Source organism: Bacillus sp. JHAA, assembly GCF_036961585.1.
Classification (GTDB): domain Bacteria; phylum Bacillota; class Bacilli; order Bacillales; family Bacillaceae; genus Bacillus; species Bacillus velezensis.
In genome coordinates this window covers 115,343-230,685 of sequence record NZ_JBAMDE010000006.1, presented here as the reverse complement: position 1 = coordinate 230,685, position 115,343 = coordinate 115,343, and the positions used below count along the sequence as shown (strand labels likewise).

The 115,343-nt window shown below is 46.0% G+C and carries 104 protein-coding genes, 3 pseudogenes and 3 riboswitches (2 of these 110 running past the window's edge); of the genes and pseudogenes, 31 read left to right on the top strand and 76 right to left on the bottom strand.

Going from position 1 to position 115,343, the window contains the following annotated elements:
- The 3 genes in view from cydD to V7728_RS15500 are tightly spaced (each overlapping or abutting the next) and all read right to left on the bottom strand, a layout consistent with a single transcriptional unit that may run on beyond the window.
- Positions 1–955, bottom strand: partial view of a thiol reductant ABC exporter subunit CydD gene (cydD, locus tag V7728_RS15510; protein WP_047936301.1) — the 5' portion only. Its footprint begins 749 nt before the window's first position; only the first 955 of its 1,704 coding nucleotides appear in the window; its start codon is at positions 953–955; its stop codon lies beyond the left edge, outside the window.
- Positions 955–1,971, bottom strand: coding sequence for a cytochrome d ubiquinol oxidase subunit II (cydB, locus tag V7728_RS15505; protein ID WP_032869368.1), 1,017 nt, complete (start codon positions 1,969–1,971; stop codon positions 955–957). The genes cydD and cydB overlap by 1 nt, the downstream gene beginning before the upstream one ends.
- Positions 1,955–3,361, bottom strand: a complete 1,407-nt coding sequence (locus tag V7728_RS15500) for a cytochrome ubiquinol oxidase subunit I (protein WP_017418602.1) — start codon at positions 3,359–3,361, stop codon at positions 1,955–1,957. Before V7728_RS15500 ends, cydB begins: the two co-directional genes overlap by 17 nt.
- Before the next feature lie 502 nt (positions 3,362–3,863).
- On the opposite strand from V7728_RS15500, the gene V7728_RS15495 reads away from it, so the two are divergent.
- Complete coding sequence (locus V7728_RS15495) at positions 3,864–5,207, top strand: 2-hydroxycarboxylate transporter family protein (protein WP_099567200.1); 1,344 nt, start codon at positions 3,864–3,866, stop codon at positions 5,205–5,207.
- A gap of 34 nt (positions 5,208–5,241) precedes the next feature.
- On the opposite strand, the gene V7728_RS15490 is transcribed toward V7728_RS15495, so the two are convergent.
- The 4 genes from V7728_RS15490 to V7728_RS15475 form a co-directional block, all read right to left on the bottom strand.
- A complete protein-coding gene (locus V7728_RS15490; RefSeq protein ID WP_012118785.1) occupies positions 5,242–6,084 on the bottom strand; it encodes a polysaccharide deacetylase family protein in 843 nt (280 codons plus the stop codon).
- 99 nt (positions 6,085–6,183) lie between these two features.
- On the bottom strand, positions 6,184–7,284 hold the full coding sequence (locus V7728_RS15485) for an ABC transporter ATP-binding protein (RefSeq protein WP_061581619.1): 1,101 nt from the start codon (positions 7,282–7,284) through the stop codon (positions 6,184–6,186).
- A gap of 116 nt (positions 7,285–7,400) precedes the next feature.
- Positions 7,401–8,294 carry a PucR family transcriptional regulator gene (locus V7728_RS15480; protein ID WP_072589714.1) on the bottom strand — a complete coding sequence of 298 codons (894 nt, stop codon included), beginning with the start codon at positions 8,292–8,294 and terminating at the stop codon, positions 7,401–7,403.
- A 166-nt stretch (positions 8,295–8,460) separates the two neighbouring features.
- Positions 8,461–9,297 carry a YitT family protein gene (locus tag V7728_RS15475; protein ID WP_003150818.1) on the bottom strand — a complete coding sequence of 279 codons (837 nt, stop codon included), beginning with the start codon at positions 9,295–9,297 and terminating at the stop codon, positions 8,461–8,463.
- A 65-nt stretch (positions 9,298–9,362) separates the two neighbouring features.
- Positions 9,363–9,464: riboswitch (guanidine-I (ykkC/yxkD leader) on the bottom strand.
- Between the two features lie 346 nt (positions 9,465–9,810).
- Here V7728_RS15475 and V7728_RS15470 point away from each other — a divergent pair.
- Positions 9,811–10,350, top strand: a complete 540-nt coding sequence (locus V7728_RS15470; RefSeq protein ID WP_119834765.1) for a DUF4352 domain-containing protein — start codon at positions 9,811–9,813, stop codon at positions 10,348–10,350.
- 46 nt (positions 10,351–10,396) lie between these two features.
- On the opposite strand, the gene galE is transcribed toward V7728_RS15470, so the two are convergent.
- Entirely contained in the window at positions 10,397–11,413 is a 1,017-nt protein-coding gene (gene galE, locus V7728_RS15465; protein ID WP_014419237.1) for a UDP-glucose 4-epimerase GalE, read from the bottom strand.
- Positions 11,414–11,623: 210 nt separating this feature from the next.
- On the opposite strand from galE, the gene pepT reads away from it, so the two are divergent.
- From pepT to V7728_RS15445, 4 genes are all read left to right on the top strand, one after another.
- Positions 11,624–12,856, top strand: a complete 1,233-nt coding sequence (pepT, locus tag V7728_RS15460) for a peptidase T (RefSeq protein WP_082998194.1) — start codon at positions 11,624–11,626, stop codon at positions 12,854–12,856.
- Between the two features lie 576 nt (positions 12,857–13,432).
- Complete coding sequence (locus tag V7728_RS15455; protein WP_003150808.1) at positions 13,433–13,600, top strand: hypothetical protein; 168 nt, start codon at positions 13,433–13,435, stop codon at positions 13,598–13,600.
- Between the two features lie 103 nt (positions 13,601–13,703).
- Complete coding sequence (locus V7728_RS15450) at positions 13,704–14,180, top strand: LURP-one-related/scramblase family protein (RefSeq protein ID WP_012118790.1); 477 nt, start codon at positions 13,704–13,706, stop codon at positions 14,178–14,180.
- 84 nt (positions 14,181–14,264) lie between these two features.
- Positions 14,265–14,351, top strand: a riboswitch (SAM riboswitch).
- Positions 14,352–14,429: 78 nt separating this feature from the next.
- Complete coding sequence (locus V7728_RS15445; RefSeq protein WP_012118791.1) at positions 14,430–15,566, top strand: 5-methyltetrahydropteroyltriglutamate--homocysteine S-methyltransferase; 1,137 nt, start codon at positions 14,430–14,432, stop codon at positions 15,564–15,566.
- A gap of 36 nt (positions 15,567–15,602) precedes the next feature.
- Here the strand turns inward: V7728_RS15445 and V7728_RS15440 are convergent, their stop codons facing one another.
- Positions 15,603–16,484, bottom strand: coding sequence for a methyltransferase domain-containing protein (locus V7728_RS15440; protein WP_082998193.1), 882 nt, complete (start codon positions 16,482–16,484; stop codon positions 15,603–15,605).
- 362 nt (positions 16,485–16,846) lie between these two features.
- Positions 16,847–16,947, top strand: a riboswitch (purine riboswitch).
- A 139-nt stretch (positions 16,948–17,086) separates the two neighbouring features.
- On the opposite strand from V7728_RS15440, the gene V7728_RS15435 reads away from it, so the two are divergent.
- Positions 17,087–18,280 (top strand): NupC/NupG family nucleoside CNT transporter, encoded by a 1,194-nt coding sequence (locus tag V7728_RS15435; protein ID WP_007407776.1) that lies wholly within the window; start codon positions 17,087–17,089, stop codon positions 18,278–18,280.
- Positions 18,281–18,327: 47 nt separating this feature from the next.
- On the opposite strand, the gene V7728_RS15430 is transcribed toward V7728_RS15435, so the two are convergent.
- The 3 genes from V7728_RS15430 to V7728_RS15420 form a co-directional block, all read right to left on the bottom strand.
- Positions 18,328–19,002: a DUF3298 and DUF4163 domain-containing protein gene (locus tag V7728_RS15430; protein ID WP_082998192.1), complete on the bottom strand. Its 675-nt coding sequence runs from the start codon at positions 19,000–19,002 to the stop codon at positions 18,328–18,330.
- A gap of 140 nt (positions 19,003–19,142) precedes the next feature.
- The gene (locus tag V7728_RS15425; RefSeq protein ID WP_038456400.1) at positions 19,143–19,451 is read right to left on the bottom strand and encodes a hypothetical protein; all 309 of its coding nucleotides are present in this window, start codon (positions 19,449–19,451) and stop codon (positions 19,143–19,145) included.
- 214 nt (positions 19,452–19,665) lie between these two features.
- The gene (locus tag V7728_RS15420; protein ID WP_082998191.1) at positions 19,666–21,717 is read right to left on the bottom strand and encodes a catalase; all 2,052 of its coding nucleotides are present in this window, start codon (positions 21,715–21,717) and stop codon (positions 19,666–19,668) included.
- A gap of 200 nt (positions 21,718–21,917) precedes the next feature.
- Here V7728_RS15420 and citH point away from each other — a divergent pair, with 200 nt between their 5' ends.
- Entirely contained in the window at positions 21,918–23,198 is a 1,281-nt protein-coding gene (citH, locus tag V7728_RS15415; RefSeq protein WP_059367523.1) for a citrate transporter CitH, read from the top strand.
- 41 nt (positions 23,199–23,239) lie between these two features.
- On the opposite strand, the gene bglS is transcribed toward citH, so the two are convergent.
- Both bglS and licT read right to left on the bottom strand, forming a co-directional pair.
- The gene (gene bglS, locus V7728_RS15410) at positions 23,240–23,971 is read right to left on the bottom strand and encodes a beta-glucanase (protein WP_007407782.1); all 732 of its coding nucleotides are present in this window, start codon (positions 23,969–23,971) and stop codon (positions 23,240–23,242) included.
- Between the two features lie 253 nt (positions 23,972–24,224).
- Complete coding sequence (gene licT / locus V7728_RS15405; protein ID WP_038460389.1) at positions 24,225–25,052, bottom strand: BglG family transcription antiterminator LicT; 828 nt, start codon at positions 25,050–25,052, stop codon at positions 24,225–24,227.
- A gap of 171 nt (positions 25,053–25,223) precedes the next feature.
- Between licT and V7728_RS15400 the strand changes: the two are divergent.
- Positions 25,224–26,474, top strand: a pseudogene (locus V7728_RS15400) (MFS transporter).
- Between the two features lie 30 nt (positions 26,475–26,504).
- Here the strand turns inward: V7728_RS15400 and V7728_RS15395 are convergent.
- The 24 genes and pseudogenes from V7728_RS15395 to V7728_RS15280 all read right to left on the bottom strand — a co-directional run bounded on the left by V7728_RS15395 (position 26,505) and on the right by V7728_RS15280 (position 53,097).
- Positions 26,505–27,944 carry a DEAD/DEAH box helicase gene (locus V7728_RS15395; RefSeq protein ID WP_007407785.1) on the bottom strand — a complete coding sequence of 480 codons (1,440 nt, stop codon included), beginning with the start codon at positions 27,942–27,944 and terminating at the stop codon, positions 26,505–26,507.
- 54 nt (positions 27,945–27,998) lie between these two features.
- Positions 27,999–28,373: a hypothetical protein gene (locus V7728_RS15390; protein ID WP_099567201.1), complete on the bottom strand. Its 375-nt coding sequence runs from the start codon at positions 28,371–28,373 to the stop codon at positions 27,999–28,001.
- Positions 28,374–28,428: 55 nt separating this feature from the next.
- Positions 28,429–28,689, bottom strand: a complete 261-nt coding sequence (locus tag V7728_RS15385) for a hypothetical protein (protein ID WP_042635618.1) — start codon at positions 28,687–28,689, stop codon at positions 28,429–28,431.
- A gap of 16 nt (positions 28,690–28,705) precedes the next feature.
- Positions 28,706–29,071 (bottom strand): YxiJ family protein, encoded by a 366-nt coding sequence (locus V7728_RS15380; RefSeq protein WP_099567202.1) that lies wholly within the window; start codon positions 29,069–29,071, stop codon positions 28,706–28,708.
- Positions 29,065–29,226, bottom strand: coding sequence for a hypothetical protein (locus V7728_RS15375; RefSeq protein ID WP_189318606.1), 162 nt, complete (start codon positions 29,224–29,226; stop codon positions 29,065–29,067). The genes V7728_RS15380 and V7728_RS15375 overlap by 7 nt, the downstream gene beginning before the upstream one ends.
- Positions 29,207–29,833, bottom strand: coding sequence for a hypothetical protein (locus V7728_RS15370; RefSeq protein ID WP_099567203.1), 627 nt, complete (start codon positions 29,831–29,833; stop codon positions 29,207–29,209). The genes V7728_RS15375 and V7728_RS15370 overlap by 20 nt, the downstream gene beginning before the upstream one ends.
- Positions 29,815–30,324: a YxiF family protein gene (locus tag V7728_RS15365; protein ID WP_099567204.1), complete on the bottom strand. Its 510-nt coding sequence runs from the start codon at positions 30,322–30,324 to the stop codon at positions 29,815–29,817. Before V7728_RS15365 ends, V7728_RS15370 begins: the two co-directional genes overlap by 19 nt.
- Positions 30,325–30,385: 61 nt before the next feature.
- Positions 30,386–31,212, bottom strand: a pseudogene (locus V7728_RS15360) (hypothetical protein).
- 42 nt (positions 31,213–31,254) lie between these two features.
- Positions 31,255–31,734, bottom strand: coding sequence for a hypothetical protein (locus tag V7728_RS15355; protein WP_025285510.1), 480 nt, complete (start codon positions 31,732–31,734; stop codon positions 31,255–31,257).
- Between the two features lie 67 nt (positions 31,735–31,801).
- Positions 31,802–32,209, bottom strand: a complete 408-nt coding sequence (locus V7728_RS15350) for a YxiG family protein (RefSeq protein WP_025285511.1) — start codon at positions 32,207–32,209, stop codon at positions 31,802–31,804.
- A 3-nt stretch (positions 32,210–32,212) separates the two neighbouring features.
- Positions 32,213–32,623 (bottom strand): WapI family immunity protein, encoded by a 411-nt coding sequence (locus V7728_RS15345; RefSeq protein WP_032869335.1) that lies wholly within the window; start codon positions 32,621–32,623, stop codon positions 32,213–32,215.
- 207 nt (positions 32,624–32,830) lie between these two features.
- Complete coding sequence (locus V7728_RS15340; RefSeq protein WP_032869333.1) at positions 32,831–33,277, bottom strand: hypothetical protein; 447 nt, start codon at positions 33,275–33,277, stop codon at positions 32,831–32,833.
- A 226-nt stretch (positions 33,278–33,503) separates the two neighbouring features.
- Positions 33,504–33,950, bottom strand: coding sequence for a hypothetical protein (locus V7728_RS15335; protein ID WP_047936315.1), 447 nt, complete (start codon positions 33,948–33,950; stop codon positions 33,504–33,506).
- 98 nt (positions 33,951–34,048) lie between these two features.
- Entirely contained in the window at positions 34,049–34,807 is a 759-nt protein-coding gene (locus V7728_RS15330; protein WP_099567205.1) for an Imm26 family immunity protein, read from the bottom strand.
- Positions 34,808–34,942: 135 nt separating this feature from the next.
- The gene (locus tag V7728_RS15325; protein ID WP_099567206.1) at positions 34,943–35,815 is read right to left on the bottom strand and encodes a hypothetical protein; all 873 of its coding nucleotides are present in this window, start codon (positions 35,813–35,815) and stop codon (positions 34,943–34,945) included.
- 65 nt (positions 35,816–35,880) lie between these two features.
- Complete coding sequence (locus V7728_RS15320; RefSeq protein ID WP_099567207.1) at positions 35,881–42,897, bottom strand: DNRLRE domain-containing protein; 7,017 nt, start codon at positions 42,895–42,897, stop codon at positions 35,881–35,883.
- Between the two features lie 161 nt (positions 42,898–43,058).
- Complete coding sequence (locus V7728_RS15315) at positions 43,059–44,123, bottom strand: polysaccharide lyase family 1 protein (RefSeq protein WP_099567208.1); 1,065 nt, start codon at positions 44,121–44,123, stop codon at positions 43,059–43,061.
- Positions 44,124–44,264: 141 nt separating this feature from the next.
- Complete coding sequence (locus tag V7728_RS15310; RefSeq protein WP_012118812.1) at positions 44,265–45,176, bottom strand: DMT family transporter; 912 nt, start codon at positions 45,174–45,176, stop codon at positions 44,265–44,267.
- A gap of 147 nt (positions 45,177–45,323) precedes the next feature.
- A complete protein-coding gene (locus V7728_RS15305) occupies positions 45,324–45,770 on the bottom strand; it encodes a universal stress protein (protein ID WP_007407802.1) in 447 nt (148 codons plus the stop codon).
- Between the two features lie 81 nt (positions 45,771–45,851).
- Positions 45,852–47,246, bottom strand: coding sequence for a 6-phospho-beta-glucosidase (locus V7728_RS15300; RefSeq protein ID WP_099567209.1), 1,395 nt, complete (start codon positions 47,244–47,246; stop codon positions 45,852–45,854).
- An 18-nt stretch (positions 47,247–47,264) separates the two neighbouring features.
- On the bottom strand, positions 47,265–49,100 hold the full coding sequence (locus V7728_RS15295) for a beta-glucoside-specific PTS transporter subunit IIABC (RefSeq protein ID WP_099567210.1): 1,836 nt from the start codon (positions 49,098–49,100) through the stop codon (positions 47,265–47,267).
- Positions 49,101–49,561: 461 nt separating this feature from the next.
- Positions 49,562–50,743, bottom strand: coding sequence for a DUF262 domain-containing protein (locus V7728_RS15290; protein WP_223252763.1), 1,182 nt, complete (start codon positions 50,741–50,743; stop codon positions 49,562–49,564).
- Positions 50,736–51,485 (bottom strand): FRG domain-containing protein, encoded by a 750-nt coding sequence (locus tag V7728_RS15285; RefSeq protein WP_099567212.1) that lies wholly within the window; start codon positions 51,483–51,485, stop codon positions 50,736–50,738. Before V7728_RS15285 ends, V7728_RS15290 begins: the two co-directional genes overlap by 8 nt.
- A gap of 205 nt (positions 51,486–51,690) precedes the next feature.
- Positions 51,691–53,097, bottom strand: a complete 1,407-nt coding sequence (locus tag V7728_RS15280; protein WP_099567213.1) for a glycoside hydrolase family 43 protein — start codon at positions 53,095–53,097, stop codon at positions 51,691–51,693.
- Between the two features lie 241 nt (positions 53,098–53,338).
- On the opposite strand from V7728_RS15280, the gene hutP reads away from it, so the two are divergent.
- From hutP to V7728_RS15250, 6 genes are all read left to right on the top strand, one after another.
- Positions 53,339–53,785 (top strand): hut operon transcriptional regulator HutP, encoded by a 447-nt coding sequence (gene hutP, locus V7728_RS15275; RefSeq protein WP_004393292.1) that lies wholly within the window; start codon positions 53,339–53,341, stop codon positions 53,783–53,785.
- A gap of 112 nt (positions 53,786–53,897) precedes the next feature.
- Entirely contained in the window at positions 53,898–55,436 is a 1,539-nt protein-coding gene (gene hutH / locus V7728_RS15270; protein ID WP_039063838.1) for a histidine ammonia-lyase, read from the top strand.
- Complete coding sequence (gene hutU / locus V7728_RS15265; protein WP_052828013.1) at positions 55,433–57,097, top strand: urocanate hydratase; 1,665 nt, start codon at positions 55,433–55,435, stop codon at positions 57,095–57,097. Before hutH ends, hutU begins: the two co-directional genes overlap by 4 nt.
- Before the next feature lies 1 nt (position 57,098).
- Complete coding sequence (hutI, locus tag V7728_RS15260; RefSeq protein ID WP_099567214.1) at positions 57,099–58,364, top strand: imidazolonepropionase; 1,266 nt, start codon at positions 57,099–57,101, stop codon at positions 58,362–58,364.
- Entirely contained in the window at positions 58,357–59,307 is a 951-nt protein-coding gene (gene hutG, locus V7728_RS15255; RefSeq protein WP_072589740.1) for a formimidoylglutamase, read from the top strand. Before hutI ends, hutG begins: the two co-directional genes overlap by 8 nt.
- Positions 59,308–59,377: 70 nt before the next feature.
- On the top strand, positions 59,378–60,796 hold the full coding sequence (locus V7728_RS15250; RefSeq protein ID WP_007407815.1) for an amino acid permease: 1,419 nt from the start codon (positions 59,378–59,380) through the stop codon (positions 60,794–60,796).
- Positions 60,797–60,835: 39 nt separating this feature from the next.
- Here the strand turns inward: V7728_RS15250 and V7728_RS15245 are convergent, their stop codons facing one another.
- The 7 genes from V7728_RS15245 to V7728_RS15215 form a co-directional block, all read right to left on the bottom strand.
- A complete protein-coding gene (locus V7728_RS15245) occupies positions 60,836–62,137 on the bottom strand; it encodes a pyrimidine-nucleoside phosphorylase (RefSeq protein WP_099567215.1) in 1,302 nt (433 codons plus the stop codon).
- Between the two features lie 27 nt (positions 62,138–62,164).
- Positions 62,165–63,346 (bottom strand): NupC/NupG family nucleoside CNT transporter, encoded by a 1,182-nt coding sequence (locus V7728_RS15240; protein ID WP_004393280.1) that lies wholly within the window; start codon positions 63,344–63,346, stop codon positions 62,165–62,167.
- A 92-nt stretch (positions 63,347–63,438) separates the two neighbouring features.
- Positions 63,439–64,107 carry a deoxyribose-phosphate aldolase gene (gene deoC / locus V7728_RS15235; RefSeq protein ID WP_004393277.1) on the bottom strand — a complete coding sequence of 223 codons (669 nt, stop codon included), beginning with the start codon at positions 64,105–64,107 and terminating at the stop codon, positions 63,439–63,441.
- A gap of 90 nt (positions 64,108–64,197) precedes the next feature.
- Positions 64,198–65,139 carry a sugar-binding transcriptional regulator gene (locus V7728_RS15230; protein ID WP_007407818.1) on the bottom strand — a complete coding sequence of 314 codons (942 nt, stop codon included), beginning with the start codon at positions 65,137–65,139 and terminating at the stop codon, positions 64,198–64,200.
- A gap of 70 nt (positions 65,140–65,209) precedes the next feature.
- The gene (gene yidA, locus V7728_RS15225; RefSeq protein ID WP_015240895.1) at positions 65,210–66,022 is read right to left on the bottom strand and encodes a sugar-phosphatase; all 813 of its coding nucleotides are present in this window, start codon (positions 66,020–66,022) and stop codon (positions 65,210–65,212) included.
- A 68-nt stretch (positions 66,023–66,090) separates the two neighbouring features.
- Positions 66,091–66,615, bottom strand: a complete 525-nt coding sequence (locus tag V7728_RS15220) for a hypothetical protein (RefSeq protein WP_099567216.1) — start codon at positions 66,613–66,615, stop codon at positions 66,091–66,093.
- A complete protein-coding gene (locus tag V7728_RS15215; protein ID WP_025285528.1) occupies positions 66,605–67,024 on the bottom strand; it encodes a DUF3255 family protein in 420 nt (139 codons plus the stop codon). Before V7728_RS15215 ends, V7728_RS15220 begins: the two co-directional genes overlap by 11 nt.
- Before the next feature lie 110 nt (positions 67,025–67,134).
- On the opposite strand from V7728_RS15215, the gene V7728_RS15210 reads away from it, so the two are divergent.
- Together V7728_RS15210 and V7728_RS15205 are read left to right on the top strand one after the other, a co-directional pair.
- The gene (locus V7728_RS15210; protein ID WP_007407822.1) at positions 67,135–67,521 is read left to right on the top strand and encodes a hypothetical protein; all 387 of its coding nucleotides are present in this window, start codon (positions 67,135–67,137) and stop codon (positions 67,519–67,521) included.
- Positions 67,522–67,681: 160 nt separating this feature from the next.
- Entirely contained in the window at positions 67,682–68,044 is a 363-nt protein-coding gene (locus tag V7728_RS15205) for a hypothetical protein (RefSeq protein WP_007407823.1), read from the top strand.
- A gap of 50 nt (positions 68,045–68,094) precedes the next feature.
- On the opposite strand, the pseudogene V7728_RS15200 reads toward V7728_RS15205, so the two are convergent.
- A pseudogene (locus tag V7728_RS15200) lies at positions 68,095–68,486 on the bottom strand (hypothetical protein).
- A 129-nt stretch (positions 68,487–68,615) separates the two neighbouring features.
- Between V7728_RS15200 and V7728_RS15195 the strand changes: the two are divergent.
- Entirely contained in the window at positions 68,616–69,578 is a 963-nt protein-coding gene (locus tag V7728_RS15195; protein WP_025285529.1) for an iron-hydroxamate ABC transporter substrate-binding protein, read from the top strand.
- Between the two features lie 40 nt (positions 69,579–69,618).
- On the opposite strand, the gene V7728_RS15190 is transcribed toward V7728_RS15195, so the two are convergent.
- From V7728_RS15190 to V7728_RS15160, 7 genes are all read right to left on the bottom strand, one after another.
- Positions 69,619–69,966 (bottom strand): YxeA family protein, encoded by a 348-nt coding sequence (locus V7728_RS15190; protein WP_076424800.1) that lies wholly within the window; start codon positions 69,964–69,966, stop codon positions 69,619–69,621.
- Between the two features lie 13 nt (positions 69,967–69,979).
- A complete protein-coding gene (gene yxdM / locus V7728_RS15185) occupies positions 69,980–71,848 on the bottom strand; it encodes an ABC transporter permease YxdM (protein WP_099567217.1) in 1,869 nt (622 codons plus the stop codon).
- The gene (yxdL, locus tag V7728_RS15180) at positions 71,823–72,596 is read right to left on the bottom strand and encodes an ABC transporter ATP-binding protein YxdL (RefSeq protein ID WP_015240899.1); all 774 of its coding nucleotides are present in this window, start codon (positions 72,594–72,596) and stop codon (positions 71,823–71,825) included. Before yxdL ends, yxdM begins: the two co-directional genes overlap by 26 nt.
- 143 nt (positions 72,597–72,739) lie before the next feature.
- Positions 72,740–73,717, bottom strand: a complete 978-nt coding sequence (gene yxdK, locus V7728_RS15175; protein WP_023357208.1) for a two-component system sensor histidine kinase YxdK — start codon at positions 73,715–73,717, stop codon at positions 72,740–72,742.
- Positions 73,714–74,403, bottom strand: coding sequence for a two-component system response regulator YxdJ (gene yxdJ, locus V7728_RS15170; RefSeq protein ID WP_099567218.1), 690 nt, complete (start codon positions 74,401–74,403; stop codon positions 73,714–73,716). Before yxdJ ends, yxdK begins: the two co-directional genes overlap by 4 nt.
- Positions 74,404–74,552: 149 nt before the next feature.
- Positions 74,553–75,992, bottom strand: coding sequence for a sensor histidine kinase (locus tag V7728_RS15165; protein WP_099567219.1), 1,440 nt, complete (start codon positions 75,990–75,992; stop codon positions 74,553–74,555).
- Entirely contained in the window at positions 75,989–76,711 is a 723-nt protein-coding gene (locus V7728_RS15160; RefSeq protein WP_012118836.1) for a response regulator transcription factor, read from the bottom strand. Before V7728_RS15160 ends, V7728_RS15165 begins: the two co-directional genes overlap by 4 nt.
- A gap of 242 nt (positions 76,712–76,953) precedes the next feature.
- On the opposite strand from V7728_RS15160, the gene V7728_RS15155 reads away from it, so the two are divergent.
- The 3 genes from V7728_RS15155 to V7728_RS15145 are packed head-to-tail and all read left to right on the top strand — an operon-like array spanning position 76,954 to position 79,371.
- The gene (locus V7728_RS15155; RefSeq protein WP_099567220.1) at positions 76,954–77,865 is read left to right on the top strand and encodes an ABC transporter ATP-binding protein; all 912 of its coding nucleotides are present in this window, start codon (positions 76,954–76,956) and stop codon (positions 77,863–77,865) included.
- On the top strand, positions 77,862–78,620 hold the full coding sequence (locus tag V7728_RS15150; protein WP_012118838.1) for an ABC transporter permease: 759 nt from the start codon (positions 77,862–77,864) through the stop codon (positions 78,618–78,620). Before V7728_RS15155 ends, V7728_RS15150 begins: the two co-directional genes overlap by 4 nt.
- A gap of 16 nt (positions 78,621–78,636) precedes the next feature.
- The gene (locus V7728_RS15145; protein ID WP_012118839.1) at positions 78,637–79,371 is read left to right on the top strand and encodes an ABC transporter permease; all 735 of its coding nucleotides are present in this window, start codon (positions 78,637–78,639) and stop codon (positions 79,369–79,371) included.
- A gap of 310 nt (positions 79,372–79,681) precedes the next feature.
- On the opposite strand, the gene fba is transcribed toward V7728_RS15145, so the two are convergent.
- The 10 genes from fba to iolA all read right to left on the bottom strand — a co-directional run bounded on the left by fba (position 79,682) and on the right by iolA (position 90,960).
- On the bottom strand, positions 79,682–80,554 hold the full coding sequence (gene fba, locus V7728_RS15140; RefSeq protein ID WP_041482478.1) for a class II fructose-1,6-bisphosphate aldolase: 873 nt from the start codon (positions 80,552–80,554) through the stop codon (positions 79,682–79,684).
- 2 nt (positions 80,555–80,556) lie between these two features.
- Positions 80,557–81,399, bottom strand: coding sequence for a 2-keto-myo-inositol isomerase (gene iolI / locus V7728_RS15135; RefSeq protein ID WP_007407832.1), 843 nt, complete (start codon positions 81,397–81,399; stop codon positions 80,557–80,559).
- Positions 81,400–81,487: 88 nt separating this feature from the next.
- On the bottom strand, positions 81,488–82,357 hold the full coding sequence (locus tag V7728_RS15130) for a sugar phosphate isomerase/epimerase family protein (protein WP_082998174.1): 870 nt from the start codon (positions 82,355–82,357) through the stop codon (positions 81,488–81,490).
- Between the two features lie 19 nt (positions 82,358–82,376).
- On the bottom strand, positions 82,377–83,411 hold the full coding sequence (locus V7728_RS15125; RefSeq protein WP_082998173.1) for a Gfo/Idh/MocA family protein: 1,035 nt from the start codon (positions 83,409–83,411) through the stop codon (positions 82,377–82,379).
- Between the two features lie 22 nt (positions 83,412–83,433).
- Positions 83,434–84,729 carry an MFS transporter gene (locus V7728_RS15120; RefSeq protein ID WP_032867917.1) on the bottom strand — a complete coding sequence of 432 codons (1,296 nt, stop codon included), beginning with the start codon at positions 84,727–84,729 and terminating at the stop codon, positions 83,434–83,436.
- A 12-nt stretch (positions 84,730–84,741) separates the two neighbouring features.
- Positions 84,742–85,638 (bottom strand): myo-inosose-2 dehydratase, encoded by an 897-nt coding sequence (gene iolE, locus V7728_RS15115; RefSeq protein WP_082998172.1) that lies wholly within the window; start codon positions 85,636–85,638, stop codon positions 84,742–84,744.
- 15 nt (positions 85,639–85,653) lie between these two features.
- The gene (gene iolD, locus V7728_RS15110) at positions 85,654–87,567 is read right to left on the bottom strand and encodes a 3D-(3,5/4)-trihydroxycyclohexane-1,2-dione acylhydrolase (decyclizing) (RefSeq protein WP_082998171.1); all 1,914 of its coding nucleotides are present in this window, start codon (positions 87,565–87,567) and stop codon (positions 85,654–85,656) included.
- A gap of 24 nt (positions 87,568–87,591) precedes the next feature.
- The gene (iolC, locus tag V7728_RS15105) at positions 87,592–88,584 is read right to left on the bottom strand and encodes a 5-dehydro-2-deoxygluconokinase (RefSeq protein ID WP_007407838.1); all 993 of its coding nucleotides are present in this window, start codon (positions 88,582–88,584) and stop codon (positions 87,592–87,594) included.
- Positions 88,585–88,607: 23 nt separating this feature from the next.
- The gene (gene iolB / locus V7728_RS15100; RefSeq protein ID WP_032867923.1) at positions 88,608–89,423 is read right to left on the bottom strand and encodes a 5-deoxy-glucuronate isomerase; all 816 of its coding nucleotides are present in this window, start codon (positions 89,421–89,423) and stop codon (positions 88,608–88,610) included.
- 73 nt (positions 89,424–89,496) lie between these two features.
- Entirely contained in the window at positions 89,497–90,960 is a 1,464-nt protein-coding gene (gene iolA / locus V7728_RS15095; RefSeq protein ID WP_099567221.1) for a methylmalonate-semialdehyde dehydrogenase, read from the bottom strand.
- Between the two features lie 444 nt (positions 90,961–91,404).
- On the opposite strand from iolA, the gene V7728_RS15090 reads away from it, so the two are divergent.
- The 3 genes from V7728_RS15090 (at position 91,405) to V7728_RS15080 (ending at position 94,678) form a co-directional block, all read left to right on the top strand.
- Positions 91,405–92,160, top strand: coding sequence for a DeoR/GlpR family DNA-binding transcription regulator (locus V7728_RS15090; protein ID WP_007614879.1), 756 nt, complete (start codon positions 91,405–91,407; stop codon positions 92,158–92,160).
- Positions 92,161–92,237: 77 nt separating this feature from the next.
- Positions 92,238–93,170 carry an aldo/keto reductase gene (locus V7728_RS15085; RefSeq protein ID WP_007407843.1) on the top strand — a complete coding sequence of 311 codons (933 nt, stop codon included), beginning with the start codon at positions 92,238–92,240 and terminating at the stop codon, positions 93,168–93,170.
- Positions 93,171–93,289: 119 nt separating this feature from the next.
- Positions 93,290–94,678: a sugar porter family MFS transporter gene (locus V7728_RS15080; protein ID WP_007407844.1), complete on the top strand. Its 1,389-nt coding sequence runs from the start codon at positions 93,290–93,292 to the stop codon at positions 94,676–94,678.
- A 42-nt stretch (positions 94,679–94,720) separates the two neighbouring features.
- Here V7728_RS15080 and htpG read toward each other — a convergent pair whose 3' ends face one another.
- Both htpG and V7728_RS15070 read right to left on the bottom strand, forming a co-directional pair.
- Positions 94,721–96,601: a molecular chaperone HtpG gene (htpG, locus tag V7728_RS15075; protein ID WP_025285538.1), complete on the bottom strand. Its 1,881-nt coding sequence runs from the start codon at positions 96,599–96,601 to the stop codon at positions 94,721–94,723.
- 171 nt (positions 96,602–96,772) lie between these two features.
- Complete coding sequence (locus V7728_RS15070; RefSeq protein ID WP_007614882.1) at positions 96,773–97,021, bottom strand: hypothetical protein; 249 nt, start codon at positions 97,019–97,021, stop codon at positions 96,773–96,775.
- Positions 97,022–97,149: 128 nt separating this feature from the next.
- Between V7728_RS15070 and V7728_RS15065 the strand changes: the two genes are divergently transcribed.
- On the top strand, positions 97,150–97,971 hold the full coding sequence (locus V7728_RS15065; RefSeq protein ID WP_007407847.1) for an SDR family oxidoreductase: 822 nt from the start codon (positions 97,150–97,152) through the stop codon (positions 97,969–97,971).
- Positions 97,972–98,027: 56 nt separating this feature from the next.
- On the opposite strand, the gene V7728_RS15060 is transcribed toward V7728_RS15065, so the two are convergent.
- The 4 genes from V7728_RS15060 to V7728_RS15045 all read right to left on the bottom strand — a co-directional run bounded on the left by V7728_RS15060 (position 98,028) and on the right by V7728_RS15045 (position 102,327).
- A complete protein-coding gene (locus V7728_RS15060; protein ID WP_007614886.1) occupies positions 98,028–98,627 on the bottom strand; it encodes a response regulator transcription factor in 600 nt (199 codons plus the stop codon).
- Entirely contained in the window at positions 98,624–99,760 is a 1,137-nt protein-coding gene (locus V7728_RS15055) for a sensor histidine kinase (RefSeq protein ID WP_025285539.1), read from the bottom strand. Before V7728_RS15055 ends, V7728_RS15060 begins: the two co-directional genes overlap by 4 nt.
- 118 nt (positions 99,761–99,878) lie before the next feature.
- Positions 99,879–100,928, bottom strand: a complete 1,050-nt coding sequence (locus tag V7728_RS15050; RefSeq protein WP_012118854.1) for a fatty acid desaturase — start codon at positions 100,926–100,928, stop codon at positions 99,879–99,881.
- 241 nt (positions 100,929–101,169) lie between these two features.
- A complete protein-coding gene (locus tag V7728_RS15045) occupies positions 101,170–102,327 on the bottom strand; it encodes a TetR/AcrR family transcriptional regulator (RefSeq protein WP_099567223.1) in 1,158 nt (385 codons plus the stop codon).
- 141 nt (positions 102,328–102,468) lie between these two features.
- Here V7728_RS15045 and V7728_RS15040 point away from each other — a divergent pair, with 141 nt between their 5' ends.
- Entirely contained in the window at positions 102,469–103,806 is a 1,338-nt protein-coding gene (locus V7728_RS15040) for an aldehyde dehydrogenase family protein (protein WP_099567224.1), read from the top strand.
- Between the two features lie 37 nt (positions 103,807–103,843).
- Here the strand turns inward: V7728_RS15040 and V7728_RS15035 are convergent, their stop codons facing one another.
- The gene (locus V7728_RS15035) at positions 103,844–105,064 is read right to left on the bottom strand and encodes an outer membrane protein assembly factor BamB family protein (RefSeq protein ID WP_088056557.1); all 1,221 of its coding nucleotides are present in this window, start codon (positions 105,062–105,064) and stop codon (positions 103,844–103,846) included.
- A 130-nt stretch (positions 105,065–105,194) separates the two neighbouring features.
- Positions 105,195–105,614: a DUF5391 family protein gene (locus tag V7728_RS15030; protein ID WP_060562316.1), complete on the bottom strand. Its 420-nt coding sequence runs from the start codon at positions 105,612–105,614 to the stop codon at positions 105,195–105,197.
- A gap of 142 nt (positions 105,615–105,756) precedes the next feature.
- On the opposite strand from V7728_RS15030, the gene V7728_RS15025 reads away from it, so the two are divergent.
- From V7728_RS15025 to V7728_RS15015, 3 genes are all read left to right on the top strand, one after another.
- Entirely contained in the window at positions 105,757–106,068 is a 312-nt protein-coding gene (locus V7728_RS15025) for an ArsR/SmtB family transcription factor (protein ID WP_015240918.1), read from the top strand.
- Positions 106,069–106,146: 78 nt separating this feature from the next.
- Positions 106,147–107,313, top strand: coding sequence for an MFS transporter (locus tag V7728_RS15020; RefSeq protein ID WP_015418583.1), 1,167 nt, complete (start codon positions 106,147–106,149; stop codon positions 107,311–107,313).
- 69 nt (positions 107,314–107,382) lie between these two features.
- Positions 107,383–107,838: an RDD family protein gene (locus V7728_RS15015; protein WP_014419310.1), complete on the top strand. Its 456-nt coding sequence runs from the start codon at positions 107,383–107,385 to the stop codon at positions 107,836–107,838.
- Between the two features lie 36 nt (positions 107,839–107,874).
- On the opposite strand, the gene V7728_RS15010 is transcribed toward V7728_RS15015, so the two are convergent.
- The 3 genes from V7728_RS15010 to V7728_RS15000 all read right to left on the bottom strand — a co-directional run bounded on the left by V7728_RS15010 (position 107,875) and on the right by V7728_RS15000 (position 110,548).
- Entirely contained in the window at positions 107,875–108,561 is a 687-nt protein-coding gene (locus tag V7728_RS15010; protein WP_098081936.1) for a VOC family protein, read from the bottom strand.
- Between the two features lie 37 nt (positions 108,562–108,598).
- Positions 108,599–109,489 carry a M48 family metalloprotease gene (locus V7728_RS15005; RefSeq protein ID WP_025285545.1) on the bottom strand — a complete coding sequence of 297 codons (891 nt, stop codon included), beginning with the start codon at positions 109,487–109,489 and terminating at the stop codon, positions 108,599–108,601.
- 147 nt (positions 109,490–109,636) lie between these two features.
- Positions 109,637–110,548: a restriction endonuclease gene (locus V7728_RS15000; protein ID WP_015240924.1), complete on the bottom strand. Its 912-nt coding sequence runs from the start codon at positions 110,546–110,548 to the stop codon at positions 109,637–109,639.
- Positions 110,549–111,138: 590 nt separating this feature from the next.
- Between V7728_RS15000 and ahpC the strand changes: the two genes are divergently transcribed.
- Together ahpC and ahpF are read left to right on the top strand one after the other, a co-directional pair.
- Positions 111,139–111,702 (top strand): alkyl hydroperoxide reductase subunit C, encoded by a 564-nt coding sequence (gene ahpC / locus V7728_RS14995; protein WP_004393188.1) that lies wholly within the window; start codon positions 111,139–111,141, stop codon positions 111,700–111,702.
- A gap of 13 nt (positions 111,703–111,715) precedes the next feature.
- Positions 111,716–113,245: an alkyl hydroperoxide reductase subunit F gene (ahpF, locus tag V7728_RS14990; protein ID WP_007614902.1), complete on the top strand. Its 1,530-nt coding sequence runs from the start codon at positions 111,716–111,718 to the stop codon at positions 113,243–113,245.
- A gap of 44 nt (positions 113,246–113,289) precedes the next feature.
- Here ahpF and V7728_RS14985 read toward each other — a convergent pair whose 3' ends face one another.
- Positions 113,290–114,522 carry a Fic family protein gene (locus V7728_RS14985; RefSeq protein ID WP_020958080.1) on the bottom strand — a complete coding sequence of 411 codons (1,233 nt, stop codon included), beginning with the start codon at positions 114,520–114,522 and terminating at the stop codon, positions 113,290–113,292.
- 139 nt (positions 114,523–114,661) lie between these two features.
- A protein-coding gene (locus V7728_RS14980) for an amino acid permease (protein ID WP_007614904.1) crosses the window boundary here: on the bottom strand, positions 114,662–115,343 show its 3' portion. 665 nt of this gene lie beyond the right edge of the window; 682 of the gene's 1,347 nt are visible here — the last part of the coding sequence; its start codon lies beyond the right edge, outside the window; its stop codon occupies positions 114,662–114,664.

Sequence of the window (115,343 nt, the reverse complement as noted above, 5' to 3'; positions counted from 1 at the left end):
TTTCTTCTTTAAAACCGGGCTGCGCCAAAATCGCTTGAATGGTTTTCCCCGCCTCCTGCCCGTTTAACGTCGCGTGGTAATCATTTCCCACTTCGCGGACCGGGAGAAAATATTCAGGCGCGAGAATGAGCGCGGTCAATGCCGGCCCGAGCAGAATTTGTCCGTCTATCAGCCGCAAGCCGAGAAACACCGCCACTGTCGCCACCGACAGCATCGTAAAGAAATCCAGGGCGAATGAAGATAAAAACGCGACCCGGAGCGTGCTCATCGTCGCCTTGCGGTATCTCTCACTGACATGAAAGATGTTTTCACTGTGTGATTTGCTTAATCCTAAAAACCGCAATGTCTCCAGTCCGCGGAGCGAATCCACGAAATGATTGGAAAGCGTCTGATAGGACTTCCATTGGCGATCGGCTTTTTTCTGTGCGACAAGTCCGAGCAGAATCATAAATACAATCAAAATCGGAAGCGCAAGAATCAGAATCAATGCCGATGTTTTATCCTGAAAAAACACGTAAATAACAACGGCCGCCGGCACAATCGCCATGCTGACCATTTTCGGCAGAAACAGCTCTAAATAACGGCGGAACTGGCTGATGCCTTCCATCGCCAGCGTCACCATCCGGCCTGTCCCCTCTTTTTTCACAAAGCGGGGGCCGAGACGGAACAATTGCTCAAGAAATCTTTTTCTTAAGTCCGCGCCGGTTTGCGCGGCATATTGGTACACGATTTTCTGCCGGACCGCTGTCACCGCATGCCGGATCAAAAACGCAAGCAGGAAAAAGCCGATAACCGGATAAAGAGAAGCAATCCGCTTCCCGTTAAATAATCCGGTTACCGCCTGGCTCAGCCATTCCGCCTGCAAGATGATGGCGGCCGTTTGTATAATCGTTAATCCCGTAATGATCGCAAGAATCCGCTTCATTCCTTTATAAAGAAACAGGTCTTTTCCCATTAATAAGTCATAGGCTCCTTATGGCTGACGCGTTTCCGGAAGACATAATAGCTCCAGATCTGACTGCCGATGACAAACGGCAGCAGAGTCAGTGCGGCAATTGTCATGACCTTAAGTGAATAATCACCGGAAGACGCGTTAGCTACTGTTAAGTCATACGCGCTTTTCAGCGAGCTGACCATGACGCGCGGGAACAGAGAGATAAAAATCATCGCAACTGTCAAAGCAAGACCCGCGCCGGTCATACCGAATGCCCAGCCGTCTTTTTTCTTGCTCATGAACACAACAGCAAGAACGTTGCAGATGACAATCAGCACGAATACCGGAATCGTGATGTTTGCCCGGCGTGTAAACATGTCCGTATCGTATGCAGACATCGCAAAGAAAGCAAGTACAACAAGAAAGATAACACCGATTACGCGTTTTGCCATTTTTCTCGCACGCTCTTGTAAATCACCGATCGTGCGCAGGGTGATAAACATTAAACCGTGCAGGAATGAAAGAAGGGTGACGGCTGCTCCGCCAAGGACGGAATACACGTTCACAATATCTGAAAAACCCGCATGCATATTCATATGGCCGTCAATCGGCATGCCGCGGAACAAGCTTGTGAAGATAAGGCCGAATACAAACGGCGGGATAAGGCTGCCGAAGAAAATCACCCAGTCCCATGTTTTGACCCATTTTAAATGATTCACTTTTCCGCGGAATTCAAACGCCACGCCGCGTCCCATTAAAGCAAGAAGGATGATGATAAACGGAATATAATATCCGCTCAGCATCGTCGCATACCAGTTCGGGAATGCCGCGAAGATCGCTCCCGTACCTGTCAGCAGCCATACCTCATTCGCATCCCAGAACGGGCCGATGGTGTTAATCAGCACTCTGCGTTCTAATTCATTATGGCCAAGAAATCGGGTCGAAATGCCGACACCGAAATCAAAACCTTCTAAAAAGAAAAATCCGACAAACAAAACTGAAACGAGTATAAACCAAAGATCATGAAGTGACCCCATGGTAGACCTCCTGACTGAACGGATCCGTTGATACAGGAACATCCTTGTGATCATCATGGTCCGCACCTTTTTTAATTTCACGAACGAATAGGAAGACAAGCAGCGCGCCTAAAATCAAGTACATGACGCCGAAGCCGATAATTGAAAACAGCAGAGATCCCGTCGTTACGTTAGGCGAAACGGATTGTGCGGTCGTCATTTGCCCCATGACCGTCCACGGCTGGCGGCCGATTTCAGTCATAATCCAACCGGCAGAGTTCGCAATGAACGGGAATGCGATCAGCGCGATCATGCCCCGTAAATACCACTTGCTCGTATGAAGCTTTTTGCGGCGGTTCAGAATAAAGCCGGCAATCGCGGCAAAAATCATAAGCGCGCCCGCTCCCGCCATAATGCGGAAACTCCAGAACGTCGTTTTAACAGGCGGGATATAGTCGCCTTTTCCGTACGTTTTTTCGTATTCTTTTTGAAGTGTTTTCATCCCTTTCACACTGCCGCTGAACTTCTGGTAAGCCAAGTAGCTCAGTGCGTAAGGAATTGAAATTTCTGATGTGTTTTTTTCTTTATTCGTATCAATATTCGCAAAAGCCGTCCACGCGGCAGGATCACCGCTGTCATCCCAAAGCGCTTCACTGGCAGCCATTTTCATCGGCTGCGATTCCATTAAATGCTCAGCCTGCATATGTCCGCTGAACGCAACGCCGATACCGGCGATCAGACCGACAATCATCGAAAGCTTGAAAGATTTATGGAAGAAAGGCACTTCTTTTTTCTTCAATAATTTAAATGCGCTGACACCGGCGATAAAGAAAGCACCCGTCGCAAGCGCCCCGAAAATGACGTGAGGAAATTCAACCCAAAGCTGAGGGTTTGTCAAAAGCGCCCCGAAATCATTCATTTCCGCGCGGCCGTTTTTAATCGCAAAGCCGACCGGCTCCTGCATGAATGAGTTTGCCGTCAAAATCCAGAAAGATGACATAATCGTTCCGAAGGACACAAGCCAAATGCAAAGCAAATGCACTTTTTTAGATAAACGGTCCCAGCCGAAAATCCATAATCCGATAAAAATAGACTCCATAAAAAACGCCAAAAGCGCTTCAACCGCAAGCGGAGCTCCAAATACATCTCCGACAAAACGGGAATAATCAGACCAGTTCAATCCGAACTGGAATTCCTGAAGAATCCCTGTGACGACGCCGACAGCGAAGTTAATTAAAAAGAGATGCCCCCAAAATTTAGCCATTTTGAGATAGGTCTCTTGTTTTTTGACAACATAAAGCGTCTCCATCAAAGCAACCATAAACACAAGCCCGATAGACAAAGGCACAAACAAGAAGTGAAACAATGTTGTAGATGCAAATTGAATGCGGGCTAATACCAACTCACTCATGATGTTTTTCCTCCAATCTGGTAAATTGCTCAACATTTCACAAACATAGCAAAATCATTGCTCGGTATTTCACAAAAAATGATATATTTGCTCAATGTTTCACAAATTCGTCAAAACTATTGAAATATCAGCCTGTACACCCTGGGGGACAGCGGCTGTCATAGAAATGATTCAATATCATTACTTTACAACGATTCAGCCTAAAAAAAAAGATCAATATACCTAAAATAAGGCTGAAATTGTGACCGATTATTGTCGGATTTGTAGAGATTTTATGTCAGCACCTAGGATATTTGTCCCTTTGATATCGTACCTCTTTTTTATTCGTGTGGCGAACAAAATGCTTTTCTCGGTGAAAAATCCCGCCAAATCGCCATTTTGAGAAAGAAAATGTGAAGAAAGCATGTCCTCTAGTAAATTCATAATATATGAACAATTTAAATTTTTTAGTATACTTTAAATGGGGATATTTTTTCACTACATAACGACTGGGGGAACAAGCATGGGAGAACTTCAACCAAAATTGCAAACGGATTCAATCCAAAAACAGGAACGGACTGATAACTGGTTTGCCAGAGCAATGAATATAAGAATCGGCATTATTCCTCATCCTATCTATATCCTGCTTTTCTTGCTTATTACGGTGTTTGTCATGAGCCGTGATGTAAAAAGCGACATTCTGACATCAATTGCCGTCATGAGTTTTTTCGGATTTACCTTCGGCCAGATCGGAAAATCGATTCCGATCGTGCGTTCCATCGGCGGCCCTGCGATTCTCGCAACCTTTATTCCATCCGCTGTCGTCTACTACCACTTGCTTCCGAAAGACATTATTACTTCAACAACAGAATTCACAGAAAGCTCCAACTTTCTCTATCTATTTATTGCCGGTATCGTCGTCGGCAGTATTCTCGGGATGAAAAGAGAGACGCTCGTCAAAGCTTTCGTCAAGATTTTTATTCCGCTGATCGCCGGCTCGATCGCGGCCGCCATCGTCGGCTTATGCGTCGGGACGCTGCTCGGGCTCGGCTTTCAGCACACACTGCTTTATATTGTCGTTCCGATTATGGCGGGGGGTGTCGGTGAAGGCGCGATTCCTTTATCCATCGGCTACTCCGATATTATGCCGATGTCCCAGGGAGACGCCTTTGCGCTTGTGCTGCCGTCCATCATGCTCGGCAGCCTGTGCGCCATTATGTTATCGGGTTTGCTGAATGTCATCGGGAAACGCAAACCGGAATGGACGGGCAACGGGAAGGTTGATAAGTCTGATCATTCCGCTCCCGCATTGGAACAGCCGGCCAATGATAAAACGTTTGATTTGTCCTTTTTCGCTTCGGGCGGTATTTTAGCGGTTTCCCTCTATTTGGTCGGCATGCTGGCGCATGATTTCTTTCAGCTTCCGGCTCCTGTCGTGATGCTCGTCTTTGCCGTTCTCATTAAGCTGTTCAGGCTGGCGCCGGCTTCGATTGAAAACGGAGCCTTCGGCGTCTCGCGCTTTTTCTCGACAGCCGTGACCTATCCGCTCTTATTTGCGATCGGCGTTTCAATGACACCGTGGGACAAGCTGATTGCGGCGTTTACGATCAGCAACATCATTACCATTTTATCAATCGTCGTCACGATGATGGCCGTCGGTTTTCTGACCGGAAAATGGCTGAATTTGTACCCGATTGAGACGGCAATTATTAATGCCTGCCATTCCGGCCAGGGCGGCACCGGCGACGTCGCGATCTTGAGCGCCGCTGAACGGCTTGAGCTTATGCCGTTCGCCCAAGTGTCGACCAGAATCGGCGGAGCGATTACCGTGAGTGTCACCCTTCTGCTGCTTCATCAATTCTATTAAACTGAAAAAAGCCTCCGCATATGCGGAGGCTCTGTTATTTCATCACATTTTGAATATAAGAGCCGAATGCCGCGCCGGACATGCCCGGCGACACACGGACGCGGTGAAGCCCGTAAAGCCCCTGATCTCTTGACGCCGCTCCCGGCTCCGTCGTAACCGCCATACGGTAGCCTGACGCGGCGGCGGCTTTTAATGTTTCCTTATTATATCGTCCGACTGGGTAGCTGATCATAGACGTCCGCTGCCCGAACATTTGATCAAATAAACGCTTAGAGTCCTTCATTTCACGTCGCTGCTGCTGCGGTGTGAGCCCGTTCAATTCGAGATGGTTCATCGTATGGCTCTGAATGGAAATGCCGTGGGCGGCCATCTCCTTCATCTGCTTCTCAGTCAGATGATTCTTATGCCCGATATAGTTTCCGATCATAAAGATTGTCGCTTTCATCTTGTATTTCTTTAAAATAGGATAGGCCGCTTTCACATTGTCGGTATAGCCGTCATCAAATGTGATCAGAACACATTTTTCACGCGGCTCCTTATCCTCCGTCAGCATCAGATAGGCCTCTTCAGGAGTCATCGTATAATAGCCGTGATCATGAAGCCACTTCATATGCTGCCGGAATTCTTCCTTCGGCACACGCAGGCTGTTTCCCTCAGAAATGCTGTGGTACATCAGAATCGGCAGTCTTGCCGTTCCTTTCGTTTGAACCCAGGCGGACGTATCCGGCTCTTTTTTGATTTGGCGCTTTACAGACTTTTTATCGTGGTGCGCTTCTGCCTTCGGAATGCTTTGTTCGGCGCTTGCCTCATGGCCCGAGCAGGCGGCAAGCGTAAACACGGCAGCCAAAAGGCACATGCACATGATCATGCGTTTCATCGTTTTCCTGCTTTCTGTCTTCTATTTACTTTTTATATCGGTTATGCGTCATAAATTGTTACATCAAAAAAGCCGGACATCCAGCTGTCCGGCTTTGCGTTATGAGCGGATTCTGATTTCTGTTTCACTGTCAAAAAAGTGAGCTTTATTCATGTCGAAAGCGACGGTCAATTCCTCACCGGCACGTATGTCATGGCGGGCGTCAATCCGGGCGATAAAATCCTGATCCCCGATCCGGGAATAAACCATAATTTCTGACCCGAGCAATTCCGCGACATTGATTTTAGCTGTGATGGATGAATTCTTATAGGATTCTACCACAATCAGCTCATCATGTATGTCTTCCGGGCGGATGCCGAAGATAACCTCTTTGCCGGCATACCCTTTTTCCCGGAGCATTTTCATTTTCCCTTCCGGCACGCTGAGAGCGGCTGAACCGATCTGAATGGCGCCGTCCGTCAGCTTTCCTTTGAAAAAGTTCATCGCTGGGGAGCCGATAAACCCGCCGACAAATACGTTTTCGGGATGTTCATACACGTCTTTCGGCGTGCCGATCTGCTGAATTTTTCCGTCCTTCATGACGACGATGCGTGTCGCCATCGTCAGTGCTTCTGTTTGGTCGTGCGTCACATAGATTGTGGTTGTTTGCAGCCTTTGATGCAGCTTAATAATTTCTGCCCGCATCTGCACCCGAAGCTTTGCGTCCAGATTTGACAGCGGCTCATCCATTAAAAACACTTTGGCGTCCCTGACAATCGCCCGGCCTAATGCAACCCGCTGCCGCTGCCCGCCGGAGAGCGCCTTCGGTTTGCGGTGCAGATACTCTGTGAGCCCCAGCATTTTCGCCGCTTCCTCGACCCGTTTTTTTATCTCAGGTTTCGGCATCTTCCTCAGCTTCAGACCGAAAGCGATATTATCATAGACCGTCATGTGCGGATATAACGCATAGTTTTGAAACACCATGGCGATATCCCTGTCTTTAGGAGCGATGTCATTCACTCTCGTGTCACCGATATAGAAATCGCCCTTCGTAATGTCTTCCAGCCCGGCAACCATCCGCAATGTTGTCGACTTGCCGCACCCCGACGGACCGACAAACACAATAAACTCTTTATCTTTAATATGAAGGTTAAAATCATCGACAGCCGCTTCTTTTTGATCGTAATACTTATAAATATGCTCCAGCCGAAGTTCCGCCATGTCATCTCCCCCTTTTTGCAAACGCTTTCTTTAATAAGATTGTAACAGCGTCAGACGGCGGCGGATATAGGCAATGTTCATAAAAAAAGTCCGCTGCCTTCGTGCACATTTCCCATTTAATGTGATTTTTCATACTGCAGACAAATGAAATAAGCCAGCAGGGCGCCCCGATATGTCTTAATATCAATACCCGAGCGTTCCGCAAATTTATCAATCCGATATTGAAGACTGTTGCGGTGCAAATGCAGTCTTTTCGATGTGAGCGACATGTTCGAGTTATGTTCAATAAAAGTCTGAATCGTATGCTTCAGCTCCGGTTCTTTCTGAAACAGCAGCACCGCTTCTTCGTGAAGCAAGGCTGAGAGCTTTTCTCTGCTTTCTTCCGTGAGCATGGCCGGAAATACCGTTTCCGCGGTCAGCGTGCTCAGCTGCGGGAGATAACGCCGGCCAATCTGACAATATTGCTGTTCTCTCCGATAATGAAGGCGCAGACGTTCTCCCGCGCCATAATACCTTCCGATGAAAAAACGGACACTGAAATAAAAATCGCCTTCGAGAATCTTCACAAAAGATGCGATGTCATCCGAATCTGGCGCTTCCAGCTTTTCTTCCTCCACAATCACGCCTTGATCCCTTCCCGTCCGGACAACTGTATATGAAACCGGCCAGAAATGGCGCAGCGCTTCCGTAAATGCCCCCCAATCCCGTTCTCCCAATAAGTCATAATGGATAAAACGGACACGAGGCTCCTTGACATCAGGCACCGGGCCTTCTTCCAGCAGAAACCGCCGCCACCTCTTTGCTGCCGCCGTCTCCGGAAAAAAATCGCCTTTTTCTTCAGCGGGCGTCAAAAGTGATTCCAGAAGCAGTTTCTCCTTCGGGGTGATATCCTCCTTCGGAATGGCGACATAGACCCGCCTTTTCTCATCATAAAAGCAAAAGACATCCTCCGCCGTACAGCACTTATCAGACAACACAGCCCTCGGGTAAATTGCCAATAACGGGTTCATATGCGCTCCTCTCTATCGCTCTATCATATTTTCAGTATAAAACGTCCGGCCGATTGTATCCACTTCGTTTTAAGAAACAGCTTTCAGGCTATTTCCCGGGAAACGGATCATAACAGCTTCTGCCGGCATAAGAAAAAAACCCTCCGCGCCGGCAGAGGGATCCTTTTTATTTAGAGATATCGACGAAGCCTTCACCAAAGACGTCACGCACATCATGAACAATGACAAACGCTTTTGTATCACAGCTTTTAATAATTTTTTTGAGCATGGAAAGCTCTTGTTTCTGGATGACGATATATAAAATTTCTTTCGACTGCCCCGTGTAATTTCCTTTACCCGACAGCAGCGTAACCCCTCTGTCCATAAGCGTGTTGACCTGTTCGGCGATTTCGTGCTTATGCTCAGATATAATCGTCACCGCTTTTTTCGTATTCAGGCCTTCAATGATAAAGTCCATCACCTTCGTTCCGATGTACAGCATGACAATGGTAAACATCATTTTTTCTGCACCGATGATGAAATAAGAACTGAAGACGACAATCAGATCAAAGAACAAAAGCGCATAGCTGATATTCCAATCGAGATATTTGTTCGCAATCCTCGCCAAAATGGCAGAACCCGCAGTCGTGCCTCCGACTCGAATAATGATCCCGATTCCGACACCGGCAAACACACCCGCAAAAATAGTATTAATAATGAGTTCATGTGAAGGCGAGTGCCAATCATGCGTCAGATGCAGAAACAGTGAGTTGGCGACAACCGTAATGATCGTATAAAGCGTTGTTTTTCCGTCTAAGAATTTATATCCGATAATCAATAAGATCCCGTTCAAAATGATATTCGTCACCCCGGGCGACCATTCAAACACATAGTACAAAATCAGGGTGATTCCCGTTACCCCGCCCTCTCCAAGATCATTCGGAATGGCGAATAAATTAACGGCCAAAGCAAAGATAAAAGCCCCAATAATCAGCATCAGCACATCCAGCAATCTCTTTTTCATCCCAGACACTCCCTTTATATAAAATCAAAAAAGCCCGGGAGAGCACTCTTCATTAAAAGAGCAGAAACTCCCGGGCTTTTATCCCAACGTGTCACAGCAGGAACCTGCTGTGTGTTTTCTCTCGGTCCAGACCAATTCAGCATTGCGGAACCCTAGAAAACCACTGTTTTTTATGTTCAGTTTTTGTATATCTTTCAAGATTATACGGGAAATCACGAACATGTTCAACCACTCTTTTTTCCATAAACGTATAAAAAATTCGAACGAACTGCCGATACTAAAAAAGGTCCTTAAAATACATGACTAAAAAATCATTAAAATACTTTTTTTCTCAAAATATTATTGACTATAGGTTATTTTACAGGCATTATAGTATGTAGTTTTCAAGAAATAGTTTACATAGGAGGAAATATTATGGCAGGCAACCTGGTGTCTTGTAAGGCATGCGGCAAAGAAATCGCTAAAGGCGTTAAAAAATGCCCAAACTGCGGTAAAGATCAGAGAAACTTTTTTATGAGACATAAAATTATCACATTGCTTCTGGCAGTAGTGGTTATTATCATTCTCGTAAACATCGGCGGCGGAGGCGGATCTTCATCATCTAAAACCGCGTCTTCAAAAGCTGCGGAATCCAAGGAAAAACTGTATAACATCGGTGACACTGTTAAGACTGAGAAAACTGAAGTTACTGTTACGAAAGTCGAAAAAAGAGATTCAGTAGGCTCTCAATTTGTCGAGAAAAAAGCATCTGACGGCGGCGTTATCGTAGCTGTTCAATACACAGTTAAAAATGTTTCAAACAAGCCGTTAAGCTCTTTCTCCATTCCAAGAGCGAAATTAGTAGATTCTAAAGGAACATCCTATGATTCAGATATTGATGCTTCTTCAAGCTATGCAACAGAAACAAAAGTAGACAACAGTAAAATTTTAAGTGACTTGAACCCGAACATTAAAGTTACTGACGTAAAAGCTTTTGAAGTTGATAAAAACGCATACTCTAAAGGCACTTGGAAATTAAAGTTCAGCAACGATGTTGAAGTGAAAATTAAATAATGACCGTAATAAAAGAGACCTTCACCATTTGAAGGTCTCTTTCTTTTTACACCTTTTGGTACCCGTTCACATTGGAGGACTGCCACTTCCAAGAGTCGGCGCACATTTCTTCAAGTCCGCGCTTTGCTTCCCAGCCTAATTCAGCCTTTGCTTTTGCCGGGTCTGCGAAGCATGCGGCGATGTCTCCCGGGCGCCGGGCGGCAAAACGGTACGGCACTTCTTTTCCCGATACTTTTTCAAACGCCTTGACCATCTCAAGAACGCTGTAGCCTCTTCCCGTGCCGAGATTATAGGCGTCGGCGCCCGTTGTGTTCAGCACCTTCTCAAGCGCTCTGACGTGGCCCTCGGCAAGGTCAACGACATGGATGTAATCCCGCACGCCGGTGCCGTCCTTTGTCGGATAATCATTGCCGAACACCTGCAATTGCTCAAGCTTGCCGACAGCGACTTGTGCGACGTACGGCATTAAATTATTCGGGATGCCGTTCGGGTCTTCTCCGATCCGCCCGCTCGGGTGCGCGCCGAACGGATTAAAGTAGCGGAGCAGCGCAATGCTCCATTCAGAATCCGCTTTATGCAGATCGCGTAAAATCTGTTCCAGCATCAGCTTTGTCTGCCCGTAAGGATTGGTCGCGCTTAATGGAAAATCCTCAGTGATCGGCGTTGTTTCCGGAACGCCGTAAACCGTCGCTGAAGAACTGAAGACGATTTTTTTCACACCGTGTGCCTGCATGGCTTCACATAAAATAAACGTCCCCGTCAGATTATTATGATAATAACGGAGCGGAACAGCCACAGACTCACCGACGGCTTTTAATCCCGCAAAATGAATGACGGCTTCAATCTCATTTTCAGCAAACACCCGGTGAACGGCGTCACGGTCAAGGAGATCCGCTTCATAAAATACAAGCCCTTTTCCGGTAATGTCTTTCACACGCTCCAATGCTTCCGGTGAACTATTTGACAGATTATCCAAAACCACGATGTCATAGCCGCCGTTTAACAGCTCGACACATGTGTGGCTTCCGATATAACCCGCTCCGCCTGTCACTAAAATCGCCATGAAGAAAGCCTCCCCTATTGAATGAATTGACCATATTATATCGGTTTTTTCTTCCTCAATCATCCATTTCCAAAAAGTTTAATCGTTTAGTCATCGTTTCTTCATAATTTGTTTTCATTCGCGTAATACACAGAGCCCTCGATTCAAACGGGTTGTGAAATAGAAATCCCTCCCCCGCGCATGGTAAGATAAGACAAAGGAGATGACGGTATGAAAAATGAAATCATTGAACGCTTTACCTCTTATGTAAAAGTCGATACACAGTCTGACGAAAACAATGAAAACTGCCCTTCAACCCCCGGCCAGCTGACATTGGCCAACATGCTGGCAGATGAATTAAAGTCGATCGGCATGACAGACATCACAGTCGATGACAATGGGTACGTCATGGCGACTCTGCCGGCAAATACGGATAAAGACGTGCCGACTGTCGGTTTTCTGGCTCACGTGGACACCGCGACCGATTTTACCGGGAAAAATGTGAATCCTCAGATTATTGAGAGCTACGACGGACATGATATCGTTCTGAATGACAAACTCAATGTCGTCCTGTCGCCTGAGCAATTCCCGGAGCTCTCCCGCTATAAAGGCCAGACGCTGATCACAACAGACGGCACGACGCTGCTCGGAGCCGACAACAAAGCGGGCATTGCCGAAATCATGACGGCAATGGCGTACTTGATCAAACATCCGGACATCAAACACGGAACGATCCGGGTCGCGTTTACGCCCGATGAAGAAATCGGCAGAGGCCCTCACAAATTCGATGTCGGCCGCTTCAACGCCGCATTCGCCTACACGATAGACGGAGGCCCCCTCGGCGAACTGCAATATGAAAGCTTTAACGCAGCCGCCGCAAAGCTTACTTGTTACGGAAAAAGCGTCCACCCGGGAACGGCGAAAAACAAAATGGTCAACGCTTCAAAAATCGCGATGGAATTTCATCACGCGCTGCCGAAAGAAGAAGCGCCGGAATATACGGAAGGGTATAAAGGCTTCTATCATTTACTTTCCATGAACGGAGACGTTTCTGAAGCCGCCCTGTCGTACATCATCAGAGACTTTGACAGAGACCGCTTTGCAGAACGAAAAGAATATATGCAGAAAACCGCCGATGCGCTGGCGGCCAAATACGGCAACGAAAGCATCAAGCTTGAACTGCGTGATCAATATTACAACATGAGAGAAAAAATCGAACCGGTCAAAGAGATAGTCGATGTCGCCTATCAAGCCATGAAAAACCTCGATATCGAACCGATTATCGAACCGATCCGGGGCGGAACCGACGGATCACAGCTCTCTTACATGGGGCTGCCGACACCGAACATTTTTACGGGCGGCCAAAACTTCCACGGAAAATATGAATACATTTCCGTCGATCATATGGAAAAGGCGGTAAACGTCATTGTTGAAATCGCCAGGCTCTTTGAAGAGCGCGCTTAAAACCAAAGCCCCCTGCTTTGGTTTTTTTCTTTCACATGAAACCTTTCCTTCTTTCTTTCCGTATATAAGGTATGAATTGGAAAGAAGGAGTGAAGACTATGGCAAGAGGGACTGTAGCGAAAGAATTGAAAAAAACCTTAAAAGACCCGCGTATTCTGGAGACGAAATCAAACCCTTTTAAAAAACTGCGGAAAATGTTCAAACGATTTTTTTAAGATAACATCTCGTTTTCTTTAAAAAAATAAAGAAAGCGCTGTCATCCTGCAGTCATCTGTTAGAAGCAGTTATTTTGCATATGATAAGGTTTTTTAGGGTACTGAATAACACAAGGCAAACGAAAACACTGAAGTAGTTAATTAGACACTTACAAAAAATAGTGAAAAAGTTATATAAACGATCGTCATTCATCAGCCGATACAATCTATAGAACCACAACAAGAGCAAAATCTCTTCAACCCATAGTCATTTTTACGGAAAATGACGTTATTTTTTAAAAAAGTGACAATTGTTTGAATACTTTTCGTTTGTTTTTTCGTACAATAATAATACCAAAACTTTTTTTGGGAGGTATGTAAAATGATGCTACTTATTTTTGCTGCTTTGACAGGGTATCTTGTTTTCTCTTTCAGTAAGGACAACCGCCGGAAAACGCCAAAGACAAGCCCGCTGGTGACAGCTGCCGACACGAATAACATCATTGATTTAAATGCGATCCGTCAAAAACGCCGGATGCCGCTATCATAAAAACGACAGCTGCCGCAAAATCGGCAGCCTTTTTTTTATGCACCCGGCCGATATGAAACCAACCGCCTCCTTTTTTCGTACAACATAAAAAAGGAGTTTTTTTATGTACCATTTTTACATCAAAGAGCGAATGTTTACGTTTAAGAATCGTTTTCAAGTGTTTCTTGAAAGCGGAAAAGAAGTCTACAATGTTGAAGGAAAGCTGTTTTCATTCGGTGATGAACTGAAACTGACTGATTTGGACGGCCGAACGCTCGCCAGCGTCAACCAGAAACTGATGTCGCTCGTTCCCCGTTACGAGATTTCCGTCAGCGGCAAACCCGTCTGCCAAGTCATCAAGAAAGTCACGTTTTTCAAACCGAAATTTGAAATTTCCGGACTCGGCTGGGATCTTACCGGCGATGTGTGGGGCCGGAATTTTCAAGTGACAGACGGAAAATCAAACCGGATGACCGTCACCAAATCATGGATGAGCTGGGGCGATTCCTATCATTTGCAGATTGAAAAGGAAGAGGATATCGTTCTTTGTCTCGCGATCGCCATTGTGATAGATATGATTCTATTTGAGGGTGATAAATAAAAATATTTATCGAAATATATTGACAATATAAGATAATATACTAAGATTAAGAGTATTACAGTTTATTCTGAAAAATAGCATATTTCCTTATCAAGAGAGGTGGAGGGACTGGCCCTATGATACCCGGCAACCGCTGTTCAGCAGAACGGTGCTAAATCCTGAAGATAAGGTTGAGATTTGCGGACGCAAGCTCTTCCCTATCCGAGGGAAGAGTTTTTTTATATTTCATCAGGAAAGAAGGAATCGTTCATGTCACAGCAAAACACAGAACAACCATTGCATACGCTTCTAAGAAAAAACCCGCCGTTTCGCGCGGATCAGGTCGGAAGTCTGCTGCGGCCGGCGGCTGTGAAGCAAGCCCGCCTGCAAAGAGCGGCGGGTGAGATTTCGGCAGAACAGCTGCGCGAAATCGAAAACAAAGAAATCATCCGCAGTGTGAAAAAGCAGAAAGAAACCGGCCTCAATGTCGTGACTGACGGCGAATTCCGCCGGGCCTGGTGGCATTTTGATTTTCTCGAAAATTTAGACGGCGTCGAAGCGTTTACGCCTGAAAGCGGCATTCAATTTCACAACGTACAGACGAAAGCGCGCGGCATTAAAGTAACGGGAGATATTGATTTTTCTCAGCATCCGATGCTCGAAGATTATAAATTCCTGCACAGCATTGCCGGCGATGCTGTTCCGAAAATGACCATCCCAAGTCCGAATATGCTGTTTTTCCGCGGAAAATTGGAAAAAGCGGCCTACCAGAATGATTACAAACAATTTCAGCACGATGTGTCAAAAGCGTATAAAAAAGCGATTCAAGCTTTCTATGACGCCGGGTGCCGCTACCTTCAGCTCGATGACACCGCATGGGCCGTTTTCTTATCAGAAGCTGGGCTTCGTCAGATTGAAGCTTTCGGCACGACGCCGGATGAGCTGCGCAAGCTGTTTGCCGCTTCCATTAATGACGCCATCAAGGATCGCCCTGACGATCTGAAGGTTACGATGCATATCTGCCGCGGCAACTTCCAATCCACTTGGACGGCTGAAGGCGGCTATGATGCAGCGGCTGAAACGATTTTTGACGGGCTTGATCTTGACGGATTGTTTCTGGAATATGATGATTCCCGCTCCGGCGGCTTTGAACCGCTCCGTTATGTCAAACGCTCTGATCTTCAGCTTGTGCTTGGCTTGATTACGTCGAAACATGGCGAACTTGAAGACAAGGACGCGATTAAACGCCGCATTGAAGAGGCTTCACAATATGTCAGCCTGGATCAGCTTTGCCTCAGCCCGCAATGCGGATTCGCCTCCACTGAGGAAGGAAACCTGATCACAGAAGAACAGCAATGGGCGAAACTGCGCCATGTCGTCAACATTGCCGGTGAAGTCTGGAAATAAAAAAAAAAGACACGCGATTAGCGTGTCTTTTCCGTTTTACAGCGGATCGGTTCCGATTAAAATATCGATATCTATCGTGACATCAGCCTCTTTCCGGCTGATAAACCGCCGGATGCTGTCATCAGTACATTTCCATGTTAAGGGCGTCATTTTCACAAGCCGCTCGAGGTCAAGCTGCGCTAAAGTCTTTGTGTAACACAGCCGTTTGCGCTCAAAGGTTTGAAAGCCCGCTTGGAATCGTCCGGCCGCAGAATCGGCGGTGTCATTCCGCCGAGGGCTGTCTCCGAAGAAGAATTCCCTTACTTCCTTCAAATAATCACGCCGCGGCACCGCTTTAATGACTGTGCCGCCCTTTCGTAAAAGCCTGCTGCATTCCTTGTAATTCCAAGGTGATAAAACAGACATCACGACATCAAAACAGCTGTCGGCAAACGGCGCATCCGCCACATCAGCGACGGCAAAAACCATATGATTCCCGAAGGCCTTTGCGGCATGCAGCACACCTTCTTTCGAGAGATCAATGCCGATTCCCGTCACGGAAAAAGCAGGCTGAAGCCATTTGCATACGGCGGCTAAATGAGACCCTTCTCCGCACCCCGCATCCAATATCGCCGCTGATGTTTGCGGAGATTGAATATGGGTGATGATGGCGGCAATCTCCTTTTGAACCGGCGCAAAAAATTCCCGGCTGTCAAAAAGCTCGCGTCTCGCTTCGAACAGCTGCCTGTCATAGCGGGTTTTGACCGATTTATTGAGGAAATTCACATATCCTTGTTTTGATATATCAAATGTATGCCCCTGTCCGCAAATCAAGCTTCGGTATTGTGAGACCGCCATGGCCGACCGGCATAGCGGACACCTGAACACGGACTGGCATGATTGCAGTAATTCCGCGCGTTTTCTTTTTATAGACGTCAAAAAAACACCTCATTCATTCGTTATTCCGATGAAATGAAAAAGGCATAGACAAATAAACCTTGCTGAATTGGAAGGTTTAACCTATTTATCTATACCTCTCATTATCTGTAACGAATGAACTGGATGATCACGAAAATGACCCCTTTTCTGCCGTCTTTTGAAGGCTGTGCCCTCAGATCCATTTTATCAGCTGCATCCCGTCTTTACAATGAATCGGAACGGTTTTCAGGGGTTTTTTATACCTTTATTATCCAATTACTTATGCACATCCTTTATTTTCTTTATTTATAATATAAATTTATTATTTTGAAAATATCTAAAAAGGTTGATTTTCAAAAATTGAAACGATAAAATACTGCTATCTCATGTAATATCGTTATTCTTGTATATGATCAGTAATATGGTCTGATTGTTTCTACCTAGTGCCGTAAAAGACTAGACTACAAGAAAGTTTGCATAAATTTGAACGAGTGAAAAGCATATGATGCTGTCAGTCTATTCTTTTCTTTTGGCTCTTATTTATCACACTTTCTGGCTTTCAGGAATTTGTGACGAATAGGAGCTTTTTTTATTTCCATAATACCCTTATAGGAGTTGCTCACATGTACTTTTTATTGAACATTGTCGGTCTCATTGTTGTCATGGCTGTTGTTTTCTTATGCTCTCCCAACAAGAAGAAGATTAAATGGCGTCCGATTGTCATGCTCCTCGTCTTTGAGTTTCTGATTACTTGGTTTATGTTAGGGACAAAAGTCGGCGGCTTTGTCATCGGGAAGATCGGCGCGTTCTTTACATGGCTGATTTCCTGCGCCAGTCAAGGGATTGCGTTCGCTTTTCCGTCTGTCATGGCGAACCCGACGGTTGATTTTTTCTTCAGCGCATTGCTGCCGATTATCTTCGTCGTGACCTTCTTTGATATGCTGTCGTATTTCGGTATTCTGCCGTGGCTCATTGATAAAATCGGCTGGCTGATTTCTAAAATATCCCGTCTGCCGAAGCTGGAGAGCTTTTTCTCCATCCAGATGATGTTTTTAGGAAATACGGAAGCTTTAGCCGTCATCCGCCAGCAGCTTGCCGCCGTCAGCAACAATCGGCTTTTGACATTCGGGCTGATGAGCATGAGCAGCATCAGCGGCTCGATCATCGGATCGTACTTGACGATGGTTCCGTCCACTTATGTGTTTACAGCCATCCCGCTGAATTGCTTAAACGCGCTTTTAATCGCCAATATGCTGAACCCCGTGGACGTTTCTAAAGAGGATGATATTATTTACGTTCCTTCAAAAGCGGAGAAAAAAGACTTCTTCTCCACGATTTCTAACAGTATGCTTGTCGGCATGAACATGGTCATTGTCATTTTAGCGATGGTGATCGGCTATGTGGCGTTAACGGCCGCGTTAAACGGCGTACTCGGACTGTTCATGCACGGGTTGACCATTCAAAAGATTTTCTCATACATCTTCAGTCCGTTTGCCTTCCTTCTCGGATTAGGCGTACATGACGCGATGTATGTCGCACAGCTGATGGGCATCAAGCTCGCGACGAATGAATTTGTGGCAATGGCCGATCTGAAAGGGCAGCTGAATTCACTTCCGCCGCACACGATTGCCGTGGCTACGACATTCCTGACATCATTCGCAAACTTCAGCACCATCGGTATGATCTACGGATCTTATCAATCTCTGCTTGATGGTGAAAAATCAGCCATCATCGGAAAAAACGTCTGGAAGCTGCTTGTCAGCGGAATTGCCGTTTCCTTATTGAGCGCGGCGATTGTCGGATTGTTTGTCTGGTAAAAGAAAAAAAGCGATACCGCTCCATTTTGGAGTGATATCGCTTTTTTTTATTGATAGACGGATGCAGGTACGAAAACGTCCCGGATTCCTGCCGCGTAAGGTCCGAGATCATATTGTCCGAACACAACGGCAATGCCGTTTTTCGTAAAGAAGAAAGGTCTTTCGCTATTCAGGATGATCTCTTGTTTTTTGACGTCCTGGTCAAACAGATCGTCATGTTTCTTGATGTAGCCGTAAAGATAGTCTCTCGTTTTGTTAGCTTTCGTTTTTGTATTCAGCACATTATCGAGTGTGACCCGTTTTTTCGCGGCCAGGTCGTAATTAAAGGTCTGAACGGATGTCAGCCCGTGTGCGCCGCCTGTGTAACTGTAGTCTTCCGTCTGAATGCTGAGCTTGCCGTCTTGATTATACTTCACCTTAAAATCTGTTTGGTATTCCGCTTTGTAGCCTTGTTTTTCACCGTCTTTTTTGTTTTTCACATATTCTTTGTACGATTGTTCAATATAGCGCTTGAAGTCCTGATTGACTTTCTTTTCAAAAGATGCGTTTCCCGTATTTGTGACCTCGGGGTATGTCAGCTGCTTTACATGCTTATACGTATGGCTTTTGACAACAGGCTTTGCGGTTTGCGCGGCCTCGGCTGAAGGCGCGAAACCTCCGAACGGCGCGGCTGTCAGCACGGTTAAGAGCACGGCCGCCATCATTTTGAATGCCTTTTTCATCACAACTCCTCCTTTTCATTACCGTTCCCTTTTTGAAAACGGGTTACACTCTATAGACAGCGCGGATCAGCAAATTGTTTCTGGGCCTTCTTTCACATTTTCTCCATGAAAAAAAGAGACATGGAAAATCCATGCCTCTTTTACCGTGAAGGTCTTTGCGCAATGGCTTCATAAACGGCTTCCGCCAAATCGGAGTTGCCGAACATCTCCAAAACGCCGATGACGGTTTGATCAGGAATCGGTTCTGATTCCTCCTTCGGCACGACAAGCTCTTCAGCCGTTTTTTGCAGCTCTTCGTTTAAAGGCTGTCCGGGATAAGCCTTGCTGTAAATGGCCATCGGATCAAGGTCATGATTGACGCACCATTGGGCAAACACCAAAATCATCATGTTTTCGTCACGCCGGTAATATTCTTCAAGTTGTTTTTCGGTAAACGGCTTCACTATCATTCGCTCCTCCAGAAAATCTACCCCTAAGATACACAAACACAGAGCGGAAGTAAACCAAAGATTATTTCACCATCAGTCAGAACCCTTTAAATAATGCAATGCCCTGACTCTCTAAAACTGTTGTCTGAATGTCCCGGACGGATTTGCACGGAAGCCATTTTCGTTTTCTTTCACAAGAAAAAAGCGCCCCTCTCATAAAAGGCGCTTTTTATTCTTATATGTTTCTGTCCCAATGCCGATGCTCAGCCACGGCCTTCAGAAATTGTTCATGGTTCCCGTCCGGAACAAGGCCGGGGCCGTTTTCGGTTCCGGCGGCGAGGGCGAGAAGTTCTTTTCCTTCACCGGAGGCGCCGATCGCTTTGTAATGGCTGAAGGCTTCGCTGACGAAGTCTCTGGCCGATTTTTGGGCTTTGAGGCTGTCTGTGCTTTGTTTACCGCCCGGAATGAAAACAGCGTCGTACAGGACGGAATCCGCTGTCAGGAAAGTGGCTGACGCTTTCAGCTCCGTACCGTTTTCTCCCTTGACGGTTCCCAGCGCGGGGCTGATGATATCGGCTCTGACTCCCGCCTGTTTGCATGCGTCAAGCACTTGTTTGACTTTCTCATCAGAAAACCCGTGGTCGGTTAAAACCGCGACCTGCCTTGTCGCTGCCGTCTTCACCGTGTTTTCCTGGCTTAAGGCCGGGGAAGTGAACGTTTCATCAGATTCACGGTCCTTCGGCGGCGGGTTCACGCCGATTCCTTTCGCAACACGCTCGGCAAGCCCGGCGTCGACGTGACTGAAGACATCAACCACCTGTTGCTGCACATCCTTGCTGTTCACTTTTCCGACTTCAAAACAGAACGCGGAGATGATATGTTCTTTCTCGGCGGGAGACATGCTGTTCCAAAACATCTTCGCCTGAGAAAAATAGTCATTGAAGCTCTCACTGCGCTGGCGGATTTTTCTGCCTTCTACTTTTTCCTGGTAATGAACGTATCCGCCTTCTTCTTCTGAAGCCGGCGACGGATCATTGTTCTGCAGGGAATTTTTATGATAGGCGACGGGACCCTTATTAATCGTCATCCGGTGGTAGCCGTCGTATTGGTTGTTATGGAACGGACAGACCGGCCGGTTGATCGGAATCTCGTGAAAATTCGGCCCGCCAAGACGGATGAGCTGTGTATCTGTATAAGAGAAAAGCCGGCCCTGAAGAAGCGGATCATTGGTGAAATCAATGCCCGGCACGACATTTCCCGGGTGAAAGGCGACCTGTTCCGTTTCCGCAAAGACATTGTCCTGATTGCGGTCAAGGGTCATTTTTCCGATCAGCTTGACGGGAACCAACTCCTCCGGCCACAGCTTCGTCGGATCAAGGATATCGAAATCAAATTTAAATTCATCTTCTTCGTCAATCATCTGAACACCGAGCTCATACTCGACTTTGCCGCCGTTTTCAATCGTTTCCCACAGGTCGCGGCGGTTGAAATCGGGATCTTTCCCGGCAATTTTCTGCGCTTCATCCCATACGAGGGAATGAACGCCGAGCACGGGTTTCCAGTGGAATTTTACAAAGCGCGCTTTTCCTTTCTCGTTGACGAAACGGAACGTATGCACGCCGAAGCCCTCCATCATCCGATAGCTCCGCGGGATGCCGCGGTCAGACATCGTCCACATGACCATGTGAGCCGACTCAGGGTTATTAGCGACAAAATCCCAGAACGTATCATGAGCCGTCGCAGCCTGCGGCATTTCATTGTGCGGTTCCGGTTTTATGGCGTGAACGAGATCCGGGAATTTGATCGCGTCCTGAATGAAGAACACCGGAATATTGTTTCCGACGAGGTCATAGTTCCCTTCTTCAGTATAAAACTTCGTCGCAAATCCCCTGGCGTCACGGACGGTGTCGGCTGACCCCTTGGAACCCGCCACTGTTGAGAAACGGACGAAAACAGGCGTTTTGACGGACGGGTCCTGCAAAAATTTCGCCCGTGTATATTCCGTCATCGGTTCGTACACCTGAAAATGCCCATGAACACCGTACCCGCGCGCATGAACGACCCGTTCCGGAATCCGCTCGTGGTCAAAGTGCGTCATTTTTTCACGAAAATGAAAATCCTCCATCAGCGTGGGGCCGCGGCCGCCCGCTTTTAAAGAATGTTCATCCTCAGACACGCGAAGCCCCTGATTGGTCGTCATTTTTTTGCCGCTGTTATCAGACCGGTACTGCTCCAGCTGTTCGTCCTTTGAGTGTTCATTTACTCGTTTGTTTTGATCATCACTCATGTCAGTTCCCCCTTTTAAAACGAAACATTCTACAGCACATTTACCCGCGGCGTTCTTCATATAAACTGCTGATCCGCTCATTAGGATTTTAGGTCTGTATTTACATATGCGGTCATACACATTTTGAAATAAGCCATTTTCACAGAAATAAATTGTGAAAACGCTTACCGAAATAGCTGTTGAACAGGGGAGGTCATATCGTGCTTGCCATACTCGGTTTTGTGATGATGATTGTCTTTATGTATCTTATTATGTCTAATCGGCTTTCCGCTCTTATTGCTTTGATTGTCGTTCCTGTTGTGTTTGCCCTGATCAGCGGATTTGGCAAAGATCTCGGCGAGATGATGATTCAAGGCGTTACAGACCTCGCTCCTACCGGGATCATGCTGTTATTCGCCATCCTGTATTTCGGCATTATGATTGACTCAGGTCTGTTTGATCCCCTCATTGCCAAAATTCTATCGCTTGTCAAAGGGGATCCGTTAAAAATCGCCATCGGCACAGCGGTTCTGACGATGACCATTTCGCTGGACGGAGATGGGACAACAACGTATATGATTACGATTGCGGCAATGCTGCCCCTTTACAAACGGCTCGGCATGAACCGTTTGGTGCTGGCGGGAATCGCGATGCTCGGTTCGGGCGTCATGAATATTATTCCGTGGGGCGGGCCGACGGCGAGGGTTTTGGCTTCCTTGAAATTGGACACGTCGGAGGTCTTCACACCGCTGATTCCTGCTATGATTGCCGGCGTTCTCTGGGTGATCGCCGTTGCTTATCTCCTCGGAAAAAAAGAACGGAAGCGGCTCGGTGTCATTTCAATTGAACACGCGCCGTCTTCTGATCCGGAGGCGGCGCCGCTGAAGCGTCCCGCTCTCCAATGGTTCAACCTGCTGCTCACTGTCGCCCTGATGGCCGCGCTGATCACCAGCCTGCTTCCCATCCCTGTTCTTTTTATGATCGCGTTCGCCATCGCCTTGATGATCAACTATCCAAATGTCAAAGAGCAGCAGAAACGGATTTCAGCGCATGCGGGTAATGCGTTAAACGTTGTCTCAATGGTGTTTGCGGCAGGCATATTCACAGGCATTCTCTCCGGCACAAGAATGGTGGATGCGATGGCGCATTCTCTCGTTTCCCTCATCCCTGATGCCATGGGCCCGCATCTGCCGTTGATCACTGCGATTGCCAGCATGCCTTTCACCTTTTTCATGTCAAATGACGCCTTTTACTTCGGTGTGCTTCCCATCATCGCCGAAGCCGCTTCCGCTTACGGAATAGACGCCGCTGAAATCGGAAGAGCCTCCTTGCTGGGCCAGCCGGTGCATCTGCTCAGCCCGCTTGTGCCATCCACCTATCTATTGGTCGGAATGGCGGGCGTCAGCTTTGGCGATCATCAAAAATTCACTATTAAATGGGCCGTGGGGACAACGATTGTGATGACGATTGCGGCGCTTTTGATTGGGATTATTTCGTTTTAATTAAAAAAGGATTTCCGCCAGCGGAAATCCTTTTCTGTACATTATTTTTTTGTATAGCGCACCCAGTCATAATGAGCGTATAGCGGATTTACACCATTGTAGGAACCGAGCCAGTCATCGACACCTATCCCATTCCACAAGTTCATCATGATCTTTCCCGGGTTTGTCGGGATTTGGCTTGTCGCAGTATGTTTTAATTGCCCATCGACATACCATTTAATAGAGTTTGGCTGCCAATCGAACGCATACGTATGATAGGCATTGGCCGCGTCAAATCCGAGATCCGCAACCTTCTCATGGTTTCCCGCGCCATTTGTATAATAGTTAAATTGAACCTTTGTCGTGTCTTTTCCTAAAAATTCGATATCAATCTCATCCCAAGGAGTGCCATCCGTTGGACCTGTATAAGTGAAGAACGATGAAACGATCCCTGTGTTTTTAGCCGGTTTCATTCTGACTTCATAAAGTCCGTAGCCATAGGTTTGAACGGAGCGGTTCTCCCCGCAGTCAAACTTGTTATAAGACGGGCTTGTCAGCGCCAAACGCATTTCACCTGATGACGTCATTGATACATTATTTGCACGCCACGTGCAGTTGAACATATCTCCATTGGAATAACCATTTGCTTTTTGCCATAATCCGGAGTTATAGCTGTTAAAAGGTTCAAAAAACGATCCGCCTGTTTGAGCTGATGCAGTAGAAGTGATCGCACACAAACTCAAAAACAATCCAGTGACAAGAAGCAGCAGCACTCGTTTCATACGATAAAACATGTCGGCATTCCCCTTTCTTTGAAAACGATTTCTTTATCGATCATACATGATTCTGTTAAAAGGGGACATCGGTCAGAATAATGATAATAATGAATCTTAAAAAAACCTAAATTACCATCAGCACAAACAGAAATGATCAGCGCTCATTGTAATTTAGGTTTTGCCTGCTTATCAGTAACAATCCTAACAAGATCATATGTGAATGTAAAAAAGTGAATACAAGAAAACAAAAATGCCAACGCTTTCATTATGCTTATTTGACTACCCTTTCTATGTGAATCGTTAAATACAGCAGCTCGTCACTGGTGAGCTTGTGCTTATACGCCCTCTCAATGCATGTTTGGATTTTCTTCGTGCATTCATACGCCCGATGGTACTTTTCTTTCACTGTCTCCAGCAAAAAATCGTCCTGGCTTTCCATATGTGTGCCGTTAAAAAGACGCTGCGCGAAAAACTTTAAGTGGGTGACAAACCGATAATAGTGAAGTGATTCCTCGTTGAAGTCAATCTTAAAATGGTATTTTACGATTCTCAAAATCTCTTGCATGACTTTTGTAATGTTGATGATATTGGGCATCTCTTCATTCAGCTCGGCATTGACAATATGCAGCGCAATAAAGCCTGCTTCATCCTCCGGCAGAGACACGCCAGTCTTGTTTTTTACCATGGCCAACGCTTGTTTGCCGATTGCAAATTCGTCTTTGTACAGCCGTTTCGTTTCCCACAGTAAGGCATTTTTGATATCCAGCCCTTTTTTATTGCGCTGGATCGCAAAGTTAATATGGTCGGTCAGCGACACATAGATGCTGTCATTGAGCTTTTTGCCGAGCTGTAATTTCGCATAGCTGATAATCTCTTCGGATACTTCCATACATTCGATCGGGATATCATACAAAAGGGTTTTGAACTTTTCGGATACATCTTTGTTATCGAGCGTGAACACTTTCTCAATGCGGGCTTCATCTACCGGGTCTCCCGTTTTCTTTTGAAAAGCAATGCCCCGGCCCATGATAACCAATTCCTGATTGCCTTCTTTGAGCACACTGACAACATTATTATTAATGACTTTCGCAATCTTCAATTCTGTCTCCCTCCCGCCTGACCATTTACCTGCTACACCTTGATTTTACATCCTTTTTGAACTAGGTCAATATCTCCAGGTCAATCAGAAAACGCCGTTCAGAAATCATTGTCCAACGATGAGGCAGCGGCGCATATAATGCAGAGAACCGGTTTTTGGGAAGGAGCGTGTGTGATGAAACGGTTTTCGAAAGAAGAAAGCAGCTGGATGCTGTATGATTGGGCCAATTCAGCTTATTCGGTCATTATTATGACGGCGGTATTCCCCTTGTTTTTTAAAGCCGCGGCGGCGGAAAACGGTGTCAGCGCGGCGGATTCTACCGCTTATTTGGGCTATACGATTGCCGCCGCGACTTTTATTTTGGCGATGCTCGGCCCCGTCTTAGGAACGATTGCCGACTACAAAGGATGCAAGAAACGGTTTTTTGCCTTCTTTTTTCTGATCGGTGTGGCGGGCACCGCCGCGCTGGCTTTGATTCCCGGCGAATCTTGGATGCTGTTATTAATTTGTTATACGATTTCCACGATCGGCTTTGCCGGGTCTAATGTGTTTTATGATGCGTTTCTCGTTGATGTGGCCGCAAAGGAGCGGATGAATATGGTGTCCGCCAGAGGATTTGGGCTGGGCTATATCGGCAGTACGATCCCTTTTCTCCTCAGCATTGCCGTGATTCTTTCAGCATAAGCGGAGGTGATTCCGCTGTCCGCCCAGGCTGCCGGCCGCATTGCCTTTTTGATTACGGCGGCATGGTGGGGGCTGTTTTCGATCCCGCTCCTTCTCCGCGTCCGCCAGCGCTATTATATCGAGAGGGAGCCGCGGCTTGTAATCAGCAGTTTTAAACGGTTGGCCGGCACGCTGAAGCAGATCAGGAAGCACCGGGCGGTGTTTTTGTTTCTGCTCGCCTATTTCTTCTATATCGACGGGGTCGGCACCATCATTACAATGTCCACGTCATACGGGGCTGACCTCGGCATCAGCGCGGCAAATCTGCTGATTGTTTTATTTGTCACTCAGGTCGTCGCCGCGCCTTTTTCGATTTTGTATGGGCGGCTGGCCGAACGGTTTAAGGGAAAAACGATGCTTTATGCCGGAATCGGCGTGTATATGATTGTCTGCACGTATGCTTATTTTATGGATTCCGCTTTTGACTTCTGGATTTTGGCTATGCTTGTCGCCACTTCCCAAGGAGGTATTCAGGCGCTGAGCCGCTCTTACTTTGCAAAGCTTGTCCCCAAACAGAACGCCAATGAGTTTTTCGGCTTTTATAATATCTTCGGCAAGTTCGCTTCGATTATCGGCCCGCTTTTGATTGCCGTCACCGCCCAGCTGACCGGAAATTCGTCAGCCGCCGTGTTCAGCCTGATCATTTTGTTTGTAATCGGGATTGGCATCCTTGCGTTTGTGCCCGAGGAGACGGCGTAAAAAAAGCCTGCGCGCGGCAGGCTTTCTTTTTTATTTCTTAGCTTTATGGACTTTCAGTTTTTTGCCTTTGACCGTCGTATTTTTCATGATGTCAAGAACGTGCGGGCCTTTGCCGTTCAGAATCTCGACGTACGATGCGTTGTCCAGAATCGTGATAATCCCGATATCATCGGCTGAAACGCCGTCGATTTTCGCAATCGTTCCGACAAAATCGACCGCTCTGAGTTTTTTCTTTTTCCCGCCGTTAAAGTACAGCTTCATGATGTCTTTGTTTAACTGTTCGCTTTTGTCTGTTTTGACATCGGGGCGGGCGTTCAGTTTTTCCGCAAAAGCCGCTTTCCGTTCCGCTGTTTCTTTCTCAGACGGCGCCTCCCGCTTTTGGATGCGGAAACCGATATATGTCTCAATGTCATTCAGGAACCGCGATTCAGACGGCGTCACAAACGTAACGGCCCGTCCGCGGTGTCCGGCGCGCCCCGTTCTGCCGGTGCGGTGCACATAGCTTTCTTTTTCAAGCGGAATATCATAATTGATGACGAGGCTGATGTTTTCAATATCAATTCCTCTGGCGGCAACGTCGGTCGCAATGAGATAGCGGAACTCGCCGCGTTTGAATTCATTCATGACGTCAAAGCGGTCTTCCTGCACCATGCCGCCGTGAATTTTATCGCAAGGGTAGCCCAGCCTGTCCAGCTCATCGGTTAACTGGATGACTCTTTCTTTTGTCCGGCAGAATATAATGCAGCTGTCCGGGTTTTCGGTGATCAGGACATCACGCAGCAAAGATGTTTTGTCCTCTTCTTCTGTTCTGGTGACAAAATGCTCAATGTCTTTTGTCGTCAGGCCTTCCGCTTTTACTTCAATCAATTCAGGGTCTTTCATATATGTGCGGCTCAGCTTCTCGACGTCATCCGGCAGCGTCGCTGAAAACAGCATGGTGACTCTGTTTTTCGGCAGATGCTGAATGATGGCTTCCACCTGTTCAATAAATCCCATATTCAGCATTTCATCCGCTTCGTCAATCACTACATACGCCAGCCGTTCAAGCGGCAGCGTCCCTTTTTCTATATGATCAAGCACACGCCCCGGCGTTCCGGCAACGACGTGGCTTTTTTGCTTCAGTTCGGTTTTCTGTTTGTCAAAAGAAGCTTTTCCGAAAACCGCCGTGGCTTTTATCCGTTTGAAACGGCCGATATTCGTGATATCTTCTTTAATCTGCGCCGCAAGCTCGCGGGTCGGCGTTAAAATCAGCGCCTGCGGTTTGTTTTCCTCCCATTCCGCAAGCTCGCAGATCGGAATGCCGAAAGCTGCGGTTTTGCCGCTGCCCGTCTGCGATTTGACAACGAGGTCTTTTTTTTGCAGCGCGGCGGGGATGACGCGCCGCTGCACTTCAGTCGGCTCGGTGTATTGCAAGCCATTCAGCGCCCGTCGGATTTCGGGGCTGATCGCATATTCATTAAACTCATTCATGACTAAACTCCTTCTCTGTCCGGCTCCCCTCATTATACGCGAAATGCCGCCGCTTTACCCTGACGTTTTGCCGGGCCATTCGTGGGACTGCTTTTTCTTCATGTCAAGCACGACCCATTTGGCGCAATAAAAGCTCATGCTTCCTTCCCCGTCATCGACATAGTAGCGGATCGATTCCCAGCCGCCGTCGACCGGGCTGATATCCAGATGGATGTCGGTGATGCTTTCAAGATCATCCAGCCGGGCAGCCCTCACACCCTCAAAACGCAGCACGGCATCATACTGCCCATCAGTCAGATTCAGCTCAAACACCGGGATTTTATCATAATACTCGTTATACCCGGTATAGAACGTAAACTCCGTCAATTCAAAACAACCCGGCGAATCCGGCCCCAACAGAACTGCTTTCTCATGTTTGTGCCACTCCATTTTGTGCCTCCTTTTTTTCAGCTGAATTGGCATGTCTGACTCAAATGAATTTTTCTTACAAACCCCCATGAATTTCTTTATATGACTGCACCCAATCTTTTAATTCTTCAATCGTATGCAGATACGAATCAGGCGAATCTTTCAGATCAAACCCGCTCAAATACACGAGCATGTACCAAACGGTTTCGTCCTCAACCGCCGGATCATCTGCAGTCACGTACTCACACGCCCAATCCGACACTTCTTCCCTCGCCGCTTGACCGTTCAGGATCAGACCAGCCTTTTTCAGACATTCTGCTCTTGTGGGTTCTTTCACGTCAAAATCCTGCCTTTCATTTCTTGTTTAAAATGCTGACCAACAGCCCTCTCACCCGTTCATGCCGCCCGATTTCCCGGCTGAGCTCCGGATAATCCGTTAAAGCGTATTTCAGCTGCGCATATTGCGGATAAAGCTCAAAAAAGGATTTATATAAGGCTTTACGCTGGCGCTTAGGCATTTGTTTATTCGCCAACACAAAATCTAAGCTGCCGCAGATAAGCGCGAAATACTCATAAAAATCCCCCGCGCAGGCAGCCCCCTCAAAGTCTTCTTCGAATCTCCCTGTATCTGAAGGCAGCGGATCCTCTAATTCTTTTTTGTATAATTTCAGGTTTCGGATGACGTCATCATTTAAAGAATATCTGTTGGATCTTAACATCTCAGAATCAATCGGATAGCGCCTGATTCGTCGATGATCGTAAACGAAAGCCCGTCATTCTGATGCCGTCCGAGATACAGATGCCCGCAGTTATCAAAATGACAAAAACATCCTTTTACTGATTCTTCGACTATCTTATTCATTTTTATTTTCATGTAATTGCCCCTTGTATTTATAATGCGCCGCGAGCTTTTTTTGAAATTCATCCGAAACAATCTGATCCGGGAATACAACAGATACCCAGTCTAAAACACGGTCGTCTAAGGGCCTCCATGATCCTAACGTTTTTCCCGCAATCTCCTGATCAATACCTAGAATACAGATTTCAAAATCTCTCTCTCCGTAAATCGCCCACTTTAAAGTCGGTGAAGCCCATACGACGCGGGATGCAATATTCATTATGCTGTCATTTTTACTGTGCTTTGGATAATCAGTTAAGATTGAAAGATATTCATCTTCGGTTATATTTAAAGGAATCTTTAACCAGTTAAAATATCCGAATTCCTCGTAAAACCGATTCATATCATCCGGTTGTGTCAGAACAGCCATTAAGATAAATTCATCGTGATGATGATGCGCCAAACTTTTGAGCATTTCCCAGCCTTCTTCAGACAAGACCCAGTGGAATTCTTCAAATAGATAATAATGTTTTCGTTGTTTAAAAACTTGTTCGGGCAACGCTTTGTCTTCATGAAATAAGGAATATATTCGAAATTGAAAGACTGCCGATTCCTTTGTGTTCTTTATAAAAAAGGGATGCATCTTGTACCTCTTTTCGGCGGTTTACACACAAGCTCACAGCCGTATTCTGTGTGAAATAAACAGACAGAAAATGAGAAGGACGGCTCCACTAAAATAAAGCTGTTAGAAAGCAGCCGGCCTTCAAAATCTATAAAATCCATGAGACAGTGCAGATGACTTGCACAATCCTTCAGCGCACATTTGATAGCACCGACTTCATTACTATACGGATGAAACAGATAAACAATATCATTCATCCGTTCAACCCCCGTATCCGCAATGTTTTCTAAAATAAGCGATATGGCTGTCTCCTTGTCGCTTATATCAACTTCACGCACTGCACTTGGGAAAGAATTCGATAATATAGTCTCAAATATCTGCCTGCTTTGTTCTGCCTCAGCTAATTGATAAACAAACCCTGATTCTTCACAAGATCTTAGCGAGTCACGCACCTGTTTCATTAAAAAATGCCTCTTGTTTTCCTCAAGCTTGTCAATTAACTTTTCTCTCATCACTGAACACTTCCTTACAGGATATTTTCATTCTGCCGGCATGTATGCTGCATAGAAGTAATCAATACTTCACCAGATATAAATCGTTATCATGAAAGATAAACATGCGGTCCTGTACGGCTCTGTACGTTGTTTCTCCTTTTCTATCAATACCGTGTATCATGACGTCAGTCTCTGATAAGCCTTTGTTCTCTTCATGAAATGCAAATAGGGTATCCTCGTGACTCTGAATCAGCAGCACCCTTTTTTTCGAAACGGATAGCTGATCACAATAGGAGTATTGATCGCCGTCCAGCACATATTCTGCAACAGTACGAATTCTGTCCCGTCCAATCTGATAATGCCCGATGATACAGCAATCCTCTCCCTCGAAACATACATACAAATCAGATTTGATCGATTGTACGGCATAGCACTCATGCATCATTTCTTTAAAATCGTCTTTAAAATAAAACGTTCTGTCTTCTGCATGAAAAGCAAATATCGCTTTCCCTTGAGGGTTTCTCTCATCATACATACCCTCGTCCGTTAATCCGATCCATAGTAATCCATCCTCACCCAGATGAAATACATTGGCGCTTAATAGAAAAGAACAAATCGGATTGATTTTATTACTGTTTACGCAGCATACGGCTAATTGACACGTATGATTTTCAGGTAAACGATCACGATAGTGTCATCATACGAATCAACCAGATAGAAATGGGCATCTTCAGAAAATCCGTGTAACTCTTTTTTGATTAAAAGAGAGCTGCCTTTCATAACCTCCAATATTACTTTGTGATCATGCACCGACACAATAAACACTTGATCATCCCGACCCGCATTGAAATAGATGATGTGCTCTCTTTTATATGACCCAACCCGCTCCGCGGTAAGTTCTAACATCAGCAACACTCCGTTGATTAGGAATCTGGAATTTATATTAAATTAATCAATGATATATAAATCTGCTGCATCGTATTCAAACCAAATGATTTTTTCATTATTTTCAGTAGTTACATCAACCTTTTGAGTGTTCAGGTTCATATAGGACTTATTTTTGGCAGGGTTTGCTATTATAACTACAAAGTCATTGATCGATGCTAAAAAATATAATTCATCTAATAAGTGATCTGCCATCAATTGTTCTTTGGTTAGGGCACATTCAATATGAATGAACTTTTTCGAAACAGTATTCATATGTATCATTTTCTTTTCAACCTTCTTCTTCCATTCTTCAATAAAAGAAGGGAATGCCATTACTTCTATTAGAGCTGTTTCGAACTCTAAGTCATTCATTAATTGAGAAAAAGTATCTTTACTCACTAGATCACATGAATAAATCGAATTGTATTTAAGCGGATTAATCACATTCAGATTCCCTATAGCCCTCAATGATTCTTTTTGTAAATTTAAAGGAGTGTTCATGTTTACCTCCGTAAACGGTTTCGTTATGTAAGAAAAGAGAGGCTGGGAACCTCTCTTATTTGTTTATTTATGATTTCGGATGATACGCATAAAATGATTGGTCGTCAAAGCGAACTGTTTCAGCTTCTACAGCAATCAGCATGCTGTTCATATTTATAAGAAAATTAGCATTTGATTGATACTCCGGAATTACAGCATTTGATAGATTACCGATTCCTTCCGGGTGGTAACTCATCTCAAATACTTGCCAATTGTATTCTTCCGGATCTATTTTTTCTAATCTCATATCACCAATATCTGCACTAAAATAAACAGATGCTGCATTTTGAAAAAGAATGTTATGCGTACATTCGGCTTTATTTTCAACGACCTGAATCTTAAGTGAAAGCTCTTTTTTAAACACATGAAAGTCAAAATGAAGGACAGCGCACCCTCCGTCTATATAATCTACCCATTCATTAATTGTCTTGTACACCGTTTATCTCCCTAATAAAGTTTTGGAGTCTTTGAGATCTGATTTTAAAGTCTTCACGAAAATTTCTAGCTTTTCTTCATTACAGTTCAATTTATAGAAGGTTGTATTTGAATGATTCTCCATAAATCTAATGATAAATCTGTAATGTTCGTTTTCTTTATCAATACTTAGGATAAAAAATGGTTCAATTGTTTCTAAACGTATCCTGTCTTGATTGCCTGCTGATAATGCTTCAATATCTGATATCAGCATTTTATATTCACTTTCTAATAAAACGGCAGAGTAATCGCGGGCGATTGCTTTATTATGTTCCAACAGTTCAAACGTTGTTGAGATAAATGGATCATCCTTCGCCTCATGATACCTTCTCGGTGTTATTTCAAGTTCCAGACAACCGTCTCCGATTTTGGCCATGCTGTCTCCTCGTTCTCTACTTAATAGCTTTAATTTAGTAGTAAATGATTTGAATGACGCTCTGGAATTCAAGCTAAGTTTAAATCGATTGTCACCTTTTACTGTCTCAGTTCTAATCACCTACCCACTTATTATCTATAATTTTTTTTAAAAAGCCTGTTAACCAAAAGATGATCAACAGGCTCATCTATTTTTTATTTAATGCCATTATTTAATAATGTTTATAATATTTTCCTTATGTCTAGATCCTATTCTGATTGTCTCGGAATCTGTTATTTCTATATGATAAAGAACATAATCCAGTAAATCTTTAATAATTGTTTTCTCTGCTAAAGGGGCTCCATTTAATATATCTTTTAACTCAACATCTTTTTCCAATAAGATTATATTTTCATGCGCAATTATTGTATTTTTGTACTCTTCTGCTGAGGTTTTTATAAATGAGATTTTTTTATTAAACAAAGTATTTGTTTTTAAGCTCGCTGAGAATATACAAGTATCACTATCTTTATTTGAAACAGAGTAAGAATACATTGCGTATTGTTTATTTTCCATATTTTTTAATATAACAAATATTAAATCCTCTATTGTTTTATACTCTTTTTCAACCGAATCATAGTCATTGAGAGTTGATATTTCATAAAAATAGTACATTTAATTCTCTCCTTCTATCTTTTATACACTGTAAATCGTATGAGATAGAATAAGTTCCTTCGTCGTATTGGTAGCCTGTTAGCGGTAGCGCTTGTCTTTTACTTCGTCTCAGCGATATGTTATTCCCACGTGTTCCGTGTGTAGTTTGGTTTTTATCATATAAGATAAGAGAGGTTGGTAACCTCTCTAAATCTCTTCTCTAAAAATAACTAAAAGAAGCCATAAATTACTCTTTTAATATTTTTATTATATCTGTAGCTTCTAAAAACAATTGATTTATCTTATCTTGGATTTCTTTTGCTATTTCCTCTTCACTTTCTAAATCTGTTAAATATCCCACTTTCCCCGAAAACAACCTTCTTTCACAAATCCATATATCTAAATGGTCTATACAATAGCCATCTTCATTATCATGAAAGTCGGTACCATCCAAATAAGCTACAGAAAAAAATATTAATGAGTTATAACTATTCTCAAAACAATCTGAGGGCTGTACTTCGTTTCCTATTACTTTTTCGTCTCCGACTCTTCCAAAAGCAGCTTCAATTTTCAATCCCATTTTTCTAAACTTTTCTTGATTGTTTTCTATTTTGTTTAATGCGATTCGTTCAAATTGTTTTTCTATTTGTAAGATTTCTTTTTGTGTAATAGAGTTGAGATTGATTTTTTTCATATTATGTCTCGTTCAGCATTCAAAACATTTACTACTGTCAGTATCTGTACAGTAAGTATCCTTTAACATTAATTGCAAGAATGTAAGGAATCAGTCTTTTACAATTCATTCTTTATGATTTCTTCCATTGACATTCCTGCAAAATATTTATAGAGAATAGATTCTACAGATGAATGTCCAAATATACCTAATGGGTTAGGGATGTCCTTGCCTGTTTTCTCATCTGCCTCTGCTAATTCATCTTCTGATGCAAATGAATCGCCTTCACTTATGAGATATTTACCGTCTTCATATAAAACAAATTTCAATTGAGAATGACTGTTTTTCTCTATTATCTCTTGAGGCATCTTGGATATTACTTTCCAATCTCCTTGCAGAAAACCTGTGTGCCCGGTATTAGCCGCAAATATTTTCTTATTTTCTTCTTTCATTAGACGAATGATTTCTTCTCTGCTAAGTGTATTTTCAGTGAAAATATTATAATACTGAATAAGAATGTCATCGTCTTTATTTTTTGATAGATCACCTTCAATGACCCAAGCATAAGTATACTTCCCGATCTTATCCAAAGGTATTTGAATAACAGCTCCCGGTGTTACTTTAGCTATTGGTTTCACTTTCCTGGTCGTTGCCTTTATTTCTACTATTCGCTTATCAACTAACTCTGTGAAAGAAGAATCTCCATTTGTATTCATTACGGTAACTAAAGTTGCTAAGAATTCTTCTAATATCGGTTCTCTATCCAGCTCCCTCTTATATAATTCACAAAATTTCTCTACAGCATCAAAACATATATCTAAGCCTTCATCACTAAGTAAAACTTTCTTGTTTTTATATTCTTCTTCCCAATATCCCAATAGAACGGCCTTCTTTCTTTTATACCGCTTCTTAAGATTATATTTCCTCGGACTTTATTAGATATATTAGTAGTATTTAAATTTTTAATAGTATTCCTTTAGCTTACCAGTTCTCGAAGAATCCCATGGAAGGTATCAGAAACTACTTAACAGAAAAAGGTTGTTGTTAATATCAATCCCTGCACATTTATCTTTATATGATGCTACATGTGTAAAACTGATACTTTCTGCAGTATTCTCATCCATTATTATTTGTTTTGTATAGCTTTGCATATTATTTGTCTTCAGAGCTATCTCAATATTATAAGAATCCTCATCACGAATGAAAAAATAACTAGATGTTTCGGATATTACGCATGAAGCACACTCTATTTCAATCTCAATTCGTTCCAATGTTTCTCCAAGAAAGTTTAATTTTTGCAAGTAATTTTCACTCATTGATCTGTAATACAAATAGATTGCATCTTTATCTACAAATGTAGAATAGTACTGGTCAACAATATATGGATTAACGTCACGAGCACATAATTCATATAGTCCATTTTTAAAAACGAATTTATTAATTCCTTTCGTGCTTAATTCGGAATCAACGCAAGAAAATATGCCCGCTTCATCATATCCGACCCATAGATTCTTATTTTGATCTATTATCATTGAATTAACGTATCTTCCAGCATAAAAAGATTGGTAGAAACCTTTAAGTGGACTCCACAAATATATGTTGGGATCAACATTTCGAACTCCGTCCTCGTACTCTTTATCTATTAAAAGTAAAAAAGTATCGCTAACTTTTTGCACGTTTATAACTTGTTCATTTGTTTGTATGCTAAAGCTATTCAGGAATTGTCCATTCGTATTACAATACAGATCAATTTGATTAATATATTTGTTGCCATAATCAATTTCTTTTTTTGTTAGGACAATTATTTCTGATTCAGTCAACGTTAGCAGAACTGAGTCTTCCTCATTTACTTTTACATTCAAATCTCTAAATTTTAATTCATCCATGGATGACATCCTCTCCTGTATCTGAAAAGGAAGACAGATAGAATCTGTCTCTCCTTTTATAAATTTCAATAAGGATAGCTTGTTACAACATACCTTCCGGACTTAACAACCTTTACAGTATAAGTATGCCGACCATTCGTTTTTCTTCCTATAGGCTTTTTAAACTTTTTATAATGTACTGTCCTACCATCTTTCTGAGTGTATGCAGGTTTAGTTCTAGCTGTTGCCTTTGTTGTTCTTCTAAGAGTTTTAGCACTTCTAAACTTGCTTTTCGGTTGGCCATTTGGCATTCGGGCTTTTGACTTAGGTCCATGATCTTTTTTGATATGTTTCCAATTGAAGTTTTTACCAGATTTTACAAACCTATAAACCCTTTTAGCACCCTTAAATAACTTCCCAGGACCAAAGTTCGAAGCCGCAGCCCAGGCTGCACCTCTCCATCCTTTACCTGATTTATATGCTTTATATCCATCATAGGCTGCAAATCCGGCATTTACCACAAGCCACACCCAATGCCCATCCGGATCGACGTTCATGACTGGGTTGTTGTTTCCGTATGCATACCCATTCTGATCCAGCGAATCGCCGTCACTGCCCGGGTCTGGGTCTAGTGATAAGAATACGCCGTTTCTTGGCTCGTAGTAGCGGGCCATGAGATAGTACAGGCCGGTTTCTTCGTCGTATTGGTAGCCTGCGTAGCGGTAGCGGTTGTCTTTTACTTCGTCGCTCGCTTCGGTTTTTGTCGGATTTCCCCATGCATCGTATTGATATTTGGCAACGGTTTTTCCGGTGCTGTCTGAGATGGCGATGACGTCACCGTGTGCGTTGTAGTGATAGAAATATTTCTTGCCGTTCTCTGTATAGGATAACAGCTGGCCGCTGTCACCGTACGTGTATGATTTAGTGACGTTGTTGTCGGCGTCTGTTTCATACAGGACATTCAAGCTGTCTCCGTCGTAGAAGTAGTTCGTGACGTTTCCGTTGACGGTTTTTTGGATTCTGTTTCCTTTTTCATCGTATTTGTATGTTGCGAACGGCTTGTCTTCGCCTTTTTTCGTGACGGCGGTCAGGTTGTCTTCCGCGTCCCACGTATATGTGTATTTGCCGTCGGATGTGCGGTTGCCGTTTTTATCGTAGGACAGGTCTTCGTCATTCACCTTCGTCAGCTGGTTCATGATGTTGAAGGATGCGTTGACTGATTTGCTTGCGCCGTCCTTGGTGGCGGTGACGTTTGTCCGGTTGCCGAAGCCGTCGTACGTATATTGAATGACGGTGCCGTCTTCATGAGTTTCTTTGACGAGCTGGTTGAGCTTGCCGTATTCGTACTGCACCTTTCCGCCCGCTGAGCTGTCGATGACCGTGCGGTTGCCGTTGGCGTCGTATTCATAGCTTTCCCGGAAGATGCTGCCGCCGTTTTTCGCTCCGATATGAAGAGAGCTGACAAGATTCCGCTCATCATATGAGAAGCTCGTGCCGACTTCATTTCCGCTGATGAATGTCTGGACATTGCCGTTTTCATCATAATCAAATGTATAGGCTGAAGTGCCGTCTTTCATTTCAATCATTTGATCAAGTTTGTTGTACGTAAAGCTGTTTGTTCCTTTTTGGCCGCCGTGGCTCCATGAGAAAGTTTTCAGCTTATCCGAATCAGCCGGATACGTCCAGCTTTGGCTGCCGCCGCGGTCGGTTAATTCGGTCAGGCGGTTTTTGTTGTCAAAGGTGCGTTTTTTCGTTGTATTTTGTTCTTTGTTTGTGACCGATGTTTCATTGCCGTTTTTGTCATAGGTAAAGTTGTATTTTTCAGTGCCGTTATACGCTTTTGACTTAACCCGGTCGGTGCCGTCATAGGTCAGCGACACTTCATTGCCGTTGGCGGAAACGGTTTTCGTCAAGTTGCTGTTGGCGTCATATTCACTCTTCAGTACATTGCCGAGCGGGTCGGTTGTTTTGACGAGCTTGCCCATGACGTCATATTCATATTGATAGGTCTGGTCTGCGCCGGCCCGAATCGTTTTTGTCAGCTCATTTCCTTCCTTGTCATAGCTGTGAAGGATGGATGTGCCGTTTGACAGGGTCAGCTTTGTCAGCTGGTCGGCCTGATCGTATTCGTAGGCGGTTGTTTCGCCTTTCGCGTCGGTTTCAGACATTTTCTTTCCAGTCTCGTCATATGAAGCAGTGCTTGCATACCCTAGTTCGTCTTCTTCTTTTGTGACGTAGTTTGCTTTTTCGTCATAGGTGTTTTTCGTCAGGATGCTTCCTTCGATTAAACGGATATCATCAAACCACGCCGTTCCTGTGGCGCTTTTTTGGAACAGAATGCTGAGTTCGATTTTATTGATCGGCTTTGTTTTCGGAATGACTGCCGCCGCCCGGTTCCATTCCTGTGTCCCCTGCGGGAATTTGGCGGTGTAGACGCCCGTTGTGCCGTCCGCATAAGTGACGTTAGCCTGAAGAGCGTAATCATTGTCGTTCGTAAATTTTACGCCGTCAGCCTTGGACATCCCTGTCAGCGTGATATATACCGGCTTATCGTCCGCGCTTTGGCCTAATGTAACGGTTTGTTTTGCGGCCGCATTGGCTTGTGATGCATTTGTGCGGGACGCTTTTAATGAGCTGTCATCATCGAAGCCTTCATCAAGGTCAGCGGCGGCTCCGCTTGTGCTCCAGCCATCTGTTTTGGCCGTGAAACTGCTGTTTTGCACCGGGTTATAGCTTGAAGAGACTTCGCCTTTTTCCAGCTGAACCTGATCAAACCACGCTTTTCCTTTACCGTCCTTGTCGTTATGATCCACTTCCATATAGACGATGGCTTTTCCTGCATTGGCCGGTGTTGTAAAGGTGATCTGCCGTTTCGTCCAGTCATTCTTTCCGGCTAATGCGCCTGATTCATTGTGAATCCATTGAATGCGTTTTTGGTCTTTGTCACGCAGATCAATGTTGAAATACGCTCTCGCCTTCGTCAGATCCGTTTTGATCTGGCCGCTGAGTGTATACGTCGTATTCGGCTCAAGCTGCACTTCCTGCGTTGCGGACGCATGGCCGTGCTCTGTTCCGGCTGAAGCGGATTGTGACGAGATCTCCAATGCTTTTTGTCCGGACAGCGCGCCGCTTCTTGCTTTTACAGATGCAATACTTCCGTTGTCTCTCGTAGCGGTGAGATTCCAGCCAAGCTTTGTTCCTTCAAAGCTGCCGTCTTTCAGCAGGCTCGCCGAAGCTGCCAGCTCTTTGCTTGATTGAATGAGATTTCCGTATTTGTCATACACGGCGGCGGATGAGGATTTTCCGCTTTGATCCGTCTCAGAAACGGCATCAAGCCCGTCGTACGCAATATCAGTGACGTTCCCCTCGGTGTCCTTCATTTTCGTTACGTCATTGTTTTTGTTGTACTGATACGTTTCGGTGCCGTAGTTGTCTTTTACGGCTGTGACGTTGCCGTCTTTATCATATTGATAGCTTTCTGTCGCTTTGCCCGCATCCGCGTCGTTCGGATCGGTGTCCTGAATGACGTTGTTGCCTTCGTATACGGTGTTGGTCGTGATTTTCAGCCCTTCGGCATCATCGATCATCTGAATCGGGTTGCCCGCTTCGTTATAGCCGTACTGCACTTTGCGGCCGTTCGGCTGCGTCATGAGCAGCGTTTTTTTGTCCGCGTCATAGCTGTAGTCGTACGTTTCTTTTTTCGCATTGACGGCTTTGGCCAGACGGTGGCCGCTGTATTGGTATTCAGTGAACAGCGGTTTGTCATCCGTGCTGTTTGCGGAATACTGCTTGACGAGGCGCCCTTCGGCATCATAGTCGTAGCTTGTGACGCTGCCGTCAGTATCCGTCACCTTTTTGAGAAGGTCTTTGTCATATGAATATGAAATCTTTTTGTTTTTCGGCCCTGTAAGAGATGTGACATGGCCGTTTTCATCATAGGTAAATGTCAGCTTGCGCCCTGATGCGTCTGTTATGGCGGTCAGCTGATTGCTGTCGTTATATTCGTATACGGTTGTGTTGTTGTGTCCGTCAACGATTTTTTGGAGCTTGCCGCCTTTTTTGCTGAAATAAGCGTTCGTCTGATCTTTTGTTTTTAATACAAATTGGTCGCTTGTTTCCGCCAGTTCGAGATAAACGCCCGTCGGCGGCTGATACGTGCCGTCAGATTTTTTCGTGAAGACATGTGTTGTCGCGTCCTCATCAATATAAACGGCTCTGCCGTCTTCAGAAAGGATCGACGTTTCCGCATCGGCATACCAGCCTTGGCCGAACATATGGTCAGAGCTGTCAAGGCTGTTGAATGTCCGGGAGAGCCCGAGCCCCGGCCCGCGTCCGTCGATTGACATATCTTCCTCATTGACGATGACATTTCCCGTCGCGCCGTTCAGCTGTCCGTCCGGAATGTCGATAATAGACCAGAATTCTTCCGTTCCGAGGAATTCCGCCCCTTCATGGAAAACAGGGTTAAAAGGTGCCGTCGGTATGCTGTCACCGTTTGCGTCATAGGCGGTCAGCGTGAAGGAATAGTTCTTCTTCCCTTTGTAATTGCCGTTTGCGTTTTCGTAAACAGGTGAAGGGTCAAGCGCCAGTTCGCCGCCCTTTCCGTCCGTGTGAAGCTGGAATCTTCCCGCTTTCACTTCATCAGCTGACGGCCAGATGCGTTTGTTTTGGGTCGTCCAATGATCGGTATCCCCGACATCGAATGATTGATAGTCTTTTCCGTTGTAAATGTTGATTTTGTAGCCTTTGGCGTTTTTGACCTTATCCCATATGAGATTGACATAACCCGTTTGGCTCGATTTCGTGTTCGTATAGACATAGCCTGTCAGGTTTTTCGGCTTTGCGATATCAGGCAGCGCCGGACTCGCTTCCGGTGAGGCGATCGCTTCTCCGTCTTTGTTATAAGCAATGACTTTAAATCCGTAGGTTTTCCGGTTCGCATCTCCTCCGGCGTTTTTATAAACGGGGCCCGGGTTGATCGGCAATTCCGCGCCTTTTTTGTCTTTCAGGTGAAGCGCATATTTTCCGGCGCTGATTTCCGCCTTTGTCGGCCAGATGTTTTGATCTTTTGTGGACCAGGATGTTTTATTTCCGAGGTCAAGCGTTTCAAAGCCTTTGCCGTTAAAGACTTGCATTTTATACCCGGCTGCGCCTGATACGGCTTTCCAGGAAAGATCAAACCAGCCTGTGGCGTTGTTGTTATTAAAGCCTTTCGTGCTCGGTTTCTGAACTCTTCCAATATTCGGAATGACGGGCTTGGCGGCCGCAGACATGGCGCCTTCTCCCTGGTCAAACACCGCGCTGACCGCGACCCAGTAATTTTTACTTGCCGGATAGCTGCCGCCGGAGTTTTTATAGACCGGCGAAGGATTAAGCGCTAATTCACTTCCGCCTTTTCCGTCTGTATGCAGCTTATATTTGCCGGAGTCGATTTCCGCTTTTGTCGGCCAGATGTTTTTTCCTTTTGTGCTCCAAGAGGTTGCATTGCCGACCGGAATGGCCTGATATTCTTTCCCGTTATAAAGCCAGACTTTATAGCTTTTGGCGCCTTCAGCTTTTTTCCAGCTGATATTGAAAAATCCTGTCGAATCTCCGTTATGATACGCTTTGACAGACGGCGTGTCCGCCTTCGGAATCGTGTATGTCACTTCAATGTATGGTTTTTTAGCAGAGTTTGCTGATGACATCAGCTTCTTCCAATACTCTTTTCCGTTTCCGTTTGTGTGAAGCTTAAAGCCGTAATTGGCGCCGCCGCTGTTCCACGACTTGACTGCGGAGGTGACATCGAAGCTTGCCCATTGGCCTTTATAGACCTCGGCTTTGCCGATGTTTTTGGAGCCCGGCTTGTTCTTCCACGTAATCTTGGCATTGTCGTAATTGCTGTTAACGGTGTCGAGCCAAAGCCCCGTCGCTTTTGATCCGTAATAGGAGTGGGCTGTGTACGCTTTGAGCGTCGCTTTCGTCACCGTCATGTTTTTGATCGGCTTTAGATTATCAAACTTCATAAAAGCGTAGTTCGTTCCGGTTGTGCCGTCATAATATCCAGTTTTCAGCACGTACGCTTTCAATCCGGCGTCCCATTTCTGCGAAGCGGCAGAGTAGTTTGTCGTCGGGTACGCGCTCATGACAAAGGTATCGGATGACACAGATACTGATGTTGAAGGGTCAATAGATACCGGATAAACCCGCTTGGGATCTTTCAGCCATTTTTCATCGGCCGTTACATGGAGCAAGTAGCCTTCGCTGTTTTTTTCAAGCTTGAAGCTGACATTTTCTGACCTGTTGACTTCACCTGACTTTTCGTCGAGATCTGAGTCGGTCATAAAGGGCTTCGGCACGGTGTAGACGACATTGTCTTTATCATCAGAAAACGCGATAGAGCCGTCTTCCTGTTCTTTAGCCTGAAGGTCGGTTTTGATTTGAAAGGTGAAGGAATTGTAGCCTTCATATTTGTGAAGCACAAGGTCTTCTTTTATGTTTTCGTTAAATGTGTAGGTTTGTAAATCAATTGCAGGAAACACTTGCTGATACGTAAGCTCGTTGCTGTCTTCCCTTACTTTTGCTGAGGCATCTGTCGGAGTAATTGCAGCCTGATCGGGGCCTTTTGCGCCGGTTAATGAGTATGTGAGCTTATGATCATTGTGTTCAAATGTAGCGTATAATCCGTTTTTCATTTGCTTCAGAAAATCGGAATTCAGCACTGTATTTTCCGTTCCGACTTCCTTTGAGCCGGTTTTCAATTCAGGAGAAACGTCTTCCCAGTCCGCATTGGCGGTTTCTTTCGTATGAATGGGGTCTGTGTAGATTTCCTGTTTGTACACACCCTCGCCTTCATAGTAAAGCTTTGAATTCTCAGTTCTTTCAGACGTGATCTCACCGTCTTGATTAATATCTTTTTGATCAAAAGGCATCTGCTCAGATGCTTTTTCCGCCGGAAGATCTTTTTCCGGGTCTGCAGCCGGAATGGCGGCGGTTTTCGCTTGATCTTGTTTTTCACGCGTTTCTGCCGCAAACACATCGGCAGGCGCAATGGAAATTATCAGCGTTGCCGCAAGAGTGCCGGCCAGCCATTTTTTCCACTTGTTCTTTTTTCCTATTTTCATAGGTTCTCCTCCTTCTTTTGTAATATAGGCTTAACAATAGTAATATTATTGAAATTGTTTATCAATATTTTCCTAGGTATTTAAGGTTATTTTAAGGATTATAGGGATTTTGAACCTTTTATTCATATAAAAAAACCGCCGGCTGCCGGCGGTTTTTCGTATTATGGATAGCGGAGATTTGTATTTTGCGCTCCCGCGTAAGATTGGGCGAAGTTTTTGGCGTCCTGGGCTGAGAGGGTGCCGTAGCTGTAATTTGATCTCGGATTCCAGCTGGTGCGCGGTGATTTCGGGGCCTTGAGCGACGGGAATGAACCGGTGTCGGTGAATTGGGCCGTCCCGTAGTCGTCTATCATTCCGCCTTTTTCATTTCCGTTACCGAAATAGTTGGCTTCTGAGAAGACAGTCGCGTTTGTATGAATGGTGAATCCTAAATTGAAATTGGTCACATAGTTGTTTTTCGCGTGAAAATAGCCGTATCTCATCAGGCCCGGTGAACGCACATAGACGTTATTAAAATAGTTGTTGGTGATCGTCATATGCGGATAGCCGATATAATTGCGTCCTTCGTTATCATCATTCGGATAACCGAGAATCAGGCCGTACAGATGGTCTGTGAATTTAGAGTTAGACAGCGTCACAAAATCCGCTTTGGCGCCGACATACAGAAGCTTTCCCAAATCACTGTGGCTGTTCGGATTGTAGCTGTGTCCTTCAAACCACACGTGGTCAATCCAGTAATTCTGTCCGTTCGCTATGTACATCGGAATGTCGTTGTTGCCCGTAATGGCGGCACTATGGCTGATAATGAGATTTTTGAAAATCACATTGTTTGAGCCGGAGCCGGTGGTCAGATAGATGTTGGTCAGCCTGTGGCTGGTATAAGAGCCGACGATGGTTTTATTGGCGCCGACTGTCACGACGGCTTTACCCGGGGAAGAAATATCACTTGTGATGACGATGGTTTTGCGATCCGTTCCGCCCGCATTATTTTTCAAATCATTGAGATTGCTGACGTAGACGACGGGGCCGCCCTGGCCGCCCGATACGGCGGATTTTGCTTTTCCGTTATGATCCTTCGCATTGCCCGCGAATCCGGTAAGTCCCTGCATCACATCCGGATAAGCCGCTGCCGCTTCTGCCTGCTTTGATGCGGAACATACGATGGCCAGACAAAGCGCAAAGCCGAGTGCAGCCAAGAAAGCGAGATGACGCGTCTTCTTTATCATGCCCTTCACTCCTTTAATTTCTTAAATTGTAAACACAAGAAGTATTATACAATTACTATCCTCTTTTTCCATGATCTGTTTGTCTGCTTTTTCGTTATGGCTGAAAAGCCCCAAAATAAAAAAAGCAGCCGGTACGGCCGCCTATATACGGGTGCTGTCTGCCTGAGTTTCCGCCGGCACGGCTTTTTGCTTTCGAATCAGGGACAGCGCCATTCCCGCAAAAATCAATACAATCCCCAAAGATTGATAAAGGTCGGGGCGAAATCCCGTAAATACGGTGTCAAGCACAATCGCCACCGCCGGATCAAGAAATACGATGATTGAAATAAACCGGGTGGATAAAAACCGCAAGCTGTCAAAAAAGAGCAAATACACAATTCCCGTATGGATGATACCGGTCGACACAATCATGATCCAGTTCACATGCGACAAATCAGAAAAAGCGCCGAAACGGACGAACGGAAGAAGAATGATAACGCCCAATCCGGTCTGCAAACAGGTGACGGCGTATGGGCTGAGGCTGTTGATGCCTTTCCCGGCCAGTGTCGTAAAAGCATAAAAAAGAGCGGCCAGCACGGCCCAAATAATACCCGATCCCATCAGCTGAGAAAATGATGTACTTCCGTTGATGCCGGAAATCAGGGCGGTGCCCAGAAAACAAATTACGATGGAAGTGACGGACACCATATGCAGTTTCTCCCGGTATATAAGGCTCCCCAGAAGAAGGACGAGAACCGGAGCCAGATGATAAACGGAAATCGCTATCGTCACTGATGTCTCCTCAAACGATTTAAATAAAAACACCCAGTTCAGCACGAGAAAAAATCCGCAGGCCAGTGTCTGCAGCACCTCCCGCCGGTTCCATTGTTCGGTGCGGTACCGTCCGGAACCAAACCAGCAAACGCCCAGAAACAATGAGGCGCACAGACATCTCACAAAGACCAGTTCAATTGAAGGCACATTCGTATGTTCTGAGAAAAAGCCGATTGATCCGAAAATGACCATGGAAATGACCATTTTGATGACGGCATTTGATGTTTGTTCAGCTTGCATTGATTTGCTTCCCCCATATCATTGACTGTTTATTCAGACAAATACTAACAGCCATTTTACTTGATTCAGAGGAAGATTTCACCCTATTTTTCGAAAGCCGGCGGTCTTTTCTCATGAAAAAAGCCCTGCATCAGCAGGGCCTTCTGTTTAATGAACGATCAGTACAGGACAAGGAGACAATTGTGAGACCTTATGGCTCACGCTTCCGAGCATCATTTCTTTAAATCCGCTGATTCCGCGGCTTCCGACGACAATCAGATTGAAATGCTGTTCTTTCGCTATGTTTAAAATTTGATGCGCAGGTTCGCCTTGGACGTACAGGCTTTCCGCGTTTACTCCGCTTTCTGCCGCTTTCTGCTTGGCATCTTCCAGAATGGCTGCTCCTTTTTGCTCGACTTCATGTTTGATGTCTTCAATGAAGTTTTCCGGAACATAGACAATCCCGGTTAAAGCTGATGTGGAGACAACGGCTTCACGTCCCGCATAGAGAATGGTGAGTTCAGCCTGCTGTTCTTTCGCCAGATGGATCGCTGCGTCCAGGGCTTTATTGCTCATGTCTGAACCGTCTACTGCTGCAAGAATTTTTTTAAACATATGAATCCCGCCTTTCTGCTTTTATTGTCCTCCTCTCTTTGCTGAATGTCAATTTTGCCGGCTTTCTCCGGAACATTGCGCTTACAGACTTTCTCCGTTTGTGGCGATGACGTCTTTATACCAATAAAAACTTTTCTTTTTCTTTCTTTCAAACGTGCCTTTTCCGTCATTGCCGCGGTCGACATAGATATAGCCGTAGCGTTTTTTCATTTCTGCCGTTGAGGCGCTGACGAGGTCAATCGGCCCCCACGACGTGTAGCCGATCAGGTCGACGCCGTCTTCAATCGCCTCTCTTGCCTCTATTAAATGATCACGCAGATAATTGATGCGGTAGTCATCCTGAATGGTTCCGTCCTCCTCCGGCTGATCAACCGCGCCGAGTCCGTTTTCGACGATGAAGAGCGGTTTCTGATAACGGTCGTACAGCGTGTTTAAGGTGATGCGCAAGCCCTTCGGATCAATCTGCCAGCCCCATTCGGAAGATTTCAGGTACGGGTTTTTCACGCCGCCGAGAAGATTTCCCTTAGATTGCGCCAGATCCTCAGGCGCCGTGCTGGCCGTCATCGACATGTAGTAGCTGAAGCCGATGTAATCCACCGTATGTTCTTTCAGGAGCGCCTCGTCTCCTTCCTTCATCTCGATCGTAATTCCGTTTTCTTTAAAGAAGCGTTTCATATAGCCCGGATAGCTGCCCCTCGCCTGTACATCAGAAAAGAACAGCGTGCTCCGCTCTTTTTGCAAAGCCGCATATACATCCTCCGGCTTCGGCGTCATCGGATACGTCGTCGTTGCGGCGATCATGCAGCCGATCTGTGAATCCGGGATGATCTCATGGCCTGCTTTTACCGCCAGCGCGCTCGCCACAAATTGATGGTGGGCCGCTTGGTACATCGTGTTTTGTTTATTTTCGCCTTCCCGGAATATAAGGCCGCCGCCTGTAAACGGAGCGTGAAGAACGACGTTGATCTCATTGAAGGTCATCCAATATTTCACCTTGTCTTTATAACGGGTGAAAACCGTGCGGGCGTACCGCTCATAGAAATCGACCGTTTGGCGGTTTCTCCAGCCGCCGTAGTTTTTCACAAGACCGAGCGGCATCTCATAGTGAGAAATCGTGACGACCGGTTCGATCTGATGTTTTCTCAATTCGTCAAACAAACGGTCGTAAAATTGCAGCCCTTCTTCGTTCGGTTCTGTTTCATCACCGTTTGGAAAGATTCTCGTCCACGCAATGGAGGTGCGGAACGCTTTAAAGCCCATCTCCGCAAACAGGGCGATATCCTCTTGATAGCGGTGATAAAAATCAATCGCGTCGTGATACAGATTCAGCGCATCGTCTGTCTCATGAAACGGAGACATAATGCCATCCGGGGAGACATCCGCCGTAGAAAGTCCTTTGCCTCCTTCTTTATAAGCTCCTTCAATCTGATTGGCAGCCGTTGCGCCGCCCCATAAAAAACCTTCCGGAAATCTCATGTTTTCTCCACCTCTTTTTCAGGATAACGCCAGAAGCGCTTCGTTCGGTTTGACCATTCCGCTTTTTTTCACGTCTGTAAATGAATATTGATCCGTATTCGTAATGATGACCGGCGTGATCACGTCAAAACCGGCAGCCTTTATCTCGTCGATATCAAAAGTAATCAGCAGATCTCCCGGTGCGACAGTATCGCCTTCTTTGACGTGCATCTCAAAATGCCTGCCATCCAGCCGGACGGTATCAATCCCGATATGAATGAGAACCTCGGCTCCCCGGGTGCTCGTAATGCCGATGGCGTGCTTGGTTTTAAATACGGCTGTCACCCTCCCTTCTACGGGAGAAACCGCCGCGCCCTCTTCAGGCAGAATCGCAAAACCTTTTCCCATCATTCCGCCGGAAAAGACGCTGTCGTTCACTTCGCTTAATGCTTTCACTTCGCCTTTAATCGGGCTGTGAATGATTTCTCCGCCTGCCGTCACCCCCGGCGCTTCAGACGCTTTGTCCCGTTCGGACTGTACATCCTCAAACCCGATCAGCAGTGCCGCCGCAATACCGGCCGCAAATGAGATAAAAAGCCCGATCAGCGCGTAAAGAAATGTCGGCCCGATAAAGACCGGAATGCTCGGCAGACCGGCGTTTCCGCCGACAATGTAAGAAGCGACGCCCGTTACACCGTAAAAAGCTCCGCCTGCCGCGCCGCCGATTAATGCTGCCGCGAACGGTTTTTTCAATCTCATGTTAACGCCGTACATCGCGGGTTCGGTAATGCCCATCAATGCCGTAATGCCCGTCGTAAACGCCAGCGATTTGAAGGTTTTGTTTTTGGATTTTAAGAAAACCGCAAATGACGCGCCGGCCTGCCCCATATTCGCCAAAAACATCGCGGGCAGAATGTAATCATGTCCGTTTTGGGCGATGTTATTGATCATGATCGGCACAAGCGCATAATGCATACCGGTCATAATAATGAGGGAAAATGTGCCGGCAAGCAGAATCATCGCGGCAATGCCCGCATGATTGAACAAATCATTGACGCCGACAGACAGGTAATTCCCGAGAATCGCGCCGAGCGGGCCGACTGTGATCAAGGTGACAGGCACGACGATCACAAGCGTAAGCATCGGAACGGCAATCAATTTCAAAGAAGAAGGCGTGATGCGGTCAATTCCTTTCTCTACACAGGACATCAGCCATATCGCCAGCAAAATTGGGATAACTGTCGATGAATACGTGGCAGCGGTTACAGGAAGACCGATAAAGGAGATGCTTTTCCCTGCTCCAAGCAGGGCCGTTAAATCCGGATGCAGAATCGCACCCGCCACAGCGGCCGCCACGTACGGATTACATCTGAATTTTCTCGCCGCGCTTACCGCAAGCAAAAGCGGCAGAAAATAAAACGCACCGTCACCGACAGCCGTGAGAATGCTGTGAGTCTGGCTCTTCTCCGACAACCAGCCGAATGTCACCGCTAGCGCGACAAGCCCTTTTATCATGCCGGCTCCGGCAATGGCCGGCAGAATCGGTGTAAACACACCGGAAATCACGTCAAATACGGCACTCAGCACATTTTTCTTCTGCTTCGAAGTTTTGTTTGCGCTTTCATGACTGAGCCCGCTGCTCTCCATCAAAGCCTGATACACCTTCGGCACATGATTGCCGACAATGATCTGAAATTGCCCGCCGCTGATATTTGTCCCCATCACGCCTTCCGTTTGCTCCAGCCCGCTCCGATCTGCTTTCGCATTGTCATATAGATTAAAACGAAGCCGCGTCATGCAATGGATGACACTCTGAACATTCTCCTCCCCGCCGACAAGTTGTAAAATCTCTTTTGATATTTTATGATAGTCCATGAGTATACCTCCTTAAAAATGGGGGAACTGCCGGACGAAAGGTGCCCGCCTTTCTCCGGCTTTTTTTGTTATGAAATCAGCATCACCTCCGAAAAAAGGGTATAAAAAAAACCCAAACTGCACAGAACACGGGGGTCTCCCCCTGTCTGACGCAATTTAGGTTTTGCCTGCGGTTTGCAGTAACAATCCTTGGTGAATGATATTGGGTTGATATGTATACTTTAGCACTGGATTTATTGGGTGTCAACGCTTACATTTAAATGTTGCTCCAACTACCATTTAATGCTTTATTTATAAAATAATTTGTCTATTTCTATTGTAATCAAAAATCTATTCAATATCCTTATAGAACAATTTAATATTAAGTTTTTCCATAAATCAGTGTGGAGTAAAGAAAGTACAATTTATAATAATAGTCCGTAGCTGTTCTAATCACTACGGACTTATAGCAATTTAAACTTTTAGTCTTCAACAACTTGTAAGAATTCAAAGTTCATTTCGTTAATCAATTCGTTCATAGCTCGAGCATTTGTAGAAGAAGCGTTAAACTTAGGATCTTCTAAATACGAATTTTTTAAAGTATCAGATATATAAGTTAGAAAGTTATCTATTCCAGCTTTTTGTTTTAATCTAGATAGTGAGATACCTTCTTTAATCATTTTGTGAATAACACCAGAAAGTATCATTGCTATAGTTATCTGAAACCTATACCCTTTGCTTGAGACACCATAAATTTCTTTAGAAAAGGGGTGCTCAATCCTTTCTCCAATTTCTTCAATTATTTCATTAAATGTATTAAATCTATTTATGATCTCATCATATTCCTTTTGTGATTGTTGTGGATTACATACTTCTAGTTTAGATTTATGTTTCATATACTCTTCAGCATAAACTGATGATTTCGCGTATCCTGTATTAAGTCCATTTTCAAGTATACTCATTATCACAAAAATATTTTCTTGTATTTTCTTCTTTTTCACCCTATCTGTTGTTGCATTGTAGGCCCTCTGAATCTTACTGGATACCTTTTTATCATTCATTTTTTGAGCAAATTTATTTACAAAACTATTCAATTTAGAATTATAAACAGCATGCCGTATATCCTGCGGTGTTAATGGCTTGGTACCTTTATTATATCTACTAAAAATCTCCAATTCTAATTCAAGACCAGGGAAATCAGTAAAAACGATAGAGGCAAGTTTGTGCGATAAAATTTTCTCTTTAATTTCAAATTCGCAATCACTAAATTTTTTTCCATTTAACTCCACCATTATATTTAGTCCTGAAAGTTTAAATTGATTTTCTTTAAACCTATGAAATGCTCTCAGTCGATGTTGTCCATCTACTACGTTTAAAACTTTAACTCCCTCATAACGATCATTAGCTAAAAAAACAGGTGGTATTGGTATACCAAGAAGAATTGACTCAATTAAAGAACTTTCGTCAGCAACTGATGCTCTGTAATCTCTCTGATAGTCAGGGGCAATTATAATTGAATCAGTATAATCAAGTTTGAGTTCATCATCTAGCTCTTCCTCTTTATCTAGCTTTTGAAGTTTGTATCCATTTGTAATCATAGATATAATATCTTTTATAGCGATATCCTGAGGTTTATAATTTATTTTAGCTAGCAAGTTACTCACCATCCCTTACATATTCTAAAATACTCTTTTTCATTATTATATCTTTTGTAACAGATTCCAATTCTGGATAAAGTGTTGTATAACCTATTCCCATAGAATAAAGAGAGGACAGTATATCTTTTTTGCACTCTCCGTTGATCACCAATCTTCTAATTATATTTTCATCTTTCAAATCTGATAAAGGTTGGCAGTTATCTTGAAAATATACAAAAAGCCCATTTTGTGCGTTAATTCTTTCATTTAACTTTCTAGCTTTGAATGCTATCGGCCCATCAAAATTATCTAAATTTATTCTTTCACCATTAGAAATATTAATTATATCTGAACGTGATGCAAACTTATAATTCAATTCTAAAGGATTTAGAAACCATACTTCTGCATCACATTCTTCATTTTCATGGAAGGAGTTTTCAACAGCAAACATTAAAGAAACTACATGTGAATGAGTAAAATCTAACAATTTAGTTGGGATGCCGTAATGTTGTGCATAAACCATCCACTCATAGTCATCTCTGATATCTATAGGTTGCTTCACATAATTGTGACAATTCACTTTAAACTCATTTAAAAAATATTGAATTGATCCTCTCGAATATTTCCTCTTTTTGTTATTATCCAACCTTAGGGCACCAGGTAACAATTCGTATTCTTTTTCCTGCCCTCTTGATAAAATAAACTCTTTAGGTAGCGCTTCTACAAATTCAGTAAATTGACTTAGCCTCTCAATAGGTTCATCTAACAATATAAATTTCCTCCTATTTTTTAACGTGTCATTTATTTTATGTTGTAGTCTAATAAACTTATCGGCTAACTTTCTTTTTTATTTAGTTGAATATTACGTATCTGTAAAGGTTTAACTATATAAAAAACGAATCTCTCCTTCAGATAATAATAAAGAAGAGATTCGTTCCTTAGAGATTTATATCATATATTAAACTTTAATTGGTTCACTTCACTCCCCAAACAGCCTCCCCATCACCGCTCAGCACACTAAACGTCACAACTTCTTTCTCTCTCGCTGAGTCCCATTCTTTCAGGAAGACGCCGCCATAATTTGTGCCGTTCAGGTTAATTCGGGCTTTGCTGCTGTCCGTTTTTGTCCAGGTTCCGGTCATTTCCCCGGAAATGGTGCCGTCGTTGTTAAGCTGGATGTTTTTTGGGGTTTTGATCGTAGCTGTGATGTCTTTTCCGTGCTGGATGAGTTTGTAGGCTCCGGATGCGGCGGCCGCCGGAATGTGTGTATCCGGTTCTCCCGCATAGCGGTATGGCGCTGCAACGGGCCATCCGTCTTTGTTCATGTACAGCTGATGTACTCTGACTTCGTGCTCTTCGCCTCTGTTCGGGAAACGGGTGTGGAAAATGAGGTATGATCGTTTCGTTTTCCCGTCGTAAAACACGGAGTTGTGTCCCGGCGATACGTAGCCCGTGCCTTTTTCAGATTGTGAGGCGAAGCTGTAGCCGCCCATGAGTTTGACCCCGTACGGTTCAATTGCTTTGTCGTCAAAGAAACTGCCGTCTTTTCCTTTGGCATCAAGCATGTTATGGCCTGCGGCGTCATAGTACGGACCGTCCGGATTTTTAGAGCGCGCCACACGCATATGATAACCGCCGGCTGCGTCAAGTCCGCCGAATGACAGATACAGATAGTAATATTTCGTTTCCGGATTGTAGCTGATGTACGGGCCTTCGATTCTGCTGTGATTTCCGCCGAGCAGTTTTTTTCCGTAGCCTTGGTTCGGGAGCGGGAAACCGGTTTTCGGATTCATTTCCATTATGAAAATCCCGCCGGAGTAAGAGCCGTACACCATCCAGAGCTTGCCTTTATGGTCAAAAAACGTTTGCGGATCTACGACGTTCGGGTGAACGTTTGCATTATACGTCGTGCCGTCTTCGCTTTTTCCTTCCATGCCCGATTTCAAAAAGATGCCTTTGTTTTTGTAGGGTCCTTCGATCTTGTCACTCACGGCGACACCGAGAGCGGATCGCGGCGAGTCTCCTTTACAGGCGTTATAGTACATGTAATATTTCCCGTCAGACAGCTGGGCGACGTCCGGCGCCCACAGCGTATCAGACTGGGCCCAGTCGAATGTCTCTTTTAATTCGGTGTAGACGTTCGGGATCAGGGGATTATTGGGATTGACGCTTGAAGACATCTGCTGCCACTGCATCAGGTTTTTCGACTTGGCGGAAGCCAAATGCGAGCCGAATACATAATATGTATCGCCTGTTTTGATGACGGACGGATCATGCACGCTGACCTCTGAAAAAACCGGATGCTGGGCTTTTGCCTGCGGCAGAGTGAACCCGATGACCGCTGCTGAGACCAGGCACACACGAAAGAAACTGGTTTTCATTTTCTGAAATCTCCTCGCTCTCTTCTTTTCTTAAAACGCTTTCAAGACAACGCTCCATTTTATGATGCGGATGGCGGAAATATGTGATCAACAGCGCCGGCTTCGCGATGTACCGCTTTACTTCGATAACAATCTGATTTGTGAAAGACTGGAAAAAAAGTTTTGACTTCTGATTCGCAAACACTTAATATAAAAAACAGTTACTAGTTATCAGAATATTTAAGAATTGAGTGAAGCATATATGACCTTACACAAAGACCGCCGCATCGGGCGACTGTCCGTCCTTCTTCTGCTTCATGAGACTGAAGAAAACCAGCAGATCAGCCGGCTGGAACGGGACGGCTGGAAAGTCTGTCTCGGCAGGGTGGGTTCAATGGATGCGCATAAGGTGGTAGCCGCAATTGAAACCGCTTCCAAAAAGAGCGGTGTCATTCAATCTGAGGGTTATCGCGAATCACATGCGCTGTATCATGCCACAATGGAAGCTTTGCACGGAGTGACGCGGGGCGAAATGCTGCTTGGCTCGCTGCTTCGTACCGTGGGCCTGAAGTTTGCCGTCTTGCGGGGAAATCCGTATGAAAGCGAGGCGGAAGGCGATTGGATCGCCGTTTCACTTTACGGCACGATCGGGGCTCCGATTAAGGGGCTTGAGCACGAAACATTCGGAGTCGGAATTAATCACATATGAATCAGCCCATAGATTTCAGATGATAGGGGGCTATGCGTGAAATATCATTTTCATGGCATAGCTCCTTTTTGTATGGGCGCTTTACCAAAGTAAAGGAAAAGGGGTTGAAATGATGGTGACGTTAGACGGTTCCTCACTGACAACCGCAGATGCCCAGCGTGTGCTGTTTGATTTTGAAGAGGTTCAAGCATCTGCCGAAAGCATGGAACGTGTGAAAAAAAGCAGGGCGGCGGTTGAACGGATCGTTCAAGAAGAGAAGACCATTTACGGGATTACGACGGGATTCGGCAAGTTCAGCGATGTGCTGATTCAAAAAGAAGACGCCGCGGATCTGCAGCTGAATCTGATTCTTTCTCACGCGTGCGGCGTCGGTGATCCGTTTCCGGAATCTGTATCGCGGGCCATGCTGCTTTTGCGCGCCAATGCCCTGCTGAAAGGCTTTTCCGGCGTGCGGACTGAGCTGATTGATCAACTGCTCGCGTATCTCAATCATCGCATTCACCCGGTCATCCCGCAGCAAGGGTCACTGGGGGCGAGCGGGGATTTAGCGCCGCTTTCTCATCTCGCACTGGCGCTTATCGGTCAAGGCGAAGTCTTTTACGAAGGGGCCCGGATGCCGACAGCTCATGCTTTAGAACAGACAAACCTTCAGCCGGCCGTCCTGACCTCTAAGGAAGGGCTCGCGCTGATCAACGGAACGCAGGCCATGACCGCGATGGGGCTGATCGCTTACCTCGAAGCCGAAAAGCTGGCCTATCAGTCGGAACGGATCGCGAGCTTAACGATCGAAGGCCTTCAGGGTATTATCGATGCGTTTGACGAGGACATTCATGCCGCCCGCGGTTATCAGGAACAGATGGATGTCGCAGAGCGAATCCGCTATTACTTGTCAGACAGCAAGCTGACGACCGTCCAAGGGGAGCTGCGTGTCCAGGACGCCTATTCGATCCGCTGTATTCCTCAAGTCCACGGCGCATCATGGCAGACATTAGCGTATGTAAAAGAAAAATTAGAAATTGAGATGAATGCCGCGACAGATAACCCGCTCATTTTCGAAGACGGCGCCAAAATCATCTCAGGCGGAAACTTTCACGGACAGCCGATCGCCTTTGCCATGGATTTTCTCAAAGTGGCGGCGGCCGAGCTTGCGAATATTTCTGAACGCCGGATCGAACGGCTTGTGAATCCGCAGCTGAATGACCTGCCGCCCTTTCTGAGCCCTCAGCCCGGCTTACAATCCGGAGCGATGATCATGCAATATGCGGCGGCCTCCCTCGTGTCAGAAAATAAAACCCTGGCCCATCCCGCCAGTGTCGATTCCATTCCTTCATCGGCAAACCAGGAGGATCACGTCAGCATGGGAACCATCGCCTCAAGGCACGCCTACCAGATCATTGCGAATACGAGACGGGTGCTTGCCGTTGAAGCTATTTGCGCGCTGCAGGCCGTGGAGTACCGGGGTGCGGAACATTGCGCCTCGTACACAAAACAGCTCTATCACGAAATGAGAAACATCGTGCCGTCCATACAAGAAGACCGCGTGTTTTCTTATGACATCGAGCATCTGAGTGACTGGCTGAAGAAGGAGTCTTTTCTGCCGAATGAGCATCACCAAAAACTGATGACCAATGAAGGGGGACTTACAAGATGACTGATGTAAAGAAATCAATCCGCGCCGGCCGCGGCACCGAACTTGAATGCTTAGGATGGGAGCAGGAAGCCGTGCTCCGCATGCTCCGAAACAACCTTGACCCGGAGGTTGCCGAAAAGCCGGAGGATCTGATCGTATACGGCGGCATAGGCAAGGCCGCACGAAACTGGGATGCTTTTCACGCGATTGAGCGTTCCCTCAAAATGTTAAAAGATGATGAAACACTGCTGATCCAATCCGGAAAACCGGTCGGATTGTTCCGCACGCACAGCCGCGCGCCCCGCGTCCTGCTGGCTAATTCGGTTCTCGTGCCGAAATGGGCGGATTGGGAGCATTTCCATGACCTTGAGAAAAAAGGGCTGATGATGTACGGGCAGATGACGGCCGGAAGCTGGATTTATATCGGCTCACAAGGTATTTTGCAAGGCACCTATGAAACCTTTGCGGAGCTTGCGAGACAGCATTTCGGCGGCAGTCTGAAAGGAACCCTTACGCTGACGGCCGGACTTGGCGGAATGGGAGGCGCCCAGCCGCTGTCCGTCACGATGAATGATGGCGTCGTCATCGCCGTTGAAGCAGATGAAACACGGATTGATAAACGCATTGAAACAAACTATTGCGACCGTAAAACCGCATCAATTGACGAAGCGCTGCGCTGGGCCGAAGCAGCCAGACAAGCCGGAGAGCCTTTATCGATCGGCCTTCTCGGTAATGCGGCTGAGATGCATCATGAGCTTTTGAACCGCGGCGTCCATATTGACATCGTGACCGATCAGACTTCAGCTCACGACCCGCTGATCGGCTATATTCCGGCAGGATACTCACTTGAAGAGGCCGACCGCCTGCGCCGGGATCAGCCTGAATTATACGTAAGGCTTTCCAAGCAGAGTATGAAAAAGCATGTGGAAGCCATGCTCGCCTTCAAGAAAAAAGGTGCCGTCGTCTTTGATTACGGCAACAATATCCGCCAGGCTGCCAAAGATGAGGGTCTCGCCGATGCTTTTGATTTTCCGGGATTCGTTCCCGCCTACATCCGGCCTTTATTTTGTGAAGGAAAAGGGCCGTTCCGCTGGGCCGCGCTGTCGGGTGACCCTGAAGATATATACCGCACGGACGCTTTATTAAAAGAGCTGTTTCCCGAAAATCAAGCCCTTCACCGCTGGATTGACATGGCACAGAAAAAAGTCACATTCCAAGGCCTGCCGTCCCGTATTTGCTGGCTCGGCTACGGTGAACGGGAAAAGATGGGGCTCGCCATCAATGAATTGGTCAGAAACGGCGAGCTGAAAGCCCCGATCGTCATCGGAAGAGACCATTTAGACTGCGGATCTGTCGCCTCTCCGAATCGGGAAACAGAAGCGATGAAAGACGGAAGCGACGCGGTCGGCGATTGGGCGGTGCTGAACGCGCTGATCAACACGGCCTCAGGCGCAAGCTGGGTTTCTTTTCACCACGGCGGGGGCGTCGGCATGGGGTATTCCCTTCACGCGGGAATGGTCGCGGTCGCTGACGGCAGCATCCTTGCGGAACAACGGCTTTCCCGCGTTCTGACAAGCGATCCGGGAATGGGCATCATCCGCCATGCGGACGCAGGTTATGAAAAAGCGGCTCAAGTCGCCGAGGAACAAGACATTATGATACCGATGAAAAAGGAGCGGTAACATGCCGAAACAAATAGATACCATACTCACCAACATCGGCCAGCTGCTGACGATGGAATCCGGCGGCCCCCGAACAGGCGGAAGCATGCAGGATCTTCATGTCACGGAAGATGCCGTCATCGGCATTTCCGACGGGCGCATTGTTTTTGCCGGACATCAAGGAGCGGAGGAAGGATACGAGGCAAGAGACATCATCGACTGCGGGGGACGGCTCGTCACCCCCGGCCTCGTCGATCCCCATACCCATCTTGTATTCGGAGGGTCCCGGGAAAAAGAACTGAATTTAAAAATTCAGGGCATGTCCTATTTGGATATTCTGGCGCAAGGCGGCGGTATTTTGTCAACGGTCAAAGACACGAAAGCCGCTTCCGAAGAAGAACTGATTGAAAAAGGGCTTTTTCACCTCGGACGCATGCTGTCATACGGCATCACGACGGCAGAAGTAAAAAGCGGCTACGGACTCGACAAAGACACGGAGCTGAAACAGCTGACCGCGGCGAAAAAACTGGGCGAACACCAGCCGGTCGACCTTGTCACAACTTTTATGGGGGCACACGCCATTCCGCCTGAGTACCGGAACAGCCCTGACGAATTTCTGAATCGCATGCTGCAGCTTTTGCCTGAAATAAAAGAAAAAGGCCTCGCGCAATTTGCCGATATTTTCACAGAAACAGGCGTCTTTACCGTCAGCCAGTCGCGGGACTACCTGAAAAAGGCGTCTGAAGCCGGTTTCGGCCTGAAAATCCATGCTGATGAGATTGACCCGCTCGGCGGCGCGGAATTGGCGGCAGAACTGCATGCTGTTTCTGCCGATCATTTGGTGGGGGCGTCTGACGAAGGCATCGAAAAACTAGCGGCGTCCGGAACAATCGCCGTCCTGCTGCCGGGCACGACTTTCTATCTCGGCAAACACACTTATGCAAGAGCCCGGGAGATGATTGATGCGGGCGTACGGGTCAGTTTGGCGACTGACTTCAACCCGGGCAGCTCACCGACGGAAAATCTCCAGCTCATTATGTCGATTGCCGCGCTCCATTTAAAAATGACCGCAGAAGAAATCTGGCACGCTGTCACCGTTAATGCCGCGTATGCGATCGGAAAAGGCGAAGAGGCCGGACAAATTAAAGCCGGACGGGCGGCTGACATTGTCATTTGGGAAGCGCCGAATTACATGTATATCCCGTATCATTACGGCGTCAATCATGTCCGCCGTGTCATCAAGAACGGAAAGACGGTCGTTTCAAGGGAGGGAGCCGCTCTTGGATAAGTATCCGTTTCTGCAAAAAGCCGGCTCCCTCTTCAACGACCGCCATGTGACAAGGATCGGCGATGTGACGGAAGCGTGGGCGGGACAAACGATCAAAGGGCCGGCTTTGATCGGCGTTCCGCTTTCTAAGTCGTCAATCAGCCATTCCGGCGCCTGCTTTGCACCCGGTGCGATCCGCCGGGCGCTCGGCGGGATTTCCGCTTATTCCGCGGAGCTGCGGGAGCATGTCATTAACCATCTGTACGATATCGGCGATATTCAGATTCACGTCACGGATGTCGTCACATCTCACGAACACATTTATCGGACCATTCATGACATTCTGACGGACCAGCCTGACTGGGTGCCCGTCATTCTCGGCGGCGACAACTCCATCAGTTATTCCACCATTAAAGCCATTGCGGAAACGAAAGGAACAACAGCCGTCTTTCAATTCGACGCCCACCACGACGTCCGCAACACAGAAGACGGAGGACCGACAAACGGCACGCCATTCCGCCGGCTGTTAGATGAAAATATCATAAGCGGACAAAACCTGATTCAGCTTGGAATCAGGGAGTTCAGCAACAGCTTGGCATATGAACAATATGTAAAAGAGCGGCAGGCAGACGTGCATACAATGGAGATGATCCGGGAGAAAGGGCTCCTCCGAACGATACAAGAGGTCTTGCCGGCCGTTCAAAAAAGAGCCGACGCCATTTTTATTTCGGTTGATATGGATGTGCTGGATCAAGCTCATGCGCCCGGCTGCCCCGCGATCGGCCCAGGAGGCCTGTATACCGAAGAACTGCTTCAGGCGGTCCGGTTTTTAGCCAGTGAGGCTGACATCTCGGGTATTGAGATCGTTGAGGTTGATCCGACACTTGATTTTCGCGATATGACAAGCCGGGCAGCCGCACACGTCATTTTACATGCATTAAAGGGATTTAAATTGTCACGTTAAAGTCAAATCCGGCACGCGTGCTCTCGGCTGCCGGAAGATTCTCACGCCACGCAAAAAGGGGGAGATCACGATGGATGTTGATCAAGGCGGCAATCAACTCAAGCGCACGATGAAAAGCAGGCACTTATTTATGATTTCATTGGGAGGGGTCATCGGCACGGGGCTGTTTTTGAGCACAGGGTATACATTGAGCCAGGCCGGGCCGGGCGGGACGATCGCCGCTTACCTGATCGGGGGCTTGATGATGTATCTTGTCATGCAGTGTCTCGGAGAATTGTCAGTAGCCATGCCTGTGACCGGTTCATTTCAAACGTATGCGACAACGTTTATCGGGCCGTCCACGGGTTTTATGGTCGGTATCATGTATTGGGTGAATTGGGTGGTGACGGTAGGATCGGAGTTTACAGCTTCCGGTATCCTCATGCAGCGCTGGTTTCCTCACAGCAGCGTCTGGATGTGGAGCGCGATTTTCGCGGCTCTCCTTTTTGCCGCCAATGCATTCTCCGTTAAATTGTTTGCAGAAACAGAGTTTTGGTTTTCCAGCGTCAAAATCGTCACCATCCTTTTATTTATCATCTTAGGCGGCGCCGCGATGTTCGGTTTGATTTCATTGCACGGTTCGGGTGAAGCTCCGATGCTGTCGAATTTCACCTCACACGGCGGACTGTTTCCGAACGGCTTTCTTGCGGTTTTCATTGCAATGATTTCCGTAAGCTTTGCCTTTTCAGGGACGGAGCTGATCGGAATTACAGCGGGTGAAACCGCCAATCCGGCAAAAGATATTCCGCGTTCGATCCGAAATGTCGCCTGGAGAACGGTCATCTTTTTTATCGGCGCCATTTTTGTGCTGTCCGGACTGATCTCCTGGAAGGAAGCCGGTGTGATTGAAAGTCCGTTTGTCGCGGTCTTTTCCCAAATCGGTATCCCATACGCCGCAGATATCATGAACTTCGTGATTTTAACGGCTTTGCTTTCGGTCGCCAACTCCGGACTGTATGCTTCCACCCGGATGCTGTGGTCTCTTGCGAATGAAAACATGATCAGCGCCCGGTTCAAAAAAGTCACGCCGAAAGGCATTCCGCTGAATGCTCTGCTCGCCAGCATGGCCGTTTCCTGCATATCCTTGATCTCAAGCATCGCCGCCCCGGGCACGGTCTACGTGGTGCTCGTGGCAATAGCCGGATTTGCCGGCGTCGTGGTGTGGATGAGCATCGCCCTGTCTCAGCTGTTATTTCGAAAACATTATGTGAAAAACGGCGGACGCGTCTCGGATCTGACCTTCCGCACACCGTTATACCCTCTCGTTCCGATCGCCGCTGTGATCTTATGTTTCGCTTCATGCGTAGGCCTTGCATTTGATCCCAATCAAAGAATCGCCCTCTTCTGCGGAATTCCTTGTATGATCCTGTGCTATCTCATTCGTTTTTTGAGAAAGAAACAGCCGAAACAATCCGTCCGTGACATTCATTTGGATAAAACCATGCCATAAAAAAAGGCACATACTGATGAGGTATGTGCCTTTCTTCTCTTATTCCGTAATCAGCGTATGAACCAGTTTCGGCGCTTCCGCTTTTTCTGAGATGCGGATGTTGTCATAGACTTTGGCGGTCACGTCGTCAACGTTTTCGCGGTTGGCGTAAAGGGTGACGAGCGGCTCGCCTTTTTCGACGTTGTCACCGACTTTTTTGCGGAGCATAATGCCGACGGCAAGATCGATTTCGTCCTCTTTTGTCGCACGTCCCGCGCCCAACAGCATCGCTGCGACGCCGATTTCGTCAGCGACGATTTCTGAAACGACACCCGCTTCTTTTGCCGGAACGTCAATTTTGTACGCCGCCTGCGGAAGTTTGGACGGATCGTCAACGACAGAAGCGTCTCCTCCCTGATTGCTTAGGAACTCTTTGAACTTTTCAAGCGCTTTGCCGTTTTTCATGACTTCCTGCAGCTTCGTTCTCGCTTCTTCCAATGTCTCAGCTTTTTTCGCCAATACGACCATTTGGCTGCCGAGCGTGAGAACGAGTTCGTTTAAGTCTTCAGGGCCTTCCCCTCTTAATGTATCAATGGCTTCTTGTACTTCCAGGGCATTCCCGATCGCAAAACCGAGCGGCTGCGACATGTCAGAAATCACGGCCATCGTCTGGCGGCCGACGTTGTTTCCGATGCGGACCATTGCTTTGGCGAGGTTCACGGCGTCTTCATCCGTTTTCATAAACGCGCCCGCGCCCGTTTTGACGTCAAGCACGATGGCATCTGCTCCGGCGGCAATTTTTTTACTCATAATTGAGCTTGCGATCAGCGGGATGGAGTTCACCGTACCCGTTACATCACGCAGCGCATACAGCTTTTTATCGGCAGGCGTCAAATTGCCGCTTTGTCCGATGACGGCTACCTTGTCGCGGTTCACAAGCTTGATGAATTCATCTTTTGATAATTCCACGTGGAAGCCTTCGATCGCTTCCAGCTTATCAATGGTTCCCCCCGTATGGCCGAGACCGCGGCCGGACATTTTAGCAACGGGAACGCCGAGCGCCGCGACGAGCGGTGCGAGTACGAGAGTTGTCGTGTCGCCGACCCCGCCCGTAGAGTGCTTGTCGACCTTAATGCCTTCAATGGCGGAGAGATCAATCGTTTCTCCTGAATTCACCATCGCCATTGTCAGATCGGCGCGCTCCTGATCCGTCATATCCTGAAAGTAAATCGCCATAGCCAGCGCGCTTGCCTGATAATCAGGGATGCTTCCGTCCGTGTATCCTTTTACGAAAAATTGAATTTCTTCTGTTGTCAGTTCTTTTCCATTTTGTTTTTTTACAATAAGATCTACCATTCTCATGATCTATCACCTGTCCTTCATTTATGTTCAGTGAATCAATCCGACGATCGCCGCTGTCAGGAAGCTGACGAGCGTTGCGCCGTACAGCAGCTTCAACCCGAACCGCGCGACGACGTTTCCTTGTTTTTCATGCAGCCCTTTCACCGCACCGGTAATGATTCCGATAGAGGAGAAATTCGCGAATGAGACAAGGAATACAGATACCACTGCCTGTGTATGCGCACTGAAATGGAAATCACCGGACGAGAGCGTCTGCATCGCCACAAATTCATTCGATACCATTTTCGTCGCCATAATGCTTCCGGCGCTCACCGCTTCATTCCACGGAATACCGGTTAAAAACGCAAACGGCGCGAATACATATCCGAGCAGCGCCTGGAATGTAATGCCGAAGACCGCATTAAAAACGCCGTTGACCAGAGCAATGAGTGCGACAAATCCGATCAGCATCGCCGCTACGACGACGGCGACTCTGAATCCATCCATTATATACTCACCGAGCACTTCAAAAAAGGATTGCTTTTCTTCTTCAGGAACGACGATCAAATCCTCTTCTTTGCTGACGGTGTACGGGTTGATGATAGAAGCGATGATAAATCCGCCGAATAAGTTCAGCACAAGCGCCGTCACGACGTATTCAGGCTTCAGCATCATCATGTAAGAACCGACGATCGACATTGAGACCGTCGACATTGCGGATGCGCAAAGCGTATATAAGCGCTGTTCAGTAAGATAACCGAGCTGTTTTTTCAAACTGATAAAGACTTCTGATTGCCCTAAAATCGCGGATGCGACAGCGTTGTAAGATTCGATTTTCCCCATTCCGTTCACCTTGCTTAACGCAAGACCGATATACTTCGTGATGAAGGGGAGGACCTTCCAATGCTGCAGAATTCCGATTAAAGCGGATATAAAGACGATCGGCAGAAGCACGCTCATGAAGAACGTCGTCTGTTTCGCATTCACAAGCCCGCCGAATACAAAGTTAATCCCTTCTGATGCATATTCCAGCAAGTAGTTAAATCCTTTTGCAAAACCGCCGACAAGAAAATTCCCGATACCGGTGTTGAGGAGAATATAACCGAGAATCAGCTGCAGCACGAGCATGACGGCGATCGGCCGGATTCTGATTCTTTTTTTGCCGTTGCTGGCAAGCCAGGCAAGACCTAAAAACACAATGATTCCGATAATTCCGATGAGATACTTCATATGTGTTCTCCTTTTATTTGTATTCGCTTACAATTTTTTATGCATCAACAAAGAAAGAGGATGGCGGAAGCTTTCGGCTTCCGCACTGCTGATTAATAGTCGCTGCTGCCGCTGTCTCCGCCGCTCACGATAGAGACGCCCGCACTTGCGCCGATCCGGCTCGCGCCCGCAGCGATCATGCTGTCAACATCAGCTTTTGTTCTGATGCCGCCTGATGCTTTGACCCCGATGTCCGGTCCGACTGTTTTTCTCATAAGAGCGATATCTTCAGCCGTTGCCCCGCCTGTAGAAAAACCGGTAGACGTTTTGACGAAATCTGCGCCTGCGGATACCGCCAAGCGGCACGCGCGCTCTTTTTCTTCATCTGTTAAAAGGCATGTTTCGATGATCACTTTGACGAGCGCTTTTTTATCAGCTGCTTCAACTACCGCGCGGATATCAGCTTCAACCGCTTCATCATCGCCGTCTTTTAATGCGCCGATATTGATGACCATGTCAACCTCAGTTGCCCCTTTTGAGATGGCATCCTTCGTTTCAAATGCTTTTGTTTCCGATGTCGTTGCGCCGAGAGGAAATCCGATAACGGTGCAAACGTCAACTCCAGTGCCTTTCAGTTCCTCCGCTGCGAGTTTGACCCAAGTCGGGTTTACACAAACGGAAGCGAATTTATATTCTTTTGCTTCTTTTATCAGTTGTAAAATATCCGCTTTTTGTGTATGCGGTTTCAAAGCAGTATGGTCTATTTGACTTGCAATTGACATTGTATGCACTTCCTTTTTCCTAGGATACGTTTAGAATAACCGAATTTTGAACATATGTAAATTGGTAATTGAAATTATGTTCATGAATTGTCACAATTCTTGAATGAGTTTTTTGGCCGTATGCTGATCGGTAATCAAAACGTTGGCGTACTTTCCTTTCAGGGCACCGTGAATGGCCTTGCATTTTCTGCTGCCGCCCGCCACCAGAATCGAACGCTCTTTCATTTTCAAGTCGCTGAGCTCGACTCCGATCGTCCTGCCGTTAATGCTGCTGCTGCAAATCCTGCCTTCCTCGTCAAAAAAGCGCGAACAAATATCGCCGACTCCGCGTGCTTTCAGCAATTGTTTCTCTTCTTCCCGGAAATAGCCGAGTCTGAAAAGCAGCGCCTCATCCCGGACGGTTCCAACCGTAAACAGGGCGATATTGGCTTGTCTGCCCATTTCAATGATCCGCTTAATATGTCTGTCCCGCTCGACCATCTGTTTCACATCGGCGCTGTCAAATATAACCGGCAGCGGCAAATACCTCGGCATCGTCTGAAATGCTTCGGCGAACAGCTGAATCGTTTCTGACGAGTACGTATTAACATTGGAATGACTGATGCCGCCTTTCAGCTGCACGACTTCAACGCTCTTTACCTGCTTCGGCTCCATGCGGCTTGCGATCTGGTACATCGTCGTCCCCCAGCTTACGCCGAGTATATCGCCGTCCTTTACGGTTTTATGCATATAGTCTGCGCCATAGCGGCTTAAGTAATGTGTAATGGCCTGGTAATCGTCGCTTGGAGAAAAGACGACGTGCGCCTCAAGCAGCCCGTATTTTTCTTCCAGCTTCGCGCCGAGTTCGTCCAGATCCTCAAACGGGTCCATGACGCGAATTTGAACATACCCTTTTTCCTTTGCGTACTGAAGCAGCCTTGAAACGGTGGGGCGTGACAGATCAAGCCGTTCGGCGATCTGCTGCTGGCTGTAATCTGATTGATAATATAGTTTTGCCGCTTCTATGCTGAGCTGCTGTTTTTCACGATCCATGTCGCGCCTCCCCTCTCCGCTTATCATATCACCAAAACACGCGGTAAAAAAGCACCCTCTGATGGGGTGCCTATTTTTTCAGCACAAGCTCCTGAATCGCATGCGCCACGCCGTGTTCGTTATTTGATTTCGTTTCAAAATCAGCTATCTCCCTTACTTCCGGGATGGCATTGGCCATTGCCACACCGCAGCCGGCCCACTGAATCATGGACATGTCGTTGCCGTTATCGCCGATTGCCATGACGTCTTTCTGTTCAATGCCGAGTTTTTCGGCCAGCAGCTTGACTGCGTTTCCTTTACTGACTTTCGGGTGAAGAATCTCATGGAAGAATGGCGCGCTTTTGACCATTGTGTATGTTTCCTTGAATGATTCCGGAATGGAAGCGATCGCTTTCTCCAGCTTGTCCGGATCGTCAATGAACATGACTTTCGGAATCAGAATATCCTTCGGCACTTCATCGATCGTGCGGAAATGAAGCGGCACTTTCGTAATGTATGATTCGTATACCGTGTATTCACTGATATCCCGGTTCGGCGTGTACAGATTGGCTGTGTCAAAGTAATGCATCGGAGTATCCAGCTGTAAGCTCAGCTCGTAAAGCGACTTCAAATCCTCATAACCTAATGACTGCTCGGCCACGACACCGTTTGTATACGTATTTTGTACGAGTGCGCCGTTATAGGCAATCACAAAGTCGCCTTCTTCCTGTAAGTTCAGCTCTTCCAAATACCGACGCACGCCGCCGATCGGCCGGCCCGTGCACAGGACGATATTGACCCCTTCCGCTTTGGCGGCATCAAGCGCCCCGCGGACTTCAGCCGTCACTTCATGATGATCGTTTAATAGTGTTCCGTCCATATCTATTGCGATTAACTTGTACATCCTGCATCTCCTTTGTATCCTTTTCTACTTATGCTTTCATCATATCGTTTTTTCGTTTCAATGAAAAATCAAACGGACAAGTTTCTCCGCCTTCTCTTCGTAAACCGGGCCTGCCTCCGGATGCGGGGCCGTCTTTTCCCCTTGTCAGCTTGTTCGCCGCCGTCATCTGTTTTCTGCTTCAAGAGCATCAGCCCCGCCGCAAAGAAAGGGATGGCCGCTATGTCCAGAAGGGCAAGCTTTATTCCCATCGCTGCGGGAAAGTATGCCCATAATGAACGGCTGTTCCGCCTGATCATGATATAAGAAACGATTTCCAGCAGGATAAACAGAGCGTTCACCCACATGTAAATGAGCAGCGCCGCAAACAGAAACAGCAGGAGCGTATTCCGCAGCGTGCCGGAAAACAGAAGAGCGCGCATCATATCAAAGAATGAAAAAGACTGCATGCTTCCGTTTACGACATTGGGATTGTAAATGGTAAAACGCCCGAACTGATCAAAAAGCATAAAAAATAACCATAACAGTGAAAACCATTGAATGATATGTACGATGACACCCGTCAAAACGAGTCTGTCGGCAGCCTTATTTCTCATGTGCATCCTCCCCGCCGGTTTTTATTCTTGTCATTGTCTTTGTTTCTCCGTATATCTTCCAAATGAGCGTATCGTTTTTTCCTCTTTTCAACGTGCTTTTGACGGGGTGCGGATGTCCGAGGTATTCAATCTCGATCGTCCCGTCCGTGTTTTGTGAGATCACCTTGTACACATCTGAGGGCATGGCAACCTCGCCGCGGCCTTGAATGACCTGCTTTGTCAGCACGCTGTCTTTCGTAAACGTGACGGTTTCAGATCTGACCCCGTCCATCGGGCCCGGTTTCAGCCCCGCATCCCATGTCCCGTAATAAAAAGGGGGTTCGTCTGCTTTCTTTTGCGAGCAGCCTGTTATCATGACGCATCCGAAAACAAGAACCGTCATGATGAAAATCCGTATGTTCCGCAACATGATCACCTTCCTTTGAAGCTTTTTTACGCCTGTAACTTAGGCGGATGCCGTGGCACTGTGCAATTGACTACATAGTGTATAAAGACTTCACTAGATAAGGAGAATGATGAATGAACCCATATCAGTACTACACCCCGCCTGCCTATTTCCCTCAGCAGCAGGAATACGAAGTGAACCGCGTTGAGTATGAGCCGTATCAGCAGCAGGAAAGCTATTATTATGCGCCCCCTCAGTCCGAAGAGCGGCAGCCGACAGGTTTAGAACGGAGAGTCGCCCAGCTTGAAAGACAAAACGCCGAGCAAACGAGAGAGCTCACCCGCCTCTCACAAGAAGACCAGCGCCAAAACCGGGAAATCACGCGTATGAATGAGCAGATCAGACGGCTGAGCCAGTCCATTGAAATCCATACCCGCCGCTTAAACCGTTTGAATCAGCGCCTGCGCGCAGTCGAAAACAGACTCAATATTCCTTTTCACGCTACAGAAGGCGGCTTCTGAGAAAAAGGGCCGGAATACAAAGCTCGACAGGCCATCCCGAGCCTTGTATTCCGCTCTGTACATAACAGGTAAATATTTGAATCCTTTTCTTGCATGAATGCCTCTCCTATTCTTTCACATGATAAATGTGTAAAATCAATCACTCCAGGAGGTCTTCATGATGTATCAAAACCAATACAGCGGAAATCAGCTGCAGCAATGCCGCCAAACAGCACAGCAGCTTATTCAGCAGACACAGCAAAGCAGTCAGCAGTACAAGCAAATGCTCCAGCAGGAACAGCAAAACATTCAAATGCTTCAGCAGATGCTTAACCATGAACAGCATGCCGTTCATACCATTCAGCAAGCGCTGCAGGGGCATGAAGCGGCCATTCAAAAATGCCAGCAAATCGTGAATGTGTGCAATCAGCTTCAGCAGGAAGTAAGCGGACACATGCCTGCACCGATGGCAAACGCTAATGTTTCTTCATTCCCGCAAACACAGCATCACACACCGTTTCAGCAGCATTCATACCAGCAATAGGCCGGTCATGCAAATGACAAAGCGCGAGATACCGGCTTTGTCATTTGTTTTTATCTCTGTTTTGTCAGATCAATGCGATGAGCGGGTTGTCCGCCGAATTTTGCTTCCGCCTCATGCCTTACCGCTTCATACGCTCTTGCTTCGACGTTTTGTTTAAACACATCAAGCTGTATCAAATAAGCCGCCCGCACTTTCAGCCCGTGAATGATGGAGATGACCCATAAAGGCAGCACGATATACACGCCCGGCGTGCTCGGCAGCACAAAAGCAATTGCTAAAATAATAAAATAATAAGTCCGTATTTCAGCCATTTTTTGTTCTTAGCCCGGTAGCCGATATAGAAAAAGGCCAAGAAAGCGGTCAGCGCAAACGGCGCAAAAGTCAGCAGCAGCCACCAGCTGTGCAGCACTTCCCACCAAGTCCCTCTTTTCGTAATCAACATTCATTCCTCTTCCTTTACTACTATAACATGGATAATCAAGGAAGGTTTTCTATAAAAAACATAGACGGAATGACGTCTTCCTGCTATATTAATAATGATAATCATTATCACTGAAATAGGGGGATCATTATGAAGAAACAATCATGGCTGATCGGCCTGGCACTTCTGCTTGTTTTCGCATTAAGCGCTTGCAGCGGCGCGAAGGAAAACAACGGATCGGCATCAGGCAAAGGAAAGACAGACATGCGTACATATGAATCAACAAAAGGAAATATTGACATACCCGCACATCCGAAACGGATCGTCACTGACTTTTATGCAGGTGAGCTGCTGTCCGTTGACGCAAATGTCGTCGGGGCGGGCTCATGGGCTTTCAAAAATCCGTTTATCAAAAAACAGCTGAAAAACACCACGGACATCGGCAATCCCGTCAATGTGGAGAAAGTGATGCAGCTGAAGCCTGATTTAATCGTGCTGATGAAGGATGACCAATACGAGAAACTATCGAAAATCGCACCGACGATTGTCATTCCTTTTAACACCGCAAAGAATACGAAAGATACGGTCAGCCTATTCGGCGACATTGCCGGGGCGAAGGATAAAGCCAAAAGCTTTATGGCAGACTTCAACAAAAAAGCCGAAGCGAATCAAAAGCGCCTCAAAAACGTGATCGGCAAAGACGAGACAGTCGGCCTTTATGAAACGACGGATAAAGGCGAAATCTGGATTTTCAATGACAATTCCGGCCGCGGCGGCCAAGCCGTTTATAACGCGCTCGGATTGAAAGCGCCGGCCAAAATTGAAAAAGACATCATGAAAACGGGCGCCATGAAACAGGTTTCCCAAGAGGTCATCCCTCAATATGCGGCTGATTATATGTTCATTACCGATTACAATCCGAATGGAGAAAGCAAAACATTTGAGCGTCTGAAAGATTCATCCGTTTGGAAAAATCTCGATGCCGTAAAAAACAATCGTGTCTTTATCAACGATTTCAACACCTTCTATCCTTATGACCCGATTGCCGTCAGCAAACAGATGGATATCATCACCGACATGCTGATCAAACGGGCTGAAGAAAATAAAAAATAAAAAAAGCGGCACAGTCATGACACTGTGCCGTTTTTCCTGTTCACTTTAATTTTGACTGTACGGAGCCCGGCATATCTTCAAACCTGACTTCTTCCCAGGTCTCGACATACTTTCCTTTCGCCTTCACCTTCAAATACGCGTTCTTCCGAAGGTCTTTCGCGGCGTAAAAGGTCACTTCTTCTTTTTTCCCGGATGCGTTGTATCCGTCTAATGTATACTCAGTACCGCCCGGGCTAAGATGTTTGCCATCTCGATTAATCTGTACATAGACATCTTGCTGGTGAATAAACGGATTAAATCTGTCTGTAACATCGTTATGAAAAAAGAGAAGTCCGTATATGACGGCAGCGGCCGCCAAGACGGCCAGGATTGCCAATGCTTTTTTCATCTGCGCACTCCCCTTACTTGTTCATTTTTTTCAAATAGCTTGACCGCACTGTGAGGAAGAACAGAAGCTGAAAAATGAAAAACCCTCCGATAGTGAAACTGAGCGGCCCCGCTACATCGGAATAGCCTTCCACGGCCAATGTTCTCAAGGCAAACAGCGTATGCATGACGGCAATGACGAAAGGAAAGAAAAAGAGAATCGCCAATTGTATCGTCACGCTTTGTGCCATTTCACGCTCACTCAGGCCGATTTTAGCCAGTGAACGGTAGCGCTCCCGGTCCTCATCTAAATCAGTGAACAGCCTGAAATATAAGAAACTTGCTGCCGCGACAAAGAATACAATTGCGATAAACAGGCCGATAAATAAACTCAGGCTCGGCAGCTGCACCGTATCATAGTACGTCCCGGCTTTTGCCATAAAATCAGAATGCACGTCGATATAGTTGCCGTAAATCTCATTTTTCAAGGATTGGCTGATCCCAAGACTGTCTTTCCAATGATCATAGCTGTAGCCGTATAATGACGCTTTTTCACCGAGTGATTTAAGCTGATCAAAGGTTTGATCGTTCACCGCAATGACGGCATTTAATGAAATCAGCGGTTTTTCGACTTCTTTTACCGTCAGTTTTTGGTCAGACGGCTTGCCTTTTTGGTTCAGCAGCTTCAGCTGATCCGGCGCTTCGTTTTTGAAATTGCGGTCATACGTGCCCGGGAAATAGACAGCCTCATCATGTTTCAGGCCGTTCAGCTTGACATGGAAGTATGTTGACACATCCGATTTGCTGATCATGTAAACAGGGGGAACAGTTTCTCCTTCCTGATAGCGGACATAGGAAACATTTATTTTGTCTTTCTTATACGTAAAGCCGTGTGTTTTCAGTTCATGGTCAATTTTTTTCAAATGAGTCTGTTCTTTTGGGTTGCCGCTGTAAGATAAATACTCCATCTCATAAGCGGACTCTTCCGCCCCGACAGTCGATTTGTACATCGCGAGCACGCCCGTCGCCGTAAACGCTACCGCGGAAATAATGCTGACGATAAAGAACAGGCGGGCGTTGTCTTTTAATCGATAGACAAGGTCAGAAACCCAAATGACATTTTTCCCGCGCAGATAAAAGGTTTTCCACTTCTTCAGCGCGCGCAGAATCCAGATGCTGCTTTGGCTGAAAAAGAAATACGTGCCGATGACGGTAAGCAGTAAAATGATAAACGGTTGAGTCCCATGGACATTGCCTTTTAAAACCATGCCGTACCCGCCGCACAGGCAGGCGATGCCGAATATAGACAGAAGCACGGACGGCTTCGGCTCCGGCTTGATCTTGTCAGTGCCCTTTATTAATTTGATCACCGTATTTGATCTGACAAAAAGGATCGTGAACTGCGATAAAAGGAAAAATAAGAGCAGAAATCCGCCGGCCGTAATGCCGAGCGCTTTCCAAGGCATGTACAGAGGCAGCGCGTCCATTTCTAAAATATAAGCGCCGACCGTAAAGAACGTTTTCGAAAAAATGAAGCCTCCGATAATCCCCGCTGCGATCGACATGACGCCGATGATCATGTTTTCCGCCGTAATGAGCTTTCTCAGCTGCACCGGCGTAATACCCTGCATCAGCAGGATGCCGAATTCTTTATTTCTCGATTTCAAAAATGCGTTAACCGAATACAGAACAAATAAGAAAGAAAAAACAAAGATCATCCATTCCGCGGCGGTTAAGCCTTTTCTGGCGATGTTATTCAGGTAGCCTTCCTTTAGTGCCGGATGAAACAGGAACATCGCAAAGGTAAAGAAAATCAAAACGGAAAAAGCGCTGCTTAAAAAGAAAGCAAGATAGGCCCTTTTGTTTCTCGTGACGTTTTTATAAGCGAACTGAAGAAAGGTCATTTGCGTTTCCCCCCAGCATAGACAGCACATCAAGAATCTGCTCATAAAAGACTTGGCGGTTTTCCCCGCGGTAAATCTCATTAAACAGTTCGCCGTCTTTTATAAAGATGACGCGGCGGCAGTAGCTTGCCGCAACCGGATCATGGGTCACCATCAAAGCCGTGACATGATCATCCTGGTTCAGGCTCTGCATCGTTTCCATGACGTCTTTTGACGCTTTGGAATCAAGGTTTCCCGTCGGTTCATCGGCCAGAATGAGTGACGGCTTATGAATGACCGCTCTTGCGATGGCGGCCCGCTGGCGCTGTCCGCCGGATACTTCAAACGTCCGTTTGTTGAGCAGGTCTTCGATTCCGAGCTTTGCCGCGATGCCGTGCAGTTTTTCTTCCATGACAGACGGCGCTTCTTTTTCAAGCGTTAACGGCAGCATGATATTTTCACCGATCGTCAGCGTGTCCAGAAGGTTGAAATCCTGAAACACAAACCCGAGCTGCTTGCGGCGGAAATGAGCGAGCTTTGTCCGCTTCAGCCGGTGCGGGTTTTCTCCGTGAATCAGGATATCGCCTGAATCCGGCCGGTCGATCGTTGAAATGATATTCAAAAGCGTTGTTTTTCCGGAGCCGGACGGTCCCATCACCGCCGTGAACCCGCCTTCTTCTATTGAAAACGAAATTTGTTTTAAAGCTTGATAGGACACTTGTCCTTTATAGGTTTTATTTATATGTTTGACTTCAAGCATATTCGCCATGAAAATCCTCCTTATGGTTTTATTCTTGTTGGTCTGGGCTGCTTTCATGTAGTGCCGGGGCATTTAACATAAAAATCCCCTTGACATAAATCCATGTTATCAAGGGGAAACAAAACGAGCTATGTTGTTTTCTTAACGCAGCCTTACATTTTTGTAAGAAATGAAAATCGGACCGATGTCCCTTCACCGGGGGACGAGCTGATGTCCACCGTATGATTGAGCTTGCCCGTAATTTCTTTGACGAGATGAAGGCCGATTCCCGTAGATTCTTGGAAACGCCGTCCGTTTTCGCCGGTGTAATAAGGGTCAAACACCCGCTTGATATCTTGCGAGGGTATGCCGACACCGTAATCTTTGACTTCAAGCACCGTCCTGTCTTCATCGCGGAAGACATTCAGCTCCAGTCTGTCACTCTTGCCTGCCGAATACTTGACCGCATTTGTGACCACTTGGCCGATCGCAAATTTGAGCCATTTGGCATCGGTGTAAATCTGATGATCATCGCGAATATCCATTTTCGGATAGACCCGGTATTGAATAAAAAATCGTTTATAGCTTTGAATGACTGATTGGAGAAGCTCTGATAAAGAAACCGCTTCAACTTTAAAATCCCGCTCAAACAGGTCAAGCCTTGAAGAATAAAGAAGCGTCTCAAGCCCGAATTCAATCTGCCGGACCTCTTTTTTGATTTGTTCAAAGACGGGCTCATCCTCTTCCTGAATGATTAAATTAATGACCGACAGCGGCGTTTTTACTTGGTGCACCCATTGGTTCATATACGTCACCCGCGCGTCAAGCTTGGCTTCGGTCTCATGGAGCTTCTGGTGCTGCATCCGGATCAGCTCCATCTGCTTTTCATACAGCTCTGAACAAAACACTGAAGAACCGAGATACGGGATGTCCGTCCCTTCCTGCTCCGAGCTGAGCCAATGATACACACCGCGGTCTTTGTACCAGCGATAGGCAAGATATCCCGCCAAAATAAGAAGCTGCACGCCCAATATGTAAAACAGGTGGGAAAAAGAATGAAGACCCGCAAACCAGTAATAAAAGAAAACAAACAGCCCTTGAAGGAGAAAAAGCAGAATCAGCACGGCATGAGACCGGAGAAACAGCTTCATGACAGCCCCCTCAGCTGGTAGCCTTCGCCCCGCACCGATTCAATGGAAACAGGCGCATTCAGCTCCCGCAGTTTTTTTCTGAGCCGCGTGATATACACGTTAAGTGTATTATCATCGACGAAAATGTCGGTGTCCCACGTCTTTTCCATGAGCCGGTCTCTTCCCGTCACCTTTTCTCCCCGCTCGAGCAGCACTTCCAAAAGCTTGCTTTCTTTTTTAGAAAGCTCGCTTTTTTCGTCCTGAAAGCGCAGTTCAAACCGTTCCACAAAGAGCTGCACACCGGCATATTCAACCACTTTCTCTCCCTGCTTGGCGGCGTACTCTCCGTATGCCCTGCGGATCTGGCTTTTGATTTTCGCCAGCACAATATCATAAGAAAACGGTTTTTCGATATAATCATCTCCGCCGTTTTCAATCGCCATTACCTGATCCATTTCCCCGCTTCTGGCTGAGATGAAAATGATCGGGCTTGTAGAATGCTGGCGGATCTGGCGGCACCAATAATAGCCGTCATAAGACGGCAGATTGATATCAAGCAGCACCACATCAGGCTTTTCCCGCAAAAAAACATCAAGAACAGCCGTGAAATCCGCAGCGGCCACGGTTTGATATCCGTATTTTTCAAGGTAATTCTGCAATAGTCCGCGAATGTCTTCACTGTCTTCCACAATCATGATTTTATTCATGCAACCATCCTCCAAAAGGATACGGCTTTTCGGAGCCCTCATTATTTGATGCCCCCATCATAATGCTTTCATCGGTTCTCTGCAACATGAGAAAGCGGGCCTTTATAAAAGACCCGCTTCTCCCTTTCTCAATGTAAGATCGATTATTTCTAATTGACATTGTTATACTTAGATGGCGGACTCGGAAAGGTAATTTTAAATCTTGTGCCAATTCCCGGCTGACTATATATATCAATATTTCCCCCATGTGCCTTGATAATTTGTTGAGCAATAGCCATTCCTAATCCAGTCCCTGAGTTATTTGACGAAGCGCTTGTCCCTCTGAAATACCGATCAAATAAACATTCAACCGTCTCTTCGTCCATTCCTATTCCATCGTCTTCTATTATAATTTGTATTTCATTGTCATGTAACACGTCATGATATAATATGACCTTTATTTTAGTGCCCGGAGGATTATGTTTAATACAATTAGCAATCAAGTTTTCAACTGCGCGCTTTAGGTACCTTTCATCCATATTAAAAAGTATCTTATTGTGACTGGATTCTATAGCGAATCTCTTATTTTCTGACTCCGGTAGCAACTTCATTTTTTCTAAAGTGTCATGAATTACTTTCACTACGTTTTTTTCTTCAAGATGGATTGGAAGCGACTCATTTTTCAATTGAAAAGTTAAGTTGAAATCTTCAATCAGCTTTTCCATATATTCGACACGTTCTTCCATTATTAAGGAAAAATCACGCACTTGCTGATTTTCCCACTCATATTCATTTGAAGATAAAAGAACCGTATATCCCTTAATAACCGAAAGAGGGGTTTTTAAATCATGTGAGACACCGGCCATCCACTCTTCTCTTGTTTTTTCCAACAACTCTCTCTCAGCCTTATTCCTTTGAAGCGTTGAGGTAAGTTCAGACAGAGCTTGCATTAATTCTTGATAGGTCTTATATCCAGATTTATTATGTCTATATTTGCTTGAATGAAACTTCCAATCATAAGGTTCTTCATATTTTTCTTTAGACAAATTCTCAATCCAAGATACAATAAACAGCAGGGGAGCACCTAGTTTTTTTCCGTAAAATATTGCAATTACAATCCCTGCCATAATAATAGAAACTATCCACAAGTTATTCACCCAATAGAAAAAAGGGTTATTTTTTTCCATCGGTTTTCCCCATACCCATGTTAAATCCTGATTGTTTTTCGTTTCATACCACGTAGATAATTGATAACCTTTTTTGGCAGGATACATGTAATCTGATATTAACTCTCCAAGAATATAATGCTTAGGTATATTTTTAGGTTTATTAAAAGAAAAAACCTCATCTCCTTGTTCATCTAAAATTTGAATCCACATTCGGTTCTCTAATAAATCTTCTTTTGCTTTCGTATTTATTGAAAATTGTTTATCTGCAACAACTGTTTGGTCAACAATTTTTTTTAAGGATAAGTGCGGCGTTTCCATTTTATTCTGACCTAAGACGAGGATGAAAAATATGATACTGCCCACAATGAGCAGACCCCAAATAAACATGAGTAAAAAAAGTCTCGATACGAAGTAAAATGCTATCCTATTTCTCAGCTTCAAAATAAATCCTCATCTATAGGCTCTGCTTCAAATATATAGCCCTGTCCTCGAACCGTTTTAATCCATCTTGGTCTGCTCGGGTCTTCCTCTAATTTTTCACGTAATCGTCTTACATGTACCATTACAGTACTATCTCCGCCATAAAACTCCCCCCACACATCTTTATAAATTTGGTGTTTACTTAAAATTTGATTGGGATGTTCACAGAAATAAATCAGAAGTTTCATTTCCTGAGCAGGGCAATCGATTCTTGTCCCGTTAACAACAAGTCTGCCGGTATTGGGATCTATTTTAAAATATTCATAATCGTATACCTGTTTTAGAGGGTAAGAAGAAGAGAGTTGAGTCATTCTCTTTAATTGGGCTTTTACACGAGCTACAATTTCTAGTGGATTAAATGGTTTAGTAATATAGTCATCCCCCCCAAAACTAAACCCTTGCAATTTATCTAAATCTGTTGTTTTTGCCGTTAAGAAGAGTATCGGCACATTTGTATGGGAGCGTATTTTGCTGCATAAGGTGAAGCCATCAGTGTCCGGAAGCATGACATCTAATAAAATAATATTTGGAAGTTCCTGATCGATTTTCAGAAGGGTTTCGCTCCCTGTCATAGCTGTGGAAATATTGCTGAAACCTTCCTTTTCAAAGCAAGTTATTAATAAGTTTAAGATATGTTCGTCATCATCCACCATGAGGATTTTGTTCTCTTCTAACGTCATAAGTTACCCTCCTTTTTATTTCTTATTTTATATGAGATCAATGACATAAAGGTCAGAAAAGGAAAGAATTTAACTTTCGTTAAGGGTTCAGAATATTCTTTTAAATTTTCGACCTTGATATTCAGGTATCAATATAACTACATACAGAAAATAAACCAGGGATGTCGTTAAGTGAATGTTTAGGAAGAGTTTCGTTTGTGTTTAAAGAACATCGCTTATGATAAAAGTGAGGTGAGAGACAAATGAATGATCAAATAGTGGTAACACACGATCTAACTAAAAAGTATAAAAAGCATACTTCAGTTGATGGATTAAACTTAAGGATTAGGCGCGGCGAAATTTATGGTTTTCTTGGACCGAATGGTGCTGGTAAAACAACAACCATCCGAATGTTATTAGGTTTAATTAAACCAACAAAAGGAAGCATCGAAATCTTTGGCCAAAACCTAAACAAGAATCGTTTGCAGATATTGCAAAGAATCGGGTCACTGGTAGAATCTCCAACTTATTATGGTAATTTAACAGCTTACGAAAACTTAGAAGCTGTTAGGAGGTTACGAGGACTTCCGGAACAACGAGTCAATGAAGTATTGGAAACTGTAAGGTTATCTAAAGTAGCAAATCGACTGACTAAGGAGTATTCCCTTGGAATGAAACAACGTTTGGGAATTGCAGTTGCCCTGTTAAGCAGTCCTGATTTATTAATTCTGGATGAACCGACAAACGGTTTAGATCCATCCGGTATCCAAGAAATAAGAGAGCTAATTAAAGAATTGCCTAAATCGGGAATGAGTGTTATTGTATCCAGCCACTTATTGAGTGAAATAGATCAAATGGCTACTCAAGTGGGGATTATTAACAATGGAAGGATGATTTTCCAGGACTCGATTGCAAGTTTACATCAAAAACGAAAACCACTATTAAAAGTCGGTGTTAGTGACGTAATCGAAGCAAAAACAATACTAAACAGGAAAGGATTAAAGGTTGATTTACAAAAAAATGATTTGTGGCTGTCTCAAACAGAACCGGAATTTGTTTCAGAAATCAATTCCATACTTCTTCATTCAGGGCTGTCTGTATTTCGACTTGAAGAAAAGACACGATCGCTTGAGGATATTTTTTTAGAATTAACTGGTACAGAGGGAAGTCTATGAAAAAGTTATTATGGGCAGATCAATTAAAACTGAAACGTTCGTCGTTATTGATTGTAGTCTTATTGGTTCCCTTACTCATTATAGCATATGAGTTGGTAAATCTTACTTATCGATCTGAATACGTGGAAAAACAAGCTGAAATGTTCCATGCTGGATCAATGTGGATGTATTTACTGTATGATAACAGTTTGTTATTTGGTCTGGGTTTTCCATTAGCCGCAACACTTTCTGCGTCAATAATAGCAAATATAGAACATCAAGCAAACGGATGGAAGCAAACCCTTTCTTTTCCCGTATCTAGAATGCGAATTTATGTAAGTAAATTTATTTGCTTAGTAGTCAGTTTATTTATTTCGTCAACAATCTTCTTGCTCGGCATGGTACTGCTAGGCAAACTGGTAGGATTCGAAGGTAGTGTACCTTGGGGACTTTTGTTTGGAGATAGTTACAGCATGTTAGTTACAGTACTGCCTATAATGGCATTCCAGATATGGTTATCTATGGTGTTTAGCAACCAAGCATTCTCAATTCTTGTAGGATCAATATCATCTATAATGGGTTTGTTTTTGGCAGCTGCTCAATCAACGAGATGGTTTCCGCTGGCTTATCCTAGTCAATCTTCGACAGTCATTCTGCAGTATGAAGGTATAGGATATAACCCAGATCTTTCATCTTACCTTTGCATTAGCCTTTTCTTAGGGATAATTATATTATTTCTAGGCTCTATTCATTTTGCTAAACGGGATGCTTTGTAAAAAGGAGGCGAAATACTTGAAAAACATTTTATTTGTAGAACGTTTAAAGCTTAAGCGATCAAAGTTATGGATCATCTATTTATTAGGGCCTTTGTTAGGTGTATCCCTGGCATACACGAACTTTATTAAAAACTATAACCTTTTTATGAATCCTGGAGACAATCCCTGGGTAGAGGCTTGGACACAAGTTGCCTTATTTATGGGCCCTTTTGTATTGCCTATCGTAGTGGGAATTTTCGCCGCCCTTGTTTGCAGGGGGGAACATGTAGGAGGCGGTTGGAAACAGCTTCTAGCCTTACCAGTCAAACACTCAGATATCTTTCTGGGAAAGTTTCTAACAGTGGTCCGCATGATATTCATTAGTATGTTCATTTTAATCCTCTTATTTATTGGATTCGGTTATATGTTAGGCATAAGCGGGAGTCTTCCTTTACTTACAATTCTAGGTTATGGAATTAGAGGGATCTTAGCTTGTTTACCATTAATTTTATTGCAGCTTATTGTTTCAATTAGGTCTAAAACATTTGGCATACCACTCGCTGTTAGCATTGTTTTTACATTACCGGCCATTATTATTGCCAGTACACCATTAGGTCAAGTATATCCATGGACACAGCCTATGTTAGCAATGTCACCCGAAGATGAATCACCGATTCAATCAAACTTCCTATTTTACTCAATTATGGTAATAACATGTCTCGGTCTCCTGGTTTACGGAATAAGAAATTTTACTAAACGAGACCTTACGTAGGGTATATGCGGTACTTATGAGAATTCGAGACAAGGTAATAATGAAATCACTGCGAAAGACAAAGATACATGACTTATGGATTTTTTTAACAAAAGAAAGAAAGTTACCGACGTCATCGATAAAGAAAAGGATAATAACGAATTCTAGTTTTCATAACTATAGTAAACGAGGGGGCAAGCTGTAACAAATCGCTTGGATTGAAAGAGCCTGTAAAGATGAACAGGTTGATTTGATTGTGATACTTTGGTGAAACGCGAGAAGGACATAAACGGAAAGACGAAAGCACTCACGATGTTGTGAGTGCTTTTCATCAGCCGACCTGCTGTTTTACAGCTTTACCGGCTGATCCGAACTCTCTCATTTTGCTTCGTACTGTCTCTTCCACGGCTTCAATGCCGGGTGTCATGTAGCCGCGCGGTTCGTACAGATCACCGTTTTTCTGAAACATGCGGCGTGTTTCTTCTGTCCAGGCGACCATACATTCCGTGTTGATATTGATTTTCGCGTGGCCGAGCGTGATGGCTTTTTTGATCTGTTCCTGCGGAATCCCGGATGCTCCGTGAAGAACGAGAGGAATATCAGTCATGCGGGAGATAGCCTCCATTTCTTTAAATCCGAGATTCGGTTCACCTTGATATTTGCCGTGGACGGAGCCGAGGGCGGCGGCCAGCGCGTCGATATTGGTTTCTTTGACGATCCGCTCACATTCGGCGACATCGGCATAGCGGACCCCGCCGACCAGCCCGTCTTCCATGCCGCCGACCGTGCCGACTTCTGCTTCTACTGAGACGCCGTGCTTAGCGGCATAATCGGCGACTTCTTTTGTCATCGCGATGTTCTCATCAATCGGATGATGGGAGCCGTCAATCATCACTGAGCTGAATCCGGCGTCAATGGCCTGTCTGCAGCGTTCCGCACTGCTCCCGTGATCAAGATGGAGCACGACGGGAACGGTAATCGCCATTTCTTCCATTAACGCGCCGACCATGGCGGAAATCGTTTTAAATCCGCCTAAATAGTCGACCAGACGATCGGAAGCCGCGGCGATGACCGGCGATTGCTCCTTTTGCGCCGCTTGCAGAATCGCCTTCGTCCATTGGAGGCCGTTGATATTAAATTGGCCGACTGCATAATGCTCCCGTTTCGCTTCTGCAAGAAGATGTTTCATGGTGACAAAAGCCATGTTCACGCCTCCTTCATGAAGTATTTTGATACGACGGCTTCCGTTGTTTCCTTTGCCGTTTTGATCGTTTCCTCCGCAGTCAGCTTATAATATTCAGGTCTGAACAGCTCTACGGAGACAACATCATTGAATCCGATTTCTTTTAACGCTGACAGATGGGCGTCTAAGTCAATCGCACCCTGTCCAGGCCAGACGCGGTCTTCATCTGTTAAAAAGCCGATCGGAAAGTCTTCTGTATCGTCGATATGATAGATGAAAATTTTCTTTCCGTCCGCCTGCTTCAAGCTCTCAATATTGGAGCCCATCGCGTGGAAATGGAAGCTGTCAAACACCAGTCCGACATTATCGCGGCCGACAGCGTTCACGATGTCATACGCCTGTTCAAATGTATTGACCGTGCATTGCGGGTGGCCGACAAATTCAAGGGCAATGTTTACGCCGTACGGCTCCGCGATGTCCGAAAGCTCAGTCAGCACCTCTATGCTGCTCTTTTTGATCTCTTCTTTCAAAATTTTCCGCTCTGTCACAAGCGGCACGGCCACCACATATTTCACGCCGAGCGTCCTGCAGGTTTCCATCATGCTTTTGAATTCCGAAATGATCTCCCTATAGCCCTTCTCATCACGGTTGTTGAAGAAAACCAGTGCGTTCAGGGCAAGCGGTTTAATGTGATGGGTTCGAAAATATTCCGCCAGATCGGCCAGTGAATGGTCTTTTAAGTATTCCGGCAGCTTATCCATTGTGCGGATTTCAATATAATCATAGCCGTGCTTTTCGCACAGTTCTAAATCCTGTTTCAGGTTTGAATTCTCCAGCGTAGTCGCTTCATTAAAGCAAAGTTTCATGTCAGCCTCTCCCATCCAACGTTTTCGATATGAAGGGAGTCCGGCAGGAGGGCTTGTTTGCCCCGCTCCGCCGAACTCCGTACTCAGCTTATGCCATGCCTAATTCTTCCTTTAATTTCTTAAGCGTGGTCCGGCTTGATTCATCCGCTCTTTCGCCGACCCAAGCAAAAACGGCGTTCGTCGCAATTCCGTCGAATTTCATCTCTCTCATCTTTCTGAAAATCGTCTCAAAATCAACCTCGCCTTGCCCGATGTCCAAATGCTGGTGAACCGTTACTTTCGCGTCAGGCGGGTTGACGATGTAGCGCAGGCCATGCGCCGCTTTATGATTAAAAGTATCTGCAAATAAAACATGTGTGAGGCGGTCGCCGGCTTCATCAAACATGGTCGCAATATCGCCTTTTCCGTCATCATAGAAGAACGTATGCGCAGTCGAGTAGACAAGATTGATCCAATCCTTGTCAAGCGCGCGGATCATATCCATCGCACCTTTGTGCGTTTCGATAAAATCGTATGGGTGAGCCTGCAGATTGAGTTTAACGCCTTCTTTTTCAAAGATGGGCAGCAGTTCATCCATGGATTTGATAAATTTTTCTTCACTTGTCAACGGATCATATTTTGAACCGCTGAATTCACTGTTCATCAAATCCACTTCAAGTTCAACCGCAATTTCGATCGCCCGTTTCCAGTTGCGCACGGCGGCCTGACGGCGGTCTTCATCAGGACCCGCCCAGTGGTAAAGCGGAAGAAGAGAAGACAGCTTCACACCTGTATCTTTTAAAAGGCGCTTCAATTGTTTGATTTTTGCTGAATCGACTTTCGGATATTTATAGAAAGGACAAAAATCCTCGCGCGGAGACAGTTCGATATATTCGTATCCGAGTTCCGCCGTTTTATAGACCATTTCTTCTAACGTTAAATCATCGCGGTACATGGATGGATCTAAGGCCAGTTTCATTTCTTTCACTCCCGATCTATTATTTGTTCACAGTCGTAAATGATTGGTAGAATGCCGGTTTCTCTTGCAGCGCCACAGGCTCTTTCTGTCCGGATTCCTGAGCTTTTACGCACGCGTCAGTTGTCACCGCGGCAATATAACCGTCCCATGCCGTCGGACCGCTGACTTCACCTTTATTCCGGATCGAATCAATGAAGTCTTGAATTTCCACATCATACGCAGCCACAAATCGGCGCTTCCAGTCCATCAGGATATCGGTGCTGAATTTCCCTTCTTTTCTCAAGCTGATGCTTGACGGTTCCGGAAGCTTGATAACGCCGTCTTCCCCGACGATTTCACATTGAATGTCGTAGCCGTATTTACAGTTCACGTAGATTTCGGCATTGATGACGATGCCGCCTTTTGTTTCGATGATGACCATCTGCGGATCTTTCAGATGCGGCAGCGCATTTTTTGATTTCTTCGGATAGATCACCTGTACGGATTCATAGTCGTCATTGACGAGCCAGTGGAGGACATCAATTTCATGAACGAGCGTATCGACGACGGCCATGTCCGTTGAATAATTCGATGCGACTGTCGGGTTGCGGTGCGCACAGTGAATCATCAGCGGCTCGCCGACCACGCGGTTGTCAATCGCTTCTTTCAGCTGAACGTAACCGCTGTCATACCTGCGCATGAAACCTACCTGCACCAATCGTTTTCCCGTCTTCATTTCTTCCTCGACAATGCGCATACAGCCTTCTGCCGTTGTCGCAAGCGGCTTTTCACAAAACACGTGCTTGCCGTGCTGAATCGCTTTCAAAACGCTGGACTCGTGAGCCGGGCCCCAGCTTGTCACTAAGACGGCATCCACGTTTTCAGCAGCGAGGAGGCTGTCGTCATCAGGATAAACGGAGGCGTTCAAATTGAAATCCTGAACGGTCTGCTGCGCGGCCTCCTGATTCACATCTGTGACAGCGGTAATTTCCGCTCCGGACAGCTTATTTGTGATGCGGTTGATGTGCTCTTTTCCGATAGCACCGGTTCCGATAACACCTATACGTAAATTCATTGATCGCCACTCCTTCTGATAATCAAATAATGGTTCTCGTCTTTCTTTTCTCGCTGCCGTCCTGAGGAGCGCCGTACAGTTCCTCCTGTATTTGTTCAAGCGACTTGCCGGACGTATTCGGTGCGAAAACAAGCCCGATGATCATACTGGCCGTCACACATATGAGCAGAATACCGGCCATAAAACCGATGCCGAATTGTGACATGATGACCGGCACAAATAAACTCCAAATTCCGATTGAAATACGGACGAGAAAGAACATGAGCCCTTGTGCTGACGCTCTGTGTTCTGTCGGGAACAGCTCGCTTGCCCACAGCTGGTAGTTCGCCTGCTGGCCGGCTCCGTTATTGATGCCGATCGCTAAAACAAACAAAAGCAGCATCGGGAGCCCCTGAAACGGCAGTAAAAACAGCGACCAGCCGACAACGGCCATACATGCGCAGATTCCGAACACCGTTTTCCGATATTTATCTGCAAAAGGCATGAAGATACAGGCGACGCCGAGCCCGGTGAAGATAAACAGGGCCATCTGCAGAATGTTGGCCGTATTTGCGGATACGCCGCCGACCTGCTGGTAGATGTACGGCATGAAGAATCCCATGACGCCCGCGGCGAGATTCCATACGAGAAACACACCCATTAAAAACAAAATGTTCTTGAAAAATTTCGGCTGAAGCAGGTCAAAATAAGATGTTTTTTTCACGGCGGCAGGCCGCTCTTCACTGTTTTTCCAGGCATCCGACTCAGGTAAACGCTTTCTTATCACATATGTGATCAGGGCGATCACCAATAGATGCGCAAAGACAATTTTATTTCCTAAAAGCCCGAGGTCACCGACCAAAACGGATAACAGCAGAACCACAACGGCTCCTGCGGCCCACGCCACCTGCGCCACTCCGCAATGCCTCGCCCGGTTTTTCTCAGGGGCGTTTTCCGCGATAATGGTCCATGAAGCCGTAATATCCGCGCCTACAGAAATCCCGATAATCATGTATCCGCATAACAGCATGGGAAAGTTGAATCCAAACAAAACCAAACAAATTCCTAAGGCGTAGACGAGCATACTGTTTGTGTATACAGCTTTTCGGCCGACCTTATCAGCCAAATACCCGCCGAGCAGCGCTCCGATGGCCGCTGATATCGCGTTTGCGCTGAAGGCGCCGAGCAATCCGATCTGGCTGTCGGACAGCTTCAAGTAGCTGACCCACATAGATAAACCCGCTGATCCTGCCACGATGGAACCTGCATCAATGTAATTTGCTAATGCTGCGGCGATGGTCCTTTTGCTGAAAGCTGATTCCGCCTTGGCACTATTCATATAAGTCCCCCTCTAATTTGCAGGATCAAGCAGTTCACTGTCGATGTACTTTCTTGCAATCAGCGCGTACTCAAGCGGATTGGCGACTGCCGGGTCTTGTTCGGCTTCGATGACGATCCAGCCTGAATAATCATGACGGACGAGCGTTCGGTATACTTCGGTAAAATCGATGCATCCGTCGCCGGGAACCGTAAAAATGCCCTGTAAAAACGACTGCCTGAATGACTTGCCTTCCTGTCTGCACCGCTCCATAATGTCAAACCGGGCGTCCTTGAAATGAACGTGTCTGATCCGATCCATATGCTTGTTGAGAATCGTCATATAGTCTCCGTCCGAGATATAGGCATGGCCGGTATCATAAAGTAAATGGACATACCGCGGGTCCGTTCCATCCATCAGCCGGTCAACTTCTTCCGCCGTCTGGACGCCTGTGCCGAGATGATGATGAAACGTGAGGTCCAGCCCGTATTCGCCAGCGATTTTCCCGAGACGGTTCAAGCCTTGGCACAGCGTATCCCATTCTTCATCTGAGAAGTGCGGTTTTTCCTTAAATACATCAATGTCCAAGCCCTGAACGCTGTACGTCTGTTCAGAAACGATGGCGACATCCGCTCCGACTTTCTGCAAATAATCACAGTGTTCTGTAAATTGTTCAGCCGTTTTTTCAATACCGTCTTGTACGATAAAGCTGCTGAACCATTTCCCCGCAATCCGCAAGTTCCGGAGAGCCAGCTCTTTATTGAGGACGGAGGGTTCAGGGAAAAACCCTCCCACTTCCGTACCTTGAAAGCCGGCGACAACAATATCGCTTAACAAATGCTGCAGCGTATTCCCGGCTCCGATTTCCGGCATATCGTCATTGCGCCACCCAATGGGAGCGATGCCCCACAGAATATCTTGTTTGCCCATCGTGATGCCTCCCCTCTAGTACTGCTTCGCAGACTTCAGCTTCATCTCTTTCGCTTCGTATGCCCGCTGAACGCTTTCCTGCTCCGACACTTCCGCCACGCCGACATGCCACCAGCTGTCATAGCCGTCCGTCATCGTTTTCGGCAGAACCTTCATTTCAATTAAAGTGGATACGTCTTGCGTTTTCGCATCTTCAAGCGCCGCTTTCAGTTCTTCAACCGTATTGGCTCTGTATGTTTTAGCGCCGTAGCCCTCTGCCACCTTCGCGTAATCAACGTTTAAAATCTGATTGTCCTCTGTGCGGAACTCGCAAAAATAACTGCCGCTCCCGTGATCCATCTGCAGGTTGTTAATACAGCCGAATCCCGAGTTGTCAAAAAGCAGGACATTGATTTTTTTGTTATATTGAAGCGCGGTAATCAGCTCTGAGTGCAGCATCAGAAAGCTTCCGTCGCCGACGAGTGAATAGACTTCTTTGTCGGGATGGGCCAGCTTGAGGCCGAGCGTGCCTGATACTTCATACCCCATGCAGGAATAGCCGTACTCGAGGTGGTACGTATTCGGGACATTGGAATGCCACAGCCGCTGCAGATCCCCCGGAAGAGATCCCGCCGAACTGATGACGACGCTATCTTCAGGAATCGTGTCATTGATGGTCAACAGCGCCGTTGTCTGCGGCAGCTCAGTCCCGAGCGCGTCGGCATACTCGTTTAACACATCCTGTGAGAAATGGTTTTTTATTTCCGGTTTGAACGCGTCACGTGTAAAAGTGACCTTGCCGAGCCGGTCCCGTTCAGCCAGCCATTCATCTTTCCAGTCTTTAATCGCCGTGCCGAATGCACTTTTATATCCGTCTAATAAGCCGTGCAGCCTGCCGAGCGTCACTTTCGCATCGGCTACGACCTGAAACGCGTCAAGCTTGTAAGCCTGCATGCGGCTGACGTTGATATTCAAAAATTTTGCTTTGTCAAAATCAAACGCCGTTTTCGAGGATGTCGCAAAGTCCGTGTACCGTGTGCCGACACCGATGATCAGATCAGCCTGGCGGGCGGCTTTGTTTGCGGCGAGGGTGCCCGTGATGCCCATGCCGCCCAGATTGTTGGCGAAATCGGCTTCAACCGTTGACTTGCCGGCCTGCGTTTCGACAAGCGGAATGCCGTATGTTTCAGAAAGCGCGATTAATTCCTCACGCGCGCCGGAGTACTTCGCGCCGCCGCCCACTAAAATGACGGGACGGCTGCTCTGCTTAATTCTTTCCGCGGCGCCTTTCAGTTCACGCTCGCTCGGCTGCATCCGGTCAATGTAATGAACGCGTTTTTCAAAGAAGCTTTCATCAAAATCAAATGCTTCTCCCTCTACATCCTGAGAAATGCAGATGGTCGCCGGGCCCGCTTTTGCCGGATCTGTCATCACTTCAAACGCCCGGATTAAGCTGCTCATCAGCTGCTCGGGTCGGGTAATGCGGTCCCAATAGCGGGACACGGGCTTTAACGCATCGTTTGTCGTGACGGCGGCACTGTATTCCTGCTCCACCTGCTGAAGCACCGGGTCAGGCTGCCTCGTCGCAAAGGTATCGGCCGGAAGCAGCAGCACCGGGATATGATTGGCCAGCGCCGTACCCGCGGCAGCCGTCAAGTTAGCGGCACCCGGACCGACCGATGTCGATACCGCGTAAATTTTTCTTCTCAGCATCTGCTTGCTGTATGCCATCGCGGCATGCGCCATGCCTTGTTCGTTTTTGCCTTGATAGACTTTCAGGTGCCCGGCGTCCTGCTCAAGCGCCTGCCCGATCCCCAACACATTTCCGTGGCCGAAAATCGTGAAGATGCCCTCAACGAACGGCTCTTCTTTTCCGTCAACATGAATGTACTGCCGGTTCAAGAATTGAATCAGCGCTTGTGCTGTCGTTAAGCGAATTGTCTTACCCACAAACGATCCCACCTTTTATACGTTCTATTTACCGTTAAGACTGTGCTGCGCTTCAATCAGTTCGATGATTTCACCGGCAGCCGGCATTGCTTCTGAGGAGCTGTGTTTGCTGACGACGATGGAAGCGGAAGCGCTCCCGTATTTTAAAGCCGTTTCAATATCCCGGCCGCTGACAAGTCCGTAGATGAAGGCGGACGCATAGGAATCACCCGCTCCGAAGGTCTTCAGCACCTTTGTTTTATAGGCATGCGCCCGGAAAACTTCTCCCGATCTGCTGTATGCGTATGATCCGTCAACGCCGTGCTTAATGACGACAAGGTCAGCGGAGTGCGCAAACAAATGGCGGACGGTTTCATCGTTATTTCCGCCGCTGCGGTTTTCCATTACGTCAAATTCGTCACGCGTACCGATGACGATATCGGATTGTTCCGCCACCAGCGTGTAGTACACGGCTGTTTCTTCTGCCGATTGCCATGTATACGGACGGTAGTCGAGCTCAAACACGACTTTTACGTCATGTTTTTTTGCGATATGCACCGCTTTTAAGACGGCTTCGCGCGACGGGCTTTTCGCAAGCGCCGTACCTGATACGAGCAGCATTTTCGCGTTTGCGATGTAGCCTTCATTGACTTCGGACGGCTCAAGATACAAATCCGCCACGTCATCCCGGTACATCAGGATGCTGCACTCTTCGGGACTGAGAATTTCCGTAAAAGCGAGCCCGGCTTTGCGCCCTTCTCTGTCAACGGTCATTTGTGACGTATCAACGCCCTTTCCCTGCATATAAGAAACGATGAATCTGCCGTGCTGATCGTCCGGGATTTTGCCGATAAAACCGGCTTTTAATCCGAGCTTGGCGCTGCCGATCGCAATATTTGCCGGGGAGCCGCCGACATATTTAGAAAACGTCATCGTTTCTTCCATCGGCCGGTTGTATTCCGCCGCGTTCAAATCAATACACGCGCGTCCGATCGCGACAATATCAAACTCTTTTTCTTCATTAAATGTATATTTCATCGTTATCTGCCACTCCTCACTTGTTAGCGTTCCAGGATCCATTCATGGGCCGGATCATTATGAAACTTCCATTTTCGTGTCGGTCCCGCCATTACATTCAGGTAGTAAGAGGTATACCCGTCCGGAACACCAACCGGGTGATAGCCCGCCGGCACGATGACAACGTTTTCATTTTCTGCGGTCATCGTCTCATCGATCGAGCGGTCGTCCGTGTACACACGCTGGAAGACAAACCCCTGCGGCGGGTACGTTTCATGGTAATAGGTTTCTTCTAAAAAGGATTCAGCCGGCAGATTGTCTTGGTCATGTTTATGAGGCGGATAGCTCGACCAGTTGCCGCTGTCCGTGTAAACTTCAACAACGAGAAGGCTGTTTGCCGATGGATCTGAATCGGGGAGAATATTATGAACGGTTCGTTTGTTTGCCAGCTTGCCGCGATGTTCCACACCGTTGTCTTCCGCTTTAATCAGCTTTGTCGGAAGCTGGTGTTCGGACGGAGAATAGCACAGCGCGACCCTCGCCCCGCTGACCGCTGTGATTTCAAAAGAGCGGTCATTGGACACATAAACGCTGTCCGTCGGTTTTCTTTCAAATACGCTTTCACGGGTGCCGATGCTTTCAAATGTCTGATCATAATCAGTGACGGTGATTTTTCCCGTTACCGCAACGATGCAGCACTCCGTCTTTTTCAAATCTTCTGTATATGCGGAACCGGGAGTGAGGTCAACGACTTTAAATCCGACGTATTTGAGGTCTGAATTGGCTGAAGTGACGTCATGTATGATGTTCACGCCTTGAGAAATCTCATCGGCCTGCGGTTTGCGCAGCAAATGACTCATGTTTATTCCTCCTTAATGGATGGTAAAAGAAAACCCGGACGGAATCACAAAGCCGTCAGGGCCGGCTGTCAGATCAATTGAAGTCAGGAGACGGGTATCGTGCCGTCACGACTTTTTTACGTGTATAGAAGTCGACGCTGTCCTTTCCGTTTGCGTGCAATGTGCCGAAGAAAGAAGACTTCCAGCCAGAGAACGGGAAGAATGCCATCGGCGCCGGCACGCCAAGGTTGATGCCGAGCATTCCCGCGTCAATATTCTCACGGAAGTAGCGGATCGCATTCGCATTTGAAGTGAACAGACACGCGCCGTTCGCAAATTCAGACTGGTTGGCGATGTCCACCGCTTCTTTTAAGTTTTTCACGCGGATGACCGACAGAACGGGCGCAAAGATTTCATCTTTCCAGATCGTCATATCCGTCGTCACGTTGTCAAAAATCGTCGGTCCGACGAAATAGCCGTCTTCCGTTGCGTTTTCACGCCCGTCACAAAGAAGTCTCGCTCCTTCTTCGATGCCTTTTTCAATATAGCTGTGCGTGCGTTTTTTGTTGTCCTCGCGGATGACCGGGCCTAAGAACACGCCGTCATCCAGTCCGTTTCCGATCTTGATGTCCGCTGCTTTTTCCTGTAATTTCGCCATAAACTCATCGGCGATTCCCTCTTCAACCGTCACAACCGCGCATGCCATGCAGCGCTCTCCTGCCGAACCGAATGCCGCACCGATAATGTTTGTCACCGTATCTTCAAGGTGGGCGTCATTTAACACGATCGTATGGTTTTTCGCGCCCGTTAACGCTTGCACGCGTTTCAAATGTTCGCTGCCTTTTTTGAAAACATACTCGCCGACAGGTTTTGAACCGACGAATGAGATGGCTTTAATCTCCGGATGTTCAAGAACGCCGTTTACGACGTCATGCGCGCCGTGCACGACATTGAAGACGCCCTTCGGAAGGCCGGCCTGTTCAAACAGCTCTGCCAGTTTTTCCGTTAACAGCGGCGTGCGCTCAGACGGCTTCAGAATGAACGTGTTTCCTAACGAAATCGCCATCGGGAACATCCAGCACGGGACCATCATCGGGAAGTTGAACGGTGCGATACCGCCGACCACCCCGATCGGATAGCGGTAATTCGCCGCCTCTACATCCGTCGCAATAGAGGCAAGTGAATCGCCCATCATGAGTGACGGCGCGCCCGCTGCGAATTCGACGTTTTCAATTCCGCGTCCCACTTCACCGAGTGCCTCCGTCGTGTTTTTACCGTTTTCCAAAGTAATCAGACGGGCAAGCTCTTCTTTGTTCTGCTGGAGAAGCTGCTGATAGTTAAATAGAATTCTCGCACGGCGCGGCACTGCCGTCTTTGACCATGTTTGAAACGCCTCTGACGCTGAGCGGACGGCGTATTCCACATCCTCCCGCGTAGAAATCGGAACCTGGCACATCACTTCTTTTGTAGCCGGATTGATAACGTCTTCATATTGATCTGTCTTACTTTCAACCCATTCACCATTGATGTAGTTTTTCAGTTTTCTGATCTCTGCCATTCTCATTGCCTCCTTAAATAGTAAACATCCTGTTCAGCTGGATAATAACGGATGAATATATTCATCTTTTACATATAAAAGACATGAATTAAACGCTTACAAATGCTAAAATGATGGTGACTCCCAATTTTTCCATGTAAAAGTTGGTCATGTACCGGAAAAAGCAAACGGTTACATCTTTCACTTTTGATTTTACAGGTTATGTTTTGGTCATTTCTTGGTTACATTGTAAGCCCAACACCTCTTCAAGTCAATCTAAAAAATCAAAATTTTTTCATTATTTTTATCATACTTTTTTTGATCGGGAAAACAGGAACTTGGAGAACCGTGTCGAATCGGAGGGGATGATCCCTCTTTTTTATCATTTGTTAAGTAACTATTGATTAACTTCTGGTGTTTATTATATATTTTAATTACTTTAAGAATTCTAGAAGGAGTTTTTTTATGAAACTGATGCGGATTCAGGAGATGGAAGAATACATTCTCAAACACGGAGCCACTTCGCTGGATGAGCTGTGTGAGGTATTCAACGTCTCTAAAAACACGGTCAGACGCGATATTAATAAGCTTGCGGAAAAAGGGGTTATCAAAAAGGTATACGGCGGCGTGACGTCAGCCGAAAAATCTGTGCTCGTCCCTTTTGAAAACCGCACCATTCAACATCAGGATGAAAAAATCAAAATCGCCCGCTATGCGTCACGGTTTATCGAGGATCACGATCTTGTATTTATTGATTCCGGCACGACGACCAAATCGATGCTGGAGACGCTTGATCCCGATAAGAATGTAACGGTTTTGACGAACAGCCTTGATATTATTAACGCCGCTTCATCCATGAAAAATATCGACCTGATCATCATCGGCAATAACTACAAACGGAAGACAAGGTCGTTTGTCGGCATTGATGATCCGAGCACACTCAATAAATACAACATTAACAAGGCGTTCATGTCCGCTACCGGGACAACGATCACCCACGGCCTGACGAATTCCGACTTACTGGAATACGAGGTGAAAAAGAGAATTTCCGAAAAGGCGAACGAAGTGTATTTGCTCGCGGATCATTCCAAATTCGGCAAATCCACGCTTTTGACATACGCGCCTTTCGACCGGCTTCACAGCATTGTCACTTCTCAGCAGCTCGATGAGGAATATACGAAGTATTGCCAAGAGCATCAAATCGACATTCACTTGGCATAGCGTTATAGTTAATAGAGAACGCTGCCGTATTTTTCCGGCAGTCGCTATGATATCCAATTTTTTCAGGGGGCGAAAACATGAGCAAAGTAACAATCGGCAAAACTGACCTAAAGGTATTTCCGATCGGTTTGGGAACAAATGCGGTCGGCGGACACAATCTCTATCCGAATCTGAATGAAGAAACGGGAAAAGAATTGGTTCGGGAAGCGATTAAAAGCGGCGTTACCATGTTAGATACCGCCTATATTTACGGTGTGGGCCGTTCTGAAGAATTAATCGGCGAGGTGCTGAAAGAATGTAACCGCGAGGATGTCTTCATCGCCACAAAAGCCGCTCACAGAAAAGAAGGCGATGACTTTGTTTTCGACAATTCACCGGCCTTTTTGAAACAATCGGTCGAAGACAGCCTGAAACGCCTGCAGACTGATTACATCGATTTATTCTACATCCATTTCCCGGATGAGCACACGCCGAAGGACGAAGCCGTTCAAGCGTTGAATGAGCTGAAAAAAGAAGGAAAAATCCGTTCCATCGGCGTATCCAATTTCTCTTTGGAACAGCTGAAAGAAGCCAATAAAGACGGCTTAGTCGACGTGATTCAAGGAGAATACAACCTGCTGAACCGTGAGGCGGAAAAGACTTTCTTCCCTTATACGACAGAACACGGCATCTCATTCATTCCGTACTTCCCGCTCGTATCCGGACTGCTGGCCGGCAAATACGACGAGAACACAACCTTCCCTGAAGGCGACCTGCGCAATGACCAGGCGCATTTCCAAGGGGAGCAGTTTAAAGAGAACATCAAAAAAGTCAACCAGCTCAAACCGATTGCCGAAAAGCACAATGCCGATACGGCGCATATCGTGCTTGCCTGGTACTTGGCGAGACCTGAAATCGATATCCTGATTCCGGGCGCCAAACGCGCGGATCAATTAAAAGACAACATGAAAGCAGCCTCCATTACGCTATCTGCTGAAGAAATCGCGTTTATCGACAAGCTGTTTTCCTAAGAAAAAAACACGCCTCTTAAAGGGGCGTGTTTTTTTTATGTTTATATTTTTCTCTTCGGGGAATGAAATAGTTATCTAAATAAACTATTATGCGTTCCAAAAGATGAGGAGGATCATCTGTGAAGAAAAACACCAAAAAATACCTGATTTACTTTTTCGGAGCATTAGGCGGGCTGCTTTACGGCTATGACACCGGTGTGATTTCAGGGGCTTTGTTATTTATTAACAATGATATTCCTTTAAACACGCTGACCGAGGGATTGGTCGTCAGCATGCTGCTGCTCGGTGCGATTTTCGGGTCCGCATTAAGCGGGACATGCTCTGACCGATGGGGCCGGAGAAAAGTGGTTTTCGTCCTTTCACTCATTTTTATTATCGGCGCGCTTGCCTGTGCGGCTTCGCAAACCGTCACCATGCTGATTATCTCCCGTGTCATTCTCGGGTTAGCCGTCGGCGGCTCAACGGCGCTTGTTCCCGTTTATCTATCTGAGATGGCGCCGACAAAAATACGCGGAACGCTCGGCACATTGAATAACTTAATGATTGTAACCGGAATTTTACTCGCATATATCGTGAATTACATATTCACCCCGTTTGAAGCATGGCGCTGGATGGTCGGTCTCGCCGCAGTACCGGCGGCGCTTTTATTAATCGGAATCGCGTTTATGCCGGAATCTCCGAGATGGCTCGTCAAACGCGGCCGTGAGCAGGAAGCCAGACAAGTCATGGAAATGACCCACGACAAAGAGGATATCGCCGTTGAATTAGCGGAAATGAAACAAGGAGAAGCCGAGAAAAAAGAATCTACGCTCGGCTTGCTGAAAGCCAAATGGATCCGCCCTATGCTGCTGATCGGGATCGGCCTCGCCATCTTCCAGCAGGCGGTCGGTATTAACACGGTGATTTACTATGCGCCGACCATCTTTACAAAGGCAGGACTCGGCACTTCGGCGTCCGTTCTCGGCACGATGGGCATCGGTGTCTTAAACGTCATCATGTGTATCACCGCCATGATCTTAATCGACCGGATCGGCCGGAAAAAACTGCTGATGTGGGGAAGTGTCGGCATTACCTTGAGCCTGGCGTCACTATCAGCCATTCTCCTTCTGGCCGGCCTGTCAGCTTCAACAGCATGGCTGACCGTGCTGTTTCTCGGCATCTATATCGTCTTCTACCAGGCGACATGGGGTCCCGTCGTATGGGTTCTGATGCCGGAGCTGTTCCCGTCAAACGCACGCGGAGCCGCAACCGGATTTACGACATTGATCCTGTCGGCAACCAACCTGATCGTTTCACTGGTATTCCCGCTTATGCTGAGCGCCATGGGCATCGGCTGGGTATTCGGAATATTCTCAGTCATTTGCCTCTCATCCTTCTTCTTCGCCGCTTACATCGTTCCTGAAACGAAGGGCAGAAGTTTAGAAGAAATCGAAACGCACTTGAAAAAACGGTTCTCCTTAAAGAAGCGCAGCAAACAAAATCAAATTCTTAAACAGCGCACACTGTAACAAAAAAAGGAATCGCCCCCGCTGGGCGATTCCTTTTTGGCGTCATACCATAACTTTGCAAATGTCATTCGTAAATTCGACCGGATCATGGATCGGCAGCCCTTCAATCAGAAGCGCCTGATTGTAGAGAAGATTTGTGTATAATGCCAGCTTTTCCCGATCTTGTCCGTGCGCGTTCTTTAACGTCTCAAACACTTCGTGATTCGGGTTGATTTCCAGCACTTTTTCCGCTTTGACCTGCTGGCTGTCAGGCATAGCATTCAACACTTTTTCCATTTCGATCGTCACTTCGCCGTCTGTCGCAAAGCATACCGGATGGGATTTTAAACGTTTCGATGCTCTGACGTTCTTTACTTTATCCGCAAGAATCTCTTTCATGCTTTCGAACAGGTCTTTATATTCGTTTTCTTCGGCTTCGGTCTGCTTTTCATCCTCATCACTGTCGATGCCTAAGTCGGCGCTAGATACGGACTTGAATTCTTTTTCCTCATAGCTTGTCAGCATTTTGATCGCGAATTCATCAATGTCTTCCGTGAAATATAAAATTTCGTAGCCTTTGTCCGCCACCATTTCAGTTTGCGGCAGCTTTTCAATCCGCTCATATGAATCGCCGGACGCGTAATAGATATATTTTTGATCCTCAGGCATTCTGGACACATATTCGTCCAGAGTGACGAGCTTTTTCTCCTTAGATGAATAGAAGAGAAGCAGATCTTTTAATACGTCTTTATTCGCGCCGAAATCATTATAGACGCCGAATTTCAGCTGTCTGCCGAAAGATTCATAGAAAGATTCGTATTTTTCTCTTTTGTTCTTCAGCAGGCTCTTGAGCTCGGCTTTGATTTTTTTATTGATGTTTTTCGCAATCAGCTTCAGCTGGCGGTCGTGCTGCAGCATCTCTCTGGAAATGTTCAGCGACAGATCCTCAGAATCCACCATGCCTTTTACAAAGCTGAAATGGTCCGGAAGCAGGTCGGCACATTTGTTCATGATCAGCACGCCGTTGGAATACAGCTCCAATCCTTTTTCGAATTCCTTCGTATAATAGTCAAACGGCATGTTTTCCGGAATAAACAAAATCGAATTGTAGCGCACCGCTCCATCGACGCTGATATGCACATGGGTCAGCGGTTTATCAAAACCGTAATGCTTCTCGGCGTAAAAAGCCTCGTAATCTTCATCCGTCAGCTCGCTTTTATTTTTTCTCCAGATCGGCACCATGCTGTTGACCGTCTGTTCTTCCTGAACTTCTTCAAATTCGTTCTCGCTGCCCTCTTTCGGCTTGTTGACCGTCTCTTCCATTTTGATCGGGTAGCGGATAAAATCAGAGTACTTTTTCACGATCGCTTTGATGCGGTAGTTTTCTAAAAACTCATCATAGCTTTCATCTTCCGTGTTTTCTTTTATTTGCAGGGTGATTTCCGTACCGACGGTTTCCTTGTCACACGGCGCGATCGTGTAGCCGGCAGCCCCTTCCGACTCCCATACATACGCCTCGTCACTGCCGAGCGCCTTACTTTTCACCGTGACTTTATCAGCCACCATAAACGCCGCATAAAATCCGACGCCGAACTGGCCGATAATGTCATGGCCGTCTTTCGTGTCATTTTCTTGCTTGAAAGCGAGTGAACCGCTTTTCGCAATCGTGCCGAGATGCTGTTCAAGCTCGTCTTTTGTCATCCCGATACCGGTGTCTGTGACGGTGAGCGTTCTCGCTTCTTTGTCCGCCGTCACTTTTATGTAGTAATTGTCTTGATCAAACGTTAATGAATCATCGGTTAACGCCTTGTAATAGATTTTGTCAATCGCATCGCTCGCGTTGGAAATTAACTCGCGGAGAAAAATTTCCTTCTGCGTGTAAATGGAGTTAATCATCATGTCCAGCAATCGCTTGGATTCTGCTTTAAACTTTTTTTTCCGCACTTCAGATCTCTCCTTTAATTATGCTTTGATGTTATGTAAAATCTTTTCAGCATCTATTTATCATATACAGTGACAATTGTCAACTAGGATTAGCAGATGCATATATTGTAAATTTAACATGTTAATGGATTCATTTCACCCATTTTATCAATAAAAAAGAGAGAATGTTGATCATCCTCTCCTCTCTGCTTCTTTCCGGCGGCCGAATTCCTTCTTCATCCATATGTATGACGGGTAGAAAAACAAACTAAATAAGATAAGAGATCCCAAGTTTCGCAAAGACTCATGCAGAACATTTCTTACAGTGAGAGGAAATATGATGTCCTGAAATAGAATAGAGATAACGGTGTAAATCACAAATCCCATAGGAACAATGGCATAACAATAAAACGCTATCTCCTTCTTATGCTGTATCTTCAAAATATGTAAACCTCCCAATGATGTATATACATAATATTAACATATTTAATAGGTATTTAGAAACAGACCTCCGTATGTTTATCCCCCTATTCAGCGGGAACAGATATAAAAAAAGGAGGAATCGCAATATGGGAAGATTAACAGACAAAACCGCAATCATCACAGGGGCCGCGACAGGCATCGGACAAGCGACGGCACGGGTTTTCGCCGATGAAGGCGCCCGCGTGATCTGCGGTGACATCAATGAAAGCGAACTGAATGAAACCGTCAGCGCCATCAGAAAAAACGGCGGAGAAGCAGAAGCCTTTCACCTTGATGTATCAGACGAAGAAAACGTAAAGTCTTTTGCGGACGGCATTCAGCAAAAGTACGGAACAATTGATATTCTGTTTAACAATGCCGGTGTTGACCAAGAGGGCGGAAAAGTTCATGAATACCCGGTCGACCTGTTTGACCGGATCATCGCCGTCGATCTGCGCGGCACATTTCTTTGCAGCAAATACCTGATTCCGCTCATGCTCGAAAAAGGAGGCTCCATCATCAACACCTCCTCCATGTCCGGCCGGGCCGCAGACCTTGACCGCTCAGGCTATAACGCCGCAAAAGGCGGAATCACGAACCTGACGAGAGCGATGGCCATTGATTACGCCAGAAGCGGAATCCGCGTCAATTCCTTATCGCCGGGGACGATTGAAACACCGCTCATTGATAAATTGGCAGGCACGACAGAAGACGAAATGGGCGAAGCGTTCCGTGAAGCCAACAAATGGATCACGCCGCTCGGCCGGCTCGGAAAACCGGAAGAAATGGCAGCCGTCGCGCTCTTCCTCGCTTCAGACGACAGCTCTTACGTCACGGGAGAAGACATCACCGCAGACGGCGGCATCATGGCATACACTTGGCCGGGAAAAATGCTGATTGATAAGAAGTGGAAGGAAGAGACGGAGTGACGGCGAAAAAGAAACAAGCCAGTGCAAAAACACTGGCTGAACAAGCTGAGGGCGGGTTACTTAAACCAGCCCTTTTCCTTTGATCGGGTAATGGCTTCAATTCGATTTTTCACTTCTAATTTATCCAGGATCATCGAAACGTAATTGCGGACTGTGCCGCTTTTGATGCTGAGGGCGTTTGCGATTTCTTTCGTGTTTTTTCCGTCTGCGACAAGCTCGAGCACCTCTTTTTCCCGTTCGGTCAGCGGGTTTTCTTCACTATAGATGTCCTCCATTAATTCAGGTGCGTAGACGCGTCTTCCTTTCATGACGCTGCGGATGGCGCTGACGAGCTCATCGCTCGGGCTGTCCTTGAGCATGTACCCGCTGACGCCTGCTTTTAGCGCCCGCTGAAAATAGCCGGAGCGGGCAAAGGTCGTCAAAATGATGATTTTCACACCGCTGTCCTTGAGCTCTTCTGCCGCTTCAAGACCTGATTTCCCGGGCATTTCGATATCCATCAGACAGATGTCGGGCGCATGTTTTTCCACGAAATCGATGGCATCCTGGCCGCTTGTGCCTTGGCCGACAACCGTCATATCCTCTTCTAAATTCAACAGTGAACCGAGTGCGCCGAGCAGCATTTGCTGATCCTCGGCAATGAAGATGTTGATCATCTGCTACCATCCTTTTCTTTTGATTTTGAATCATTCGGGATTCTCATGGTCAGCTTTGTTCCGGCGGCTGTATCGATGGCTAAACTGCCGTTTGCGAATTCAAGACGTTCCCTCATTCCAAGCAGGCCGTGCCCCTTTGAAAAAAAGCGGTCTTCTTTGCATTGAAAGCTGCCGTCATCTTCCACCGTAATGACAACCTCTTTCCAAAGCTGCTGAATGGTGATGCGGCATACTTTGGCGCCGCTATGTTTCACGACATTGGTGACGGCTTCTTTTATGCACATGCTGACGATGTTTTCGTTCAGCAGAGAGATATGTTTTGGCGCTTCTTTTTCTTCATACACAAATTCAATTCCTGCCGCTTCAAGAATTTGCCGAACATTGCCGAGCTCATCCTTCAATCGGATGCCTTTCATCGATGAGACGATTTTTCTGACCTCATTTAAGGAGGTGCGGGCCGTCTGCTGCACGCTTTTCAGCTCAGTGCGGGCCTGTTCAGGGTCCTTGTATATCAGCTTTCGGGCGAGGTCGCTTTTCAGCCCGATTAAGGAGAGCTTTTGTCCAAGTGTATCGTGAAGGTCCCGGGCGATACGCTGCCTTTCTTCCAGCTTCACAAGATCGGCGATTCGCTCATTTGCATATTCTAATTTCTCCTCAAGGCGCTCCCGTGCTTTTCTGCTTCGAATGCTGAGCGGGAGCAGGATGGCACTGATCAGTGTAATGACGATAAACGGAATTTGTGTCAAAAACCACCCTTTTTTCAGAACAAGGCTGAAGTTGACGGCAACCGCCGCACTAATGATATGAATGTAATATAAGATGTAAAATGGAACTTTGTCTCGGATATGGCCGATGAAGTAGGCGATAAAGAAGGCGAAATAAATATAACTGAACAGCATAACTGAGCCGGTCGAAATGCCGATCAGAAGAAGCGCCCATAAGTAAAGCGGCCAGCCTTTTGCAACAAATGCGAAGCGGTATGCGCCAAAGAAAACAAGTGTGAAAATGATGCCGGCCACGATGACAAAGGTAGAAGAGCTTTTAAAAATAAAATAAAAAGGCAAGATGAAAAAAATCATCCATATATAAGGAGAAATCCCATTCAGTTTTTGAAATTTAAAATACTTCTTCATCTTTGTTCCACCTTCTGCTGCTTGTGTCTACCATCACTTTATCAAAACACCGCCTTCATTGCATCCTCACGCATGAAGAGAAGGCCCTTTCTGATAAGAGAAAGAGCCGCGCGCCATATCAGGCATTTTTCTTTAAAGGTTCTTTCGGTACCGGATGGGGCGCCGGTTTTTTCCGCGCCTCCCGAAAGGTGACAAATTGCTTTTCGTCCTCATCCCACAGACGGAATTTCATGGATTCAAGACTTGTTTTAAGCGTAATGGTCGGTACGTTTTTTAAAGGCTCGTGCCCCTCATGAGCGGCTTCCAGCTTGTAGTTCGGCACTTTCGGACTTAAGTGGTGGACATGATGGTAGCCGATATTGCCTGTCAGCCATTGCAAAAGCTTCGGAAGCTTGTAAAAGGAGCTTCCTTCTACCGCGGCCTGCACATAGTCCCAATGCTCATCGGCTTCAAAATAAGAATCCTCAAACGTGTGCTGAACATAAAAGAGCCAGACGCCGATTGACCCCGAAATAAGGAAAATCGGACCTTGAACAAGCAAAAAGTTTTCCCAGCCGACAAGCAGGCACGTCGCAGCAGCCAATAAGACAATCGCCGCGTTCGTGAAATAGGTGTTCCAGCGCTCCTTGCGGCGGGCGCCTTTTACATTGAAACGGTTTTGAATCAGAAATACGTAAATCGGTCCGAGAATAAACATAATAAACGGATTGCGATAAAGTCTGTAGCGTACTTTTGTCCAAGCTGACGCTTCGTTGTATTCCTTGACGGTCATCATCCAAATATCGCCGGTGCCCCGTTTATCTAAGTTGCTGCTTGTCGCATGATGAATGGAGTGGCTACGCTGCCATTGAAGGAACGGAAACAGTGTCAGCACACCTGAAATAAACCCGAACAGCCGGTTCAGCTTCTTTTGTTTGAAAAAGGATTGGTGGCAGCAGTCGTGGAAAATAATAAAGATTCTTGTCAAAAATCCCGCTGCTATAACAGTAAAGGCGAGGGTCAGAAGATAGGAGACATTGAGGCTGAAGTAAGCAAGAAACCAAAGGGCAAAAAACGGCACAAACGTGTTGAAAAGCTGATTGACACTATGCTTTGTATCGGCACCGGAAAATGCAGCAACCTGCTTTTTTAAAGATGCTTGTTTTTGAGTTGCGGCGTGATTGGTCATGAATGTCATATCCCCTTTTTTTTATTATGATTCCAAGTATACCGAGGCGCTCGCGGCGGTTGTAGTAGCAGCCATCATGCCCCGAATATGACATTTGTCATGTTTGGCGGCAGAATGCTGATCAGGCGGCATATGGAAGGTATCTTTTTTACGAGGGATAAAGCCGGACACTTCATATCGGCACTTAAAAACAGCAAAAAAGAACCCGGCCTGTTTTCGGCTGAGTTCTTTTTCATCATCCTCACAGCAAAATCACCCGATACTTCTTTACATCCAAAAACTGCAGAAACTCCCGGGCCAGCATGTCCGGCGCGTGGTCTTTTCCTTCATGAAGACGATATTGAATCAAGCCGGCGAGCATGGACGCGACATAATATGCATAGAGTTTTTTGCCCGCCTGAATGTGCAGGGGCTGATGAAGATAAAACGATTGCAGCGCTCTGAACATTTCCGGAATGACGTCAGGCACTCCGGAGCCCTCTCTCAGAAAATGGACGAGCGGCAGGCCTTCCGACAGTGCCGAAAAGAGACGGACGAGCGCGGCTTCCGCTTCTTCCATGGAGCAATCGGCAGGCTCTCCTTTTACCGTCAATAATCCGATCAGATCCCGGCATGATTGATGGATGATCGTTTTCAGCAATGCTTCTTTGTTGGCATAATGGTCATAAAAAGTGGCGCGGCGGAGGTTGCTTTGACGGGCAATATCGGAAATCGTAATCGCCGCGTACTCTTTTTTTTCTGCCATTAAGCCGATCATGGCTTCTTGCAAGGCCTGCCTCGTCCTTGTCACCCGGCGGTCGGCGGGCTTTTTTTCTTCTTGTTCCGGCATCCGGCGGCCAAACAGCCAGTAAAACCGTTTTTGAGAAATCAAATCCCACACCTGTCCGCTGATCGCTTCCGGGGATGCCCCGGGCTCCTCATTCAGCCAGTACAACACAATGGCATACGTGTATAAAGCGCGGTAATGAATGTACATATCCTGTTCAGTCGGTGAGAAATCCGCATTGACCGGTGACAGCAGCACATCATGCCGGAACACATCTTTTAAAAAAGCATGAAAGTGAAAATAGGGCATTTTATTGCGGTCCATCATCGTTTGAAAAAACACCCGATGCCGATCAACAAAAGACAGGGTCGGATGCACTTTTTGCCATCCGCCATGTAAATGAAGCACATCTTTATTCTTCAGCGAATCATACAGCGCTTCGCTCAGCCCGTCTTTCATTTCTTCCTCTATATCCTCTAAAATCGCATATTTATCTTCGTAATAAAGGTACAGTGTCCCCCGGCTCACATGCGCCCGTTCGGCGATGTCCTTCATGGTCACACGGCGGATATCCCGCTCTCCAAGCATGGCCAAAAGCGCTTGTTTGATGTCAGTTGTCACAGAATCCGGCATAAGAGACACTCCTTCCATTAGACAGATCACCGCAATTTGTACGGTAACGTATAGATGTGTTTACGCTGTCTTTGCCGCAAAAACACATCACATTATAATAGGCCCTGAAGAAACAAAAAAGCAACCAGAGGAGGAAGACCGATGGATCAGCATATAAAAGCAGACATCAAACGCGTCTTTGAGCTTCAGAAAAAAAATCAAAAAACGCTGCGTGCTTCAACAGCCGGGCAGCGCAGAGAAAAGCTTCAGCGCTTTTTAGATGCCGTCACCGCACATGAAGAAGAAATCATCGAGGCGATCAGACGGGACGTCCGCAAGCCTTATCATGAGGTGAAAAGAGCGGAAACGCAGGGAACGATCAAGGCGATTAAAGATAATATGAACAATCTCGACACCTGGATGGCGCCGAAACGCGTCGGCTCATCCGTCAGCCCCGACGCTGACGGCGTATTAATGTATGAGCCAAAAGGCGTCACCTTAATTCTCGGCCCATGGAATTATCCGTTTATGCTGACGATGGCTCCGCTTGCGGCTGCCATTGCGGCCGGCAACAGCGCGATTGTGAAGCTGTCCGATTTTACGATGGAGACGAGCCATATCGCCGCGACAGTTATTCGCGAGGCATTTCACGAAGAAGAAGTCGCCATTTTTGAAGGTGAGGTCGATGTCGCCACAGAACTGCTCGACCAGCCGTTTGACCACATTTTCTTCACCGGAAGCACGAATGTCGGTAAAATCGTCATGACGGCAGCGGCGAAGCACTTGTCGTCCGTCACGCTTGAGCTTGGCGGAAAAAGCCCGACGATCATCGACAGCGGCTATGATTTGATGGACGCGGCGAAAAAAATCGCCGTCGGCAAATTTGTCAATGCGGGGCAAACATGTATCGCACCTGACTATCTCCTTATGAAGAAAGAAGTGCAGAGCACCTTTACAGATCTCCTGCAAACCATTGTCAATGCAGGTTTTATGGAGGATGATCATACGGTTGACCGCAACAAATTCACGCAGATTGTCAACGACCGCAACTTTAACCGTGTCAAAGTCCTGTATGATGACGCCATTGAAAAAGGGGCGAAAACGGCGTTCGGCGGCGTATTCGATGCGCATGACCGCACGATTTCTCCGACCGTGCTGACAAACGTGACGCCTGATATGAAGATCATGCAGGAAGAAATCTTCGCACCGATTCTGCCGATTATGAATTACGAAGATATCAGTGAAGCCGTTGATTACATCACTGAACGGGACAAGCCGCTTGCCTTGTATGTATTCAGCCATAATCAGGAGCTGATCGATTATGTTCTGCAGCATACGACATCCGGCAATGCTTCTGTCAATGATGTCGTCGTTCATTTCACTGACGTCAACCTTCCGTTCGGCGGTGTCAATACGAGCGGGATCGGTTCATATCACGGTGTGTACGGCTTTAAAGAATTTTCTCATGAAAAAGGCGTATTTATTCAAGCCTCTAAATAAAAAAAGAATCCGCGCAGATGACGCGGATTCTTTTTTATTATTTTTTTGCCCCGAATGCGAGCAGTTTCGTATAAGTGCCGACATAGAGCGTGCCGTCTTCAGCCAGAACCGGGGAGGAAATGACATTGCTGTCTGTTTGATAGCGCCATTTTTCATTACCGTCAGCGTCAACCGCATAGACATTTTTATCGTCAGAACCGAAGTACACATTGCCGTCCGCATCAATCAGCGGCGCCGTTCTCACAGGCCCGTCCGTATAGAAAGACCAGTTCATATTGCCGGTTTTGCTGATGGAAAACAGCTCGCCGCTTCCGGAACCGATATACACATTGCCGTTATGGTCGATCGCTAATGAAGAGCTGGAGAAACCGTTTAACGGGAACGTCCACTTTACAGCACCCGTTGATGTATAGGCGTATAAATTGCCGTCCTGGTTTCCGGCGTAAACGGTGCCGTCTCTATCAATAACCGGATAGCCTTTAAACCCGTTGGACGTCGTTTTTGACCATTTCACTTGGCCTGTTCCGGAATTGATCGCGTAAAAGATATTATTGTACGTTGCCGTATACAGCGTGCCGTTTGACGCTAACACGGGAGCGGAGCCGACCACGCCGTTTGTTTTAAACTTCCACTTTTGCGTCCATGTCGAAGGCGACGTCGGTTTAATCGCATAGATATAGTTATCCAGCGTCGACACATACAGCGTGCCGTCAGAGCCGATAGCCGCATCGGAACTAGGCGCTCCGCTCAGCGGAACCGATGTTAAAATGTTTCCGGTTTCTTTGTCGATGAAATATAGTTTTTTATCGTGAGAAGGAAGATAAATGACACCGTTTGTTCCGAGCACCGGAGTCAGCGTATAGGTCGTCCCGAGGTTTTCCGTCACCCATTTCACAGTACCGTCCGGATGATACGCCGTCAGCTTCCCGTCTTTTGATTGAATAAATACGGTGCCGTCCCCATCAACCGCGGCCCCCGCACCGTTTTGAGGATTGGCCGGAACATTCTTTTCCCATTTTAACGCGCCATCGGCAGTGCTTGTAAACCGGCTTTCTCTCGACCAGTTGAACATCGTCGGAGACATCGCCTGCGCGTCATACCGTCCCGCCAAGAAACCGGATGCCGCATGATTTTGTTTAAATACCGTTTCCGCGGCTTGAGCAGCCGCCGGATGCAGCCATTTTGCCCCCGGCAGATCAGTAACCGCTCCCACAGATAAAGCCGCAGCAACCGCAGCGCCGGCCGCCAATGTTTTCATTCGCAATGAAGCTGTCTTTTTTTTCAATGTCAGTTCCTCCCGTTTCTATTAAAAGCTGCTATATCACTTCGATAATACCATAATTAACCTATGAAATATTTGTATTTTCGGTAGATTTATAGAACAAATGTCACATAGCCTGCTGATGCTTCGGGGATGATCGAAACGCGGCAATATACCACACCACATTGACGATGAAAGCCGCGCCTGACCAAACGAAAAGGCCGTAATAAAGAGACAGCTCCTGCCCTAAGGAAATTGCGGTCAATAACGCCACCAACAAGACAGCCGCGCAAATGATAAGCCCGATTCCGCAAAAAACGGCCATGATGATTTTCATGACACGAATACCGAGAATATACAAAATGAGCGGGACCGCATATATAACAAAGATCTGGCCGACGGCGGCCCACATGCCCGCGGAATTAAAACGATTCGCGTTCGGCCCCGTTTCCGCAAGCGGAGAAAGCGAGACGAGGACCGGCAATAAACAAAACAGCAGAGCGGAAAGCAAGGTCACCGCAACCGCACCTTTTTTCTTTTGATTCATGTGAATATCCTCCTGACAATAACCCGGCTTTTTTACCGGTAATCTGATAATATGTTATATTTTAGCACGATTTTTACTTAATTTGAGAATGTTTTGCCAAAAACGAATTTACAAATCCAGAAAAATAGATATAATAAACGTTATGGAACCGATATTGATTCATAAAGCGCTATCTAACAAAACACGAAGTGATATTATGACGTGGCTTAAACACCCGGAAGACCATTTTGATGAAAGACCTTATCTTGAGCAGGGACTCAGTTTCCGCACCGGAATTTGCGTCGGTGATATTCAGGCAAAGTCGGGGCTTGCGCAGTCCGTCATCTCCAGCTACCTGCTGACCATGCAAAAAGCCGGCCTGCTGGAATCCGAACGAATCGGAAAGTGGACCTATTACAGAAGGAATGAAAAACAAATTAAAGCCTTTGCTGACTATGTTCAGCACCAGCTATAACCATGAAAGGAGGGCTTTTTTTGTTCTAACATATCTACTTTTCTGTATATGTAGTTATAAAAGGAGGCATACATAACAATGAAAAAAAGCAGTTCCATCTTCATTCTGTTTTTGGCACTAGGGGTTTTCGGGATTATCACGACCGAAATGGGCATTATCGGCGTTCTTCCGCAAGTGGCGGACAGATTTCATATTTCTGCTTCAAAAGCGGGGTGGCTTGTCAGTATTTTCGCGTTCATCGTCGCTGTGTCGGGACCGTTTTTGACCTTGCTTGCTTCAGGCATAAACCGGAAAGTCATTCTGCTTTTGGCGGTGCTGATGTTTGCCGTTTCAAATGCGGTCTACGCGTATACGGCGCATTTCAGTGTCATGCTGGCGTTTCGGATCATTCCGGCTTTATGCCACCCGGTGTTCTTTTCTGTAGCGCTTGCGGCCGCTGCCCGGCTTGTCCCCGCCGGCCAATCCGGAAAAGCCGTAACGAAAGTCTTTTCAGGCATCACCGCCGGCTTTGCGTTCGGCGTGCCTTTCACGTCTTATCTGGCGGATCGTCTCTCCCTTGAAGCCGCCTTCTTATTCGGCGCTATCATCAGTCTCATCGCATTCACGGGCATTCTTCTCTTTTTGCCATCCATGCCGGTCACAGAAAAAATGTCTTTCAGAAGCCAGCTCGGCATCCTTCGCAAACCGGCTTTGTGGCTCAATATCGCTGCCGTCACCTGTCTCTTTGCGGCCATGTTTTCTGTCTACAGCTATTTTGCGGAGTACCTCGGACGGGTGTCCCATATGAACGGCACATGGGTCAGCTTTATGCTGATGAGCTTCGGAGTGATTATGATAGCCGGGAATTTCGTCTTCGGCGCTTTGTTATATAAAAATATGAAAAAGACCGTCATCCTGTTTCCGCTTCTTTATACAGCCGCCTACTTGCTCATATACGGGTTTGGGACGTCTTTCGCGCCGATGGCCGTCCTCGTCTTCGTATGGGGCGCCGTTCATTCCGGCGGTCTCATTGTCAGCCAGACATGGCTTACTGCGGAAGCAAAGGAGGCGCCCGAATTCGGCAACAGCCTGTTTGTCTCTTTTTCCAACCTCGGCATCACCATCGGAACGGCGGCGGGCGGCTGGTTTATTTCACATTTGGGAATCCATCAGCTGATGTGGTGCGGCATCATGTTTGCCCTTCTGGCTTTCGGGCTGATCATGGGACGCTTGGCATGGGGAAAGAGGCTGCTCGCAAAAGCTTAAGCTCCGTTGCAAAATCCGGAATGATTACGTATAATATTCCAGATTAAAGCAAGGGAGAGAAAAAGATACATGGAAAGACCGGCAGGATTTTGGATTCGGTTTCTGGCTTACGTCATTGATCAAATCATCATAGGAATTCCGATTTTTATCATTCAATTTATGGTCTCTTTTTTATTTGCGGCAGGCGTTGCGGCGGCTGACCCCTTCATGACCGAAAATCAGTTTAACATCTCTTTTCTGGTGTTCGGCGTCATCCCGATTCTTGCGAGCTCTTTTGTGATCAGTATCTTATATTTCAGCCTGCTCACGGCCTCAAAGATGCAGGGGACACTGGGAAAAGCATTGCTCGGCCTTAAGGTCGTCAATGAGGATGGCGGACGGATATCCATCGGCCAGGCCTTCGGACGCGCTTTCGCATATATCATATCTAAGCTCATTCTTTATATCGGATTCATCATGGGCGCCTTCGGAGAGAAAAAAACGCTGCACGACATCATGTGCAGCACCCGTGTTGTCTATAAATAATGACCTCAAGTCCGGGCCTTTTGAGCCCGGGCTTTTTTATGACGGCTGTGCCCGCCTGATGTCAATGCCGCCCTTTCCGTCAGCCTCAATGCGGATCGTCCCGTTCACAATAACAGACAGCGGATGGAACTCCGCATGCTGATCAGAAAAAATCCAGCGGCGGCCGCTCGGCCCTAAAAGCAAAAACGCCCCATCATTGTAATCACCCATAAAATGAAACCCATTTTCCCTAAGAGGCGCATGCTTTCTCACCGGAATGCCGAAACGCTGCAGCTCCCTCCCGGTTGATACGACTTCGGCAGCCGTCAGATTCACCTCGCCGATATTCAGAACGGACTCAATCGAAAAATGTTCCGCGCTTGGCGGCGATGTTTCTCTCGCGATGAATTCCGCCAGATTGTTGGACGGATCTTTGAAATAAAAGGAACGCGCCTGAATATGAGAGAAATACACCTCATCCTCCCCATCTTCCGTTTGAAAAACGACTTTATCCTTCATCCACGCCTTCGCCTCATCAAAACGATTATTCGGAATGTTAAACGCGAAATGATACGTCGGATGAGAGTGAGAATCGGCGCGCCTGAATTCCAACTCACTTTCTCCCGCCTTGATGGTAAACGAATCACCGGACTCATCAATTAAAGGAAAACCTAACATCCGTTCATAGAAGTGTTTCGTCTCCTCCAACGCACAACTGTACAAAGTAATGTTATTTATTTGCATGATCATACCCCCTTTGGTTATAAAGACAATGAATATATCAATATTCTTGTCTGACTCCGTTCAAAAATGATTCAATATTCTCAATTCGGTAAGCAGTATAGGGGTGAGTGGAAGCTAATAAAGCGATAAAACCTTTTCGAACGTCAATATTTTCACGTTCAATCCGATAGAAAAATTCTAACAGCTCATCTCCGAAACCCGCTTTCGCAGCTACTTCATCTGCCCGATATTCAAAATCTCTGCTTCCGATATTCACAAAATAAAATCCCAAACGGCAGTACGTTATGTAACACCATCCGACCAGCCTAAAGAATATATTTAATAACCCCCCAGACACAGAAGGATTTGATCCGCCGTTCAGAAGCCCTTCAATACACCCCAGAATAAAACATATAAAGAATCCCATCACATACAGCGGCAACAGTGCGATACTCAAAATAGTAAAACTGGAATTAAACATCACAAGGTGTAATGTGTCTTTAAAAGCAAGATGCGCATACTCATGGGCCAGTACCGCTTTTAGCTCACCATCACTTAAATTTCTCATAGCCGCCGAAGTCAATCCTATCGTTTTAAACCCCAGTGCAAATGCATTAATACCCTCATCATCTATTAAAAAAAGATCCGCTTTTTTCACATGAGGATAATGTCTTTGTACGCTTACAAAAACTTCATCGTTTAACCTTTCAAGGTACTCCTTTTCTCCAATGGTTGCCGGGCGCCTTAACCCGGCCCTTATTCTATTTCTCCAGTCTCCAAAAAGTCCATAATTCATAAAGAATAACAATCCGTAAATGGATAAAAAAAGAAGAACCGTTGGAAAAAGCGCCAAAGGAAATAATTTTCTGAAGATCATAATTGAAATCAAAACTGTCAGCCCAGACCAAACAATGTATAAATAATTGAACTTTGTTTTTCTAACTTCCATTTTTGATCACCCTTTTTTATTATGTTTGAATGATTTACCACTACTTAAACTGTCTTTTTATTATCAGTTTCGAAAATAGCATTGTAAAGATGATCATCCATTTTTTTCCGAAAAAGAGGTGCTGTTTTTAACAGCACCTCTTTTTAATCACTCTTCAAAGTAATCCAGGTCCACTCTCTTGATAACAAAAGTATTCTCTAAACTAACGCCGACATTATAGTTGAACATTAAATCCGTTAGCCTCTCTCCATCAATTAATATAATTTTTTTATCGATCACTTTAACATATTCTTTTGCGCCATCAGTAAATACAGATGTAGTAATAAACACACCCTTTTTCGCTTTTTTCCCATCCAGGCTGCCCGCAAATTTTTGTATTTCCGGCCTTGAAACAGAATCTTTCCACCTCTTGGCTTGAAGATAAATCATATCCAGCCCTAAAATGTCTTCTTTGATAACTCCATCTATGCCGCCATCTCCAGATCTCCCTATAGCCGTGCCTGCATCTGTTAATGAACCGCCATATCCAAGAGCAACAAGCAATTCTACGACTAGTTTTTCAAAAAAGGCAGGAGAACATTTGTATATTTGGTTCAGTAACTCTTCTTTAATCTCATTTTTAACAGCATTATAATTCTGTTCAATGATTTCATTGGGAGTTCTGGGCTCTGAAGTAATCGACGGCTCACTTTCCTGTTGATTGCTGTCTTTACCCGTCTGTTTGAATCTCTGAAAGCTCTTATACTTCATTAGAAATCTATTATCTATACTGGCGACACTCGGGTCATTAATTATTTCTAAGCCTTCGCTGGTGATCTGAAAAACACCCCGTCTGACAATGTCGATTAAACCGGCTTTACTTAAATATGTTCTTACCCAACCGATTCGATTATGAAGTACTTTTTGGTTTCCGCTGGGTAATAATTTTTCTGCATCTTCCTCTGACAGGTTTAACTCTTTTGCTAATTTCACGTATAAGTCTTGTAATCTGTGCTCCTTTTTATCTGAAAGAATCTTTAAAAAAGGGTACATAAATTCTTGATATCCTGGTATGGTCAACTTCTACACTCCTATTTAACGTCTTTGTTAAAACTGGCTTGATATTTATATTATTTTTGCGTTCCTAACACCCCTGCGTAAAACCATCTTCATTTCACACTTAAATCTCTTTCAAAAAATCACTCATGATGATATATGAGGTAAAGCTAATATAAGAACATCCGCTATCCATAATTGAATAAGTTCAAAACAAATATATATCTTTAAATTCCAGTCACCGGACTCATCATTTTTTTTAAAAACCTAACACCCATTCATAAAAGTGTTCCTGAACAAAGTTACTTTATTTGCATGACCGTCCCCTCTTTGGTTTATACTACCATATAGAGGGTGGATTCTTGATATTATTCTGCACCAATTGAGAATCCCCCTTTCGCCCGGCGCTAAACATGACAAACAGCGCCAAACCGCTTATACCAGGCGTTTTTAAACATCTAAAGCAAAAAAAGCAGAAAATAATACCCCATATAGCTTGACAAAAAATAAATGTTATTTAATAATCTATATATAATTAGAATTATTATTGAAAGATAAAGTGAATGCTTTGTCTTTTTAATATATTTCAAATCACATTTCAGGAGGAAGATATTATGTCTTTAATCGGAAAAGAAGTACTGCCATTCGAAGCAAAAGCTTTCAAAAACGGTGAATTCATCGATGTAACAAACGAAGATTTGAAAGGTCAATGGAGCGTTTTCTGCTTCTACCCAGCGGATTTCTCTTTCGTTTGCCCGACTGAACTTGAAGATCTTCAAGGACAATACGCTGCACTGAAAGAATTAGGTGTTGAAGTATACTCTGTTTCTACAGATACTCACTTCGTACACAAAGGCTGGCATGACAGCTCTGAAAAAATCGGCAAAATCACTTACGCAATGATCGGTGACCCATCTCAAACGATCTCCCGCAACTTCGACGTTCTTGACGAAGAAACTGGTCTTGCTGACCGCGGAACATTCATCATCGATCCTGATGGCGTGATCCAAACAGTTGAAATCAATGCAGGCGGTATCGGCCGTGACGCAAGCAACCTAGTAAACAAAGTAAAAGCAGCTCAATACGTTCGTCAAAACCCAGGTGAAGTCTGCCCGGCTAAATGGGAAGAAGGCGGCGAAACACTTACACCTAGCCTTGATTTGGTAGGTAAAATCTAAGGAGTGCATTCCATTGGTACTTGATGCAAATATCAAAGCACAATTAAATCAATACATGCAGCTAATTGAGAACGACATTGTTCTTAAAGTAAGCGCCGGTGACGATGACACTTCTAAGGACATGCTGGCTCTCGTTGACGAGCTGGCTTCCATGTCATCTAAAATTTCAGTTGAAAAAACTGAATTAAACAGAACACCGAGCTTCAGCGTTAATCGTACCGGAGAAGACACAGGCGTTACATTCGCCGGTGTTCCTCTCGGCCACGAATTTACATCATTAGTGCTGGCATTGCTTCAAGTCAGCGGCAGAGCACCTAAGGCTGATCAAAAGGTCATTGACCAGATTAAGAACATCAGCGGAGAATACCGCTTTGAGTCTTATATCAGCCTGACGTGCCACAACTGCCCTGATGTCGTCCAAGCATTAAACATGATGAGCGTGCTCAACCCGAATATCACTCATACAATGATTGACGGCGCGGCATTCAAAGAAGAAGTGGAAAGCAAAAACATCATGGCTGTTCCGACTGTATTCTTAAACGGTGAATCTTTCGGAAGCGGCCGTATGACCATCGAAGAGATTCTCGCAAAAATGGGCAGCGGCGCAGATGCGTCTGAGTTTGCCGACAAAGAGCCGTTTGACGTTCTTGTTGTCGGCGGCGGACCTGCCGGCGCAAGCGCGGCGATCTACACGGCGCGTAAAGGCATCCGCACCGGTGTCGTCGCTGAACGCTTCGGCGGCCAGGTACTCGACACCATGAGCATCGAAAACTTCATCAGCGTCAAAGCGACTGAAGGACCGAAGCTCGCTGCAAGCCTTGAAGAGCACGTGAAAGATTATGATATTGACGTCATGAACCTTCAGCGCGCGAAACGCCTTGAGAAGAAAGATCTGTTCGAACTTGAACTTGAAAACGGCGCTGTACTGAAAAGTAAAACAGTGATCCTTTCAACAGGTGCCCGCTGGCGCAATGTCAACGTACCTGGTGAGCAAGAGTTCAAAAACAAAGGTGTCGCATACTGCCCGCACTGTGACGGACCATTGTTTGAAGGCAAAGACGTAGCCGTTATCGGCGGCGGAAACTCCGGAATCGAAGCGGCGATTGACCTTGCAGGTATCGTCAATCACGTGACTGTGCTGGAGTTCGCGCCTGAACTGAAAGCAGACGAAGTCCTGCAAAAACGTCTTTACAGCCTGCCAAACGTCACTGTGCACAAAAATGCACAAACGAAAGAAATCACAGGCGACCAAAACGTAAACGGCATTACGTTCGTTGACCGCGAAACAGGCGAAGAAAAACACGTTGAACTCCAAGGTGTATTCGTCCAAATCGGTCTCGTGCCTAATACAGAATGGTTAGACGAAACGGTCGAACGCAACCGCATCGGCGAAATCATCGTTGATAAGAGCGGCGCGACAAGCGTTCCCGGCCTATTTGCCGCAGGGGACTGCACAGACGGCCCGTACAACCAAATCATTATCTCCATGGGATCAGGTGCAACTGCCGCTTTAGGCGCATTTGATTATTTGATCCGGAATTAATGTGAAAGCCGCCATATGAATGGCGGCTTTTTTACATATACTAATTAAGAAGGCAGTATTTCCTCTAAACAATCCTCGCTGATTTTATAAGATTTTGGCCTTCTGCTTACCAGCTCAACAAATCCTTGCTGTTCTAAATAATCCATTACTCTGTTAATTTTATGTCTCGATTTATTTGAGAGCTCCATTAAATCTTGCACCGACAGCGTAACCTGATCATTTACAAATACATTAATCGTGATAATGATATTAAAAATATCACGTTCATCTTTATAATCAGCCCATTGATCGCTATCAATATAGTTCCTAATTCGTTTCAGTTTCATTAAATTAAATTCAAGATCCTCAATAATTCCTTTTTGTCCTGACAGAAGCAACTCCAGCATATCCATTAAATAAAAAGTCAGCTCTCCCCGGTTTAAAGGTGCGGGAATTTCCTCTAATGCCTTATAATACTTATCTTTATTCTTATTAACTGCGTAAGAAAAAGTGATGGCTGAATATTTTTCTAAGTATCGGGACAAATAACTCCCAACGATAAGGCGTCCTGTTCTTCCATTGCCGTCATAAAAAGGATGAATGTATTCATAGTAGTAATGAGCTGTCATGTAACGATACAGCTGGGGATGTGTTTCATCATGAAGATAAGCAATTAAAGCCTCAAGCGCTTCTGTTATCTTCTGTTCAGAATTAACGCCGATATGGGTGGTCATGTTCCCATCGTTCACTTCAACATAGCCTTTTCTGAATAGCTCACCATCCGGCGCATCTTCTGTTCCGATTTCATCTGCGACCAGCTCGTCATATAATTCCCTAAAGTCATGAATGCTTGTAAACGACGGAATTCGGTCTATAAATTGATATGTTTTCATCAATCCGACAAACCGCTTATGTGAGGGCTCGGATTGTTCTAACGCTTTAAGAGCCTCTTTCAATTCTTTTTTTGTACTGCGGATTCCTTCAATTTCATTATTACTCTGTGCTTCATTAATAATTAATTTATCAAAATAAGGTTTGACGGCAAATTCGGGGAGCTGACTGATAAGGGATGAAATTTTGGAACTGTTTAACAACACTTCATTATTCAGCTTCATGAGTTTATGTGTATTCACATAAAATAGCTCAAATGAATCGTCCGTGGGTCGGCCTTTTCGGAACCCCCGTATGTTTAATGATGTTGAATAACTGCCATAGCTGCTTGTTCTCTTTTTAAATTCTTTCTCATATGAATCAGCATCCATTTTATAAAAAAGCTTAGATAACTTCTCATACTTCATATCATCACCTCGCTTAATTTAAAATTATACACTTTTTTAAATTATACAATCATTATAGCCTGATTTCTAACAAATATTCTCGCTTTCCAATCAAAACAAAAAACGGCATACTGCATGGCAGTACACCGTCTGAAGCAATTCAATCTGTCTTTCTCCCTCTCGCCCGATAGATAAGAAATAATCCAATAAACCACAGCGGCGTCAGCAGCAAAGCCGGGCGCGTTGCATCCGCAAACAGCATAATCACCAGAATGACGGCAAACAGCGCCAGCACGGCGTAATTGATAAACGGCGCAAACGGCGCCTTGAAAGACGAGCTTGCATGTAAGTCCGGACGGGTTTTCCTGTATCTGATATGACAGACAAGAATCACGCCCCACACCCAAATGAAACAAATCGCGCTGATGGTGGTCACGATGCCAAAGGCCGCTTCCGGTATCAATTTGCTTAAAAGAGCGCCAGCTGACAGCACAATAACCGATATCCATAATGCGCGGCTCGGCACATGATTTTTATTCAGCTTCGCAAAACTTGCAGGCGCCTGTTTCGTTTTGCTTAAGTTATACAAAATCCGGCTTGTTGAAAACATCCCGCTGTTACAAGCAGAAGCGGCAGACGTTAATACGACAAAATTAATGATTCCCGCGGCTAACGGAATGCCGACCAGACTGAAGGTCTTTACAAAAGGACTTTCCGCCGCATTCAGCTGCATCCACGGATTAATACATAAAAGAATGAGCAATGCCCCGACGTAGAAAAATAAAATCCGCAATGGAATTTTATTGATAGCGGACGGAATATTTTTTTTCGGGTTTGACGTT

Excerpts from the sequence above, each read along its gene's own strand:
- cydB (WP_032869368.1), bottom strand. The coding sequence starts at position 1,971 with ATGGGGTCACTTCATGATCTTTGGTTTATACTCGTTTCAGTTTTGTTT.
- V7728_RS15500 (WP_017418602.1), bottom strand. The coding sequence starts at position 3,361 with ATGAGTGAGTTGGTATTAGCCCGCATTCAATTTGCATCTACAACATTG.
- V7728_RS15495 (WP_099567200.1), top strand. The coding sequence starts at position 3,864 with ATGGGAGAACTTCAACCAAAATTGCAAACGGATTCAATCCAAAAACAG.
- V7728_RS15490 (WP_012118785.1), bottom strand. The coding sequence starts at position 6,084 with ATGAAACGCATGATCATGTGCATGTGCCTTTTGGCTGCCGTGTTTACG.
- V7728_RS15485 (WP_061581619.1), bottom strand. The coding sequence starts at position 7,284 with ATGGCGGAACTTCGGCTGGAGCATATTTATAAGTATTACGATCAAAAA.
- V7728_RS15480 (WP_072589714.1), bottom strand. The coding sequence starts at position 8,294 with ATGAACCCGTTATTGGCAATTTACCCGAGGGCTGTGTTGTCTGATAAG.
- V7728_RS15475 (WP_003150818.1), bottom strand. The coding sequence starts at position 9,297 with ATGAAAAAGAGATTGCTGGATGTGCTGATGCTGATTATTGGGGCTTTT.
- V7728_RS15470 (WP_119834765.1), top strand. The coding sequence starts at position 9,811 with ATGAGACATAAAATTATCACATTGCTTCTGGCAGTAGTGGTTATTATC.
- galE (WP_014419237.1), bottom strand. The coding sequence starts at position 11,413 with ATGGCGATTTTAGTGACAGGCGGAGCGGGTTATATCGGAAGCCACACA.
- pepT (WP_082998194.1), top strand. The coding sequence starts at position 11,624 with ATGAAAAATGAAATCATTGAACGCTTTACCTCTTATGTAAAAGTCGAT.
- V7728_RS15455 (WP_003150808.1), top strand. The coding sequence starts at position 13,433 with ATGATGCTACTTATTTTTGCTGCTTTGACAGGGTATCTTGTTTTCTCT.
- V7728_RS15450 (WP_012118790.1), top strand. The coding sequence starts at position 13,704 with ATGTACCATTTTTACATCAAAGAGCGAATGTTTACGTTTAAGAATCGT.
- V7728_RS15445 (WP_012118791.1), top strand. The coding sequence starts at position 14,430 with ATGTCACAGCAAAACACAGAACAACCATTGCATACGCTTCTAAGAAAA.
- V7728_RS15435 (WP_007407776.1), top strand. The coding sequence starts at position 17,087 with ATGTACTTTTTATTGAACATTGTCGGTCTCATTGTTGTCATGGCTGTT.
- V7728_RS15430 (WP_082998192.1), bottom strand. The coding sequence starts at position 19,002 with ATGAAAAAGGCATTCAAAATGATGGCGGCCGTGCTCTTAACCGTGCTG.
- V7728_RS15425 (WP_038456400.1), bottom strand. The coding sequence starts at position 19,451 with ATGATAGTGAAGCCGTTTACCGAAAAACAACTTGAAGAATATTACCGG.
- V7728_RS15420 (WP_082998191.1), bottom strand. The coding sequence starts at position 21,717 with ATGAGTGATGATCAAAACAAACGAGTAAATGAACACTCAAAGGACGAA.
- bglS (WP_007407782.1), bottom strand. The coding sequence starts at position 23,971 with ATGTTTTATCGTATGAAACGAGTGCTGCTGCTTCTTGTCACTGGATTG.
- V7728_RS15395 (WP_007407785.1), bottom strand. The coding sequence starts at position 27,944 with ATGAATGAGTTTAATGAATATGCGATCAGCCCCGAAATCCGACGGGCG.
- V7728_RS15390 (WP_099567201.1), bottom strand. The coding sequence starts at position 28,373 with ATGGAGTGGCACAAACATGAGAAAGCAGTTCTGTTGGGGCCGGATTCG.
- V7728_RS15380 (WP_099567202.1), bottom strand. The coding sequence starts at position 29,071 with ATGTTAAGATCCAACAGATATTCTTTAAATGATGACGTCATCCGAAAC.
- V7728_RS15375 (WP_189318606.1), bottom strand. The coding sequence starts at position 29,226 with ATGAAAATAAAAATGAATAAGATAGTCGAAGAATCAGTAAAAGGATGT.
- V7728_RS15370 (WP_099567203.1), bottom strand. The coding sequence starts at position 29,833 with ATGCATCCCTTTTTTATAAAGAACACAAAGGAATCGGCAGTCTTTCAA.
- V7728_RS15365 (WP_099567204.1), bottom strand. The coding sequence starts at position 30,324 with ATGAGAGAAAAGTTAATTGACAAGCTTGAGGAAAACAAGAGGCATTTT.
- V7728_RS15355 (WP_025285510.1), bottom strand. The coding sequence starts at position 31,734 with ATGAACACTCCTTTAAATTTACAAAAAGAATCATTGAGGGCTATAGGG.
- V7728_RS15345 (WP_032869335.1), bottom strand. The coding sequence starts at position 32,623 with ATGGCCAAAATCGGAGACGGTTGTCTGGAACTTGAAATAACACCGAGA.
- V7728_RS15340 (WP_032869333.1), bottom strand. The coding sequence starts at position 33,277 with ATGTACTATTTTTATGAAATATCAACTCTCAATGACTATGATTCGGTT.
- V7728_RS15335 (WP_047936315.1), bottom strand. The coding sequence starts at position 33,950 with ATGAAAAAAATCAATCTCAACTCTATTACACAAAAAGAAATCTTACAA.
- V7728_RS15325 (WP_099567206.1), bottom strand. The coding sequence starts at position 35,815 with ATGGATGAATTAAAATTTAGAGATTTGAATGTAAAAGTAAATGAGGAA.
- V7728_RS15320 (WP_099567207.1), bottom strand. The coding sequence starts at position 42,897 with ATGAAAATAGGAAAAAAGAACAAGTGGAAAAAATGGCTGGCCGGCACT.
- V7728_RS15315 (WP_099567208.1), bottom strand. The coding sequence starts at position 44,123 with ATGATAAAGAAGACGCGTCATCTCGCTTTCTTGGCTGCACTCGGCTTT.
- V7728_RS15310 (WP_012118812.1), bottom strand. The coding sequence starts at position 45,176 with ATGCAAGCTGAACAAACATCAAATGCCGTCATCAAAATGGTCATTTCC.
- V7728_RS15305 (WP_007407802.1), bottom strand. The coding sequence starts at position 45,770 with ATGTTTAAAAAAATTCTTGCAGCAGTAGACGGTTCAGACATGAGCAAT.
- V7728_RS15300 (WP_099567209.1), bottom strand. The coding sequence starts at position 47,246 with ATGAGATTTCCGGAAGGTTTTTTATGGGGCGGCGCAACGGCTGCCAAT.
- V7728_RS15295 (WP_099567210.1), bottom strand. The coding sequence starts at position 49,100 with ATGGACTATCATAAAATATCAAAAGAGATTTTACAACTTGTCGGCGGG.
- V7728_RS15280 (WP_099567213.1), bottom strand. The coding sequence starts at position 53,097 with ATGAAAACCAGTTTCTTTCGTGTGTGCCTGGTCTCAGCAGCGGTCATC.
- hutP (WP_004393292.1), top strand. The coding sequence starts at position 53,339 with ATGACCTTACACAAAGACCGCCGCATCGGGCGACTGTCCGTCCTTCTT.
- hutH (WP_039063838.1), top strand. The coding sequence starts at position 53,898 with ATGGTGACGTTAGACGGTTCCTCACTGACAACCGCAGATGCCCAGCGT.
- hutU (WP_052828013.1), top strand. The coding sequence starts at position 55,433 with ATGACTGATGTAAAGAAATCAATCCGCGCCGGCCGCGGCACCGAACTT.
- hutI (WP_099567214.1), top strand. The coding sequence starts at position 57,099 with ATGCCGAAACAAATAGATACCATACTCACCAACATCGGCCAGCTGCTG.
- V7728_RS15250 (WP_007407815.1), top strand. The coding sequence starts at position 59,378 with ATGGATGTTGATCAAGGCGGCAATCAACTCAAGCGCACGATGAAAAGC.
- V7728_RS15245 (WP_099567215.1), bottom strand. The coding sequence starts at position 62,137 with ATGAGAATGGTAGATCTTATTGTAAAAAAACAAAATGGAAAAGAACTG.
- V7728_RS15240 (WP_004393280.1), bottom strand. The coding sequence starts at position 63,346 with ATGAAGTATCTCATCGGAATTATCGGAATCATTGTGTTTTTAGGTCTT.
- deoC (WP_004393277.1), bottom strand. The coding sequence starts at position 64,107 with ATGTCAATTGCAAGTCAAATAGACCATACTGCTTTGAAACCGCATACA.
- V7728_RS15230 (WP_007407818.1), bottom strand. The coding sequence starts at position 65,139 with ATGGATCGTGAAAAACAGCAGCTCAGCATAGAAGCGGCAAAACTATAT.
- yidA (WP_015240895.1), bottom strand. The coding sequence starts at position 66,022 with ATGTACAAGTTAATCGCAATAGATATGGACGGAACACTATTAAACGAT.
- V7728_RS15220 (WP_099567216.1), bottom strand. The coding sequence starts at position 66,615 with ATGAGAAATAAGGCTGCCGACAGACTCGTTTTGACGGGTGTCATCGTA.
- V7728_RS15215 (WP_025285528.1), bottom strand. The coding sequence starts at position 67,024 with ATGTTGCGGAACATACGGATTTTCATCATGACGGTTCTTGTTTTCGGA.
- V7728_RS15210 (WP_007407822.1), top strand. The coding sequence starts at position 67,135 with ATGAACCCATATCAGTACTACACCCCGCCTGCCTATTTCCCTCAGCAG.
- V7728_RS15205 (WP_007407823.1), top strand. The coding sequence starts at position 67,682 with ATGTATCAAAACCAATACAGCGGAAATCAGCTGCAGCAATGCCGCCAA.
- V7728_RS15195 (WP_025285529.1), top strand. The coding sequence starts at position 68,616 with ATGAAGAAACAATCATGGCTGATCGGCCTGGCACTTCTGCTTGTTTTC.
- V7728_RS15190 (WP_076424800.1), bottom strand. The coding sequence starts at position 69,966 with ATGAAAAAAGCATTGGCAATCCTGGCCGTCTTGGCGGCCGCTGCCGTC.
- yxdM (WP_099567217.1), bottom strand. The coding sequence starts at position 71,848 with ATGACCTTTCTTCAGTTCGCTTATAAAAACGTCACGAGAAACAAAAGG.
- yxdL (WP_015240899.1), bottom strand. The coding sequence starts at position 72,596 with ATGGCGAATATGCTTGAAGTCAAACATATAAATAAAACCTATAAAGGA.
- yxdK (WP_023357208.1), bottom strand. The coding sequence starts at position 73,717 with ATGAAGCTGTTTCTCCGGTCTCATGCCGTGCTGATTCTGCTTTTTCTC.
- yxdJ (WP_099567218.1), bottom strand. The coding sequence starts at position 74,403 with ATGAATAAAATCATGATTGTGGAAGACAGTGAAGACATTCGCGGACTA.
- V7728_RS15160 (WP_012118836.1), bottom strand. The coding sequence starts at position 76,711 with ATGACGTTAGAAGAGAACAAAATCCTCATGGTGGATGATGACGAACAT.
- V7728_RS15155 (WP_099567220.1), top strand. The coding sequence starts at position 76,954 with ATGAATGATCAAATAGTGGTAACACACGATCTAACTAAAAAGTATAAA.
- V7728_RS15150 (WP_012118838.1), top strand. The coding sequence starts at position 77,862 with ATGAAAAAGTTATTATGGGCAGATCAATTAAAACTGAAACGTTCGTCG.
- fba (WP_041482478.1), bottom strand. The coding sequence starts at position 80,554 with ATGGCTTTTGTCACCATGAAACATCTTCTTGCAGAAGCGAAACGGGAG.
- iolI (WP_007407832.1), bottom strand. The coding sequence starts at position 81,399 with ATGAAACTTTGCTTTAATGAAGCGACTACGCTGGAGAATTCAAACCTG.
- V7728_RS15130 (WP_082998174.1), bottom strand. The coding sequence starts at position 82,357 with ATGAAACTGGCCTTAGATCCATCCATGTACCGCGATGATTTAACGTTA.
- V7728_RS15125 (WP_082998173.1), bottom strand. The coding sequence starts at position 83,411 with ATGAATTTACGTATAGGTGTTATCGGAACCGGTGCTATCGGAAAAGAG.
- V7728_RS15120 (WP_032867917.1), bottom strand. The coding sequence starts at position 84,729 with ATGAATAGTGCCAAGGCGGAATCAGCTTTCAGCAAAAGGACCATCGCC.
- iolE (WP_082998172.1), bottom strand. The coding sequence starts at position 85,638 with ATGGGCAAACAAGATATTCTGTGGGGCATCGCTCCCATTGGGTGGCGC.
- iolC (WP_007407838.1), bottom strand. The coding sequence starts at position 88,584 with ATGAAATATACATTTAATGAAGAAAAAGAGTTTGATATTGTCGCGATC.
- iolB (WP_032867923.1), bottom strand. The coding sequence starts at position 89,423 with ATGAGTCATTTGCTGCGCAAACCGCAGGCCGATGAGATTTCTCAAGGC.
- iolA (WP_099567221.1), bottom strand. The coding sequence starts at position 90,960 with ATGGCAGAGATCAGAAAACTGAAAAACTACATCAATGGTGAATGGGTT.
- V7728_RS15090 (WP_007614879.1), top strand. The coding sequence starts at position 91,405 with ATGAAACTGATGCGGATTCAGGAGATGGAAGAATACATTCTCAAACAC.
- V7728_RS15085 (WP_007407843.1), top strand. The coding sequence starts at position 92,238 with ATGAGCAAAGTAACAATCGGCAAAACTGACCTAAAGGTATTTCCGATC.
- V7728_RS15065 (WP_007407847.1), top strand. The coding sequence starts at position 97,150 with ATGGGAAGATTAACAGACAAAACCGCAATCATCACAGGGGCCGCGACA.
- V7728_RS15060 (WP_007614886.1), bottom strand. The coding sequence starts at position 98,627 with ATGATCAACATCTTCATTGCCGAGGATCAGCAAATGCTGCTCGGCGCA.
- V7728_RS15055 (WP_025285539.1), bottom strand. The coding sequence starts at position 99,760 with ATGAAGAAGTATTTTAAATTTCAAAAACTGAATGGGATTTCTCCTTAT.
- V7728_RS15050 (WP_012118854.1), bottom strand. The coding sequence starts at position 100,928 with ATGACCAATCACGCCGCAACTCAAAAACAAGCATCTTTAAAAAAGCAG.
- V7728_RS15045 (WP_099567223.1), bottom strand. The coding sequence starts at position 102,327 with ATGCCGGATTCTGTGACAACTGACATCAAACAAGCGCTTTTGGCCATG.
- V7728_RS15040 (WP_099567224.1), top strand. The coding sequence starts at position 102,469 with ATGGATCAGCATATAAAAGCAGACATCAAACGCGTCTTTGAGCTTCAG.
- V7728_RS15035 (WP_088056557.1), bottom strand. The coding sequence starts at position 105,064 with ATGAAAACATTGGCGGCCGGCGCTGCGGTTGCTGCGGCTTTATCTGTG.
- V7728_RS15030 (WP_060562316.1), bottom strand. The coding sequence starts at position 105,614 with ATGAATCAAAAGAAAAAAGGTGCGGTTGCGGTGACCTTGCTTTCCGCT.
- V7728_RS15025 (WP_015240918.1), top strand. The coding sequence starts at position 105,757 with ATGGAACCGATATTGATTCATAAAGCGCTATCTAACAAAACACGAAGT.
- V7728_RS15020 (WP_015418583.1), top strand. The coding sequence starts at position 106,147 with ATGAAAAAAAGCAGTTCCATCTTCATTCTGTTTTTGGCACTAGGGGTT.
- V7728_RS15015 (WP_014419310.1), top strand. The coding sequence starts at position 107,383 with ATGGAAAGACCGGCAGGATTTTGGATTCGGTTTCTGGCTTACGTCATT.
- V7728_RS15010 (WP_098081936.1), bottom strand. The coding sequence starts at position 108,561 with ATGCAAATAAATAACATTACTTTGTACAGTTGTGCGTTGGAGGAGACG.
- V7728_RS15005 (WP_025285545.1), bottom strand. The coding sequence starts at position 109,489 with ATGGAAGTTAGAAAAACAAAGTTCAATTATTTATACATTGTTTGGTCT.
- ahpC (WP_004393188.1), top strand. The coding sequence starts at position 111,139 with ATGTCTTTAATCGGAAAAGAAGTACTGCCATTCGAAGCAAAAGCTTTC.
- V7728_RS14985 (WP_020958080.1), bottom strand. The coding sequence starts at position 114,522 with ATGAAGTATGAGAAGTTATCTAAGCTTTTTTATAAAATGGATGCTGAT.